General features: G+C 60.4%; 94 protein-coding genes and 1 pseudogene (2 of these 95 cut by a window edge). 51 read left to right on the forward strand and 44 right to left on the reverse strand.

Annotation, left to right across the window (positions count from 1 at the left end):
• The 4 genes from VL130_RS11500 to VL130_RS11515 form a co-directional block, all read right to left on the reverse strand.
• A protein-coding gene (locus tag VL130_RS11500) for a phospholipid carrier-dependent glycosyltransferase (protein WP_325363045.1) crosses the window boundary here: on the reverse strand, positions 1 to 409 show its beginning. The gene continues 1,208 nt to the left of window position 1, outside the view; 409 of the gene's 1,617 nt are visible here — the first part of the coding sequence; its start codon is at positions 407 to 409; the stop codon falls past the left edge of the window.
• A 302-nt stretch (positions 410 to 711) separates the two neighbouring features.
• Positions 712 to 1,473, reverse strand: coding sequence for an ABC transporter permease (locus VL130_RS11505; protein ID WP_325363046.1), 762 nt, complete (start codon positions 1,471 to 1,473; stop codon positions 712 to 714).
• The gene (locus VL130_RS11510; RefSeq protein WP_325363047.1) at positions 1,470 to 1,925 is read right to left on the reverse strand and encodes a hypothetical protein; all 456 of its coding nucleotides are present in this window, start codon (positions 1,923 to 1,925) and stop codon (positions 1,470 to 1,472) included. The genes VL130_RS11505 and VL130_RS11510 overlap by 4 nt, the downstream gene beginning before the upstream one ends.
• Positions 1,922 to 2,848 carry an ABC transporter ATP-binding protein gene (locus tag VL130_RS11515; protein WP_325363048.1) on the reverse strand — a complete coding sequence of 309 codons (927 nt, stop codon included), beginning with the start codon at positions 2,846 to 2,848 and terminating at the stop codon, positions 1,922 to 1,924. Before VL130_RS11515 ends, VL130_RS11510 begins: the two co-directional genes overlap by 4 nt.
• A gap of 130 nt (positions 2,849 to 2,978) precedes the next feature.
• On the opposite strand from VL130_RS11515, the gene VL130_RS11520 reads away from it, so the two are divergent.
• Both VL130_RS11520 and VL130_RS11525 read left to right on the forward strand, forming a co-directional pair.
• Positions 2,979 to 4,730: an amidohydrolase gene (locus VL130_RS11520; protein ID WP_325363049.1), complete on the forward strand. Its 1,752-nt coding sequence runs from the start codon at positions 2,979 to 2,981 to the stop codon at positions 4,728 to 4,730.
• A 26-nt stretch (positions 4,731 to 4,756) separates the two neighbouring features.
• Complete coding sequence (locus VL130_RS11525; protein ID WP_325363050.1) at positions 4,757 to 5,230, forward strand: nucleoside 2-deoxyribosyltransferase domain-containing protein; 474 nt, start codon at positions 4,757 to 4,759, stop codon at positions 5,228 to 5,230.
• Between the two features lie 69 nt (positions 5,231 to 5,299).
• Here the strand turns inward: VL130_RS11525 and VL130_RS11530 are convergent, their stop codons facing one another.
• Positions 5,300 to 8,092, reverse strand: a complete 2,793-nt coding sequence (locus tag VL130_RS11530) for a TonB-dependent receptor domain-containing protein (protein ID WP_325363051.1) — start codon at positions 8,090 to 8,092, stop codon at positions 5,300 to 5,302.
• 215 nt (positions 8,093 to 8,307) lie between these two features.
• Here VL130_RS11530 and VL130_RS11535 point away from each other — a divergent pair, with 215 nt between their 5' ends.
• The 3 genes from VL130_RS11535 to VL130_RS11545 all read left to right on the forward strand — a co-directional run bounded on the left by VL130_RS11535 (position 8,308) and on the right by VL130_RS11545 (position 11,560).
• The gene (locus VL130_RS11535; protein ID WP_325363052.1) at positions 8,308 to 10,263 is read left to right on the forward strand and encodes an isoaspartyl peptidase/L-asparaginase; all 1,956 of its coding nucleotides are present in this window, start codon (positions 8,308 to 8,310) and stop codon (positions 10,261 to 10,263) included.
• Complete coding sequence (locus VL130_RS11540) at positions 10,263 to 10,715, forward strand: Lrp/AsnC family transcriptional regulator (RefSeq protein WP_325363053.1); 453 nt, start codon at positions 10,263 to 10,265, stop codon at positions 10,713 to 10,715. The genes VL130_RS11535 and VL130_RS11540 overlap by 1 nt, the downstream gene beginning before the upstream one ends.
• Positions 10,716 to 10,870: 155 nt before the next feature.
• Complete coding sequence (locus tag VL130_RS11545) at positions 10,871 to 11,560, forward strand: TetR/AcrR family transcriptional regulator (protein WP_325363054.1); 690 nt, start codon at positions 10,871 to 10,873, stop codon at positions 11,558 to 11,560.
• Here the strand turns inward: VL130_RS11545 and VL130_RS11550 are convergent.
• Positions 11,557 to 12,681: an aminotransferase class I/II-fold pyridoxal phosphate-dependent enzyme gene (locus VL130_RS11550; protein ID WP_325363055.1), complete on the reverse strand. Its 1,125-nt coding sequence runs from the start codon at positions 12,679 to 12,681 to the stop codon at positions 11,557 to 11,559. The genes VL130_RS11545 and VL130_RS11550 overlap by 4 nt on opposite strands.
• A 208-nt stretch (positions 12,682 to 12,889) precedes the next feature.
• Here VL130_RS11550 and VL130_RS11555 point away from each other — a divergent pair.
• The 10 genes and pseudogenes from VL130_RS11555 to VL130_RS11600 all read left to right on the forward strand — a co-directional run bounded on the left by VL130_RS11555 (position 12,890) and on the right by VL130_RS11600 (position 25,120).
• A pseudogene (locus VL130_RS11555) lies at positions 12,890 to 14,398 on the forward strand (tryptophan halogenase family protein).
• Positions 14,395 to 15,852 (forward strand): tryptophan 7-halogenase, encoded by a 1,458-nt coding sequence (locus VL130_RS11560; RefSeq protein ID WP_325363057.1) that lies wholly within the window; start codon positions 14,395 to 14,397, stop codon positions 15,850 to 15,852. Before VL130_RS11555 ends, VL130_RS11560 begins: the two are co-directional and overlap by 4 nt.
• A gap of 35 nt (positions 15,853 to 15,887) precedes the next feature.
• Positions 15,888 to 17,414, forward strand: coding sequence for a tryptophan halogenase family protein (locus tag VL130_RS11565; protein WP_325363058.1), 1,527 nt, complete (start codon positions 15,888 to 15,890; stop codon positions 17,412 to 17,414).
• Positions 17,415 to 17,416: 2 nt separating this feature from the next.
• On the forward strand, positions 17,417 to 18,460 hold the full coding sequence (locus tag VL130_RS11570) for a LacI family DNA-binding transcriptional regulator (RefSeq protein WP_325363059.1): 1,044 nt from the start codon (positions 17,417 to 17,419) through the stop codon (positions 18,458 to 18,460).
• 152 nt (positions 18,461 to 18,612) lie between these two features.
• Positions 18,613 to 20,700, forward strand: coding sequence for a glycoside hydrolase family 97 protein (locus tag VL130_RS11575; protein ID WP_325363061.1), 2,088 nt, complete (start codon positions 18,613 to 18,615; stop codon positions 20,698 to 20,700).
• 135 nt (positions 20,701 to 20,835) lie between these two features.
• Entirely contained in the window at positions 20,836 to 21,456 is a 621-nt protein-coding gene (locus VL130_RS11580) for a PepSY-associated TM helix domain-containing protein (RefSeq protein WP_325363062.1), read from the forward strand.
• 8 nt (positions 21,457 to 21,464) lie between these two features.
• On the forward strand, positions 21,465 to 21,986 hold the full coding sequence (locus tag VL130_RS11585; protein WP_325363063.1) for a DUF2271 domain-containing protein: 522 nt from the start codon (positions 21,465 to 21,467) through the stop codon (positions 21,984 to 21,986).
• Positions 21,987 to 22,976, forward strand: a complete 990-nt coding sequence (locus VL130_RS11590; protein ID WP_325363064.1) for an FAD:protein FMN transferase — start codon at positions 21,987 to 21,989, stop codon at positions 22,974 to 22,976. It abuts the gene before it with no gap.
• Positions 22,973 to 24,286 (forward strand): NADPH cytochrome P450 oxidoreductase family protein, encoded by a 1,314-nt coding sequence (locus tag VL130_RS11595; protein WP_325363065.1) that lies wholly within the window; start codon positions 22,973 to 22,975, stop codon positions 24,284 to 24,286. The genes VL130_RS11590 and VL130_RS11595 overlap by 4 nt, the downstream gene beginning before the upstream one ends.
• A gap of 24 nt (positions 24,287 to 24,310) precedes the next feature.
• The gene (locus VL130_RS11600) at positions 24,311 to 25,120 is read left to right on the forward strand and encodes a DUF4198 domain-containing protein (protein WP_325363067.1); all 810 of its coding nucleotides are present in this window, start codon (positions 24,311 to 24,313) and stop codon (positions 25,118 to 25,120) included.
• Here the strand turns inward: VL130_RS11600 and cobA are convergent.
• From cobA to VL130_RS11635, 7 genes are all read right to left on the reverse strand, one after another.
• Positions 25,098 to 26,021 (reverse strand): uroporphyrinogen-III C-methyltransferase, encoded by a 924-nt coding sequence (gene cobA, locus VL130_RS11605; protein WP_325363069.1) that lies wholly within the window; start codon positions 26,019 to 26,021, stop codon positions 25,098 to 25,100. The two genes, VL130_RS11600 and cobA, sit on opposite strands and share 23 nt — an antisense overlap.
• On the reverse strand, positions 26,011 to 28,674 hold the full coding sequence (locus VL130_RS11610; RefSeq protein ID WP_325363070.1) for a molybdopterin-dependent oxidoreductase: 2,664 nt from the start codon (positions 28,672 to 28,674) through the stop codon (positions 26,011 to 26,013). Before VL130_RS11610 ends, cobA begins: the two co-directional genes overlap by 11 nt.
• Before the next feature lie 158 nt (positions 28,675 to 28,832).
• Positions 28,833 to 29,180 (reverse strand): nitrite reductase small subunit NirD, encoded by a 348-nt coding sequence (nirD, locus tag VL130_RS11615; protein ID WP_325363072.1) that lies wholly within the window; start codon positions 29,178 to 29,180, stop codon positions 28,833 to 28,835.
• A complete protein-coding gene (gene nirB, locus VL130_RS11620; protein ID WP_325363073.1) occupies positions 29,177 to 31,654 on the reverse strand; it encodes a nitrite reductase large subunit NirB in 2,478 nt (825 codons plus the stop codon). The genes nirD and nirB overlap by 4 nt, the downstream gene beginning before the upstream one ends.
• A 360-nt stretch (positions 31,655 to 32,014) precedes the next feature.
• Positions 32,015 to 33,229, reverse strand: a complete 1,215-nt coding sequence (locus tag VL130_RS11625; protein WP_325363075.1) for a nitrate/nitrite transporter — start codon at positions 33,227 to 33,229, stop codon at positions 32,015 to 32,017.
• A gap of 348 nt (positions 33,230 to 33,577) precedes the next feature.
• Positions 33,578 to 34,717 carry an ABC transporter substrate-binding protein gene (locus tag VL130_RS11630; RefSeq protein WP_325363077.1) on the reverse strand — a complete coding sequence of 380 codons (1,140 nt, stop codon included), beginning with the start codon at positions 34,715 to 34,717 and terminating at the stop codon, positions 33,578 to 33,580.
• Positions 34,714 to 35,316 carry an ANTAR domain-containing response regulator gene (locus VL130_RS11635; RefSeq protein ID WP_325363079.1) on the reverse strand — a complete coding sequence of 201 codons (603 nt, stop codon included), beginning with the start codon at positions 35,314 to 35,316 and terminating at the stop codon, positions 34,714 to 34,716. Before VL130_RS11635 ends, VL130_RS11630 begins: the two co-directional genes overlap by 4 nt.
• A 165-nt stretch (positions 35,317 to 35,481) precedes the next feature.
• On the opposite strand from VL130_RS11635, the gene VL130_RS11640 reads away from it, so the two are divergent.
• The 9 genes from VL130_RS11640 (at position 35,482) to VL130_RS11680 (ending at position 48,929) form a co-directional block, all read left to right on the forward strand.
• Positions 35,482 to 36,585 (forward strand): sn-glycerol-3-phosphate ABC transporter ATP-binding protein UgpC, encoded by a 1,104-nt coding sequence (locus VL130_RS11640; RefSeq protein WP_325363081.1) that lies wholly within the window; start codon positions 35,482 to 35,484, stop codon positions 36,583 to 36,585.
• Between the two features lie 266 nt (positions 36,586 to 36,851).
• Positions 36,852 to 38,312 (forward strand): glucoamylase family protein, encoded by a 1,461-nt coding sequence (locus VL130_RS11645; RefSeq protein ID WP_325363082.1) that lies wholly within the window; start codon positions 36,852 to 36,854, stop codon positions 38,310 to 38,312.
• Positions 38,312 to 39,595 carry a sugar ABC transporter substrate-binding protein gene (locus VL130_RS11650; RefSeq protein ID WP_325363083.1) on the forward strand — a complete coding sequence of 428 codons (1,284 nt, stop codon included), beginning with the start codon at positions 38,312 to 38,314 and terminating at the stop codon, positions 39,593 to 39,595. Before VL130_RS11645 ends, VL130_RS11650 begins: the two co-directional genes overlap by 1 nt.
• A complete protein-coding gene (locus VL130_RS11655) occupies positions 39,592 to 40,485 on the forward strand; it encodes a sugar ABC transporter permease (protein WP_325363085.1) in 894 nt (297 codons plus the stop codon). Before VL130_RS11650 ends, VL130_RS11655 begins: the two co-directional genes overlap by 4 nt.
• The gene (locus tag VL130_RS11660; RefSeq protein WP_325363087.1) at positions 40,482 to 41,297 is read left to right on the forward strand and encodes a carbohydrate ABC transporter permease; all 816 of its coding nucleotides are present in this window, start codon (positions 40,482 to 40,484) and stop codon (positions 41,295 to 41,297) included. Before VL130_RS11655 ends, VL130_RS11660 begins: the two co-directional genes overlap by 4 nt.
• A complete protein-coding gene (locus tag VL130_RS11665) occupies positions 41,294 to 42,160 on the forward strand; it encodes a prolyl oligopeptidase family serine peptidase (RefSeq protein ID WP_325363088.1) in 867 nt (288 codons plus the stop codon). The genes VL130_RS11660 and VL130_RS11665 overlap by 4 nt, the downstream gene beginning before the upstream one ends.
• 5 nt (positions 42,161 to 42,165) lie before the next feature.
• Complete coding sequence (locus VL130_RS11670; RefSeq protein WP_325363089.1) at positions 42,166 to 44,436, forward strand: glycoside hydrolase family 3 N-terminal domain-containing protein; 2,271 nt, start codon at positions 42,166 to 42,168, stop codon at positions 44,434 to 44,436.
• A gap of 436 nt (positions 44,437 to 44,872) precedes the next feature.
• Complete coding sequence (locus VL130_RS11675; protein WP_325363090.1) at positions 44,873 to 45,892, forward strand: LacI family DNA-binding transcriptional regulator; 1,020 nt, start codon at positions 44,873 to 44,875, stop codon at positions 45,890 to 45,892.
• A gap of 82 nt (positions 45,893 to 45,974) precedes the next feature.
• Positions 45,975 to 48,929 (forward strand): TonB-dependent receptor, encoded by a 2,955-nt coding sequence (locus VL130_RS11680; RefSeq protein WP_325363092.1) that lies wholly within the window; start codon positions 45,975 to 45,977, stop codon positions 48,927 to 48,929.
• 72 nt (positions 48,930 to 49,001) lie between these two features.
• On the opposite strand, the gene VL130_RS11685 is transcribed toward VL130_RS11680, so the two are convergent.
• Positions 49,002 to 50,960, reverse strand: coding sequence for a CocE/NonD family hydrolase (locus VL130_RS11685; protein WP_325363094.1), 1,959 nt, complete (start codon positions 50,958 to 50,960; stop codon positions 49,002 to 49,004).
• A gap of 483 nt (positions 50,961 to 51,443) precedes the next feature.
• On the opposite strand from VL130_RS11685, the gene VL130_RS11690 reads away from it, so the two are divergent.
• The 7 genes from VL130_RS11690 (at position 51,444) to VL130_RS11720 (ending at position 55,892) form a co-directional block, all read left to right on the forward strand.
• On the forward strand, positions 51,444 to 51,851 hold the full coding sequence (locus tag VL130_RS11690; RefSeq protein ID WP_325363096.1) for a DUF3617 family protein: 408 nt from the start codon (positions 51,444 to 51,446) through the stop codon (positions 51,849 to 51,851).
• Positions 51,852 to 52,040: 189 nt separating this feature from the next.
• Positions 52,041 to 52,535, forward strand: coding sequence for a DUF3617 domain-containing protein (locus VL130_RS11695; RefSeq protein WP_325363098.1), 495 nt, complete (start codon positions 52,041 to 52,043; stop codon positions 52,533 to 52,535).
• Positions 52,536 to 52,651: 116 nt separating this feature from the next.
• The gene (gene ung / locus VL130_RS11700) at positions 52,652 to 53,350 is read left to right on the forward strand and encodes a uracil-DNA glycosylase (protein ID WP_325363099.1); all 699 of its coding nucleotides are present in this window, start codon (positions 52,652 to 52,654) and stop codon (positions 53,348 to 53,350) included.
• 74 nt (positions 53,351 to 53,424) lie between these two features.
• Positions 53,425 to 53,628: a hypothetical protein gene (locus VL130_RS11705; RefSeq protein WP_325363100.1), complete on the forward strand. Its 204-nt coding sequence runs from the start codon at positions 53,425 to 53,427 to the stop codon at positions 53,626 to 53,628.
• Entirely contained in the window at positions 53,625 to 54,278 is a 654-nt protein-coding gene (locus VL130_RS11710; RefSeq protein ID WP_325363101.1) for a DUF3617 domain-containing protein, read from the forward strand. Before VL130_RS11705 ends, VL130_RS11710 begins: the two co-directional genes overlap by 4 nt.
• A gap of 62 nt (positions 54,279 to 54,340) precedes the next feature.
• On the forward strand, positions 54,341 to 54,925 hold the full coding sequence (locus VL130_RS11715) for a DUF3617 domain-containing protein (protein WP_325363102.1): 585 nt from the start codon (positions 54,341 to 54,343) through the stop codon (positions 54,923 to 54,925).
• Positions 54,926 to 54,986: 61 nt separating this feature from the next.
• Positions 54,987 to 55,892, forward strand: a complete 906-nt coding sequence (locus tag VL130_RS11720; protein WP_325363103.1) for a DUF1080 domain-containing protein — start codon at positions 54,987 to 54,989, stop codon at positions 55,890 to 55,892.
• Here VL130_RS11720 and ypfJ read toward each other — a convergent pair.
• Positions 55,889 to 56,731: a neutral zinc metallopeptidase gene (ypfJ, locus tag VL130_RS11725; protein ID WP_325363104.1), complete on the reverse strand. Its 843-nt coding sequence runs from the start codon at positions 56,729 to 56,731 to the stop codon at positions 55,889 to 55,891. The two genes, VL130_RS11720 and ypfJ, sit on opposite strands and share 4 nt — an antisense overlap.
• Positions 56,732 to 57,051: 320 nt before the next feature.
• On the opposite strand from ypfJ, the gene VL130_RS11730 reads away from it, so the two are divergent.
• Positions 57,052 to 58,164 (forward strand): efflux RND transporter periplasmic adaptor subunit, encoded by a 1,113-nt coding sequence (locus tag VL130_RS11730; RefSeq protein WP_325363105.1) that lies wholly within the window; start codon positions 57,052 to 57,054, stop codon positions 58,162 to 58,164.
• A 2-nt stretch (positions 58,165 to 58,166) separates the two neighbouring features.
• Positions 58,167 to 61,643 (forward strand): efflux RND transporter permease subunit, encoded by a 3,477-nt coding sequence (locus VL130_RS11735; RefSeq protein ID WP_325363106.1) that lies wholly within the window; start codon positions 58,167 to 58,169, stop codon positions 61,641 to 61,643.
• Between the two features lie 56 nt (positions 61,644 to 61,699).
• Here VL130_RS11735 and VL130_RS11740 read toward each other — a convergent pair whose 3' ends face one another.
• Genes VL130_RS11740 through VL130_RS11750 form a run of 3 tightly spaced genes read right to left on the reverse strand, consistent with a single transcriptional unit; the run spans position 61,700 to position 64,710 of the window.
• Complete coding sequence (locus VL130_RS11740; protein ID WP_325363107.1) at positions 61,700 to 62,968, reverse strand: HlyC/CorC family transporter; 1,269 nt, start codon at positions 62,966 to 62,968, stop codon at positions 61,700 to 61,702.
• Between the two features lie 12 nt (positions 62,969 to 62,980).
• Entirely contained in the window at positions 62,981 to 64,117 is a 1,137-nt protein-coding gene (gene aroB, locus VL130_RS11745; protein ID WP_325363108.1) for a 3-dehydroquinate synthase, read from the reverse strand.
• Positions 64,114 to 64,710: a shikimate kinase gene (locus VL130_RS11750; RefSeq protein WP_325363109.1), complete on the reverse strand. Its 597-nt coding sequence runs from the start codon at positions 64,708 to 64,710 to the stop codon at positions 64,114 to 64,116. The genes aroB and VL130_RS11750 overlap by 4 nt, the downstream gene beginning before the upstream one ends.
• A gap of 47 nt (positions 64,711 to 64,757) precedes the next feature.
• Here VL130_RS11750 and VL130_RS11755 point away from each other — a divergent pair, with 47 nt between their 5' ends.
• Positions 64,758 to 65,693, forward strand: a complete 936-nt coding sequence (locus VL130_RS11755; RefSeq protein ID WP_325363110.1) for a site-specific tyrosine recombinase XerD — start codon at positions 64,758 to 64,760, stop codon at positions 65,691 to 65,693.
• A 121-nt stretch (positions 65,694 to 65,814) separates the two neighbouring features.
• Positions 65,815 to 66,774 carry an acetyl-CoA carboxylase carboxyltransferase subunit alpha gene (locus VL130_RS11760; protein ID WP_325363413.1) on the forward strand — a complete coding sequence of 320 codons (960 nt, stop codon included), beginning with the start codon at positions 65,815 to 65,817 and terminating at the stop codon, positions 66,772 to 66,774.
• A 6-nt stretch (positions 66,775 to 66,780) separates the two neighbouring features.
• On the opposite strand, the gene VL130_RS11765 is transcribed toward VL130_RS11760, so the two are convergent.
• Together VL130_RS11765 and VL130_RS11770 are read right to left on the reverse strand one after the other, a co-directional pair.
• Positions 66,781 to 67,650, reverse strand: a complete 870-nt coding sequence (locus VL130_RS11765; RefSeq protein ID WP_325363111.1) for a mechanosensitive ion channel family protein — start codon at positions 67,648 to 67,650, stop codon at positions 66,781 to 66,783.
• Positions 67,637 to 68,119 carry a nucleoside deaminase gene (locus VL130_RS11770; protein ID WP_325363112.1) on the reverse strand — a complete coding sequence of 161 codons (483 nt, stop codon included), beginning with the start codon at positions 68,117 to 68,119 and terminating at the stop codon, positions 67,637 to 67,639. The genes VL130_RS11765 and VL130_RS11770 overlap by 14 nt, the downstream gene beginning before the upstream one ends.
• A gap of 56 nt (positions 68,120 to 68,175) precedes the next feature.
• Here VL130_RS11770 and VL130_RS11775 point away from each other — a divergent pair, with 56 nt between their 5' ends.
• The 3 genes from VL130_RS11775 to VL130_RS11785 all read left to right on the forward strand — a co-directional run bounded on the left by VL130_RS11775 (position 68,176) and on the right by VL130_RS11785 (position 71,298).
• Positions 68,176 to 70,356, forward strand: coding sequence for a pseudouridine synthase (locus VL130_RS11775; protein WP_325363113.1), 2,181 nt, complete (start codon positions 68,176 to 68,178; stop codon positions 70,354 to 70,356).
• 11 nt (positions 70,357 to 70,367) lie between these two features.
• Positions 70,368 to 70,943: a 16S rRNA (guanine(966)-N(2))-methyltransferase RsmD gene (gene rsmD, locus VL130_RS11780; protein ID WP_325363114.1), complete on the forward strand. Its 576-nt coding sequence runs from the start codon at positions 70,368 to 70,370 to the stop codon at positions 70,941 to 70,943.
• A 205-nt stretch (positions 70,944 to 71,148) separates the two neighbouring features.
• Positions 71,149 to 71,298, forward strand: a complete 150-nt coding sequence (locus VL130_RS11785; protein ID WP_325363115.1) for a hypothetical protein — start codon at positions 71,149 to 71,151, stop codon at positions 71,296 to 71,298.
• 115 nt (positions 71,299 to 71,413) lie between these two features.
• Here VL130_RS11785 and mutL read toward each other — a convergent pair whose 3' ends face one another.
• From mutL to VL130_RS11815, 6 genes are all read right to left on the reverse strand, one after another.
• Positions 71,414 to 73,300 carry a DNA mismatch repair endonuclease MutL gene (gene mutL, locus VL130_RS11790; protein WP_325363116.1) on the reverse strand — a complete coding sequence of 629 codons (1,887 nt, stop codon included), beginning with the start codon at positions 73,298 to 73,300 and terminating at the stop codon, positions 71,414 to 71,416.
• A gap of 240 nt (positions 73,301 to 73,540) precedes the next feature.
• Positions 73,541 to 74,332 (reverse strand): methyltransferase, encoded by a 792-nt coding sequence (locus tag VL130_RS11795; protein ID WP_325363117.1) that lies wholly within the window; start codon positions 74,330 to 74,332, stop codon positions 73,541 to 73,543.
• 111 nt (positions 74,333 to 74,443) lie between these two features.
• Complete coding sequence (locus VL130_RS11800; RefSeq protein WP_325363118.1) at positions 74,444 to 75,016, reverse strand: DUF3035 domain-containing protein; 573 nt, start codon at positions 75,014 to 75,016, stop codon at positions 74,444 to 74,446.
• A gap of 89 nt (positions 75,017 to 75,105) precedes the next feature.
• Positions 75,106 to 75,672 carry a signal peptidase II gene (lspA, locus tag VL130_RS11805; RefSeq protein ID WP_325363119.1) on the reverse strand — a complete coding sequence of 189 codons (567 nt, stop codon included), beginning with the start codon at positions 75,670 to 75,672 and terminating at the stop codon, positions 75,106 to 75,108.
• Positions 75,650 to 78,607: an isoleucine--tRNA ligase gene (gene ileS / locus VL130_RS11810; RefSeq protein ID WP_325363120.1), complete on the reverse strand. Its 2,958-nt coding sequence runs from the start codon at positions 78,605 to 78,607 to the stop codon at positions 75,650 to 75,652. Before ileS ends, lspA begins: the two co-directional genes overlap by 23 nt.
• Positions 78,608 to 78,759: 152 nt before the next feature.
• On the reverse strand, positions 78,760 to 79,608 hold the full coding sequence (locus VL130_RS11815; RefSeq protein ID WP_325363121.1) for a hypothetical protein: 849 nt from the start codon (positions 79,606 to 79,608) through the stop codon (positions 78,760 to 78,762).
• A gap of 131 nt (positions 79,609 to 79,739) precedes the next feature.
• Between VL130_RS11815 and VL130_RS11820 the strand changes: the two genes are divergently transcribed.
• Positions 79,740 to 80,357, forward strand: a complete 618-nt coding sequence (locus VL130_RS11820) for a GyrI-like domain-containing protein (RefSeq protein ID WP_325363122.1) — start codon at positions 79,740 to 79,742, stop codon at positions 80,355 to 80,357.
• A gap of 17 nt (positions 80,358 to 80,374) precedes the next feature.
• Here VL130_RS11820 and VL130_RS11825 read toward each other — a convergent pair whose 3' ends face one another.
• Positions 80,375 to 81,631, reverse strand: a complete 1,257-nt coding sequence (locus tag VL130_RS11825) for an MFS transporter (RefSeq protein ID WP_325363123.1) — start codon at positions 81,629 to 81,631, stop codon at positions 80,375 to 80,377.
• 136 nt (positions 81,632 to 81,767) lie between these two features.
• Between VL130_RS11825 and VL130_RS11830 the strand changes: the two genes are divergently transcribed.
• Complete coding sequence (locus VL130_RS11830) at positions 81,768 to 82,202, forward strand: OsmC family protein (RefSeq protein WP_325363124.1); 435 nt, start codon at positions 81,768 to 81,770, stop codon at positions 82,200 to 82,202.
• On the opposite strand, the gene VL130_RS11835 is transcribed toward VL130_RS11830, so the two are convergent.
• The 4 genes from VL130_RS11835 to VL130_RS11850 all read right to left on the reverse strand — a co-directional run bounded on the left by VL130_RS11835 (position 82,199) and on the right by VL130_RS11850 (position 89,624).
• A complete protein-coding gene (locus VL130_RS11835) occupies positions 82,199 to 83,632 on the reverse strand; it encodes an ArnT family glycosyltransferase (RefSeq protein WP_325363125.1) in 1,434 nt (477 codons plus the stop codon). The two genes, VL130_RS11830 and VL130_RS11835, sit on opposite strands and share 4 nt — an antisense overlap.
• 27 nt (positions 83,633 to 83,659) lie before the next feature.
• Positions 83,660 to 85,672 (reverse strand): phosphocholine-specific phospholipase C, encoded by a 2,013-nt coding sequence (locus tag VL130_RS11840; protein ID WP_325363126.1) that lies wholly within the window; start codon positions 85,670 to 85,672, stop codon positions 83,660 to 83,662.
• A gap of 64 nt (positions 85,673 to 85,736) precedes the next feature.
• Positions 85,737 to 87,260 (reverse strand): carboxylesterase/lipase family protein, encoded by a 1,524-nt coding sequence (locus tag VL130_RS11845; RefSeq protein WP_325363127.1) that lies wholly within the window; start codon positions 87,258 to 87,260, stop codon positions 85,737 to 85,739.
• 18 nt (positions 87,261 to 87,278) lie between these two features.
• Complete coding sequence (locus tag VL130_RS11850; RefSeq protein ID WP_325363128.1) at positions 87,279 to 89,624, reverse strand: glycoside hydrolase family 31 protein; 2,346 nt, start codon at positions 89,622 to 89,624, stop codon at positions 87,279 to 87,281.
• Positions 89,625 to 89,806: 182 nt separating this feature from the next.
• Between VL130_RS11850 and VL130_RS11855 the strand changes: the two genes are divergently transcribed.
• The gene (locus tag VL130_RS11855; RefSeq protein WP_325363129.1) at positions 89,807 to 90,409 is read left to right on the forward strand and encodes a glycoside hydrolase family 19 protein; all 603 of its coding nucleotides are present in this window, start codon (positions 89,807 to 89,809) and stop codon (positions 90,407 to 90,409) included.
• A gap of 55 nt (positions 90,410 to 90,464) precedes the next feature.
• Here VL130_RS11855 and VL130_RS11860 read toward each other — a convergent pair whose 3' ends face one another.
• Positions 90,465 to 92,138, reverse strand: a complete 1,674-nt coding sequence (locus tag VL130_RS11860; RefSeq protein WP_325363130.1) for a methyl-accepting chemotaxis protein — start codon at positions 92,136 to 92,138, stop codon at positions 90,465 to 90,467.
• A gap of 257 nt (positions 92,139 to 92,395) precedes the next feature.
• Between VL130_RS11860 and VL130_RS11865 the strand changes: the two genes are divergently transcribed.
• Positions 92,396 to 93,505 carry an S-(hydroxymethyl)glutathione dehydrogenase/class III alcohol dehydrogenase gene (locus VL130_RS11865; RefSeq protein ID WP_325363131.1) on the forward strand — a complete coding sequence of 370 codons (1,110 nt, stop codon included), beginning with the start codon at positions 92,396 to 92,398 and terminating at the stop codon, positions 93,503 to 93,505.
• A gap of 119 nt (positions 93,506 to 93,624) precedes the next feature.
• Positions 93,625 to 94,476, forward strand: a complete 852-nt coding sequence (gene fghA, locus VL130_RS11870; RefSeq protein ID WP_325363132.1) for an S-formylglutathione hydrolase — start codon at positions 93,625 to 93,627, stop codon at positions 94,474 to 94,476.
• Between the two features lie 162 nt (positions 94,477 to 94,638).
• Here fghA and VL130_RS11875 read toward each other — a convergent pair whose 3' ends face one another.
• Entirely contained in the window at positions 94,639 to 96,249 is a 1,611-nt protein-coding gene (locus VL130_RS11875) for an AAA family ATPase (RefSeq protein ID WP_325363133.1), read from the reverse strand.
• Between the two features lie 147 nt (positions 96,250 to 96,396).
• Here VL130_RS11875 and VL130_RS11880 point away from each other — a divergent pair, with 147 nt between their 5' ends.
• Both VL130_RS11880 and VL130_RS11885 read left to right on the forward strand, forming a co-directional pair.
• On the forward strand, positions 96,397 to 96,972 hold the full coding sequence (locus VL130_RS11880) for a hypothetical protein (RefSeq protein WP_325363134.1): 576 nt from the start codon (positions 96,397 to 96,399) through the stop codon (positions 96,970 to 96,972).
• Between the two features lie 332 nt (positions 96,973 to 97,304).
• Positions 97,305 to 98,588 carry a hemolysin family protein gene (locus VL130_RS11885; protein ID WP_325363135.1) on the forward strand — a complete coding sequence of 428 codons (1,284 nt, stop codon included), beginning with the start codon at positions 97,305 to 97,307 and terminating at the stop codon, positions 98,586 to 98,588.
• A 115-nt stretch (positions 98,589 to 98,703) separates the two neighbouring features.
• Here VL130_RS11885 and VL130_RS11890 read toward each other — a convergent pair whose 3' ends face one another.
• Together VL130_RS11890 and VL130_RS11895 are read right to left on the reverse strand one after the other, a co-directional pair.
• Positions 98,704 to 100,785, reverse strand: coding sequence for a methyl-accepting chemotaxis protein (locus VL130_RS11890; protein ID WP_325363136.1), 2,082 nt, complete (start codon positions 100,783 to 100,785; stop codon positions 98,704 to 98,706).
• Between the two features lie 92 nt (positions 100,786 to 100,877).
• Positions 100,878 to 102,908 carry a ferritin-like domain-containing protein gene (locus VL130_RS11895; RefSeq protein WP_325363137.1) on the reverse strand — a complete coding sequence of 677 codons (2,031 nt, stop codon included), beginning with the start codon at positions 102,906 to 102,908 and terminating at the stop codon, positions 100,878 to 100,880.
• Positions 102,909 to 103,148: 240 nt separating this feature from the next.
• Here VL130_RS11895 and rpsD point away from each other — a divergent pair, with 240 nt between their 5' ends.
• Entirely contained in the window at positions 103,149 to 103,766 is a 618-nt protein-coding gene (rpsD, locus tag VL130_RS11900) for a 30S ribosomal protein S4 (protein WP_018079728.1), read from the forward strand.
• A gap of 60 nt (positions 103,767 to 103,826) precedes the next feature.
• Here rpsD and VL130_RS11905 read toward each other — a convergent pair whose 3' ends face one another.
• The 7 genes from VL130_RS11905 to purC form a co-directional block, all read right to left on the reverse strand.
• Positions 103,827 to 105,422 carry a tetratricopeptide repeat protein gene (locus VL130_RS11905; protein ID WP_325363138.1) on the reverse strand — a complete coding sequence of 532 codons (1,596 nt, stop codon included), beginning with the start codon at positions 105,420 to 105,422 and terminating at the stop codon, positions 103,827 to 103,829.
• A 55-nt stretch (positions 105,423 to 105,477) separates the two neighbouring features.
• Positions 105,478 to 105,813, reverse strand: coding sequence for a Grx4 family monothiol glutaredoxin (gene grxD, locus VL130_RS11910; protein WP_325363139.1), 336 nt, complete (start codon positions 105,811 to 105,813; stop codon positions 105,478 to 105,480).
• A 76-nt stretch (positions 105,814 to 105,889) separates the two neighbouring features.
• Positions 105,890 to 106,801 carry an aldo/keto reductase gene (locus tag VL130_RS11915; RefSeq protein WP_325363140.1) on the reverse strand — a complete coding sequence of 304 codons (912 nt, stop codon included), beginning with the start codon at positions 106,799 to 106,801 and terminating at the stop codon, positions 105,890 to 105,892.
• Positions 106,802 to 107,033: 232 nt separating this feature from the next.
• Positions 107,034 to 109,250: a phosphoribosylformylglycinamidine synthase subunit PurL gene (purL, locus tag VL130_RS11920; protein WP_325363141.1), complete on the reverse strand. Its 2,217-nt coding sequence runs from the start codon at positions 109,248 to 109,250 to the stop codon at positions 107,034 to 107,036.
• A gap of 87 nt (positions 109,251 to 109,337) precedes the next feature.
• Positions 109,338 to 110,015, reverse strand: coding sequence for a phosphoribosylformylglycinamidine synthase subunit PurQ (purQ, locus tag VL130_RS11925; RefSeq protein ID WP_325363142.1), 678 nt, complete (start codon positions 110,013 to 110,015; stop codon positions 109,338 to 109,340).
• A gap of 1 nt (position 110,016) precedes the next feature.
• A complete protein-coding gene (gene purS / locus VL130_RS11930) occupies positions 110,017 to 110,256 on the reverse strand; it encodes a phosphoribosylformylglycinamidine synthase subunit PurS (protein WP_325363143.1) in 240 nt (79 codons plus the stop codon).
• A complete protein-coding gene (gene purC / locus VL130_RS11935; RefSeq protein ID WP_325363144.1) occupies positions 110,257 to 111,018 on the reverse strand; it encodes a phosphoribosylaminoimidazolesuccinocarboxamide synthase in 762 nt (253 codons plus the stop codon).
• A gap of 309 nt (positions 111,019 to 111,327) precedes the next feature.
• On the opposite strand from purC, the gene VL130_RS11940 reads away from it, so the two are divergent.
• The 3 genes from VL130_RS11940 to VL130_RS11950 are packed head-to-tail and all read left to right on the forward strand — an operon-like array spanning position 111,328 to position 112,312.
• Positions 111,328 to 111,648 carry a DUF1476 domain-containing protein gene (locus VL130_RS11940; protein WP_325363145.1) on the forward strand — a complete coding sequence of 107 codons (321 nt, stop codon included), beginning with the start codon at positions 111,328 to 111,330 and terminating at the stop codon, positions 111,646 to 111,648.
• Positions 111,649 to 111,669: 21 nt separating this feature from the next.
• Positions 111,670 to 111,852 carry a hypothetical protein gene (locus tag VL130_RS11945; RefSeq protein ID WP_325363146.1) on the forward strand — a complete coding sequence of 61 codons (183 nt, stop codon included), beginning with the start codon at positions 111,670 to 111,672 and terminating at the stop codon, positions 111,850 to 111,852.
• 10 nt (positions 111,853 to 111,862) lie between these two features.
• Positions 111,863 to 112,312 (forward strand): hypothetical protein, encoded by a 450-nt coding sequence (locus tag VL130_RS11950; RefSeq protein WP_325363147.1) that lies wholly within the window; start codon positions 111,863 to 111,865, stop codon positions 112,310 to 112,312.
• Here VL130_RS11950 and VL130_RS11955 read toward each other — a convergent pair.
• On the reverse strand, positions 112,293 to 112,973 hold the full coding sequence (locus tag VL130_RS11955; RefSeq protein WP_325363148.1) for a 2OG-Fe(II) oxygenase family protein: 681 nt from the start codon (positions 112,971 to 112,973) through the stop codon (positions 112,293 to 112,295). The genes VL130_RS11950 and VL130_RS11955 overlap by 20 nt on opposite strands.
• Before the next feature lie 161 nt (positions 112,974 to 113,134).
• Positions 113,135 to 114,439 (reverse strand): adenylosuccinate lyase, encoded by a 1,305-nt coding sequence (gene purB, locus VL130_RS11960; protein ID WP_325363149.1) that lies wholly within the window; start codon positions 114,437 to 114,439, stop codon positions 113,135 to 113,137.
• On the opposite strand from purB, the gene VL130_RS11965 reads away from it, so the two are divergent.
• Together VL130_RS11965 and VL130_RS11970 are read left to right on the forward strand one after the other, a co-directional pair.
• Entirely contained in the window at positions 114,438 to 114,638 is a 201-nt protein-coding gene (locus VL130_RS11965) for a hypothetical protein (RefSeq protein ID WP_325363150.1), read from the forward strand. The genes purB and VL130_RS11965 overlap by 2 nt on opposite strands.
• Before the next feature lie 10 nt (positions 114,639 to 114,648).
• Positions 114,649 to 115,343, forward strand: the 5' portion of a protein-coding gene (locus VL130_RS11970) for a peptidoglycan-binding domain-containing protein (protein WP_325363151.1). The gene runs 586 nt beyond the window's last position; 695 of the gene's 1,281 nt are visible here — the first part of the coding sequence; it begins with the start codon at positions 114,649 to 114,651; its stop codon lies beyond the right edge, outside the window.

Here is a 115,343-nt window from a genome sequence, read left to right on the forward strand (position 1 = left end):
ACAAGGCCGAGGGCATACGGATCGGCGTGAAATCATAGCCTTTCGGCACGACGCGGGAATCGATCTTCTTCACGTCGCCAAGGAAGTGCGTATCGACCTTTTGATTGATATCCAGCAGCTTGCCGGCCTTGACGCCGGCATCCATGAACATGAAACCGAGCGGCGGGTGCGAAGCATATTGCGCCTTGCCCTCGTCATAACGCTGGGTGGTGGTCAGGTAGTAGGATTCATCCCAGAAGGCATGGGCCGGATTATCGAGATCACGAACGAAATTGAAGCAGGCCAGGACAACGACCAACAGGGCGAGCACCCAGCGCAGGGCCTTGTCGTCGGCATTCCACAGACTGTTGGCGAAAGCCTTCGTTTTTTGAACGAACGAAGGGGCGGGCGCGTTCGGATCGGCAGTCATAAAGGCTCGCACATGTCGTTGTGTAATCGTGATTTCGAGTCTTATGCCCTATTCGATCCCGTCTGCCTATAGGCCTGTCCACGCTTTGATTTACCAAGTCATGGGAACCAAAATGCAATTGGGGCGATAGATTCTTTCGCAAATTAATAAAAATACAACTTTTGCGAGATAATTTGAGCGGGCGCCGCGATTATCCCCTGAGATCGCTCAGCGCTTCTGGTGCGCACTGTTTCTCCCCTCTTCCGGGCGCGCACATAAACTCCGCGCCGGACCTGCTGGTCCCGGGTCCGGCCGGACCTTTTTCAGCTCCGTAAGCGGTAACCGGTCTTGAATATCCAGGCGATAAGGGCGACGCAGACCGTCATGAACACCAGGGTCATGCCAAAACTGACCAGCACATTGACATCGGCCTTGCCGTAGAAGGTCCAGCGGAAGCCGTTGACCAGATAGACAATCGGGTTGAACAGGGTGACGTGTTGCCAGAATTCCGGCAGCATTTTGATGGAATAGAAGGTGCCGCCGAGAAAGGTCAGGGGCGTGATGATCAATAGCGGCACGACCTGCAATTTCTCGAAACCATCGGCCCAGACGCCGAGGATGAAGCCGAACAAAGAGAAGGTGAGGGCGATCATGATCAGGAAAACGCCGGCCCAGATGGGATGGATGATTTCATAGGGCACGAACAGCCGCGCCGTTATCAGAATAATGCTGCCGAGGATCACCGACTTGGTGGCCGCCGCCCCGACATAGCCCAGCAGCACCTCGACGACGGAAACCGGCGCCGACAACAGTTCGTAAATCGTGCCGGTAAAACGCGGCAGATAGATGCCGAACGAAGCATTGGAGGTGCTTTCCGTCAGTATCGACAACAGGATCAGGCCCGGCACGATATAGGCGCCGTAGCTGACGCCATCGACCAGGGTCATCTTGCTGCCGATGGCCGAGCCGAAGACGATGAAATAGAGCGAGGTCGAGATGACCGGCGCGGCGATGCTCTGGAACAGGGTGCGCCAGGTGCGATGCAGTTCGAAGAAATAGATGGCGCGGACCGCGTGGAGATTCATTGGGAAACCTGTTGGCCGGATGTCACGGGAACCGCGTAAGGTAAGTCGTTAGGCAAGTCAGATGATGGCGAAGAATATTCACGCTTTACGATTGAACATGTCGCGCTCCGTTTGAATGATTTCATTATTAGCGATGCTTCATGTGTGCGTTTTGCAACCCGTGATATGATCGGAGCCACAGCTTTTACCGCGCCGTCACAGTCACCTAATATCTGCAATTTATAATCCGGTGTCTGAGTTTCGCCGGCACTGAGTCCTATTGGACCGTTGCGAATTTGCCTGCCGTTAAGATAGTCAAATAGCTGTTCGTGAAAATCAGAATTAATTTCCGGGCCGCCGTCAACATGGAAATTGATTTCGGCGTAATAGCCTTGAGGAGCGGCTGCAGTTGGAGCGGAATTACACCCGGTTGCGAACAATAGAGATGCGGCAATTATGAGAAGGTGTTTCATGCTTTTGTCTCCACCAGATCGACAAAGATATCTTCGAGCGACGAGCGCTTGGTATTGACCGATTTGAAGTCGATCTGCTTGTCCATCAGCGCCTTGAGCACATCGGCGACGCTGGCGTCTTCCGAGTCGCCTTCGCCGGTAAGCGTGAAGGTCAGGGTTTCGCCATCGGCAGAGAGATCAAGGCTTTGCGGGATATCCGGCGGCGCGTCGAGTTTCGATTTCAGGCCGATGATGACGCGGGTCTGGCCGAGCTTGCGCATCAGGGCGTGCTTTTCCTCGACCAGCATGATTTCACCTTTATTGATGACGCCGATACGATCGGCCATCTCCTCGGCTTCCTCGATGTAATGGGTAGTGAGGATAATGGTGACGCCCTGTTCGCGCAGACGGCCGATCATCTTCCACATATCGCGGCGCAGTTCGACATCGACGCCGGCCGTCGGCTCATCGAGGAACAGGATTTTCGGTTCGTGCGACAGCGCCTTGGCGATCAGTACGCGGCGCTTCATACCGCCGGAAAGCGTGGCGATCTTGTTGTCCTTCTTGTCCCACAGCGAGAGGTCTTTCAGCACCTTCTCGATATGAGCGGGATTGGGCGCCAGTCCAAACAGGCCGCGCGAAAAACTGACCGTCGACCACACGGTCTCGAACATGTCGGTCGCCAGTTCCTGCGGCACCAGGCCAATCTTGGCGCGCGCGGCGCGGTAATCCTTTGTGATGTCGTGGCCATCGGCGATGACCGTGCCGCCGGTCAGCTTGACCAGCCCGCAGACGACGCCGATCAGTGTGGTCTTGCCGGCGCCGTTGGGGCCGAGGAGGGCGAAGATTTCGCCGCGACGGATATCGAGATCGATGGATTTCAGCGCCTGGTGGCCGCTTTTATAGGTCTTGTCGAGTTGCTTGATCGAAATGACCGAATCCATCTGATTTCCTTTGCCGGATAGTGTGCCGCCTATATAGTGGTTCACGCGCCAAAAAACGACAGGGTTCTAAGATTAGATTTGCCCCCTCTCCCCGCTTGCGGGGAGAGGGGGCAAATGAAGAGGTTGAAGCATGAGATACCTGATTGTCGCCATTGCGTTGTTCGCCGGTTCTGCTCAAGCCAGACCAATTTCGCCGGCCGATACGGTTTTCCGCAACGGCTATATCTATACCGTCGATGTCAAGGACAGCGTGGCGCAGGCCTTAGCGGTAAAAGATGGCCGGATCATCTATGTCGGTGATGAGGCTGGCGCGAAGGCCTTTACCGGCCGCCAGACGCAGGTGGTCGATCTCAAAGGCCGGATGATCATGCCTGGCCTGATCGACGGCCATATGCACCCGCAATCGGGGGGCTTAAGGATGCTCAACTGCAATCTCAACTATGAGAGCCTGACCATCCCTGAATTTCAGACGCACATCCAAAAATGCGTTGATGACGATAAAACGGCGGGGCCGGACGACTGGTTGCAGGTCATCAACTGGTTCGAGCAGGGGGCGAAGCCAGCAGGTACGGCCCCGACCCGCGCGGCGCTGGATGGCGTCAAAACTACCCGGCCGATCAAGGTCCATTCCTCCTTCGGTCATTCCAACCTGACCAATACGCGCGGTCTCCAACTGGCGGGCATTACCCGCGATACACCCGACCCGAAGGATGGCGTGATCGTGCGCGATGCTTCAGGCGAGCCGACCGGGCTGTTGCAGGATGCCGCGCAGGATCTGATCGACAAACTGGTGCCCCCGCCCTCGGTTGAAAAGAACTACCAGGCGACGCAACTGGCGCTCAAGGCCATGCGGGAGCAGGGGATCACCACCTTCCTCGACGCCTATACCGATATCGAAACCATGACCGCTTACCGCACGGTCTCCAAAGAAGGCGGGCTGACGGCGCGGGCGCATTTCGCCGTGCTGATCGATTCCCCGGCAGATTACGATGCCGACAAGGCCATTGCCGAGGTATTGAAGGAAAAAGCCGAGTTCGCGCAAAAGCCGGACGGCGCCAAACCGGTCATGACCGTCGATACGGCCAAGCTGTTCCTCGATGGCGTCTATTCGGCGCCGGCCTTTTCGGCGGTGATGGTCGAACCCTATTTCGACAACGGCCGGCCGGGGCATAATCACGGCCCCAAGCCCTATTTCTCGCAAAGCCAGCTCAACGATACCCTGATCAGGCTGGCGGCGGCGGGCATCAATCCGCACATGCACGCCGATGGTGACGGCTCGGTACGCATGGGGCTGAACGCGGTCGAAGCCATGCGCAGGGTGCATCCGGGCGACGATATCCGCCCGGCCATCGCCCATGACGAAATTGTAGACCCGTCGGATTATAAGCGCTATGCCGAGGTGGGCGCTTTGCCGGTTCTGTCCTTCCAGTGGGCGCGGCCGTCGATTGATATCATGCAATCGCAGCCGGCATTGGGGCCTGTGCGGTCGGCGCTGATGGAGCCGGCGGGCCTGCTGGAAATCTACGGCGCGCGGATTGTCTATGGCTCGGACTGGCCGGTCGATGCGCTTGATGAATGGCTGGCCTTGCAGATCGCCGTCACGCGCAAGGCGATTGGCGAGGATGCGGTGACCTATCCGGATCGGCTGGGTATTGATCCGGGGTTGACGGTGGCGCAGGCGGTGCGGGCGATCACGCTCAATGCCGCCTACAGCCTGCGCCAGGATAGGGAGACGGGTTCGCTGGAAACTGGCAAGTTCGCCGATCTGATCGTGCTCGACCGGAATTTGTTTCAGATCAAGCCGGAAGAAATCGGCGCCACGCAGGTGCTGATGGCCATGGTCGGCGGCAAGGTGGTGTATAGGGCTGCGGGATTTAAGTAAGTTCCGATCGCAAATTGGAGACGGTTTTGAGACTTTTCTATGTTCATGAGCAAAGTGCCGAATCGCCTAAGCGATCTTTGTTTCTTGCTGGACCAAGTCCCCGCGGACACGGTGAGTATGACTGGAGAAAAGACGCCTGCGCTGTCCTCAGCCACATTGGTTTTGGTGGTACAGTTTATATTCCATTGCCACGCGACGGTATGTTTCGCGGAAATTACGATCATGCTGCCCAGATTGAGTGGGAACTGGAACATCTCGAAAAAGCGGGTGTAATCGCCTTCTGGATACCACGAAATCTCAAAACACTTCCTGGATTTACAACCAATGTCGAATTTGGCCGTTTCAGTCGCAGTGGGCGTGCTGTCTTAGGATATCCGCACTCAGCGACCAAAATGCGCTACCTGCATTACATTGCTAATCTCGACGGTGTGCAGGTCTATCACAATCTTGAGGAAACACTTGTCGCGGCAATAGAAAAGATAGCCGACCAAAACTACTAATTCGACTAAATAAAAAAAGGCCGGCGAATGATCATTCGCCGGCCTTTTTAGATATATGTTACTCAGACTTTACTTGAACTTATAGGTGACTTGCAGGAAGCCCGAACGGCCGAGGCCATCGTACCAGCTTGTATTGTAGTAGGGGTAGCTGTTCCAGGTCGGATCGTGCGGCGGTGTCGTGTCGAAGAGGTTGGTGATGGCCAGCGACACCGAGACGTCCGTGTTGACATCATATTGCACCGACCCGTTCCAGGTCGTGTAATCATCGACCCAGGCGTCTTCATCATAGTTCGGCAGGCGGCTGAGATAGTTGCCGGAGAGGCCGAACTTCCAGGCGCCGGACTTGAGGCTGGCGCTGAGCGAGGCCTTGTCACGCGGGATATAGTAGCTCGAATCATTGGCCAGCTTGTCGATGGCGGGATCGCCCGCATAGCGGATATAGTCATGATCGGCGACGTGGGTATAGGCGCCCGACAGGCTCAGCGCGCCGATCGGGGTGTCGAAGCGCAGGTGCGCGGCGAGATCGACGCCGGACGTCGTTTCCTTGGCCACGTTGATCGGCGAGATATAGACCTGGCTGATATCGCCATCGCTGTCGCGGGTGACGCGGGCGAGCGCGTCCTGACAGGTGGGGGTGTTGATGTCCTGCAGACCGTTGCGGCATTCGCCTTCGGTACGGGTCAGGTTGCTGATGAGCAGGTCTTCGACCTCACCCGACATTTCGATCTTGAAATAGTCGATGCTGATATCGAAGTTGCGCGACGGCGCCCAGACCACGCCGGCATTGAGCGATTCGCTGGTTTCCGGCTCCAGGTTGCGATTGCCGGAGGTTCTGACGGAGACGCGTGAGCCGCGGCCGCAGTCACCGGGGTAATCTTCCGGCGTGTCGATATAGCACTGATAGTAATCCGGCGCGCGGCCCTCTTCGAAGCCTATGCCCTGATAGACATAGTTGAGGTCAGGGGCGCGGAAGCCGGTGCCCCAGGCGGTGCGGAACAGCAGGGACTTGATCGGGCGATATTCGAGACCGAGATTGTAGGTCGCCTCGCCGACGCTGTGGCCGGCATAATCATAGTGGTCATAGCGGGCGGCGACATTCGACGACAGGGTGGACAGCAGCGGAATATTGAATTCGGCGCCGGTGGCCCAATGTGTGCGGTGGCCCTTGGCGGTGAAATCGGTCCAGCTAAAGAAGTGCGGAACCGTCGCTTTCGGATCGGTGCCGACGTCATAATCCTGACGACCGGCTTCGACGATGAAGTTGAAGCCGACCGGTCCGGCGGGCATCTGGAAGAGGTCCTGCGTGCCGAACTGAGCCGAAAGTTCCGTCACCGAGCTTTTCGGATGATAGACGGCGTTTTCGGCGATGGAGGCGTATTCGGCCGGGGTCAGCGGGGTATAGAAGCGCGTCGGATCGGCATTGAAGACCGGCAGGCCGTAGCCGTCGTCTTCGCCGAGGAACTGCGGATCGGTATCCATGCCGAGCTTCGGCCCAAGGAACAGGGCATTGGCCTTGTCGACATTGATCAGCGGGAAAATCACCTCGGCATTATAGGCGCTGGCGGTCAGGGCCACTTCATAGGTCCACTTGTCATCCGTACCAAAGGTGCCGCGCACGCCGGGCACGATGGTGTAGGTGGTGGAATTGACCTTGCGGCGCGCCTTGTCGAGACCGCCCATTTCTTCCGGCGTGAAGATGCGATACCAGTTATCGGTGCCGCCGGTGAAGCTGTTGTAGAAGTCGCCGACATCATTGCCGGTTTCGTCCTGATAACCCCATGAGGTCGGGCGCTTCACCAGTTCGACATTGGACAGGCCGAACTGGATGTCGGTGAACAGGTGCATGCGGTCGGAAACGTCATAGGTGAAGGAGCCTACAAAATTGCCCGAATGACGCTGGGACTGGATGGTCCGCTGCGCAATGGCGTTGTCGCCACCGCAATAGGCGCCCAGGATGGTGTCGCCGTCGCCGTAATCAGGATCGATGGCCAGGTGTGTCTGACCGCCGTTGGTGCCTGAGGCCAGGGCGCAGTCGGCTTCGGTGGCGTCGATGGCGTAGACGTCATAATCGACGCGCTGCCAGTTGGTTTGCGGCAGACGGTAGGCCGCGTCAGGCGAATCCTGCGATGAATCCTGGCGCTTGCGCTGATCGCCATAGATCGGGTCGACCCACTGGATTTCGCCGCCGAAGACGCCGTGAAACTTGCCGGCATCAAAGCCTGACGAATAGTTCAGGCGGTTGGATTGACCACCGCCCTGTTCGGTCCAGCCATAGCGATAGTCAAGCGTCGAGCCGTCGTAGCGCTCCTTGAGCTTGAAATTGACGACGCCGGCCAGGGCGTCCGAGCCATAGATGGCCGAGGCAGAGCCTGACAAGACCTCGATCTGGTCGATCATGCCGAGCGGGATATTGGAAATGTCGGTGAAATTGCCATTGCCATTGAACGGCATCGGATAGTCGGCAATGCGTCGGCCATTGACCATGACGAGCGTATGGTTGGGGCCGAGGCCGCGCAGGTCGACCTGCTGGGCACCCGGCGAATAATCGGCGGCATTGCCTGACTGCTGTGACTGGGTTTCGCCGCTGTTGGCGGTGATCGTCTTGAGCACGTCAGGGACATTGGCATAGCCGCCGGAACGGATCTGGTCGGACGTGATCACGGTGACCGGCGCCGGGCCTTCCTTTTGGGTGCGGGGGATGCGTGAACCGAGGACGACAATGGTTTCAGGTTCATCGGCCGCTGGCGCCGCCGCGGTATCCTGTGCACCGGCCACGCCATGAAGGCCGTAAAGGCTGCATCCGGCAAGCAAGGTCAGCTTGCAAAGGCGACCGAGAGACATGTAAGGCCTGGTTTTCAGCATGGGCAGCTCCTGATTTTTACGTAACAATGTTCGCGGATGCAAATATGACAAAATTGCAGATATAGTTTCAAAGTGCACTATTTTTGCAGAAACTTGACGAAAAGTGACATCATTGTGTCAAACTTGGCAATCAAATTGTTGCCATAAGGTCAATTTGCGATCACAGTTGTGCCCATATGTTGCATTTGCGCACTAAAACTATCGCGGAGCCTGCCATGCGTCGTTTGATTCTTGCCTTAAGTCTCACCACAATCTGCATTTTTGCCACCTTAAATATAGGTAATGTTGCCGAAGCGAAGGGCTGGAAAAGCGGGCCGGGCTACAAAACCTACGTCATCGGTGATGAGTCGAAGCCGACGACCGACCCGGTAACCGGTGGTTTTCTGCTCAGTGGCGGCGGCGAATGGGCGATGGATGCCTTCCGCTGGTTCACCGCCCATTCCGGCCATGGCCATATCGTGGTGCTGCGCGCGTCGGGTACGACCGAAACCCAGGACGAGATGTATAACAGCGTCAAGGGCGTGACCTCGATCCGCACCTTCCTGTTTACCGATCGCAAGGCCTCCTATGATGCGAAGCTGCTCGAGGCGGTGAAAAAGGCCGACGGCATCTTCCTGGCCGGTGGCGATCAGTCAAATTACGTTCGCATGTGGAAGGGCACGCCGCTCAATGAAGCGCTCGACGCCCATGTGGCGGCGGGCAAGCCGATCGGCGGCACCTCGGCCGGTCTGGCGGTGCAGGGATCGTGGCTTTACGGCGCCATGGATGGCAACAGCATCACTTCGCCGGAAGCCATGAAGGACCCGATGGGGCCGGGCAATACCATCGAAGGCGATTTCCTTCATTCCGAACTGATGAACAACATCGTTACCGACAGCCATTTCGGCATTCGTGATCGTCTCGGCCGTCTGATCGCCTTTGTGGTCAAGGCCGAAGCCTTGCGCGCCTCGCCAAACAAGCGCTATGCCCATCCGCTGGTCGGGCTCGGCATCGATGAAGAGGCGGCAATGACCGTCGAGACCGACGGCACGGCGAAGGTCTATTCCAATCTCGACGGTCATGCCTGGCTGGTGCAGGGCGGTGAGGTTAACGATCTGGCGCCAGGCAAGCCGCTCAATATCAGGAATGTCAAGGTCACCGGTATCGGCAAGACCAGCACCTTCAATATCAAGACTCTGGAGGTTGGCCAGCCGTCCTTCACGCGCACCTATGATGTGACCGATGGGGTTCTGACGCAGCAAAAGCGCTGGTCGCTGGCCATTCATGGCGGGGCAGGGGTGATCGATCGCGGCGACCTGACGCCGGAAACCGACGCCGCTTATCGCGCCGGTCTCAATGCGGCATTGGCGGCGGGGCAGGCCGTGCTAGACAAGGGCGGTTCGGCGCTCGATGCCGTCGAAGCCACGCTCAAGCCGCTGGAGGACAATCCTTTGTTCAATGCGGGCAAGGGCGCGGCCATAGCGGCGGACGGCAATGTCTATCTCGACGCCGCCATCATGGACGGCGGCACGATGAAGGCCGGCGCGGTGGCGGCTTTGACGCGCACCAAGAACCCGATCATGGCGGCGCGCGCCGTGATGGACAAGACGCGCCACGTCCTGCTGGCGGGCGAAGGGGCGGACGCCTTCTCGAAAGCGCAGGGGCTGGTGCAGGAAGACCCTGGTTATTTCCATACGCCGGAACGTGAGCAGATGCTGAAGGACTGGAAGAAAGACAACACGGCGATGATTAACCCAACCCATATGTATGGCACGGTCGGGGCGGTGGCGCTCGATAGTGACGGCCATCTGGCGGCGGCGACCTCGACCGGCGGCCTGACAGGCAAACAATGGGGTCGCATCGGCGACTCGCCGCTGATTGGCGCCGGCACCTATGCGCGCGATGGCGACTGCGCCGTTTCGGCCACCGGCACCGGCGAATATTTCATCCGCGATTCCGCCGGCCGTCAGGTCTGCGACCGTGTGCGCTGGAACCATCAGGATATCGAGGCGGCGGCCTATGATACCATCATGTCGATCGGATCGATCGGTGGCGATGGTGGGCTGATCGCCATGGACGCCTCTGGCAAACCGGCCTTTGCCATAAATGACGTGGGCATGTATCGTGGCGCCGTATCCTCCGATTCCCCCGCTATCCGAACGGCGATCTATGGCGATGAAAAGCTGAAATAATGACGACTCGCAAGCCCGCACCTGAACTTGACGCCATCGACCGCAAGCTGATGGCGTCTTTGCGTGAAAACTCCCGTCTGCCGGTGTCGCAACTGGCCACCATGCTCGATATCCCGCGCACCCAGGTCTATGCCCGGCTGGAACGCCTTGAAAACGAAGGCATTATCGACGGCTACACGGTGCGGCTGGGGCAGGCCTATTCGAAATCGCGCCTGCGCGCCCACGTCATGATCAAGACCCTGCCGCGCCTGTGCCAGGAGGTCGAGGGCAGTCTGGCGGAGATTTCAGAGATTTCGGCCATCTACGCGATCAGTGGCGAATACGACATCATTGTGCTGGTCGAGGCGCCGGACAGCATCGAAATGAACGAACTGATCAACCGTATCGGCCTGCTTGATGGCGTGGAGCGCACCACGACCTCGGTTATACTGGCGGCCAAGCTGGAACGATAATTCCGGGTTTGGGCGTGGTAAACCTTAAAAACCGAAACCTCATGCTTGCTCTTTTGCATGACAAGCATCATGTATTCGAATTCATTCCGGCGTAATCTTGACGCCAGGAGTAAAAAACGCGACCCTGCCATAAGACCTCCCAGCGGACACCGCATATGCGTTACGATACCGAACATAAAGAACGGACCCGCCTGCGGTTGTTGACCGAGGCGGCCATCATGCTGCGCGAGGAAGGGCCGTACGGCCTGAGCGTCGCCACCCTCATGAAACGTCAGGGGCTGACCCACGGTGGTTTCTACGCCCATTTCGCCTCCAAAGACGACCTGATCGCCCAGGCCATCGACGTAATGTTCGAGCGGACCTGCGAGCGCTTCCAGACCCGGACGCGTGGACTGGAGCCGCAGGCGGCCTTGCTGGCCTATATCGATTATTACCTGTCTCCCGCCCACTACAACAAGCCGGGACAGGGCTGCGCCATTCCGGCGACTGCTGGCGATGTGGCGCGGCTGGAGCCGGAGGCGCGCAAGCGCTTCGAGGTCGGCGTCACCACCCTGCAAAAGCTGATCGCCGCTCAGTTCCGGTTGATGGACTTTTCGCTCGATGAGGCGATGGACCAGGCCGCCGCCTTGCTGGCCGACATGTCCGGCGCGGTGATCATGGCGCGCGCGGTCAAATCGACGGTCATGCAGAAACATATCACCGGTGCCGCCCATGCCGCCATCCTGGCGCGGTTGCGGATCTATCAGCCGGACTTTGGCCTTGAGGCGGAACCGGATGTGACGCCGGCACAGACAAAAACGCCACGCGCCAAGCCGGCGCGGAAAGTCGTTCTGCGCGCCGATTAAGTGGTGAACCAGGCTGCCAGCCGTTCTATGGCGTCCTCGACTTCGGCCGTCGATACCGCGAAGCTGAAACGGATGAAGCGAAGGCCTTCGACCGGATCGAAATCGAGGCCCGGCGCGGTGGCCACGCCTGTATCGCGCAATAACGTTTGGCAGAATTCCAGGCTGTTGTCGGTCAGGTGGCCTATATCGGCGTAGATATAGAAGGCGCCGTCGGGCGGAGCGATCGAGGTCAGGCCAAGGCGCGGCAGAGCGTCGAGCAGCAATTGGCGATTGCGGGCATAGACGGCGACGTGGCCTTGCAGTTCATCGTCGCAATCGAGCGCCACCAGGCCGGCGTGCTGGCTGAGCGAGGGCGCGGTCAGGAACAGGTTGCCGACATAGGTGCGGGCCTTTTCCAGATGTTCCGGTGATGCCAGCAGCCAGCCGAGCCGCCAGCCGACCATACTGAAATATTTGGAAAAACTGCTGACGACCAGCGCATCGGGGGCGAATTCGAGCATGGACCGGGCCGGTTCGACATAGCTCAGGCCGTGGTAAATTTCATCGGAAATGATGCGGATGCCGCGTGCGCGGCAAACGGCGGCTATGGCCTCAAGCTCGCCGGCCTCGATGATCGTGCCGGTGGGGTTGGCCGGGCTGGCGATGATGACGCCCTCAGGGGCCGGTTCGATGGCCGCCAAAGCCGCCGCCGTTAGCTGGAAGCGCACCGAGGCGTCGCACGGGATCTCGACCGGTATCTGGCGTAAGGCTTTTACGGTGTTGCGATAGGCGACATAGCCGGGTCGCGCCATGGCGATGCGGGCGCCGGGTTCAAAGCTGGAAATCAGGGCCAGCAGCAGAGCCGGTGACGCCCCGCAGGTCAGGATGAATTGTTCCGGTGCGACGGTTACGCCGTAGGTTTCCAGATAGTGACGGGCCAGTCGCGCTTTCAGCGCCGGACTTTCCCAGTAGCCGAGGCCGTCACTGTCGAGCACGTGATGCGCTGTGGCGATGGCGGCCGCGGGGGCGCCGGTGGAGGGCTGGCCGAATTCCATATGAATGATCGACCGGCCCTCGGCCTTGAGCGCGTGCGCCAGACGGCTGATGGCGATGGCATGGAAGGGTTCGATATCGCTGGTCATAGGAAAGCCTCCAAAAGCGGGCCTACTCCTAAGCCAGGTTGCGGCTGCGCCCAACCGGAAAGTGGCCCTGCCTGTGGCATTTGTGCAAATTCCGTGGATTTTTCCCGCCCTGGCTTGTTTATATTATGTTTATCATGCAATAAAAAGCTAATGACAGCGACTTGGCGACATCGCTTGAAGACGATGCGAACACGACGGGGAAACACAGGTGCGCAGGATCGTTATTCTGGGAGGCGGCACGTCCGGATGGATGTGCGCGGCGGCGTTCAGCCCGCTTTTGCGGGCGCCGGGCTATAGTGTGCGCTTGATCGAGTCCGATGAGATCGGCACGAGCGGGGTAGGCGAGGCGACCCTGCCGCACATCAAGGATTTCAACGACCAGCTTGGCGTCAACGAAGCCGCCTTCATGCGCGCCACGCAGGCGACCTTCAAGCTCGGTATCGAATTTCGCGGCTGGGGCGCGTCTGGCTCCTATGTCCATCCGTTCGGCGCGTTCGGGCAGGACTGGGCGGGTGTCGGATTTCATCATTACTGGCGACGCGCCAAAGCGGCCGGTATCACGGTCGGGCCGCTGGAAGACTACAGCATCGCCATCGCGGCGGCGCGGGCGCATAAATTCGATTTCCCGACGGAAGACGCGAACAGCGTGCGGTCACACTATGCCTATGCCTACCATTTCGACGCCGCGTTCTATGCCCGTTTCATGCGCGATTTCGCCATCGCGCGGGGTGTCAGGCGCACGGAAGGCCGGGTAGTCGATGTCCGGCTTGACGCGGAAAGCGGCGATATTGCCAGCCTGAAATTGCAGTCTGGCGAGGTGATCGAAGGCGACCTGTTTATCGACTGTTCCGGCTTCGCCGGGCTGCTGATTGAAAAGGCGCTTAAAGTTGGCTGGGAAGGCTGGACCGACTGGTTGCCTTGTGATCGCGCCTGGGCCGTGGCATCTGTGCGCTCGGCGGATTTCGCGCCCTATACCCGCCTGACCGCCCGTGAAGCCGGCTGGCAATGGCGCATTCCGTTGCAGCACCGGACCGGCAATGGCTACGTCTTTTCCAGCGCCTTTATCAAAGAGGATCGTGCGGCGGAAACCCTGCTGGCCAATCTCGACGGCCCGGCCCTATCCGATCCGTAACTGCTGAGGTTCAAGGCCGGGCGACGGCGGGAGTCGTGGTGCCGGAACTGCGTGGCGATCGGTCTGGCGAGTGGCTTCCTTGAGCCGTTGGAATCGACCAGTATCTATCTGGTGCAGGCGGCGATCACGCAGGTGCTGAAATTGCTTTCGGTTGGTCCGGTCGACGACCGGCTGCGTAGTGAATTCAACCGCACCGTCGATACTGAATATGCGCGTGTGCGTGATTTCCTGATCCTGCATTATCACGCCAATATCCGCGAGGGCGAAGCCTTGTGGGACTACACGCGCGGCATGGAGGTGCCCGACAGCCTGAAACACAGCCTGGAACTGTTCCGGCGGCGCGGCTATGTCCAGCCCTATAAGGACGGGCTGTTTTCGCCGCCAAGCTGGATTTCCGTCTTCAATGGACAGGGCCTTTCGCCGCTGGGTCATGACCGCATGGCCGAGGCCGCGCCGCTCGATCTGGTGGCGGAAAAGCTGGCGGAACTGCGCGAACGCATCGCCAGTGCGGTGGCGACCATGCCGGATCACGCCGCGACAATTGATCTTTATTGCCCGGCGAGTGAGCGGGAGATGGCGCAATGAAGGTTGTCATTTTCGGCCGTGACGCCGCCGCCTGGCTGAGCGCCAACGCCCTGCAATCGGCGCTCGGCCCGACCGGCCTGACCGTCGAGGTCGTCGAACTGCCCAGCCTGTCGCAGGCGCAGGATATCTATCCGGCCCTGCCGGCGCTGGAGGCCTTTCACGGTCAGATGCGCATCGATGAACATGCCCTGCTCAAGGCGACCGGCGGCAGCTATAGCCTTGGCCAGAGTTTCACAGGCTTCGGTCCGGCGCCGTTTTTCCACGCCTATGGCAGTCATGGCGTGGCCATCGACCGGCTGCCCTTCTTCCAATATTTCACGCGGGCGCGGCAAAAGGGGCTGACTGTCGCGCTGGAGGATTTTTCCCTGACGGCGGCAGGTGCCAAAGTCGGGCGCTTTATCGTGCCGGACAGCACGACTGTCAGCTTCGCGCGGACAGACTACGGTTATCATCTGCCGGCTGTCGCCTATGTCGATTACCTGCGAGCCAAGGCGCTTAAAAGCGGGGTGCGGATGATTTCGGTGCGTGATGCCGGTGTGGAACAAGACGCTGAGGGTAATATTACCGCTTTGCTGACAAGAAATGGCAGCCGCATTACCGGCGATCTGTTTATCGACGCCAGCGGGTCTGACGCCCAGCTTATGCGCGCACTGGAGATCGGGTTCGAGTCATGGCGCGGCTGGTTCCGCGGTGATCGCGTTCTGGCGGCGGCGGGCGCGCCTTATGCCAATGTACCGCCCTATGCCCGGATTGAAGCGCTTGATCACGGTTGGCAGGGGCTTTACGCCGCGCAGGACCGGACGCGACTGGTTCAGGTTCACGACAGCCGGCTGATAAGCGATGACGACGCCTTGCAAATGGCGGCGCGAACGTCAGGCTTGAAGCTGGGCGATGCGGTGGTCAGCGAACTGAACTCCGGCCGTTCGGCTCAGGCCTGGGCGAAAAACTGCGTCGCCGTCGGTGAGGCGGCCTGCGTGTTCGATCCCATCGACAGCCCTGGCCTGCACACGATCCAGAATGGACTTGTCCATCTGCTGGCCCTGTTTCCACAGGCTGACGGCGGGGCGGTCGAGCGGACCGAATATAACCACCTGATGCAGCAGGGTTTCGAGCGGACACGTGATTTTCAGATCGTGCATTCGGCGTTGTGCGGACAGTCAGGCGCCTATTGGCGCGCACTGGAAACGGCCTTGCCAGAGACACTCACGCGCAAGCTGGAGACGTTTCGGGCGCGCGGCATCGTGCCGATGTCTGACGGGGAAATCTATCCGCTCGATAGCTGGGAAGCCATCCTGACCGGCCACGGCCTGGTGCTTGAGACCTTTGAGCCGCTGGTGGAGGCCACATCGGATGCTGATCTTATGGCCCATCTCAAGCGTATGCTGGGCTATATTCGCGAACAGGTCCAGTCGATGAATTCGCATGACTCCTATCTGGAACTCTTTTGCAAATAGGATAAGGTTGGCGAAGACGACCGGGGAATTAAAAAATGCAGGGTAAACGGATCAGGAAAATCGTCGTTGTTGGCGGCGGGACTTCGGGATGGATGACGGCGGCGATGTTGTCCAAGGCCCTTGGCACGATCATGTACGACATTACACTTATCGAATCCGAGGAAATCGGCACGGTGGGGGTGGGTGAAGCGACGATTCCGCCGATTCACCAGTTCAATCGCCTGCTCAATATAGATGAGGATGAATTCATCCGCGAGACCAACGCCACCTTCAAGCTGGGTATTCGCTTCGACGGCTGGCGGCAAGGTCAGGATCAGGCAGACAGCTATTTTCACCCGTTTGGACATCTTGGCCAGGACCTGGATGGAATCAGCTTCAATCATTTCTGGATGCGGTTCGCACGCCTGAGCGGCAATTTCGATTATGGCCGCTTCAATGTCGAGACCCTGGCTGCGCGGGAAAACAAGTTTGGCCGTACTCCGGTTGGTGAGGGCCGTGAAAAATACGCCGTCAATTACGCCTTTCAGTTCGATGCCAGCCTCTATGCCGCCTATCTGAGGCGCTATTCGGAAAAACGCGGCGTCAGGCGGGTCGAGGGCATGGTGGTCAAGGTCGATCAGGACGCAGAGTCCGGTTTCGTCACGGCCGTAAATCTCAAGGACGGACAGGTTATTGAGGGCGATTTCTTTATCGATTGTTCGGGCTTTCGCGGCCTGCTGATCGAGCAGACGCTGAAAAGTGGTTACGAAGACTGGAGCCGGTGGCTGCCGTGCGATCGCGCCGCCGCCGTACCGTGCGAAAGGCCGCCTGGGCCGATAGAGCCTTACGTTGTCTGCACGTCGCGCGAAGCGGGCTGGCAGTGGAAAATCCCGCTGCAACACCGCACCGGCAATGGCTATGTCTTCTGCTCCGACTTTATCAGCGAGGACGAGGCCTGCGAAAAGCTGATGGCGCGTCTGCCCGCAAAGGCGCTGAAAGACCCGAAAGTCCTGCGTTTCACCACCGGGCATCGCCGCAAGGTCTGGGAGAAGAATGTCGTCGCCATCGGACTGTCTTCCGGTTTTCTGGAACCGCTGGAGTCAACCTCGATCCATCTCAGTCAGGTCGTGATCATCCAGTTAATCAGCCAGTTCCCTAAAAATGGCATCTATCAAAGTGTGGTCGATCAGTTCAATGCCGACATCCTGGCCGATTATGTCAACGTCAAGGACTTCCTGATCGCCCACTACAAGGTGACGGACCGCGAGGACACGCCTTTCTGGAAACATTGTAAATATATGGATATTCCCGATAGTCTGAAAACCCGGATGGAGATATTCAGGCAAACCGGACATGTGCATGTTCGGTCGCACGAACTGTTCAAGGAGCCGAGCTGGTTCGCCGTACTGGTCGGGCAGGGGCTTTTTCCGGAAAACCATCATCCGCTGGCCGACACGATTTCCGAGGACAATCTCAAATTGCGTCTGGCGAAAATCCGGACAGGGATTACCGACCGGCTCAACACCTTGCCGGATCATGCCGCCTTTCTTGAACGTATCGCCAGTTTGCAGGCTGCGGGGTAGTCATGGCTGTGAAACGACCGACATCCCTCGATATCGCCGCCATGGTCGGCATGTCGCAAACCACGGTGTCGCGGGCGCTGTCGCAATCGCCGCTGGTCAATGACGAGACCCGCCGGCGGGTGATGGATGCCGCCAAGACCATGAACTACAAGGTCGATTCCAACGCCCGCAAGCTGCGCTCGAAGAAGATTCACACCCTGGCCGTGCTGATCTCGGAAGACCTCGACAAGAGCGACAATCCGATCAATCCGTTTTTCCTGCCGCTGATCGGCTCGATCCTCAAATATGCCGGCCAGAAGGGCTATGACGTGCTGATCTCGCTGCAACAGCAGAGCGATGACTGGGGCACGGATTACGGCTTTTCACGCCGTGCCGACGGCATCATCTTCCTCGGCTGCAAGGACTACCAGTCCTATACGCACAAGTTCGAATACCTAAATGAGGTCGGCGATCCGTGGGTGGTGTGGGGCGTTGACCGGCCCGATTGCGCCAAGCTGTGCATTGGTTCCGATAATGAGGGCGGCGCCTATGCGGCGGTCCGGCACCTGATCAATCTCGGCCGGACACGCATTGCCTATCTCGGCAAATCGTCCATCGAGCACCCGGAATTCAAGGAGCGTTACGAAGGCTATTGTCGCGCCCTCAAGGATGCCGGATTGCCGATCGAGGACGCCCTGCACGCCGACGTTTTCCTGGAGCGTGAGGAGGGCGTGGCGGCTATCGACACCATGCTCGACGACGGGATTCCGTTCGACGCCGTTTTTGCCGCCACCGATTTATTGGCGATGGGGGCGATGCAGGAACTGATCAGGCGCAAGGTGCGGGTGCCGGAAGATGTCTCGGTGATGGGCTTCGATGACCTGTGGGTCTGTTCGTCGCTGTCGCCGTCTCTCAGCACGGTGCGACAGGATACCGAAGCGGCGGCTAAGGCGCTGATCGACGGCCTGAGTTGCCTGATCGAAAATGAACCCGTGCATGTGACGCGAATGCCGACCAGGCTGGTCATCCGGGAATCGTGCGGCGGCCTGAATCTGAAGCGGCACTAACCCCTTCGTTTCGCAAAGTAAAAGCCCGTAAATTGAATACGTATGCAATTTACTTTTAAGGGTTTTAGAGATGATAATCCTCATTTAAAGGTGAAGCGGACATAATAAGAGGAGTGGCGTGCCCGCTCTCATAATATCGGGAACTGGAACTCATGGGGATCAAAATCAACGCGTGTCTCGCCTCCGTCTGCCTTCTGGCGATGGCGACGGCTTTCACGCCCGCCTGGGCCGACGGCGTGGGGATCGCAGCGCCGGCCAGTTCGGTCGTTGCCACGGTCCAGTCGCCAGACGGGCAGTTGCAGGTCGATGTGTCGATCGATGCCGAGGGCCGCGCGGCCTATGAGGTCAAACGCAAGGGTGTGGAAGTCATCTCGCCGTCACGGCTGGGGTTCGTGCTGACCAATGGCCCGAAGCTCGATGGCCGGTTCACGCTGGGCGGCACGTCGTCAGCCACCCATGATAACACCTGGGAGCAGCCGTGGGGTGAGCGCCAGTTCGTGCGCGACCATTATAATGAGGTGCGGGTCGATCTCGTTCAGGCCGCCTATGATAACCGCAGGATGACGGTCGTCTTCCGTGTCTTCGATGATGGCGTCGGCTTCCGTTATGAATTCCCCGATCAGTCACAATTGCATGACGTGAAGATCAGCGAGGAACTGACCGAGTTCGCCGTGGTGGATAAGGCGACAGCGCTGTGGGCGCTCGGTGGTGAACTGTCTAATCTCGAATATTTGTATAAGCAGACGCCGCTCGATGAGGTCAGCCAGGCCCAGACGCCGATGACGATCAAGACGGCAGACGGCACCTATATCGCCTTTCATGAAGCGGCTTTGGTTGATTATCCGGCCATGTGGATCAGGCGTATCGACGGCCAGCGGCTGCGCGCACAACTGGCGCCCTCGGCCATTGGCCCGGCGGCGGTGCGCCAGGCGCCTTTCACGACGCCGTGGCGGACCATGATCATCACCGACAATGCGCCGACGCTGCTGACCTCGGATATCGAACTGAACCTGAATGAACCCAACATACTCGGCGACGTGTCATGGGTGAAGCCCTATAAATATGTCGGCATCTGGTGGGAGATGCACCTCGAAAAATCGACCTGGGCGTCCGGACCGAAGCACGGCGCGACGACGGAAAATACCAAGAAATACATCGACTTCGCCGCCAAAAACGGATTCCGGGGCGTGCTGATCGAGGGCTGGAACAAGGGCTGGGATGGCACCTGGTATGGCGACGGCAAGGATTTCAGCTTCACCGAGGCCTATCCCGATTTCGACATCAAGGCGCTGTCCGCCTACGGTCTGAAAAAGGGCGTCCACCTGATCGGGCACCATGAGACCGGCGGCAATATCGCCCATTACGAAGGCCAGATGGACGACGCCTTCAAACTGGATGAGAGCCTCGGCATCGACAGCGTGAAAACCGGCTATGTCCATGAATTCGGCGCGGCGCAGATGCGGGCAACGGATGGCGCCATCTTCTACGGCAATACCGACAGCCAGCAGGCGGTTGAGCACTATCTGAAAAACGTCGTCACGGCGGCGAAATACCATGTCGCCATCGATACTCATGAACCGGTGAAGGATACCGGCCTGCGCCGCACCTATCCCAATTGGGTGTCGCGCGAAGGGGCGAGGGGGCAGGAATATAACGCCTGGGGTAATCCGATCAATCCGCCGGAGCATGACGTCAATCTCGTTTTCACACGGATGCTCAGCGGGCCGATGGACTATACGCCGGGCGTCCTCAGCCTCGAAGGCAACAGGAAGGACCTGCTGTCGACCCAGGCGAAGCAACTGGCGCTTTATGTCGTGCTCTATTCGCCGATCCAGATGGCGGCCGACCTGCCGGAAAACTACGCCAAGTATCCGAAGGCCTTCCAGTTCATCAAGGATGTGGCGGTCGACTGGGCCGACACGCAGGTGTTGAATGGCGAAATCGGCGATTACGTCACCTTTGCGCGCAAGGATCGTCATTCGGAGGCCTGGTTCCTTGGTTCGATCACCGACGAAAACGCCCGCACCCTGTCGGCGCCGCTGGCCTTCCTTTCGCCGGGCACGACCTATACGGCGGAAATCTACCGCGACGGGCCGAACGCCGATCTCAAGGGCGACGCGCGCTTCGATATCGTCATCGAAAAGCAAAATGTGACCTCGGCGGATACCCTGACCCTCAAACTGGCCCCCGGCGGCGGCGAGGCGATCCGTTTCGTGCCGCAGGGCAAGGTCAAAAAGTAAACCTGGGTTCCTCCCCGGTGCTTATGGGGCGGTCCTGATAGGGCCGCCCTCTTTTTAATACCCTAAGTGCTTGTCAGGCTGGATAATTGTTGCTAATGCGAATGATTATCAAGTTTGTGCGGTATCTTCATCCCTATGGCCAGTTCTCCAACGGCAAAACCCGGCTTCTGGCGTAACCAGTTGCGTCAGTGGCACTGGATCAGTTCAGCCATCTCGCTGATGGGACTGCTGCTGTTTGCCGTCACCGGTTTCACGCTCAATCACGCCACCCAGATCGAGGCCGAACCCAAGGTGACCAAGATCGAGCGGCAGGTGCCGCCAACCACACTGGCTGGTCTGGCCTCGGTGACTGCCAATGTGCCGCTGACGCCGGTTCAGGCCAAGGCTATCCGGGGGGCGACGGGCGTTGATGTGCGCGGCGCCGCGGTCGATGCCGATGACGACGGCATCTATCTCACCCTGTCGGCGCCGGGCGTCGATTCGACGCTGGAGATCAGCCGTATCGACGGTAACGCCACTTTTGAGCGCACCGATCGCGGCCTGATCGCCGTGCTCAACGACCTGCATAAGGGCCGCCATTCCGGCCCGGTCTGGGCTTTGTTTATCGACCTGATCGCCATTGCCTGCGTTGTCTTCGCCATCACCGGCTTCGGGCTGCTGTGGCTTTATTCGAGAGGCCGCCGCGTCACCTGGCCTCTGGTCGCACTGGGCATAGTGCTGCCTTTCATCATTTTCCTGCTGTTTGTTCACGCCTGAGGTTATCTATGACTGCCAAATTTTTTGCCTTTGCCGCTGTTGCGGCCACCGGCCTTACTGTCTCCGCCGCAAATGCCGGTCAGGTGGTGCTCGATATCGAAATCCCGACGCAGAAGGTCGCCGAATATCACAAGCCCTATGTCGCCGGCTGGATAGAAGATGCTAGCGGCAACCATGTCGCCAATGCTTTCCTGTGGTATGACGTCAAGAAGCCGGAAAACCGCGGCGCCAAGTGGCTGAAGGACCTGCGCTCATGGTGGCGCAAGAGCGGCCGCGACCTGTCCTCGACCGATGGCTTCAGTGGCGCCACCCGTGCCCCCGGCCGTAATACACTGTCGCTCGATACCAATACCTCCGCTTTCAAGGGGCTGAAGCCTGGCGCTTACAGCTTTGTCGTCGAGGCCTCGCGCGAGCAGGGCGGCCACGATCAGGTAAAGCTGCCCTTGGTGTGGAACCCGGCAAAGGCAGCGACCGCCAGCGCCAAGGGTACTGCCGAACTGGGTACGGTCAAGCTTACATATAAGCCCTAGATGACCCTGCCGTTGCCCGCCCTTGACCGGCGCGTCCTGATCCCCGACCTGGTCGCGGAACCAAAGCCGCCTATCGGAACGGTGCGTCATGATTTCGGCGGTGCGGCCTTCGCCACGACCTGGCGGGTCAGTTTTTATGCCGAAGCCGATGCGGTACTGATGGGATTGCCAGCGCGCTTGCAGGCTGTGCTCGATGACATTGACCGGGAGATGAGTCCGTATCGAATCGATTCCGACCTGACGCGCTTCAATCTGGCGCCGGCCGGGATGTTCGTGGCTTTGCCGGTGAGGATGATGACCGTTATAGGTCATGCGCTGGACATGGCAAACCTGACCGATAGCGCCTTCGATCCGGCCATCCTGCCGGCCGTGGAACTATGGGGGTTTGGTGCGAAGGCGGTGCCGGCAGACCTGCCGGATATCTCGATCCTGCCGGCAAGCCGCTGGCGCGATCTGGTCTGGCAGGCGGAGGGCCTGATCAAGCCAGAGGGTCTGCGCATCGACCTCTGCGCCATCGCCAAGGGCTATGCCGTCGATGCGCTGATGGACCTGCTGAAAGCCGAACCGGGGATTTGCGCCGGCCTAGTCGAGGTCGGCGGCGAACTGAAAGGCTGGAATGTGCAGCCGGATGGATTGCCGTTCTGGGTGGAAATCGAGACGCCCGTGAAAGCGGCGACAGTGGCCGCCCTGTGCGACTGGGCGGTGGCGACTTCCGGCGAACAGGTGCGATCGTTTGTTCATAACGGACAGGTGCATCCGCACATCATCGATAGTCGCACCCAGGCGCCGACACGCTCAGGCATTGTCAGCGTGACGGTATTCGACACCGAATGCTGGCGGGCCGATGCCCTGGCCACGGCCCTGATGGTGATGGGCGAGGTGAGGGCTATGGAGTTTGCCGTGACGCACGATATCCCGTGCCTGTTATGGCTGCGTGAGGGCGATGGTTTCCGTGAGCGGGTAAGCCCGCGTCTGGAGGCCTGGCTGTGACGTTTTTCCTCGATACTCTGACCGATGATCCGGCGCGCTGGGCGTCCGCCGGTATCTGGGTGGCGGGATTTGTGGCGGTCTGCCTGTGGGCGGCGCTCAAAGGCCGGAAGACATCGGACATCACCAGCGACTATCTGGTGCTTTACGCTTCACAAACCGGCCAGGCGGAGGAGATTGCCCATGACAGCGCCGCTTCTTTGAGGGCGGGCGGGCGCGATGTGCAGGCGGTTTCCACCGACAAGGTGACGGTGGCGCAGTTACAGGCGGCGAAACATATTCTTTGTGTGGTTTCGACCACCGGCGAAGGCGACGCGCCGGATGAGGCCTTGCGCTTCGAGAAGACTCTGATGCGCGAGACGCTGGATTTGTCAGGGCGGACTCTGGCTGTTCTGGCGCTGGGGGATCGCAAATATGACCAATTTTGTGCCTTCGGTCATCGCGTTTTCAACTGGCTGGTTTCGTGCGGCGCTGAAGCCGTGATGCCAGCCATTGAGGTTGATGATCTTGATCCGGCAGCCCTGAAGAGATGGCACGACCTGCTGACCAGTTTCGGCGGACAAGAGACGGTTTACTCGGATGTCGGTTTGCCTTGGCGGCTGGCGGCGCGGACGCGGCTCAATCCGCGGGGCGACCATCCGCTCTATCATCTAAGCTTTACCGGCCAGACCGCAGACTGGCAGGCCGGTGATCTGGTCGAAATCACCACGCCGCATGGCCACCGGCGCGACTATTCGATCGCCAGCCTGCCGGAAGAAGGTCGGCTCGATCTCTATGTCCGCGAGGTCCGTAAGGCAAACGGCGAACTTGGCGACGGTTCCGGGCTGATGGTCAGAGATATTCAGGTGGGCGACAGCCTGCCGCTGCGGGTGAAGTCGCATAAGGGCTTCCATATGCCGTCTAGCTTTGGCCCGCTGTTGCTGATCGGCGCCGGTTCGGGCCTGGCCGGTCTGCGGGCGCATATTCTTCAGGCGAAGGCGCAAAAGCGGCCGGTCTGGCTGATCTATGGCGAGCGCCATCCGGCGCGCGATGGCGCCCTGGCTAATACTATGCAGGCGTGGTGCGACGAAGGCTGTCTGGCGCGGCTTGATCTGGCCTTTTCACGTCCGGATGAAGGTTCTGGTCAATATGTCCAGGCCGTCGTCAACGCCCATGCGGATATACCGGCCTGGCTGGGCGATACTGGCGCCATCCTGTGCTGCGGCGGCCGCGATATGGGCCTCGCGGTCGAACATGCCCTGGCGGCGGCGCTCGGTCAGGCCTGGGTCGATGAGGCCAAGGTATCCGGGCGATACCGCCGTGATCTTTATTAAATACACTCGCTTTGGGAGCCTATCATGTTGAAACCCGTCCTGTCCGGCCTTGCCGCAGTTGCTCTGTTCGCCGCGGTTTCGGCCGAGGCGCGCACCAGCTATATTCTGCCGTATAATTTCGCCCCGACCGAAGCCTATGTCACGGCAGAGGCGGCGACCTCGGAAAATGTCTTTACGCCGGAAGCCGCGCTGAAGGTCGACAGCTTCCAGATCATCGACGACAAGGGCGTGGCCACCGCCGCCAAGGGCACGCCGTTCAAGGAGGTCACCCTGTTTGAATCGGCCCTGCCACATGACGGCACCTTCCGCCTGACCACGGGCAATCAGGAAATGCGCGTGATGCAGATGGTCGAGGTCGATGGCAAATGGCGTCCGGTGCGCGGTCCGGCCAAGGGAGCGGCCAGCCAATCGCCGCAACAACCAGCCATTCCCGTTGACGCCAAAACGGTGACGGTGAAAGTCATGGCCCGTGCCGACAGTTATATTTCACTGAAAAAGCCATCCGATGCCCTGCCGCCGCTCGAAGGCAAGGGGCTGGAAATCATGCCGGTCTCGCATCCCAGCCGTCTGTTCAGCGGCGGTGTCTTCGATTTCACCGTGATGTTCGACGGCAAGCCCCTACCGGCGGCCGATTTCAAGATCGAGCGCGGCGGCGACCAGTACCGGGAGGCCAGCTATGCCTATAGCGGCACCACGGCTGCCGACGGCAAGACGCAGGTGACCTTCGATACGCCGGGCGTCTATGTCATCGAACTGAGCCGCAAATGGCAGGACGGTGATCAGTCTGATCCGAAAAACTGGGCCTACAGCCTTACGCTTGAAGTCGCGCCTTAACGGGCACAGAAACTGACAGGGCGAGGCGGGCGTGGCCGAAGGCGACGCCTACACCCATGAGCACCGGCCCTTCAAAGGCCGCCTCTGCAACCAGAGCGGCCATGTCCTTTAGTGTGCCAGAACAGGCGCGCGCCGTCGGGCGACCGGCATTTTCGATAATGACCACAGGGGTTTGCGATGAGCGTCCGGCCTGCAAAAGACTGGCTTCAATATGAGCGGCGTTGTGTGACGACATGTAAAAAACAAGTGAGGCCATCGGATCGTTGATGCTCTCGTCGCGCAGATCGATAGAACCGTCTTTTGTGCGGCCGGTCAGGAAGGTGACCGACCGCGCCTCGCCGCGATGGGTGAGGGGGAAGGAGAACTGTGCCGCGGCCGCCGATGCGGCGGTGACGCCGGGCAGGGTCTTGTGACTGATGCCATAGGCTTCAAGATACTGGCGCTCTTCCTCGACGCGGCCGAAGACTGACGGATCGCCGCCTTTTAGCCTCACGACATGCAGCCCTTTTTTCGCCAGTCGCACCATCAGCGCGTTGGTCTTGTCCTGCGAGACGCTGAGACGATCGCCGCGCTTGCCGACGCAGATCTTGACGCACTTCTGTGGGGCAAGTGCCAGGATATCTTCCGAAACCAACGCGTCATAAAGCAATGCCTGCGCCGATTGCAGGGCCTTCAGCGCGCCGAGCGTCAGGTGATCGGCATCGCCGGGGCCGGCGCCAACGAGCGATACGAAGCCAACTCTCTTCTCCTCCAATGCGAAACGGGGGAGGTGCCTCGACTTGTTCGAGGCGGAGGGGGCATTACTGACGGTGGAGATAGCCCCCTCCGTCTCGACGCGCTGCGCTTGCTCGACACCTCCCCCGCTAACGCAGGGGAGGAGGAAGGTGTCATCATGCGGCATGAGCGGTCTCCTTTGCGTGTTTCAGCAGGCATTGTTTCAGTTCGCCCTTGCACGAGCCGCAGGACGTGCCGGCGGTGGTCGCCTCGCCAATGGCCTCAACGGTCAGGGCGCCATCGGCGATGGCGGCGTTGATGGTCTTTTCACCGACGCTGCGACAGGCGCAGATGATCCGGCCCTTGTCATGAACGCCGGGCAAGCGGCCGATCAGCAGGGCGGCGCGGTCCTTACCGTCGAGCACCAGGTCGCCGAAACGCTCCAGCAGCCAGTCACGCGATGGCAGGCGTTTGGTGATCGGCGCAATGAAGATAACGCGGGTCAGGCGGCCATCCTCGATGCGGACGCGGCGGGTCAGGCCGGTGGTCACATCATCGAGGCTTTGGGTGATGTCGAGCGTGGAGATATCCATCGGCGCGATGCCGGCGATCTCGAAGCAATCGGCGAAGGCATGGCTGGAACGCCGCCACACAGCGTCACCGAAATCAGGCAGTTCCGCATCGAAATCGCGTGGCGCCATGATGAAGCCGTGCCAGGCCTCGTGATAGGCGCGCACATTGGCCGGCGTATGCTTGAATTCCGGCTGGCCCGACAGGGCGTCGACCGCCGGATTGACCATCTGGTTCGAGCGCCCGAAGGGCGCGAACTGACGCGTCCAGTGCATCGGCACGCTGAGATTGCCTTCGCGCACATCGTCGGTGACGCGGGCTTTCAGGATCGCTTCGCCATAGGCCGTGGTGACGATGGCCAGACGGCCATCCCTGATGCCGAGATGTCTGGCGTCCTTTGGGTGGATATCGAGCAGGGGCTCGCTGATGTGACGGTTCAGCTCCGGGGCCAGCGCGGTGCGGGTGAGGGTGTGCCAGTGGTCGCGGACACGGGCGCTATTGAGGCTGAACGGGAAGTCTGGCGACGTCGCATTCGCGGGGCCGGTGGCCCTGGGCGCGATCAGGCGGGCGCGACCATTCGCCGTCGCGAAACGGCCGTCGGCAAATAAACGATGCGTGCTGCCGGCCTGGGTGACAGGCCAGCGGGTTGGCGCAAGGGCGTTGTAATCGTCACGGCTTAAGTCCGCGAGTCCGCTCAGGTTCAGGAAGCGCTGACCGGTATTTTCAAAAGTGGTCAGGCCGGCGTGTTCGGCAAAGACGTCATGCGGGCCTTTCCATGAGAAGGCGGCATCCCACGCACTGTTCATGCGACGGGCCACCTCGGCGATGATCGCCCAGTCCGGGCGCACGCTGCCGGGCAGTATGGTCATGCGGCGCTGACGCGAGATCACCCGCTCGGAATTGGTCACCGTGCCGTCCTTTTCACCCCAGGCGGCGGCGGGAAGCTGGATATGCGCCATGTCCATAGTGTCGGTGCGGGCGATGACATCGGAGACGACGACCAGTTCGCACTTTGACAGCGCCTCATGAATCTTGTTGGTGTCCGGCATGGAAACCATCGGATTGGTGGCCATGATCCAGATGGCCTTGATCTTGCCCTGACGGACCGCCTCGAACATATCGACCGCCTTCAGGCCGGGCTTCGGCGCGATGGTCGGCGACTGCCAATAGCGCTGTACCAACGCCTTTGAGGCGTCATCGAAATCCATGTGCGCGGCCAGCATATTGGCCAATCCGCCGACCTCGCGGCCGCCCATGGCGTTGGGCTGGCCGGTGATCGAGAAGGGCGCGGCACCCGGCTTGCCGATCTTGCCGGAGAGCAGATGGGCATTGATCAGGGCCAAGCCTTTGTGAACGCCCTGACTTGACTGGTTCGAGCCCATCGAAAACAGGCTGACCGTCTTTTCGGTATGCAGGAAGGCGTCATAGAAGGTCTTGAGATCGGCCGGCGAGATGCCGCAGTCATGGGCGATGGCGTCCAGGCTCTGGTCATCTTCGCAAAGCGCGGACATCAGGCGCGAATAGCCTTGCGTATGCTGGTCGATGAAGTCGTGATCGACGGCATTACGGGCGATCAGATGGGCGCACAGGCCATTCCATAGCCGCACATCGGTCTGCGGTTTGATCATCAGGTGCAGGTCGGCAGCCCTGGCGGTATCGGTGCGCTTCGGGTCGATGCAGACGCGCATCTGGTCTTGTCTGCCTTCTATGCGACGGTACAGCACCGGATGGGTCCAGGCGGCATTGTGACCGGAAAAGACCAGCAAATCCGCCAGTTCGAGGTCTTCGTAAGTGCCGGGCACGAGGTCGGCGCCGAAGGCCTGCTTGTGCGCCGCCACCGCGGATGACATGCACAGGCGCGAGTTTGTGTCGATATTGGCGGTGCCGATATAGCCCTTGGCCAGCTTGTTGACGGCGTAATAGTCCTCGGTCAGCAACTGTCCGGAGACATAGAAGGCGACCGCATCGGGGCCGTGCTCGGCGATGATGGCGTTGAATTTATGCGCCACCGTATTGAGCGCTTCATCCCAGGTGACGGCCTCTAACGTGCCGTTTTTACGCATTTTCGGTTCAAGCAGCCGGCCTTCGAGCCCGAAGGTATTGCCGAGCGCCGTGCCTTTCGAGCACAGACGGCCAAGGTTCGCGGGGTGGTTTTCGTCGCCCTTGACCGTCATGCGGCGGGCGCCGGTGAGTTCCGCTTTCACGCCACAGCCCACACCGCAGTAGGGGCAGGTGGTTTTCGTCGTAACGGTGGCGGCGGACTCGAACATTTTAAAAGTATCCAACGGTCTTTCAGTGTTTCGCCCGCCCCATTTATGGGGAGGGGGGACCGCGAAGCGGTGGGAGGGGCTAAGGACAGTGGAATTGCCCCTTCCGTCATTTCGCTACGCTCAATGCCACCTTCCCCATAAATGGGGCAGGCGAAGTGTCAGAAATTCAATCCCAGCAAAATACGACCCTCTTCGATCCTCAGCGGCACCGTCGGGGTGCAGCCCTTGCCGGCATCGGCGCCGAGGGCTTCACCGCTTTCGAGAGAGATCGACCAGTTGTGCAGCGGGCAGGCGATGGCGCGGCCGTGGACGATGCCTTCGGAGAGCGGACCGCCCTTGTGCGGACACTTGTCGAAGACGGCGTAGTATTCGTCGGCCACCGTGCGGAAGACGGCGATAGCGCCCATGACGGTCTCGACGCGGCGGGCACTTTGCGGGGCCACCTCGATCGCCGCGCCGACATCCGTCCAGTTTATGATGGCGTTGAAGTTTACTGGGGCGTTCATTCGGCTGGCTCCGGTTGCGTAAACCCTTCGCGCAGGTCGGCGAGGGGCGAAAAGACCTTGGCGGGTTCGGATTTCGGCGCGAGTTCGGCCCACGGATCGACCTGATAGACGGCTTGTGACTCCAAGAAGCGGGCGACGAGGGCGGCGCGCATCTCCGGTTCGGCCAGGCGATCCTTGACGAATGGCAGGCCGACGCGTTCGATCCACGGCGCCGTGCGCTCCAGATACCAGGCGTCTTCCCGGTATAGCTGGACAAAGGCCATCGACCATTCGATCGACTCTTCTTCGGTAGCCACCTTGGTGAGCAGGTCGGTGCCGCGCAGATGGATGCCGGCATTGCCGCCGACATGCAGTTCGTAGCCGCTATCGACGCAGATGACGCCGAAGTCCTTGATGGTGGCTTCCGCGCAATTGCGTGGGCAGCCGGAAACGGCCATCTTGAACTTGTGCGGCATGTAGCTGCCCCAGGTCGCCTGCTCCAGCTTGACACCGAGGCCGGTCGAATCCTGCGTGCCGAAGCGGCACCATTCCGAACCGACGCAGGTTTTGACCGTACGCAGCGCCTTTGCGTAGGCGTGGCCTGACACCATGCCAGCGGCGTTGAGATCGGCCCAGACGGCGGGCAGGTCCTGCTTTTTGACGCCGAAGAGATCGAGACGCTGGCCGCCGGTGACTTTCACCATCGGCACATTGAACTTATCGACCACATCGGCGATGGCGCGCAGTTCCTTGGCCGAGGTCAGCCCGCCCCACATGCGCGGCACGACGCTATAGGTGCCGTCCTTCTGGATATTGGCGTGGTTGCGCTCATTGACGAAGCGCGAGCGCGGATCGTCCTTGTATTCGCGTGGCCAGGCGCACAGCAGGTAATAGTTCAGCGCCGGGCGGCAGGCCGAACAGCCGTCGGGCGTGGTCCATTTCAGCGCCTGCATCACATCCGGCAGGGTCTTCAGTTCCAGATCAATGATCGCCTTGCGCACATGCGCGTGGCCGTGCTCGGTGCATTTGCAGACGGGTTTCGGCCCGGTCTGGGCCTTGAAAGCATCGCCGAGCGTACACTTCAGCAGGCTCTCGACGATGCCGGTGCACGAGCCGCATGAGGCTGACGCCTTGCAGTGGCCGCGCACCTTGTCGAGCGTGTCGTTACCGGCGCAAATCGACGCCACAACCTGTCCCTTGGATACGCCGTTACAGCCGCACACTTCGGTGTCGTCGGGCCATGCTGCAACGGCGTCAGAAGGGTCCTGGCCGGCCAGGGCATTGGTAACGGCCTGACCGAAGATCAGGGTGTCGCGGATGTCAGCGACGCTTTCCCCCTTTTTGATCATGTCGAAATACCAGCCGCCATCGCTGGCTTCTCCGAAGAGAACGGTGCCGACCAACTGGTCGTCCTTGATGACGATGCGCTTGTAGACGCCGCGCGACGGATCGCGGAAAACGATGTCTTCGCAACCCTCGCCACCGCCGAACTGACCGGCCGAGAACAGATCGACGCCGGAAACCTTGAGGCGGGTGGCCATTTGCGAGCCGGCATAAGAACTATCGACGTTCTTTTCGGTCAGGACATCGGCGAGCGTGCGGCACATTTCCCAGATCGGGGCGACGAGACCATAGCACTGGCCGCGGTGCTGGGCGCATTCGCCGATGGCGAAGATCGACGGATCGGAGGTACGCATCTGGTCGTCGACGACAATGCCGCGCTCGACCACCAGGCCGGAGGATTTCGCCGGCTCGACATGCGGACGGATGCCGACGGCCATGACCAGCAGCGAGGCCGGGATGACGCGGCCGTCTTTCAGCTTCAGGCCCTCGACGTGGGTTTCGCCGACAATGGCCTCTGACTGGGCGTTGAGCACCGAAATGACGCCGCGATCGAGCAGGGCCTTTTCCAGCAGGCGGCCGGCGGCCTCATCGAGCTGGCGCTCCATCAGCACGTCAACGAGATGGATGACGGTCGATTTCATACCGCGTTTGGCGAGGCCGTAAGCGGCTTCGAGACCGAGCAGGCCGCCGCCGATCACCACGGCTTCGCCGCCGCGATTGGCGGCTTGCGTCATGACATCGACATCGAGCAGGTCGCGGAAAGCGACGACGCCGTGCAGGTCTGAGCCGGGCAGGGGCAGGCGGATCGGGTCGGACCCCATCGCCAGGATCAGCTTGTCGTAGGCAATGGTCTGGCCATCGTGCAGAACGACATGCTTGGCGGTGGTCTCGATCGACTGCACCCAGTAGCCGAAGTGCGTCTTGACGCCATTGCCGTCATACCATTCCTGAGAGTGGGTGACGATCTGGTCGAAGGTCTTTTCCCCGGCCAGAACCGGCGAGAGCTGGATGCGGTCATAGGTGGCGCACGGCTCGGCGCCGATGATCGAAATCTCGAACTTCTGGTCGTCACGCTTGAGGATTTCCTCAACGATGCGGCCCCCGGCCATGCCGGCGCCTATGATGACGATACGCTCTTTTTGTGTGGTCATTACGCGAACCCTTTGAGCAAAAAAAAGAGCCCCGAACCACGCCACTCATTGCTGAGTTGCTGGTTCGGGACTCCATTGTCCTGATGGTGCGCCGCAGAAACCACCGTTGGTTTCAGAAGCGCGAATGTGGTTGATCGACAGTGATCAGATCTATGAGGCTACGGCAAAAGCGGAGATTGTCAACATGGAAAATGCCGTTATCCGATTTTGTGCGGTGCATTAAATTCTCATCCCTACGCTTGCGTGGGGAGGTGGCGGGCCTGTCCCGCCGGAGGGGTTTTGTGGAATTCGCCGCTCCGTCGTTTTGCAATAGAGCAAAATGCCACCTCCCCATGGCAAGCCATAGGGAGGAGAATCCAGTCAAATTTTCGCATCCGCCGCGCCGAAGACATGCCAGGTGGTGCGCCAGCGCTTCTTGACATAGGTGAGACCGGCGAGCGCCACCAGGGCCAGCCCGGCAAAGCCCAGCAGCCCGATCTGGTAGGAACCGGTGGCCTGCTTGGCGAGGCCGAGCGTGGCGGCGAGATAGAAGCCCCCCACGCCGCCGAACATGCCAACAAGACCGGTCATGACGCCCATTTCATTGCGGAACCGTTGCGGCACAAGCTGGAAGACAGCGCCATTGCCCATGCCAAGCGCGCCCATGCCGATGATCAGCACGGCCACGGCGGTCCAGATGGTCGGCATCCCGAAACTGAGGATAATCAAGGCGATAGCGGCCACCGTATACATGACCGAAAGCGTCCGGATGCCGCCGACACGGTCAGCCAGGGCGCCGCCGACCGGACGGACCAGAGAGCCGGCGAAGACGCAGGCCGCGGTGAAGAAGCCGGCGTGGATCGGTTCGATGCCGTATTCGGCGTTGAAATAGATGTTGAGCGAGGACGACAGGCCGACAAAGCCGCCGAAGGTGACGCCGTAGAAGAACATGAACCACCAGGCGTCGGGCTGTTTGAAGATGCCAAGGTACTGCGCGCCGGTCTTGGCGGGCGGCTGATCGGGCGAATCCTTGGCCAGAAACTGATAGATGACGAAGGTGATGATCAGCGGAATGGCGACGAGGCCAAAGACTGAAGACCAGCCGAACATCCTGGCCAGGGTCGGGGCGAACAGCGAGGCGAGCACCGTGCCGGAATTGCCGGCGCCGGCGATGCCCAGCGCAATCCCCTGATATTTCGGCGGATACCAGCGCGAGGCCAGCGGCAGGGCCACGGCGAACGACGCGCCGGCCATGCCAAGGACAACGCCGAGCGCCAGCACGCTGCCATACGAATTTATGTTCATCAGCCAGGCGATCAGCAGGCCGCCAATGACAATGAGTTGGGCGATGGCGCCGGTTTTCTTGGGGCCGATGCGATCGACCAGGAAGCCGTTGAGCAGTCGCAAAAGCGCACCGGAGAGGATCGGCACGGCGACCATGAAGCCTTTTTCGGCGGGTGTCAGGCCGAGCGTGGCGGCGATCTGGACGCCGAGCGCCCCCAGAAGCACCCAGACCATGAAGCTCATGTCGAAGTACAGGAACGCGGAGAAGAGGGTGGGGGTATGCCCCGACTTGAGAAAATCCTTACTGATCATTGTGTTGCTTTCGTTGTCATCTGGCGATGTAGGGCAAAAAAAACGTCCCGGAACCGGCCACGACCGCGATGCGGTGAAGCCATTCCTGAGACGTCATTGTCTTTTGAAAGCTGACCGTGTCATCGTTGGCACGGAGAGCTGGTATCGTGCAGTCGCCATTGACCGCTGGATTAAGCGTTATTCAGATGAAGAATTCCGTCAATGCGTTAGCGCTTATGCTGCGATGCAAAATAAATCGTGAGACCGAAATGTCACGAAAAGACGGCTTACGGGTGATTTTGATCGTGGGCAACGTGTTTGCCGTAAGTGCCGCATTTGGTTTCAATTGAAATCACTATTTCGTGATATTTACACGCTCCGAAAGACGCCGCCGTCGAACAGCCTGTTGGCCGGCATAACTATATCGCGCGGTTCGGCAGGGATTTCCCAGTCGGTGGCGTGGCCGCCTTCGGTTTTCTCGTCGGCCAGGGGGCAGTTGAGGCCGATGCCGGCGGCGGCTTCCCGCCACAGGTCCGGGCGGTAGACATGGCGCGCCAACTGGTCGAAATCGTGCTCCGGTGACAGCATTCCCCAGCGCACCATCTGGCCCATGAACCACTTGGCATGGCTGATCCACGGGAAGGTGGCGGTCTGCGGATCGAAGGTCAGCCCGCTGCCGTCCAGAGCCATCTCGATCGCCTTCCACGGCGCATTGACCGAGGCCTTTCGCGCCAGGATGCGGATCAGGTCTTCGCGGTGCGCGGGATCGCTGGCCCACAGGCCGGCGCGCAGCAGGGCGCGGGTGAGGGCAAGAGTGGCTTCCGGATTGGCTTCGGCCCAGGCGGCGCGCACCCCCAGAACCTTTTCCGGCTTTAGCGTCCAGTAATCCGGATCGGAGAACAGTATTTCACCGTGGCCGTTCAGTTGCGCCGCCTGCGGCCACGGCGAGCCGGAGCAGAACCCGTCAATCACCCCATCCTTGACCATATCGGCCATCCGGGACGGCGGCACGACCAGCCATTGCAGTTGCCGTTCGGGATCGAGACCCGCCGACGCCGCCCAGTGGCGCAGAACGAAATGATGCGGCGACCAGGTGAAGGGCACGGCGAAAACCAGGCGGCCAAGGCCTTCGCGCCGGCGTCGTTCAACTTCGCGCGCCAGCAGGCGGGCGCTGCCAATCAGCGTGCTGTCAAGCTGTCCACCATCTTCCAGACGCGCCTTGAGTTTCGCTGAAACCAGCACCGAATTTCCATTGGCGCCTAAAGCCATCGGCGCGATGATGCGACCCATCGAAGGTCCCAGGCCGAGCGCTGCCGCGAACGGCATGGGCGCCAGGATATGGGCGGCGTCGATCATGCCGTAGGCCAGCTTGTCGCGGATATTCGACCAGTTGGCCTCACGGATCAGGGTGACGGTCAGCCCTTCGCTGTCGTAGAAGCCAAGGGCTTCGGCGACCAGTATCAGCGCGGCGTCATTCAGCGGACTGTAGGCGATTTTGAGGTCGGTCATTGGCTGTCACCCGGTTTCAGAAGATCGCTGACAGCCAGGATGTCGGCGGCCACGGCATGGATCGGGCGGCCCGTATCCATGGCATGTTTACGCAGCGCCTTGTAGGCGTCGTCTTCGGACAGATTGCGCGATTGCATCAGCACACCCTTGGCGCGGTCGATGGTCTTGCGGGCGGCGAGGTCGGCCTTGGCCTTGTCGAGATCCTTGCGCAGGCCCTGCGTCAGGGCGAAGCGCTGGGCGGCCACGGTCAGAATCGAGGAAATCCGTTTTGGATTGTAACCGTCAACAATATAACCCGCGACTCCGGCCTCCAGCGCTTTCGCCGTGGCGTTGGCGTCGGAGCGATCGACGAACATGACGACCGGGCGCGGCACCTGCTCATTGGCGACCTGCAAGGCCTCCAGCATGTCGCGGTCCGGGCTTTCGCAGGCGATGATCACCATGTCGGGGTCGAAGTCGCGCAACATCCGCAGTTCGAAACGCGGCGCCTGCCGTATCAGGGTTTCCTGATCGCCATTATCCGCACGAATCCCTTCCGCCACCTGTTCGGCACGGGCTTCGTCGGGATCGATAATGAGGACGTTGACGGTCTTGGCCATTCGGCAAAATGTTAGCGCCTGCAATATAAATTTGGCAAGGGTGTTTGCGGTGGAGGCGGGCACTTCCGGTAACAGTTTGATTTACATCGTTTACACGACGTGATGATCCTTGTGATTGGCGTGTGCTCCGCGTAACCTCCCCAAAAAAAGCGGGAAGAGAACAGAGTGGCGAATGTTGAGCTAAAGGGGCTGGAGAAGGCATTTGGGGCGCAAATTGCCCTGAAAGAGATCGATCTCGCCATAGCCGACGGCGAATTCCTGGTCATTGTCGGGCCGTCCGGTTGCGGCAAGTCCACGCTTTTGCGCATCATCGCCGGCCTCGAACAACCGACAAAGGGGGACGTCCTGATTGAGGGCCAAAGCGCTCTGAGCCAGTCGCCAGCCCAGCGTGGCGTCGCCATGGTCTTCCAGTCCTACGCGCTTTATCCGCATCTCAATGTCCGCGACAACATGGCGTTTGGCCTGCGCATGGCAAAAAAACCAGAGGCCGAGGTTCTGGCGGCGGTGGTGCAGGCGGCGCAACTGCTCGGCATCGAAGACCTGCTCGACCGGCGGCCGAAGGCACTCTCCGGCGGCCAGAGACAGCGCGTGGCGATCGGGCGGGCGATTGTGCGCCAGCCGCGCCTGTTCCTGCTCGATGAACCCCTGTCCAATCTCGATGCCGGTCTGCGTGTCCATATGCGCCATGAATTCGCCCGTCTGCACCGCGAACTGGCGACCACCATGATCTATGTCACCCACGATCAGGTCGAGGCCATGACCCTGGCGTCGCGGCTTGTGGTGCTCAATGCCGGGGGAATCGAGCAGGTGGGCACGCCGACGGAGGTCTATAACGCACCGCGCAATCTGTTCGTGGCGTCGTTCCTTGGTTCGCCGCGCATGAACCTGCTGGCGGGGGAAATCAGGGCCATTGCGAAGGCGGCGGTCAAGGTAAAGCTGACGTCCGGCGATGTGGTCGCGGCGGCGGTCGAGGCGGGGCGGGCGAAGATCGGGGATCGGGTGACGCTCGGCATAAGGCCGGATACGCTGGGGGTCGGCAAAAGCGCGAATGGATTTGCTGTCACGATCGATGTGGTGGAGACGTTAGGCGGGATGCAGGCGGTTTATTGCCTCATGGCGGGTATGGATCAGCCGGTCTGCGCGCTTTTATCCGGCGGTCATCCGGTCCGGCATGATGACGCGCTGCGGCTGTGTTTCGCGGCCAGGGACGCCTATCTGTTCGACGCTGAAGGTCAGGCCTTTACGCGCCTCCGGGCAAAGAAAAGCTGACAAAAAGATCTCGCCTTCTTGGGGGGAGATTTATAGAGGCCGCCGCCGGCGCACCTTCGATCTGGCTGGCGGCGGTGGCGCAGCCTCACAGGAAACCCTCCGGAAAACGCAGCGCCATATCCCCCGCTTCCTCCCTTTGCACGCGTACTTTTTCAGAGTCAGTCGACGCCTATATCGGCGTTGACAAGAAATTTGTAAGCGTTTACAGCCATTCATAAAGTAAGACGCACCCCGCCGCAAATCCGACTGAAATACAGGGAAAACTGATGGTCCGGCCTACTGATCTCAATCGGCGAAATCTGTTACTGGCAACGGGCGCTGTGTCCTTGCTGGCCGGTTGTGGCAAGGCGCAGCCGGTAAGGCGCGGGATCGAATTCGACGCGCAACTGGCCGATCTGCACCGGCGGACCTTCAGCTATTTCTGGGAAACGACCGACGCCAAAACCGGGCTGTCGCCGGATAACTGGCCAGGTCCCGATTTCTGCTCGATCGCGGCGGTCGGTTTCGCCCTGACGGCCTACTGCATCGGCTCGAAAAGCGGATATGTCAGCCGGTTCGACGCCGCCGAGCGGACGCGCACGACCTTGCGCACCTTCTGGAACGGACCGCAGGGACCGGACAAGACTGGCATGATGGGCCATAAGGGCTTTTTCTATCACTTCCTGCACATGGATACCGGATTGCGCTACAACAAGGTCGAACTGTCGAGCATCGATACGGCCCTGTTCCTGTGTGGCGCCCTGACGGCGGCGGCCTTCTTCGACGGCAAGAACGCTATCGAGACTGAAATCCGCGATCTGGCGATGAAGATTTATGAGCGCGTCGACTGGACGTTCATGGCGCATGAAAACGGATTGGTCAGCATGGGCTGGCATCCGGAAAGCGGCCTGATTGAGCGCAATTGGGATCGCTATAACGAGGGGATGATGGTCTATCACCTCGGCATGGCGTCGCCGACGCATCCCTTGCCGGCGAAGGCGTGGAAGTCGTGGGCGGCGACCATCGGCGGCGCCTGGGGCGACAATTTCGGCGCGCCGCATCTCGGTTTCGCCCCGATGTTCGGCCATCAGTACAGCCATTGCTGGTATGATTATCGTGGCATCGCCGACGCCTTCATGCGCGGCAAGGGCATCGACTATTTCATCAATTCACAGCGCGCCACAGCGGCGCAGCGCAATTACGCCATAAAAAATCCTGGCGGTTTCAAGGATTACGGCGCCGATATCTGGGGCCTGACCGCCTGCCGCGGACCGGGCTATGTTCAGGGAGAGGTCAATGGCCGCGAGGTCCAGTTCCAGGAATATGGCGCGCGCGGTCCGCAGGCCGGAGACAAGGAAGGGCTGGATGACGGCACGATCGCGCCGACCGCCGCTGCGGGTTCGGTGATGTTCGCGCCGGAAATATGCGTGCTGGCGATCAAGGCGATGCGCGAGCGTTATGGCGATGATCTCTACGGCCAGTATGGTTTCAGGGACGCCTTCAATCCAAGCTTCCCGCCGGATCTGCCGTCGAAAACGGGACTGCATACCGAAAAGGCCGGCTGGGTTTCCGGTGAACATCTCGGCATCGATCAGGGACCGATCCTGATCGGACTGGAAAATTATCGCTCCGGCTTTGTCTGGGATATGTTCAATCGAAGTCCGGTCACGGGGCCACTGGTGAAAAAGGCGTTCCGGGCGGCGGGCTTCCAGCCCGTGGCCGAAACGGGGAATTGGTTGAAGACCTGATGAGCACCGACCGGCGCAGGTTTGGACTGGCTTTGGCGGGTCTCGCGCTTTCCGGTGCGGCCGTCACGCCGGTGGGCTGCGTCAAGAAGCACGAGCCGCTGCGTGTCTGGGCGATGGGGGTGGAAGGCGAGGCGCTGGGCGGTATAGCGCAAGATTTTGAGGCGCAAAATCCGGCCATTCCTGTGCGGGTGCAGGCCCTGCCGTGGGGTGCGGCGCATGAGAAACTGCTGACCGCCTTCGCCGCCGATAATCTGCCGGATGTCATCGCGCTCGGCAATACCTGGGTGCCGGAATTCGCCGCCCTGGGCGCGCTGGAACCGTTGAACAGCCGCCTGGCGCGTAGCCAGATCGACCTTGGCCGTTATTTCGACGGCGCACGCCGGTCGGTGACGCTTGAGGGCCGGATTTTGGGTGTGCCGTGGTATGTCGATACGCGCCTGCTGTTTTACCGCAAGGATCTGCTGCAAAGGGCCGGATTCGATAAGCCGGCGGAAACCTGGGCCGGCTGGGAGGCGCAACTGGCGGCGCTTTCCGGCGAACGACGCGGGGGCAAATATGGCCTCTTGATGCCGTTCGCCGAATATGAACCGCTGGTGGCCTTTTGTCTGCAAGCCGAAGAACCGATCCTGATCGACAGCGATACGCGCGGGGGTTTCCGGCAGAAAAGCGTGCGTGACTCCTTCGCCTATGCCGCCTCGCTTTATCAGCGGGGCTATGCCGCGCGCCTGACCCATTCTGAGGTCACCGACGTCTATTCGTCGTTCGCGCGGGGCGATTTCGCTTTTATCATCACCGGTCCGTGGAACCTGGCGGAATTCGCCCGACGATTGCCTGCCGATTTACAGGACCAGTGGGCGACCGCGCCGTTGCCGGGACCGAAAGGGGCAGGGCTTTCCTCGGCAGGCGGGGTGTCTATGTGCATACCGAAGGCCTCCAAAGCCAGGGACAAGGCCTTTCGCTTTATCGAGTATCTTTGTGATCCCCACAGGCAAGCCGATTCCTACAAGATGACCTCCGACCTGCCGGCCGATCAGTCCGCCTGGCCGCTGACCGGCCTGATGCAGGACAGCCGGTCACGCACCTTTTTTGATCAACTCAACCGTACGCGTCCGCCGCCGCAGGTGCCGGAGTGGGAGCGCATTGCCAATGAGATGGTGGCGGCGCTGGAACGCGTGGTGCGCGGCATCACCACGTTCGATGCGGCGCTCAAGGGACTGGACGAATTCGCCTGGACCATCCTCGCCAAGCGCCGCGCCATGCTCGAACTGCGAGGTGTGGCATGACGACTGTGCGCGCCCTTATGCGGGTGATTTCGCCGGGTCATGTCTTCGTGGCGCCGGCCATGTGCGTGCTCAGCGTCTTTTTCCTGATGCCGGTTTTGGGCGCGCTGGTGATGAGCTTCACCGATTTCGACATCTACGCCCTGGCCGATCTGAAAAACCTGCGCTTCATCTGGCTTGGCAACTATATCAACCTGTTGCAGACCCCGCTGTTCTGGAAGGCGTTCGGCAATACCTGCTATTTCGCCCTGGTTGGCGCGCCCCTGTCGATCCTGGTGTCGCTGGTCATGGCGATGGCGCTGAATGTGCCGGGTGTCGGCCTGAAGGCGCTTTACCGCACGGCGCTGTTCGCCCCCTATGTGGCGACGCTGGTCGCCGCCGCAGTGATCTGGCGCTATATGCTTGATGCGCAATATGGCTGGCTGAACCAGTTCCTGATCGTGATAGGCCTGCACCCCATCGACTGGCTCGGCAACCCGCGTTTTTCCATGCCGGCCATCATCCTGTTCTCGGTGTGGAAGAATTTCGGCTACAACATGCTGATCCTGCTGGCGGCCCTGCAACGCATCCCGGATGATCTCTATGAAGCCGCCCGCGTCGATGGCGCCGGCGCGTGGGCGCGGTTTATCCATGTCACGCTTCCCGGTCTGACGCCCGTTCTGTGGATGGTGGCGCTGCTGACGATCGCCGGCTATTTCCAGTTGTTCGCCGAACCCTATGTCATGACGCAAGGCGGACCGGCGCAATCGACCGTATCGCTGCTCTATTTCATGTACGAGGATGGCTTCAAGTGGTGGAACCTCGGTCATGCCTCGGCTACGGCCTTTATCCTCTTCGCCGTGCTGATGGGCCTGTCGTTCCTGCGGCCGAAATCGGAAGAGGTGTTCGTATGAAAATGCAACAACTCTGGATCAGCGCGTTTCTGATTGCGGCGTCACTGGTGGCCGCTTTCCCGCTGCTGTGGATGCTGTCGATGTCCTTCATGCCGGAGGCCGAGGCCAATGCCTTCCCGGCGCGGCTGTTCCCGCATGACCCGACCCTGGCCAACTATGCCGAATTGTTCGCGCATCAGCGCATGGGGCGCTTTCTGTTCAACAGCCTGCTGGTGGCGTCGCTGGCCACGATCCTGTCGCTGGCGTTTAATGTCACGGCCGGTTACGCCTTTGCCAAACTCCATTTCAGGGGGCGCGAAAAGCTGTTTCGCTTCCTGCTGGCGGTGGTGGTCATCCCCGGCCAGTTGACCATGCTGCCGCTGTTCTTCCAGCTCAAGACGCTCGGCCTGCTCAATTCCTATGCCGGGGTGGTGGTGCCCTTCATGACGTCGCTGTTCGGCATCTTTCTGGTCCGGCAATACGCGCTGGGCCTGCCGGATGAGATGCTCCAGGCGGCGCGGGTCGATGGCGCTTCGGAATGGCAGATATTCCGCAAGATTGTTTTGCCCAACCTGTCGCCGATCATTGTGACATTGGGCGTCTTCACTTTTCTGGCCGCCTGGAATGATTTCCTGTGGCCGCTGATCGTGCTGTCCGATGATCACAACTACACCCTGCCTCTGGCCATCGCCTCGCTGTCGCAGGAACATATCCAGGATTCCGGTATGGTCATGGCCTGCGCCACCGTGACCATCGCGCCGGTCATATTGCTGTTTCTGGCGCTCCAGAGACATTATGTGCGCGGTCTTCTCGCGGGGAGTGTAAAGGGATGACTTATAAGCGCGCTCTGATGGGCTGCAAGCCGTCATCTGTCTGCGATACGGTGCTCACGTACTATAGGTACGCTCCGCTCCGTTTCTCGCCAGCTAACGCCTTTGGCTTCGCCGAACTTCGTTTCGCACACATCGTAGAGGCTTATAAGGCGACTGTGCTTTTGGCCTTTTTCTCTTCTGCTTTGGCTTTAACCGGCTGCGCCACCATCCGTCCGGATATGCTGGCCAAGGGGGCGACAGCGGAGAAGGTCGTGCTGCCTGACGGTTCGACCGTGCAATACATGCAATACGTCCCGGTCAGTTATCATGGCGGCAAGGCGCCGGTGATTGTTTTCCTGCATGGTTCCGGCGAGGCGGGCAGCGATGTTACCCGCGTCATGGGGCCGGGACCGTGGGAATATGCCCGCGATCACGCCGACTTCCCGTTCATCATCCTGGCGCCGCAGCAATGGCATGACGAGGAATGGAAACCGAGACAGCTCAAGGCATGGCTCGATGTCGCCGAGGCACGTATACCGGCCGACCGCAAGCGCATCTACCTGACCGGCCTGTCGCTCGGCGGCGGCGGTGCCTGGGACTGGGGCATGGTCCAGCCGCATCGCTTCGCCGCCATCGCGCCGGTGTCGGGCTATTCGAACCTGAAAACGCCCTGCAAACTGACCGGCAACCATCTCTGGGCCTTCCACGGTGAGATCGACGACGTGGTGCCGATCCGCGACGAAGACGTGCTCGTCAGCGCCGCGAAAGCCTGCGGCATCGACGTCAAATACACCATCTATCCCGGCGGCAATCACAACGCCTGGGACGCCACCTACGCCAATCCGGACCTCTACGCCTGGTTCCTGGATCATAAGAAGGAGTAACGCTCATGACCGCTTTTATCCCCTCTCGCCGGTTCTTTCTCAAGGGCGCCGTCGCCACGACCGCGCTGGTGCCGGTGGCCGCGCCCGGTTTCGCCAAGGTGATGCCAGCGCCGGACCCTTACATTGAAAAGCTCATCAAAAGCCTGAGCATCGAGGAAAAGGCCGGGCAGTTGTCGATCTACAGCGATACCACCCGCTTCGACGGGCCGCCGATCAACCCGACCTCCGAGCAGGCGCAGAACAAGGCACAGGTGAAGGCCGATATCGCCGCCGGCAAGATCACCGGCCTGTTCAACGGTATCGGCGTGGCCGGCGGCCGCGAACTGCAACAGGTGGCCATCGAGCAATCGCCGCATAAGATCCCGCTGATTTTCGCCGGTGACATCATCCACGGCGTCAAGACGACCTTCCCGATTCCGCTCGGTGAATCCGCGAGTTGGGACGCTGACATGGCCATGCGCACGGCCCGCGCCGCCGCGCTCGAAGCGACCGCCAAGGGGCTGCACTGGACCTTCGCGCCGATGGTCGATGTGGCGCGTGACCAGCGCTGGGGCCGTGTCGCCGAAGGGGCAGGGGAGGACACGTATCTCGGCATCCAGTTGGCGAAGGCGCGCGTCAAGGGCTTTCAGGGCGACAGCCTGAAGGATGACACCTCGGTGGTAGCTTGTCCGAAGCATTTCGCCGCCTATGGCGCCGTACAGGGCGGGATGGAATACAATACCGCCGATATCCCCGAAACCACGCTGCGCGAGGTTCATCTGCCGCCGTTCAAAGCGGCTTTCGATGCCGGGGCGCTGACCACCATGTCGTCGTTCAATGATATCGCCGGGGTGCCTTCGACGGGCAATCATTACCTGCTGACCGATATCCTGCGTGGGGAGTGGGGCTTCAAGGGACTGGTGGTCTCCGACTACACCTCGGAAGAAGAACTGATCCTGCACGGTTTCGCCGCCGATGGGGCGGATGCCACGGCCAAGTCGATCAATGCCGGTTGCGACATGGGGATGCAGTCGGGTCTATACATGAAATATCTGCCGGAGCTGGTGCGGTCGGGCAAGGTCAAGCCGGCAGTGCTTGACGAGGCGGTACGCCGGGTGCTCCATGTGAAAAAGGCGCTGGGCCTGTTCGACAACCCTTACCGTTCGCTCGATCTTGCGCGTGAGCAGAGCGATATCCGCCGTCCGGACACCATTGCTTTGGCGCGGGAAGCCGGGCGCAAATCGTGCGTGCTGCTGAAGAACGAAGGCAATCTGCTGCCATTGCCGAAATCGGGCAAGACAATCGCCCTGATCGGTCCGTTCGGCAATGACAAGGAAAATTGCCCCGGTCCGTGGGCGGTCTTCCCGGATGTGGCGTCATGCGTCACATGGGAGGCGGGTTTCCGTGCCGTGCTTGGCGACGCCCTGACTGTGGTGAAAGGCTCCGATGTCGAAGTCCCGATCGACGGCGGTATCGCGGCGGCGGTCAAGGCGGCCAAGGCGGCGGATATCGTCGTGCTGGCCATCGGTGAAGCCGGCAACATGTCGGGCGAGGCGCAGTCGCGCGTCGATATTTCGATCCCCGAGCCGCAACTCGACCTCGCCGAAGCCATCGCGGCGACGGGCAAGCCGGTGGTGGTCATCCTCAAACATGGCCGCGCCCTGGCGCTTACGGGGGCGGTGAAAGCCGCCCCGGCCATCCTCGCCACCTGGTTCCTCGGTTCGGAAGAAGGCAATGCGATCGCCGATATCGTCTTCGGTGATTATGCCCCGCAGGGCCGTTTGCCGGTCAGCTTCCCGCAGGCGTCAGGACAGGAACCGTTCTACTACAACCACCGCATTACTGGCCGTCCGCAGATCAGCGACGACAAGAATTTCAAGGCGCGCTACCGCGAAGTGACAAATGACGCGCTTTACCCCTTCGGTCATGGGCTGAGCTATTCGACGGTTGCCTATGGCGCCACGGCAGTCAGTTCGGCCACCCTGGCGATGAATGGCCAGATCAAGGTGATGGCGACGATCAGCAATACCGGCGGCCGTCAGCTGCATGAAGTGGCGCAACTTTATATCCACGACAAGGTGGCCAGCATGACCCAGCCGATCCGGGCGCTGAAAGGTTTCCAGCACCTCGATCTCGATCCGGGCCAGAGCGCGACCGTCGAATTCACGCTGACACCAGCCGATCTGGCCTTCGTGCATCCAAACCTGAAAGCCTTCGCCGAAACCGGCCGGTTTGATGTCTGGATCGCACCGTCCTCTATCGGCGGCACGGCGGCGAGTTTCGACCTGACAGCGTAAAAAAGAACCCCGCCGGCGTGCGGCGGGGTCAGGGCGCAGTCGCTGATAGGGCGGCAGCGTCTGCGTGTCTTGTGGAAATAAGCGGCCGTTTTGTAACCTGAGCGCAACACTTGCAGGCCTTCGTTACGCCCGTCTGGTCAGGGGATGGCTAAGGCGTGCCGCAGATGTGTGCCGATAGCTTGGTTGTGTTCTGTAAATTTCATTCAATTACAAATGGTTGCCTATATTTTCTGATAACTGTAAAGGCCGCTTTCCGTCCATCTTTCCAATTGTCTGGAAGGACTGTAAGCGCTTGCATATTGATTGACAAGGCAAATGTAAGCGTTTACGGGATGGCTCTACAGGAGACGGTTGCCGCTGTATTGCCACTTTTCCCGCGCCCGTTTTTTCGGGCGGGCGGCCTGTGCCTGACGTAAAAATCGACTGAGGAGAGATGATGAGGCGCGCTACCTTAACGGATGTAGCCAGGGAAGCGGAGGTATCGATCGCCTCGGCGTCGCGCGCCATCAATGGCCTCGATAATGTCGCCGAAGGTGTGCGTAACCGTGTGCTCGAAGCCGCCGCGAAACTGAAATATATTCCGCATGGCGGCGCGCGGTCGCTGGCCCTGGCGCGCACCAATACCATCGGCCTGTTGCTGCCGGATATCTACGGCGAGTTCTTCTCCGAAATCATTCGCGGCGTCGATGTGGCGGCGCGCGCCAAGGGTCTGCACCTGCTGGTCTCCGGATCGCACGGCGACGTCAAAGAAGCGGTGGCGGCGATCCTGGCCATGTCAGGCCGGGTCGATGGCCTGCTGGTTATGTCGCCCTTCGTCGATTCGCAGGATCTGGGCGCGGTGTTGCCGGTCAGCCTGCCGCTGGTGACGATCGCCAGCCGGATCGGCCAGTCGGGCTATGGCGCCATCACGGTCGATAACTATGCCGGCGGCAAGATGGCGGTCGAGCATCTGGTGGCGCAGGGCTGCACGCGTCTGGCGCATATCAGCGGGCCGGAAAGCAATTTCGAGGCGCAGGAACGCAAGCGGGGCTTCGAGGCAGCCGTGGCCGCTCATGGCGCGAAAGTCAGTTATTCGACGGTCTGCGAAGGCGATTTCACCGAGGAAGCCGGCTTTCAATGCACCAGGGATATCCTGGCTGCGGTCGACGCCGGCGCGCCATGTCCGGACGGTATCTTTGTCGGGAACGACATGATGGCGATAGGCGCCTTGTTCGCGCTCAAAGAGGCCGGCCTGTCGGTACCGGATGATATCGCGCTTGTCGGCTTCGACGATGTGCCGATTGCACGATTTGCCCAGCCATCCCTGAGCACGCTCAGGATCGGGGTTTACGAACTGGGCCGCCGCGGGCTTGAACTGCTGGCCGATGCGCTGGCCGACCCGGACGGCGAACCGGCCGAAAGCATTGTGATTTCACCGGAACTGGTCATTCGGGAAAGCAGTAAACGCATAGCCTGACCACCACTCAAGGGCCGAAGCTTCAAGTCAAAGACGGGGTTCGGCCGGCACTCGGCACACGATATATTTGGGAGGAACAAATATGCAGCATTCAACGAAATTCCGGCTGATCCTGGGCGCATCGCTCTTCGTGCTCACCGCCACGCTCGGCTCTGGCGCTTTTGCGGCGGATACCTCAACGGTGCAGGGGCATGTCGCCTCGGCCCAGGCCGGCGCGCAGGTGACCGCGACCGATACCAATACCGGCGCCAGCGCCTCCGGCACGGTGCGCGCCGACGGCAGCTATGTCATCGTTGGCCTGCGTCCGGGCAATTACAGGATCGTCGTCGGTTCGGCGACCGAAGAAGTGACCCTGGCCGTTGGCGAAACCACCACGCTCGACCTCGATGCCGCCGCGGCGCCTGAGCCGACCGCGACGATTACCGTCGTTGGCCGCCGCCATAAGGAGGTCCGCACCTCGGAAGTGGCGACCAGTATCTCGCAGACCCAGATCAACAGCCTGCCGCAGAACGGCCGCAACTTCCTCAATTTCGCGGCGCTCGCGCCCGGTGTTTCGATCAGCGCAGACGCCGAGAACAAGCAGTTTCGCGCCGGCGCCACCTCGGCCAATCAGGTCAATGTCTTCATCGACGGTCAGAGCCAGAAGAACCAGGTGCTGCAAGGCGGCACAATGGGGCAGGACAGCTCACGCGGCAATCCGTTCCCGCAACTGGCCATTCAGGAGTTCAAGGTCTCGACCCAGAACTTCAAGGCCGAATACGAGCAGGCGGGCACGGCCATCATTTCGGCCGTCACCAAGACCGGCGGCAATGATTTCCACGGCAGCGCCTTCGTGACCTATCAGTCTAAGGACATGATCGGCCAGCCCTATTTCCAGCGTAATCAGCCCAAGGGCGATTACAAGAATACCGAATATGGCGCAGATATCGGCGGCCCGATCGTCAAGGACGTGCTGCACTTCTACCTGGCCTATGAACACCGCAAGGACCAACGCCCCACCGACGCAATAGACATGCCGGACCCGCGCAGCCAGACCAACGGCGGCACCACGGTCGAAATCATTTCGCCGGCGCTTTCCTCGGCGCTCGCCGCAGAGGATGGGGTCTTCGCCAAGGACTTCCAGGAAGACCTGTATTTCGGCAAGCTGACCTGGACCCCCAATGCGGACAATACCATAGACCTGTCCTTCCAGGACCGCGAAGAGGATGACCTGCGTGATTTTGGTCAGACTACCGCCTATTCGCATGGCGATACGCTGAATCAGTATGTCCGCCAGGGACTGGTTTCCTGGAAGTACCGGGAAGAAAACCTGCTCAATGAAATGACGCTGGAATACCAGTCCTATCACTGGCGGCAAACGCCGCTGACCAATGGACCGGGCATCACCCTGGTGAACGGTATGATCCCCAATGCCGACGGCGATCTTTACATGGATTACGGATCGGTCGCCCTGCTGGGCGGCGCGACCTATTCCCAGGAAAAGGCGCAGGAAAACACGACCTTCCGCGACAGCATGACCTTCACAGGGCTGGAATGGCACGGGCAGCATGTGGTCAAGGCGGGCGTCAAACTGGCCCTGTACAATTACATCGCCACCGAAGCCGACCACTTTAATCCGGAATTTTTTTACAGCGCCCAGGATTATACCTACGGCGCCTCTGACAATGTGCCGGTACGGGTGCGCGTCGCGGACGGAGACCCACGGCTGACCAGCAAGAACAACCAATGGGGGCTGTTCATTCAGGACGACTGGACGGTAGATAATCACCTGACGCTGAATCTCGGCGTGCGCTGGGATTATGAAACCAATATGCTCAATGACAAGTTCGTCACCGATCCGGGCGTGGCGGCGGCGCTGCGTGGCTGGGCCAACTTCAAGAATGGCGGTTTCAATCCGGAGGATTATATCAGTACGGGGCACAATCGTAAGGCCTTCACCGGCGCGCTGGCGCCGCGCCTGGGCTTCTCCTACGATCTGCATGGCGACCGCGATATCGTCTTCTTCGGCGGTTACGGGCGCTATTATGACCGCACCATCTATGATGACGCCCAATTGGAAACACGCCGCACGAAGATTCATATCGGCCAGCTGGATATTGTGCCACAGGGCCAGACGCCGGCCGCCGGTCAGATTGTCTGGGACCCCGGTTACCTGACAGACAACGCGGCTTTGCTGGCCGCCGTCAGGGCGCAAAACCTGAAAGGTGAAATCTTCGCGCTGAACAACAACGCCAAGGTCCCCTATTCGGATCAGTTCAATCTCGGCATTCGCAAGCAGTTCGGTTCGGTCGCCACCAGCATCACCCTGGCGGATATCCAGAGCAAGGATATATTCAGCTTTGTGCTCGGCAACCGCGCGCCGGATGGGTCATGGTCCGATGGCGGCGCCTGCAATTATGGCCCGCAATATCAATGCCAGCCCTGGGCGTTCGGCCTGCCGGGCTATGGCAATTTCATCATCTCGACCAATGATCAGGAGGCCCGCTATCAGGCGATCTACCTGACAGTGGACAAGCCCTATAGCCGCGCCTCGCATTATGGCTACAGCGGCACCCTGACCCTGACCAATGCCGAAGCCACCGGTCATAACGACCGCTTCATCTTCGACTACGCCATGCCGCATGATTCCGGCTGGCATGGCGCCGAGGGCGTGGACAAGTGGCGCTTTGTCGGCACCGGCATCGTCGATGGACCGTGGGATACCCAGCTTTCAACCTTCGTCACCCTGGCCTCAGGGGCGCCGTTTGATTACATCGATCAGACCGGACCGGCCAACCGCATCATCCCCGGTGGCGTCTACCCGAAGAACGATATCGCCTACAAGACGGTCGATTTCCGCATTTCCAAGGATTTCGAACTGCCGAGCGGGCAGACAATCACACTGGAAGGCCAGGTCTACAACGCCTTCGACTGGATCAACCGTACCTATGGTTATGCCGGCGGCGTGAATACCGGCAACGGCGCGACCGGTCAGGGCGATGACAATACCATCGGCTCGGCCCGGTCATACCAGATTGGCCTGCGCTACAAGTGGTAAGCGTTCTCCCTGGTAGTTGAGCAAACCGGAGAGGGGGGGGGGCCTGGTTCTCCCCTCTTTTTATTCCGAAATTCACTCTCCCACGATCGGCAGCCAGACCGCCGATGCCTTGTCCGCGCCGCGATAGATGCTTTCCGTCGCCGGCTTGTAGTCGGCCGGCTTGGCGTTGAAGATGTTATCGACATAGGTCTGCGGGTTGCGGTCATAGAGCGGGAACAGCGACGACTGCACCTGGATCATCAGCTTGTGGCCGGGCAGGAAGACGTGATCGATGTTCGGCAGTTCGAATTTGTATTCCTCGACCTGGCCCGGCGTCAGGGCCTGTGGTTTGTCGAAGCCATGCACGTAGCGGCCGCGGAAAATCTCGATTCCCATCGGCAGTTCGAAACCGGCCATCGAAGGCCTGGAACCCTGCGAGGCGTCTTCCGGCGACTCGTTGGGATAGACGTCGATGATCTTGACCACCCAGTCACTGTCCGTGCCGCTGGTGGCGGCGAACAGATCGACCGCCGGCGCACCCATGACATGGACGGCCTTTTCCAGCGGAGCACTGGTATAGGAGAGCACGTCCGGCCGGTCTGAGACGAAGCGCTGGTCATGAACCAGCCACGGCTTCCACTGGCCGGAATCGGCCATATTGATCGGGCGCGGGATGAACGGCACGGGCTTGGAGGGATCGGAGACATAGTCGTCGTGCGCTGCCGCTGATGGCTTGTCGAAACTCGCCGTAGCGTTGTCACCGATATAGAGCGGGGTCAGGGTGCCCATCGGCCATTTGGGCGATTCGTCCCAATGGTTGACGCCGGTGGCATAGGTCAGGACCGGCGGGGTGTGCGGATCGGGCGCATCCTTCAGGTAATGGTCGAAGAAGGGCTTCATGTACTTGACGCGGAATTCCTGCGCCGTGTCGCCGGTAAAGGTGAGGTCGCCCAGATCATAGCCATAGTGGTTGACACCGGAATGGCGCCACGGCCCGATGACCAGCGACACCCTGTCGTTATGGGTGTCCTTCGGCTCGATCGCCTTGTAGACGGCCGGCGCGCCGTAGGAATCTTCCTGGTCCCACTGGCCGACGACCAGCATGGTCGGCACCTTCAGCGGCGCGGCGGCCATCCACTTGTCGACCGCCTGGCCGGACCAGAAGGTCGTATAGGCCGGGTTTTCCATCAGCTTGCGGACGAACGGCACCTGGTCGATGCCCCACTTGCGGGCGTAATCACCGGCCGAACCGGCGTCGAGATAGCGGCTGTAGTCATCGCCCACGCCCCCGGGAATGGCGGCGCCGGCCTCGGCCTTGCCGGTGCTCTGTTCGAGGCCGTAATCAAAGCTGCTGACGCGGAAGGCGCCATTATGGAACCAGTCGTCGCCGCGCCAGCCATCGACCATCGGGCTTTGCGGCACGGCGGCCTTGAGCGCCGGATGCGGATTGATCTCAGCCATCAGCGAGGTGAAGCCTAAGTAGCTGGAGCCGACAATGCCGACCTTGCCGTTCGATTCCGGGATATTCTTCGACAGCCAGTCGATGGTGTCATAGGCGTCGGTGGATTCATCGATTTTTGTGTCGTTGAGCGGCCCGGCGAGCGGGCGGTTCATGATGTAGACGCCTTCAGAATTGTGAATGCCGCGAATGTCCTGCGTCACGATGATATAGCCGTCATCGACGAACTCGTTGTACATCGCCGGCAGCACTTCCTTGATCGTCTGGCTCGCCGTGCGCGCCATGGTGCTCTTGGCGTCATACGGCGTGCGCGACAGCAGAATCGGTCCCTCCCTGGTGCCCTTTTTGAAGACGATCACGGTATAGAGTTTGGTGCCGTCGCTCATCGGCACCATGACCACGCGGCGGACGAAATCGGCGTCCGGACGCACCTTGTCATAGGCCGGGGAGGTATCCGGCGTCATTGGTGTGATTTTTTGGGGGGTAACCGGCGCATTGGCGGTCGGCGCCGCCGGTTTCGGCTTTGCCAGAGCAGGCGCCGCGACAACCAGGGACAGCAGGGCGGCGGCGCAGGTAAGGGTGCGGAATGTCATCGATTACTCCTAATTCCTGGCGTAGAGGGCGCGGGCGTCGTCAGCGCGGGCCGGCAGAGGTTTCGACAGGGTATTGGCGGGAAAGGCGAGGCGGAGGATCACGGCGAGGCCCTCTTTTTTATGAAGTTATCATTGCAAAGTGGTGACAATACACACTTGCCGGGCTGATACAATATACGCCGGTTTCATTTGCATCGAATAAGGCCGCCGCCGAGGTTGGTGGTTCACAATATCGTTATGTCCGGATTGTGTCTTTACTGAATACATGATTTATTATTTTCAATTTCAAATAAATAATTATGTATATATTTTGAAAATGCGTGAATTTAGTTAAACTTGTATGCTCAATAAAGATTATTATGTTTGCAATTTAGATTAATTTAAATTTCCTATATTCTAAATAAAGTCTTTGAGAGTTGCCTTGAATTCGCGTGTTCATCTGTCTTACATTGTATTTGAGGGGAAACGTTACAGGAGGAAAATATGACACTGCGTAAGGCATATCTTTTGAGCGCCGGCGTCGCGCTGTTCGCCGTCATGGGCGCCACCCAGGCTTCTGCCTACGAAAAGGGCCGGTTATGGGAGCTTGATGTGCAAAGCCAGTCGGGCGCCAATGCGGCGGAAACAAACACCACCTGGATGTGCATGTCCGATGAGAGCTGGCTCAATCCGCCAAAAGACCTGACCGGCGCCAAATGCAGCGATCCGCAGTTTACCCGCGAAGGCGATGTGGTGAGTTGGAAATCCCAGTGCGATGCCGCGCAGGGCGCGGGTCAGTGGACGTTTTCACATGGCGGCAAGGCGATAGAAGGTCAAAGCACGGTCCGGACGCCGGAGGGTGATATCGTGACCGGGCTTGAAGGCAAGGTTGTTGACCGTTGCACCACCTGAGCGGTGGCAGAGCCTGCAAATTTATCATAAGCGGTTTGCCGGTTTAGCCTTCCACGCCATAGGGTGCGTGTAAAAAATCAATAAACGTCAATAGTTTGATGTGTTTTTGATTTGGCCTGACCGTTTTCTGCGGTTAATATGGCGGCGGGTGGAGTAACGGGTTTTTTGTAAATTACAGGAGCCTTGTTCATGAGTCCGACGATTGCCCTGACCTTCACCGCCGCCGCCGGGTTTCTGTTCGGCGTCATCTCGCCGGCCGTTATTGATCAGGTGACGCCCGACGCAAAGCCAACCCCGGCCACAGCGGCGGTAGCCAATACCCCGCCCGAGGTGAGTGAGGCGCCGGTTTTGCCGGGGCCGGATTTGCTGTGGGAGATTACCACGATCACCACCATTGCCGGACAGGCCCCCACCACGACGACCGCGAGCCTGTGCGCCAATGTCGAGGATCTGAAGGCCCCGCCCGTCGCGGTGACCGGTCCGCAATGCGACGGACAACGGTTCAGCGAAGTGGGCAGGACGGTTTCGTGGACCACGGATTGCGCCGCGGCAAAGGGAACCGGCGCGCTGACCATTGCTGATGATGGGCAATCCTTCGGCGGCGACGTGACTGCCGCGTCCGCCGGACAGGATGCGTCCCTGCATGTGACCGGCAGGGTGACCGGTTCCTGCACCAAGTCGTGAGCGCTTGACATTCCGGCTCTGCCGGCAAGGGCAAGGCCCGCCCGAGCTTAATGCGAGGTAGCCTGCGCGGCGCCTGAGCGCTTGACTAAGAAAGAGAGTCACGGCGAGATACGGGCATGACCGATATCAAGCTTGACGACGGCTGGAAGGCCCTGCTGGCGCCGGAATTTTCCAAGCCCTATATGGTGGAACTGAAGGCGTTCCTTCTGGCGCAACGCGGTACAGGCAAACGTATCTTCCCCAAGGGCACTGACTATTTCCGTGCGCTCGACCTGACGCCGCCGGAACAGGTGCGGGTGGTCATCCTCGGCCAGGACCCATACCACGGCGAAGGTCAGGCGCATGGCCTGTCGTTTTCGGTCAAACCCGGCGTGCGCATTCCGCCGTCACTGGTCAATATCTACAAGGAACTGCAAACCGATCTTGGTATCGCACCGGCGAAGCACGGTTTCCTCGAACACTGGGCCGGGCAGGGCGTGTTGTTGCTCAACAGCGTGCTGACGGTCGAAATGGGCATGGCGGCGGCGCATCAGGGCAAGGGCTGGGAAAAGTTCACCGATGCGGTGATCCGCGCGGTCAACGACCTGCCGCAGCCCGTGGTATTTATCCTGTGGGGCAGCTACGCGCAGAAAAAAGCGGCCTTCGTCGATACCACGAAGCATCTGGTCATCAAGTCGGTGCATCCGTCGCCGCTTTCGGCTCATAACGGATTCTTCGGCACCAAACCGTTTTCGCGCGCCAACGACTTCCTGGTGTCGAAAGGCTATCCGCCGATCGACTGGAAACTGCCGGATGCGCCGACGGAAAGGCCGTGACGCCATTTCCGAATTTCGTCTTTATAATCTCGTGATTATGGTTCGGATAGGGTAGAGTTTTGCGAAGGTACAGTATGAAGCCGCTAATTTACATAGTCTCGACCGGCCTGGTTATCTGCGCAATAGGCGGTTGCAGCCCGAAGCCCGGCCAGTCCGGTGACAACGCCTTCGCCGGTGAAAGCCCGGCCGCCAGCCTGACGGCTGAAGAAGCTGCGGCCTACGCCAGCTATTCGCCAAACCTGGCCGGTGATGCAAATGAAAGTGTGCAATCGCAATGAAGACAGTTGGGGGTTCGATTATAATTATTGGCTTCACCTGCCTGATGGTGACGGCCTGCGGAAAGCCTGAAAAGCCGCGCACGCCGTTTATCGAGGATGGGGGCGGGCTTTCGGCGTCGGCCTCGGAGGAGGCGGCAGGCAGCGCCGGGACCAGCGCCGCCGTCAGTTCGGAAAGCCCCCCGGTCTACAAGGTTAGCCGGTTAGGGCAAAGGGCGGGCCTGTGGCAACTGACCCAGACCCTGCCGCAACTGGGCGGCCGGTCGGTGGCGAAAATCTGCGTCAATGACGCCCAGGGGGAAAAGCTGGCCCTGATCGGCCATGATCTGCCCGGCAAGCCGGAAATGACCAATCTTGAATGCTCGGCGCGTTCGGTGACCAAGAGCGACGATGGCGCCGATATTGATACGGTCTGCACGGTCAATGACACCACCCTGACCTCGCATATTCATGTCGATATCATCGGCAACGACGCCTTCCATCAGACGGTCGAAACGCGCTATTCCCCGGCCTTCGCCGGTCACGGCAATCAGGTGACGATAACCGACGGCAAGCGGCTGGGCGATTGTCCCGACAGCATGAAGGCGGGGGATTACGTGACTGGCGATGGTGTCAGGCTCAAGGCCGGCGTGGTGCTGGCGAAGTTTCACTAGAAATTCATTTCTAACGCCGTTCTCCAGATGTATGGTGCCTCTCATAACAGAGGAGGCACGTCATGACAGTTGTTCGTTTGAGTACGGGTTTGGCATTGGCGGCAGCGCTGGTCCTGATGGCCGGTTGCAGCAAGCCGAAGACTTCCGAAACAACGACAACCATGGAGACAGCAAAGCCGGCTACCCTGGCGGACGCCAATCCGATGGCGCAGAAGCCGGGCCTGTGGGAAATGACGACCTCGGTGCCGGGTATGCCGACAGGCATCGTCAGCAAGCTGTGTATGGACAAGGGCCTGAGCGAACGGATGGTCGAGGTCGGCATGAAGGGGGCAGGCGACGCGCAATGTACGCAGAGCAACGTCAGCAAGACCGGCTCGACAGTCGATGTCGATTCCGTATGCAACATGTCCGGCCGCAAGATCACCAGCCATATCCACATGGAGATGGTCAGCGACAGCGAATATCACCAGACGATCGCCTCGACCATGGAGCCGCCGATGGGCGGTGACGATAAATCGACCACCACGGTTGTTGGCAAACGGTTGGGCGACTGCCCGGCCGATATGAAGGGCGGCGACATGATCGTGCCTGGTGGCATGAAGATCAATATGTATGACGCGCTGAACAAGTCCGCCGCTTCGCATTGACGCGCAGGTATGTAATCGATTACCATTTCGCGTCAGATTCATAAAAAGTTGGGAAGAGAACATGTTGAAGATCGTTGCCACGGCCGGGCTTGCCCTGCTGTTTGGATTGAGTGTGGCGCAGGCGGAAGCGCCGGCCTTCCAGCCGCAAACCCTTGTGCTCAAGAATATTCCGGTCGCCACCGGGCCGGCCGTGGCGTTGTTTAACGGCCAGGACCTCGATGACTGGACGGCCTGGCTCGGCTACAAAGACCCGGCCCAGACCTATCTGCCGAAGCACGACGCGCCGATCGGTGTGGCCGGGAAGGGCGATATCTTCACGGTGGTGAGCGAGGACGGCGCGCCGGCCCTGCATGTCAGCGGCGAGACCTGGGGCAGCCTGGTCCACAAGGGTGATTTCAGGAACTATCACCTGCGTCTCGAATACAAATGGAGCGGCAAGCGGTATGCGCCGCGGCTCAATGACCCGGAAAATAATGGCCTGCTGTACCATACGCACGGCGAACCCGGCGCGGTCTGGGGCACCTGGTCGCGGGCGGTCGAATTCGAGATCATGACCGGCAGCGTCGGCATGGTGGTGCCAGTGGGGAACGGGCTGGAGGTCGATTCCAGCGTGGCCATCGACCCGTCGATCATCGATCCGAAACAGCGTTTCATGGCCGGTGCGCCGCTTGGCAAGACGGTCGGTAACACCGCCCTGTGGAATATTGAAAACAACAGCAATGCCGACAAACCGGTCGGCGAATGGAACACGCTCGATCTCTACGTCTTCGCCAATCATGCCGTCCATGTGGTCAATGGCGTGCCGGTCATGGAGGTCTGGGGCATCTGCGACAAGGCCAGCGAAAGCGCGCCTTGCGAGCCATTGATCCACGGCGCGATCCAGCTTCAGTCGGAAGGGGCGGAGACCTTCTTCCGTAACATCACCATCGAGCCGATCAACAGCCTGCCGGCGATTGAGGTGCGTTAGCCAAACGTATCGCAGTCAGCCGGATCTCCGGCGCGGAAACCGGCCTTGAACCACTGGCTGCGCTGCGCCGAAGACCCATGCGTAAAGCTGTCCGGCACCACGCGGCCCTGCGCCTTCTCTTGCAAGGTGTCGTCGCCGACGGCGGTGGCGGCGCCCAGGGCTTCGTCGATGTCGCCGGCCTCGATCCAGTGCTCCTTGTCGTTGGCGCGCTTGGCCCAGACGCCGGCGTAACAGTCGGCCTGGAGTTCGAGCTTGACGGAGAGGGCGTTGGCGCCGGTCTTGCTCAGGCGCTGTTCCTGGCGGCTGACGGCATCGCTGGTGCCTTCCAGCTTCTGGATGTGGTGGCCGACCTCGTGGGCGATGACATAGGCCTTGGCGAAATCGCCGGGCGCGCCGAGCTGGCCGTCAAGCGTGCGGAAGAAGTCTAGGTCGATATAGACCTTCTCGTCAGCCGGGCAATAGAAAGGCCCCATCGCCGCTTCGCCCATGCCGCAGCCGGTCGTGGTGCCCTGAGTGTAAAGGACGATGGTGGAGGGGCGGTAGGTCTTGCCTTCCGACTGGAAAAGCGCCTGCCAGGTGTCGTTGGCGGAGGTGTGGACGACATCGGCGAACTGGCCTTCTTCATCGCCCGGTGTGCCGGTGCTGGCCTGGACATCAGAGGCCGGCGCGGATTGATTACCGGCGCTCATAATGGTTTGCGGGTCTATGCCGAAAAAGAAATAACCGATCAGCGCCACGACCACGAGCACCAGTCCGCCGCCACCGGCCACCGGTCCCATGCCGCCACCGCCGCCCCGGCGATCCTCAACGCCGCCCCTGCGTCCGCCTTGCCACCTCATGATGTCCTCCCTCGATGTGTCACAGCAGCCTGACGGCGGCATAATAAATAAGCAATAACCCGAGTATCGTTATCGCTCCGGTTAACCCTCTTTTCAAGCGCTGCCCGCGTTTTACCTACTGACAGTTTCCTGTCTTGTTGTGCTATAGCGAAAAGAACGGCGTCATGCGGGGGCAGTGAGCGCCCGTTGGCGTATGGGGTGGTGAACGATTTGTAATGTCGCCTTTCGTTGACAGGCAACGGGGCGCACAGCAGAGTGCGGTATAAGAAACAACGGCGTCCGCCGAAGTGCGGCGCAAAATAAAAATAGGATCAATGGGCATGACGTTTGGTTTGAGGACTGCTGTTCTGGGGACTGGGGGCATTTTCAAAGCCGGTTCGCGGTCGGTGACGGCGATGATCGCGGTGGCGCTGGTGATCGGCGCGGGCGTCAGCGGTTGTGAGAAAAAGAAGGATGACGGCAAGGCCGAGGCTCATGCGGCGGTGGTCAATTTCGCCGTGGTGCGCCAGGATACGGCCCCGGTCCAGGTGACCGGCACCGGCACGATCAGCGCCTGGCAGGAAGTCGCCGTCGGCGCCGAAACCGGCGGCCTGACGGCTGTCGCCCTGCTGGCCGATGAGGGGCAAACCGTCAAGCAGGGCCAGCCCCTGCTGAAAATGAACGACGTCCTGCTCCAGGCCCAGCTCAAGCAGGCCCAGGCCAATTACAACCAGTCCAACAAGGCCTATCAGCGCGCCCAGACCCTGTTCCAGCAGGGCTATCTGTCGGCCGCCGCGCTCGATAACGCCGAAGCCTCCAAGCTGACGACCGAAGCGGCCATGCAGACGGCGCAGACCCAGGTCAATATGGCGACGGTCCGTGCCCCGGTCTCCGGCATCATCACGCACCGCACGGCTGTCCTGGGGCAGAATGTTTCGGTCGGCACAGAACTTTTCAAGATCGTCCGTGACGGCCGTATCGAACTGAACATGCAGGTGGTCGAAAGCGACCTGCACAATATTTCCGCCGGGATGCCGGTGACGGTCACCAGTGAATCGACCGGTCCGGTCAATGGTTCCGTCCGTATCGTCACGCCTATGGTCGATGCGGCGACACGCCTGGGCTATGCGCGGGTCAGCGTACCGTGGGACTCCGGCCTGCGTCCCGGCATGTTCGCGTCCGGCACCATCGAGGCCGGTTCGCAGAACGTGCTGCTGATCCCGCAGAGCGCCGTCGTCTATAACGAAAACCTGCCGCAGGTGTTTGTCATCGGAACGGACAGCAAGGCGCACCTGCGCAGGATCATCACCGGCACGGCCGTTGGCGGCAAGGATATCATCATCAAGGAAGGCCTCGCCGCCGGTGACCGTGTTGTCACTATGGGGGCCGGTTTCCTCAATGACGGCGATCTGGTCAAGCCGACCGCGACGGCGCAAACCGGCGGAGAGCACTGATCATGGCAACCGCTCAAAGCCCTGGCGGCGGCTTCCAGATTTCGTCCTGGTCGATCCGCAACCCGATCCCGACCCTTGTCTTTTTCGTTGTCATGACGATTGCCGGTATCCTCGGCTTCAGCCAGACACGCATCAATAACTGGCCGGACATCGACTTCCCGATCGTCGTCGTCACGGTCGTCCGTTCGGGCGCCGCACCGAGCGAATTGCAGAACCAGGTCACACGTATCGTCGAAGATTCCGTGTCGGGTCTTGGCGGTGTCCGCCATATCCAGTCTGTCGTCAATGAAGGGGCATCGACCACCATCATTACCTTCCAGCTCGAAACCGATCTGGAAAAGGCGACCAATGATGTCCGCAATGCTGTGGCCGGGGTGCGGGCCAATCTGCCGTCCGATGTGCTCGATCCGATCGTGTCGCGCGTCGAAAATGCGTCCGGCCAACCCTTGCTGACCTATACCATCCGCGCCGCCAACATGACGCCGGAAGACCTGAGCTGGTATGTTGATAACGATGTCGCCAAGAAGGTGCTCGGCGTCAAGGGCGTGTCGCAACTGACGCGCGATGGCGGTGTCGACCGCGAAATCCGCATCGAACTCGATCCGGCCAAGCTGGCGGCGCAGGGCGTGACAGCCGGCGATATCAGCCAGCAATTGCGTAGTTTCAACGTCAACATGCCTGGCGGCCGCTTTAACGCGGGCACGTCGGAACAGACCATCCGCACCGTCGGCGGCGCCGCCAGTGTCCAGCAGTTGTCCGACACCCGCATCACCTTGTCCAACGGCGGCAGCGTCCGCCTGGGCGATATCGCCACGGTCAGCGACACATGGTCGGAGCCGCGCACCCGCGCCCGGTATAACGGCAACGAGGTCGTCGGCTTCAATATCCAGCGCACCCGCGCCACCTCGGAAGTCCACGTCGCCGAAGGCGTGCGTGCGGCGCTCGCGGCGCTGAAAGCCTCCAATCCAAACGTCCAGATCGAGGAAGTATCCTCGTCGGTGAATGAGGTGCAGCGCAGCTTCGACACCTCGATGGAAGCCCTGCTGATCGGCGCGGCCCTGGCCGTGTTCGTGGTCTGGCTGTTCCTGCGCGACTGGCGGGCGACCCTGGTTTCCGCTGTCGCCATGCCGATGTCGCTGCTGCCGACCTTCTACGTCATGCACCTGCTGAACCAGTCGTTCAACGTTGTGACCCTGCTGGCCCTGTCGCTGACGGTCGGGATTCTCGTCGATGACGCCATCGTCGAGATCGAGAACATCGTCCGGCATATGCGCGAAGGCAAGAAACCCTATCAGGCGGCTATCGAGGCCGCCGACGAAATCGGCCTGGCCGTCGTGGCGACCACAGCCACCCTGATCGCCGTGTTTGCGCCGACCGGTTTCATGCCGGGCATTGTCGGCCAGTTCTTCAAGAGCTTTGCCATCGCCTCCTGCGTCAGCGTCTTCTTCTCGCTGGTGGTGGCGCGAACCCTGACGCCATTGATGGGCGCCTATCTGCTGCGCGCCAATCCGAAGCACGACAACGACAAGCCGTTCTGGATGGACGGTTACCAGGCGATGCTGAAATGGTGTCTCGAAGGTCACCTGAAATGGCGCTGGTATATCCTGATGCACGGTCTGTTGATCACCGTCCTGTTGCTGATCCAATACCTGACCAAAAGCGCGGTGCCGATGGGCATCGCCGCCGGCGGCGTATTGATCCTGACCCTGGTCCTGTTCTTCGTCCTGTATAAGCCGTACATGAAGGCCCGCTGGGCGGCATTGGAATTCGGCCTGCTGTTCTCACTCGGCATTATGGCGATGGGGTCTGGCTCTATCTTTCCGCACCCCGGTCCCGATGGCGTGATCATCAAGCCAGGCACGGTCTCGATGATCATCGGCGGCATCATCGCCCTGATCGGCGTGGCGGGGGGTATTGGCACGATCATACTGACGATCCGGCTAAAGACTTCGCTTCTGCGTGCGCGCTGGGCGCCGTTCCTCGGCGGCATCATGTTCTTCGTCGGCTCGATCGTCCTGCTGCAAACCATCCCCAGTGACAATATTCCGGCCGATGATCAGTCGATGTCGGTCATGAGCCTGAAACTGACGCCGGGTACGCCGCTCCAGGAAACCGATAATGTGGTCAAGCACATTGTCGCCGATCTGGAGACGCACAAGGAAGTCCGCAGCACCTACGCCGTCATGAACATGGAAAGCGCCACGGTGACGGTCAATCTGGTGCCGAAGAAGGCGCGCAAGCTCTCGCAAACCCAGTTCGAACAGGTCTTCTCCAAGACCCTGGCCAAATATCCGGGCATCCACAGCAGCTTCGGCCAGGATGGCGGCGGCGGCACCGGCGTGGCTTATATTCTGGCGTCGGACAATGAGCCGTTGCTCACGGCCACCTCGCAGCAATTGCTGCGGGAAATGGCGGCGCTCAAGGAACTGACCAATGTCCATTCCCAGGACAACCTGACCCAGCCGGAAGTCGTCATCACGCCCAAGCCTGACCAGGCGGCGCTGATGGGGGTGTCGACCGAGACCATTTCCTCGGCGGCGCGCGTCGCCACCATGGGCGATATCGACCAGATCCTCGCCAAGTATAATGACGGCGACCGCCAGATACCGATTCGCGTCCTGTTGAAGGCCGATGCCCGTTACGACATCAACAACCTCAACACGCTGATGGTGCCGACGCGCTCCGGCGCCTCGGTGCCGCTGACGGCGGTGGCCAATATCAGCTTCGGCGCGGGGCCGATCCAGATCAACCGGATCGACCGGACCCGTTCGGCCACGGTCAACGGCGACCTGAACGGCGTGCCGAATGGCACGGCGGATGCCGCCGTCATGGCGACGCCGACCATGGTCAAGCTCAAGAAGGGCGAAATTCCCGGCGTTCGTATTGTTGTCAATCCGAATACTGAGGACTTCCTCGAAATGGTGCCGAATTTCATTGCCGCCATCCTGACCGGGATTGCCTTGATGTATGTGGTGCTGGTGCTGCTGTTCGGGTCGTTCAGCCATCCGTTCACCATTCTGCTGGCGCTGCCGTTGTGTTTTGGCGGGGCCTTTATTGGCCTGATCCTGACGCAGATGAGCATGTCGATGCCGACCTATATCGGCCTGATCATGCTGGTCGGCATTGCCGCCAAGAATTCGATCCTGCTGGTCGAATACGCCATGGTGGCGATCAAGGGGGGCATGGAACGCACCGAAGCCCTGTTTGAGGCAGCCAAGAAGCGGGCGCGTCCGATCGTCATGACCACAGTGGCTATGGGCGCCGGCATGATCCCGGTGGCCGTTGGCAACGACGCCTTTCGCCAGCCGATGGCGGTGACGGTTATTGGTGGTCTGATCACCTCGACCCTGTTGTCGCTGGTGTTCGTGCCGGCGACCTACACTATCATCGATGAGATATCGCACTTCTTCGGCAAGATGATCTCGCCCTTCTTCCATGCCCAGGGCAAGGATGAACCGGAAGAAACGACCGCTGAATAGTTTTGATATTCGTGAAAATGAAATGCCGCCGGAGCGATCCGGCGGTATTTTGTTGTCTAAACCGGTGAAATCTTGATCGCCGTGATCTGGTTGCGCTGCTTGCGCATGATCTGGAACTTGCGGCCGTAGAAGATGAAGGTCTGGCCAGGCTCCGGTATGGTGCGGGCCTCGTGGATCACCAAACCGGCGATGGTGACCGCATCTTCGTCCGGCAGTTCCCAGTCCATCGTGCGGTTGAGGTCACGGATGGCCAGGTCGCCATCGACATGGATCGAGCCGTCGGATTGCCTGCGCAAAGCCGTCAGCACGGCGTCATGCTCGTCGTCGATTTCGCCGACGATCTCTTCCAGAATGTCCTCAAGCGTCACCAGCCCCTGCAAGGCGCCATACTCATCGACCACCAGGGCGAAGTGGGCCTTCTTCTTGAGGAAGGCCGCCAGTTGATACTTCAGATTGCTGGTGTCGGGGATGAACCACGGTTCGCGGACAATGGCCATGACGTCGACGCTTTTGACATCACCCTTGGCGCGGATCACCGCCGCCATCAGGTCGCGGGCATGGAGCACGCCGATGATGTTCTCGGTATTGTCCTTGTAGAGCGGAATACGGGTGTGGCTGAAGCTCAGCGCCGCCTCGATGATCTCGGCCATCGGCAGGCCGGCGTCGATCATGTCGATCTGCTTGCGGTGAACCATGATCTGGCTGACATCGAGGTCGGCGAGATCGAGCACGCCACGGAACATGTTGCGGTCGTCGCTTTTGACCGCGCCTTCATCGTGATGGTATTCGACAGCACCGCGGATTTCCTCATGCGCCGCCAGCACGTCGACCTCCATCGACAGCTTGACGCCGAACAGGCCCAGCACGGCGCGGACGAACCATTGCACGGCATTGATAACCGGCCCAAAGGCGATGACGATCCACATGACGGGCCGAGACATGAAGCGCGCCGTGTCATCAGGCCGCATGATGGCCAGCGTTTTCGGCAGGACTTCGGCGAAGACCAGCACGAGTATGGTCATGACGCCGGTCGAGATGGCGGCGCCCCACGGACCGGGAATGGCGCGATCAATCGAGATGGTGGCCAGGGCCGCCGCGCCGATATTGAGCACGTTTTGCAACAGCAGGATCGCGCCGATCATCTTTTCCTGATTGGTCAGCAGCTTGTTGACGCGTTTGGCGGCCTTGTTGCCGTCGCGTTCAAGCTGGTGCATCCGCCCGCGCGAGGCGGCCGTCAGGGAGGTTTCGCCGGCGCTGAACAGGGCCGATACCCCCAGGATAACGAACAGGATCGGGATCAGGGCGAGCAGGGAGGCGATCAGCATGGGTATGGCCTTTTAAACGGCAACCTGTGAGGAAACAGCGCCGTCCATGATCAGGAATTCGGCAATGGATTCAGCAGGCACCTTCTTGGCGACGAAGGCCCGGCCGATACCGCCGACCAGAACGAAGGTGAGCGTGCCACCCTCGGCCTTCTTGTCATGGCCCATATGGGTGATCAGGCGTTCGGCGTCGAATGGCGTCTGGCGGATGTCGCCCATGCGCGTCGGCAGGCCTGAGTGGGCAATGGCCGCCACGGCGCGCTCAGAGTCCTCTTCGGTACATTCGCCGTTTAGCGCGCTGTAGCGGAAGGCCTGCGCCATGCCAATGGCGACGGCCTCACCGTGGAGAAGCGCATCACCGAAACCGACCTCGGCTTCGAGCGCATGGCCGAAGGTGTGGCCAAGGTTGAGCAGGGCGCGTTGGCCACCCTCGCGTTCGTCGGCGGCGACAATCTCGGCCTTCATTTCAACCGAACGGGCGACGGCGTGAAGGGTGGCTTCGGGTTCGAGCGCCAGCACCTTGTCGTCATTGGCTTCCAGCCACTCGAAAAACGCCTTGTCGCCAAGCAGGCCGTACTTGATGATCTCGGCGTAACCGCAGCGGATTTCACGCGCCGGCAGGGTCTTGAGGACGTCGAGATCGCACAGCACCAGGCGCGGCTGCCAGAAGGCGCCGATCAGGTTCTTGCCCTTTTCGTGGTCGATGGCCGTCTTGCCGCCGACCGAGGAATCGACCTGCGCCAGAACGGTGGTGGGGATCTGGATAAAGTCGATGCCGCGCATATAGATGGCGCAGGCGAAGCCGGTCAGGTCGCCTATGACGCCGCCGCCGAGCGCTATGACCACGTCCTTACGGTCGAGGCCGCAATCGAGCAGCGCGTCGACGACGAATTTCAGGCCGTCATAGGATTTGCTTTCCTCGCCGGCCGGCACGACGATCTTGTGCGTCTTGTGACCGGCGGTCTCGAACTGCTTAAGGATGCGATCGGCATGGAGCGGACCGACATTCGAGTCGGTGACCATCACTACGCGCTTGTTGGTCAGGAACGGGCCGACCCACTTTTCGGCCTCGGTCAAAAGGCCTTGCCCGACAATGACGTCATAGGCTTTGAAGCCGTGTCCGGAAACCGGGATGCGCTTTATAGTGCTCATTTGCCACCTGTAATATGGGCGTGCAGGGCGACCAGCACCTGGTCGAGCGCCTTGACGTGCGACTGGTCGCCGGTATCGACGGTGATGTCGGCGATTTCATACAGGGGATAACGGGTTTTGACGTGTTCTTTGAGCACTTCGATCGGGTTCCGGTCTTTGAGCAAGGGGCGGTGAGGGCGGTTGGCGACGCGTTTGGCCAGCACCCTGATATCGGATTTCAGCCACAGGGTAATGGCTTTCGCCTTGAGGTTTTCGCGGGTGAGGGGGTGCATGAGCGCGCCGCCGCCGGTGGCCAGGATGCGCGGTTCGCCTTCGAGCAGGCGGGCGATGACGCGCTGTTCGCCGTCACGAAAGCCTTTTTCGCCGTAGTTGGCGAAGATGTCGGCTATGGTCATGCCGGCGGCTTTTTCGATCTCCTCATCGGCATCGACAAAGGGCAGGCCGAAATGGTCGGCCAGGCGGCGGCCTATGGTGGTCTTGCCCACGCCCATCAGGCCGACAAGCGCGACGGTTTTCGGCAGGGTAAAGACGGGGCGCACTGGGGACCCTGGTACTGGGGTTTCAGATGCGGAAGGCTCAGGCTCGGCGGTCATGCGCCTGCTTTACACGATATTAGGGGGACTTTGCCAGAGTTAACCTTATGAGTAATAGATTCGATCCTGTAAAACAGTTCCTGCAAATGATGGCTGTCGAGCGTAATGCCGCGAAGCCGACGCTGGAAGCCTATGGCCGCGACCTGGATGATCTGGCGGATACCCTCCAGGTGACCGCTTCCGGCCTTCTCGATTTGGCGGAATCCGATCTGGCGAGCTATTTCACACGCCTGAATGAGCGTGGCCTGTCGCCGGCCACCACGCAACGCAAACGCTCGGCCGTCCGGCAATTTTACCGTTTTTGCGTGGCGGAAAACCTGGCCGGCGCCGACCCCAGCCGCAAGATCGCCGCCGCCAAAAAAGGCCTGACCCTGCCAAAAATCCTGTCCCGCGACGAGGTCGATTCGCTGATTGCCGCCTGCGCGGAAAAGAACCCGCATCAGGCCGTCCGGCTGGAATGTCTGATCGAGATGGCCTACGCCTCAGGGATGCGCATTTCCGAACTGGTCGGCCTGCGGCTGGATGCCGTCCAGCGCGATCCGGCCTTCCTGATCATCAAGGGCAAGGGCGGCGTCGAACGGCTTGTGCCGCTCAATCACCCGGCGCGCGCGGCGATCAGGGAATATCTCGAAATTCGCCCGGCTTTCCTGCCGGCGGGCGACAAGAACAATCCGTTCCTCTTCGCGTCACGCGGCGCCGAGGGGCATTTGACGCGTCGGCGTGTCGGGCAACTGCTCGATGAGGCGGCGCTCAATGCCGGCATCGATCCGGCGCGGGTGTCGCCGCACGTCCTGCGCCACGCCTTTGCGACTCACCTGCTGGAAGGCGGCGCCGACCTGCGCACCGTCCAGACCTTGCTTGGCCATGCCGATATCTCTACCACCCAAATATATACCCATATTGCCGGTGAACGCCTGCGGGAAGTGGTGGAAAGCCATCACCCGCTGGCGTCAGGGCGGGGCCGTCCTAAAAATCCCCTTTGACGGATCCCGACTTGCTGTTAAACGGCCATTCTTCTAAAGGTATGGCCTTTAAGGGTAGTCTCCCTTATTCGATATTGGTTTTTAACGCCTCGCGCGTTCACTTGGGGCATTCAAGAGCGACCTGATGCGACATTATCTCGAATTCGAACGTCCGATCGCGGACCTGGAAGCCAAGATCGAGGAGCTTTCCACCTTGTCGCAAAGCGGGGGCGCGAATCTCGATGTCGAGGTGCAGGCCCTGCGCCAGCGCACCGAAGTTCTGCGCCGCGAAACCTACTCCCGCCTTGATCCGTGGCAGAAGACCATGGTCGCCCGTCATCCGCAGCGTCCACATCTGGTCGATTATATCAGCGGCCTGATCGAGGACTTCGTTGAACTGCGCGGTGACCGCAAGTTCGGTGATGATCAGGCGATCGTCGGCGGCCTTGGCCGGTTCCGTGGGCAATCGGTCGTGGTCATGGGCCATGAAAAAGGTTTCGACACCACCACGCGTCTCAAGCATAATTTTGGCATGGCCCGTCCCGAAGGCTACCGCAAGGCGGTGCGCCTGATGGAGATGGCCGAGCAGTTCGGCCTGCCGGTCCTGACCTTTGTCGATACCGCCGGCGCCTATCCCGGCATCGGTGCGGAAGAACGCGGCCAGGCCGAGGCCATCGCCCGTTCGACCGAAAAGGGCCTGACCCTGAAAGTGCCTATGATCGCCACGGTTTCCGGTGAAGGTGGCTCCGGCGGCGCCATCGCTCTGGCGGCCGCCAATCGCGTGCTGATTCTCGAACACTCCATCTATTCGGTTATTTCGCCAGAAGGCGCGGCCTCGATTCTGTGGCACGATGGGTCTCGCGCCAAGGACGCCGCCGAGCAGATGAAGATCACCGCGCCCGACCTGCTCAAGATGGGCATTGTCGACCGCATCATCGAGGAACCGGCCGGCGGCGCCCATTCCAATCCGGAAGCTATGATCGAAACACTTGGCGACGTGCTGGAGCAGGAATTGCAGGCGCTGAGCTTCCTGTCCGCCGATCAACTGGTCGAGCAGCGCGCGCAGCGTTTTTACGATATCGGCCGCAAGGGACTGGCCTGACCCCCCTTACTTATTGACGCTCACCTGATGCGGATAGGGGATTTCGATCCCTGCTTCATCGAAGGCTTTCTTGATGTCAATCATCAGGCCGGTGCGGGCGCTGTTGCCGTGCGATGGCATCACCCATAGGGATATTCGCGCCGTGATGGCGCTGGGGCCAAATTCGGTCAGGCCGATAACAGGCTCATGCGTGCTCAGCCGCTCAGGCTGTTTCACGGCGACATCGCGCAGGATATCGAGCGCCTTGTTCAGATCGGTATCATAGGCGACGCCAACCAATACCTCGATCTTCACGGCCGAATTGGTGGTGATATTGTAGATTTCGTTGCTGAAGGCCTTGGTGTTGGGGATGAATACCCGATTATTGTCGGAGTCGTTCACCTCGGTGGCGAACAGGCCCAGGCGATGCACCGTGCCCTTCACTTCGCCGATATGGACGGTATCGCCGATGCGGTAGGGCTTGTTGAACAGGATCATCAGGCCTGCCGCCACATTGCCGAGCGTCCCCTGCAAGGCCAGGCCGATGGCGAGAGACGCCGCGCCGAGCACAGTGAGCAGGGAAGCGGTCTGAACGCCCAGCCGATTGAGCACCGCCACCAGCCCGACCGCCAGGATCAGCCAGCGGATCACCTGCGAGAGAAATTCCAGCAAGGTGCGATCGTTATCCCTGTGCACCAGCCGGCGCGAGGTGCGTTTGACCGCATCGGACGCCATGCCCGAAAGGATCAGGGTAATGGCGAAGATCGCCGCCGCCCAACCGATATTGGCCATCATGTCGGGGTGCTCGCCGAGCTTCGCCCAGAGCGTGCCGCCTTTGCGCACCGCCTCGTCGATGAAGGGCTGGGCCGCGCCAAAATTGAAGTTATTGCCCGTCATCCGTGACTCCCTTGCGCCGGCGCGCCTTGAAAAATGATTTCAACATAGCCGAACTCTCTTCCGCCAGTACACCGGCGATAACCTCCGGCTTCCAGTGACAGGTCAGCTGGGCGAAGAATTTCGGTCCGTGTGCGATCGCGCCGCCCTTCGGATCGGGCGCGCCATAGATGACCCGGCCAATGCGCGCGTGGCTGATGGCGCCGGCGCACATGGCGCAAGGCTCTAACGTCACGTATAACCAAAGATCCGTCAGCCGGTAATTCCCGAGTTGCTCACCGGCGGCCCGTAAAGCGCGTATTTCGGCGTGCGCCGTGGCGTCATGTAACGAAATCGGCGCATTTCCCGCACTTGTTACAACAGTTTTACTTGACGGATCGTAGATTAAAGCGCCAATCGGCACCTCACCGGACAAGGCCGCCTCGCGCGCTTTTTCCAGCGCCTTGTGCATCAAGTCAATATCGTCTTCCATAAGGACTTAAAGACGGGCCTCTGTGCGGGCGTCAAGCAAATTTAGAAAGATATACCGTGACCCAAGACAGTAACGCTGGAGAGCGTAACGAAGACCAGAACGAACCTGAAGCCCCGCGCGAACTGACTCCGCAGGAAATTCAGGCCGCCAGGGAATTGCAGGAGATCGCCGACGGTCACCGCTACATGCCGCAGGAAATGCGCGACGCCAAGGACGCCCTGGGCAAGAAGCCGGAGCGGCCGAAGAAGGCCCCTAAGAAAGACGACAAGCTCGGCACCGGCGAGCGCATCGCCAAGGTGCTGGCGCGCGCCGGCCTGGCTTCGCGCCGCGAAATCGAGCGCCTGATCGGCCTCGGCAAGATCGCCGTCAATGGTCGCATCCTCGAAACCCCTGCGGTGCTGGTCAAGGCGACGGACATTATCACCGTCGATGGCCAGGTGGTCGGCAAGGCCGAGCCCACCCGCCTGTGGCGCTATCACAAGCCCGTCGGCCTCGTGACCACCGAACGCGATCCCTCCGGCCGCCCCACCGTTTTCGACAAGCTGCCGGCGGACCTGCCGCGCGTGCTTAAGGTCGGCCGCCTTGATCTCAATTCCGAAGGCCTGCTGCTGCTGACCAATGACGGCGAACTGGCCCGCGCCCTCGAACTGCCCTCCGCCGGCTGGGTGCGCCGTTATCGCGCCCGTGCCCTGGGGCACACCACGCAGGCGCGTCTCGACGCCCTGAAGGACGGCACCACGGTTGAAGGCGTCATTTACGGGCCAATGGAAGCCACGCTCGACAAGCTGGCCGAAAAGGCTGATGGCCGCGCCAATGTCTGGATCACCGTCTCGATCACCGAAGGCAAGAACCGTGAAGTCCGCAAGGTGCTGGAATCGATCGGCCTGAAGGTCAATCGCCTGATCCGCCTGGCCTACGGGCCGTTCCAGCTTGGCAATCTGGAGCCGGGCGAGGTCGAGGAAATCGGTCCGCGCGTCATCCGCGAACTGCTGGGCGAAGTCATCCAGTTGCGCAACCTGCCGCCGGAAGGCGCTTCGCAGACCCGTAACGCCCCCATGCCCCGCTACAGCAGCGAAGGCGGCACGCCCGCCGGTCGTCGCGGTGGTGGCGATCGTTTCGAGAAGAAGGCTTTCGGTGATAAGCCGGCCTTTGGCGCCAAAAAGTTCGGTGACAAGAAGTTTGGTGATAAGGCTGGGGAATGGAAGCCGCGCACCGAGTTTGAAAAGCGCGATTTCAAGGAACGTGATTTCGATGAACGTCCGCGCTTTGAAGGCGACGGCGAGGCCCGCGATCGCCGTCCGGCCCCCGCACCAAGCCGTGAATACGGCGACAGGAAGCCATTCGGCGATAAACCCAGAGAATGGAAGCCACGTGCCGAGGGCGCCGAGCACAAGTCTTATGGGGATCGCCCGAAACGCGACTTTGGCGATCGTCCGCAAGGGGACCGCCCCGCTTTCAAGAAGCCCTATGCTGCCCGCGATAACGCCGGTGGTGAACGGTCTTATGATCGTCCGAAGCGCGATTACGGCGCCAATTCTCGTCAAGATGGGCCTCAAGGTGGTCGTCCGGCTTTCAAGAAGCCTTATGCGGCGCGCGATAGTGCCCCGGCGGGTGAAGCCGGTGCTTATGAACGCGCCAAGCGGGAGTTCGGTGGTGCAGGCGGCGAAAAGAAAGCCATGACGCCGCGTCCGGAAGGCGCCGAGCGCAAGCCTTATGGCGATCGTCCGGAGCGTCCGGCTTTCAAGAAGCCCTACGCTTCGCGCGATAATGCCGGTGGCGGTGAACGGTCCTATAGTGATCGTCCGAAGCGCGACTATGGCGATCGTCCCACGGGCGACCGTCCCGCGTTCAAGAAACCCTATGCCGCCCGTGAAGGCGCGGAAGGTGGCGAACGCCGCTCCTACATGAAGCCCAACCGTGAGGGCAGCGAACAGCGGCCGGCCGGAGATCGTCCGGCGTTCAAGAAGCCTTACGCGTCTCGTGATGGGGCGGGCGGTGGCGAACGCAAGTCCTACGGCGACAAACCGCGTCCGGCCGGTGGTGGCTTCAAGTCCGACCGTCCGCGCCCGGATCGCCCGGCAGGCGGCGGCTTCAAAGGTGCGCCTCGCGGTGACCGCCCCACTGGTGCCAGACCTTCCGGTGATCGTCCGTCCGGCGGCCGTCCCTCTGGCGCGCCGCGTCCGGGTGGCAAGCCGAATGCGGCCCGACCGCCGTTCAAGCCCCGTCGTGACAGCTAAAGGCTGAGGCGGTGCGGATCGTTGGTGGTAAATTCAAGGGCCGCGCCCTCGTAACACCGGACGGGCAAAACACCCGTCCGACCTCCGACCGCGCCCGCGAAGCCATTTTCAATATCCTGGCCCATGCCGACTGGGCGCCCACCCTCGAAGGTGCGCGCGTCATGGATGTCTTCGCCGGTTCGGGCGCGCTCGGTTTCGAGGCGATGTCGCGCGGGGCGGGCTTCTGCCTGTTCGTCGAAACCGACGAGGCGGCGCGTGGCGCGATCCGGGACAATGTGGAAACATTCGGTCTTTTTGGCACAACCCGTGTCCACAGACGGGACGCGGCCCAGCTTGGGCTGAGACCCGGCTCGCAAGCCGAGGTTTTCGACCTGGTTTTTCTCGACCCGCCTTATCGCAAAGGCTTGGGAGAGAAGGCTTTGGATGGGCTTATCAGCGGTAACTGGTTGTCCGAAAACGCCATAATCGTCTTTGAGCGCGCCGCTGATGAGGATGATTTTGTCACAGGTGTGTGGCAAAAAATCAACGTCAAAACTTACGGCGCGGCGCAGGTTTTGTTTCTGCAACAAAAAATTTTTAATCCGTAAGGTGCAGATTTAATTAAATAAAAAATCCATAAAGAACACGGAAGTGGTATATTTAACGCAGCGTTAAAAATTATCTATTGACGGGTCTTAACTCTTATCCCCAATATGTCATTAACAAGGCGTGAACAGCAAACCGGCCCGTACAACGAGGCACAAGAATTGCTGAAAGCCTGGGCAGACTATTACTAAAATTAGGGGTCAAGTGATGGAAATTCAAACTGCACAAGCTGTAAGTCCGCGCGTCTCGAAGCGCCGTTCTGATGGCCTGAAACTGCTTCTGGTGGCTGGCCTGAGCGTTCAGGTCTGGGGCGTGGTCATGGGCCTCGGCCTGATCATCCTGAACCTGACGCACTAAGCTTTTCCGAGATCTGCAATCCAACGGTTGCAGGTTTTTTATTGCTCATTTTTCGTCCAAAGGGCGGGGCATTGCCGGGGCGCGCGACAGGATCGCGGCGCCCCGGTGGTCGTTTTTAACGTCGCCCAAACAGCTTTTCGATATCCTTGAGCTTCAGTTCGACATAGGTCGGGCGGCCATGATTGCATTGGCCGGAATGCGGTGTGGCCTCCATCTGGCGCAGCAGCGCGTTCATTTCGTCACCGGTCAGGCGGCGACCGGAACGGACACTGTGCCGGCAGGCGTGATCCCCACAGATTTCCGCCATGCGCTCTTTCAGGGCCAGCAGTTCGCCGTGCTCGGTCAGGTCATCGACCAGATCGCGCACCAGGCCGGCGATATCGCAATCGCCGAGCAGGGTAGGGATATCGCGCACCAGCACACTGGTCGGGCCGAAGGCTTCAACGCCCAGTCCCATCAGCAACAGGTCCTCACGGCGGGTCATCAGCCGGCTGACCTCCTCGCGCTCCAGGTCGACGATTTCCGGAATCAGCAGGCTCTGGCTCTGCACATGGCCGGTGGCCATCGCCACCTTCATCTGCTCATAGACCAGGCGCTCATGGGCGGCGTGCTGATCAACGATCACCAGTCCATCCGCCGTCTGGGCGATGACATAGGTCTCGTGGATCTGCGCCCGCGCCGCGCCAAGCGGGAAGGCTTCGGCCTGGGTGGGGGCTTGAACCTCGACCGGCATATCCATCGCATCGGGTGCGTAGGCTTCGGCCACACCTTGATAATCACCGTAAAAAGGTTCCGGCTCATGTTCGACTCGCGCGGTCGGGGAAAATGGCGCCGGTTCCGGCATATAGGGCGACATGTAAGGCCGCACCGCGGCAATCTGCGACGCCGACACCGGATTATACGGGCGGTTCAGGCCGAGAAGGGGCTGAATATCGGTGCGGAAGGCGCCGATCGTCTGGTGCGCCACGGTCGTCGCGGCGCGGTGTCCGGCCGAGGCCAGGGCGTGTTTCAGGGCGCCGATAATCAGGCCGCGCACCAGGTTCGGATCGCGGAACCGCACCTCGGTCTTGGCGGGGTGGACATTGACATCGAGTTCCTGCGGGTCGATCTCGACAAACAGGGCGGCCAGCGGATGGCGGTCGCGCGCCAGGAAATCGGCATAGGCGGCGCGTAACGCCCCGGCCAGCAGCTTGTCGCGCACCGGGCGGTTGTTGACGAACAGGTACTGGTGCGCCGCATTGCCGCGCGAGAAGGTCGGCAGGCCGGCATAGCCCGTCAGATGGACGCCTTCGCGGCCCTGGTCGATCAGCAGGGAATTTTCGGAAAAATCGGCCCCCAGCAGGGCGGAGAGGCGGTGCAGACGACCCTCGAAGCCGGCCTGTTCGGCGTAGAGTTTCAGTTGTTTCTTGCCGTCGAGTTCGAGCGTGAAGCCGACATTTTCATGCGCCATGGCCTGACGCTTGACCTCTTCGGCGATCGCCATGTTCTCAGAGCGCTCGGATTTCATGAATTTCAGCCGGGCGGGCGTGGCGTAGAACAGGTCGGTCAGTTCGATGCGGGTGCCGTGCTCGCCGCCAAAGGCCGCCGGGCGGACGGGCGCAATGGCGCCACCATCGACGCGGATATTGAGCGCGCTCTCGTCGCGTGGCTTGGAAGTGATGTTGAGCCGCGCCACCGATCCCATCGAGGGCAGGGCCTCGCCGCGGAACCCCAGCGTCTTGATATGCAGCAGGTCCCAGGAGCCGTCGGCCTGCGGCTTGAGCTTGGAGGTGGCGTGGCGCTCGATAGCCAGCTGCAGGTCATCGGCGCCCATGCCGGAACCATTGTCCTCGATCAGGATGCGCGACAGCCCGCCGAGGTCGGCGCGGATATCGATCTGGGTCGCGCCGGCGTCGATGGCATTTTCCACCAGTTCCTTGACGGCCGAAGCCGGCCGCTCGACGACTTCACCGGCGGCAATGCGATTGATGGTATCCTGGGGGAGGCGCTGAATATTTGACATCGGGCTTTTATAGCCGGAGTCGGTGTTTGTGTCTTGCTTCGTTAAAAGCAGATCACGGACAGGCGCGGAAAAAGACGGAACCACACGGAATTCTTTGCGTGATGTCTCCCGCGCGAAGCGCCTTCATTTCTCATGTGTTTCAGCACTTGCAAATGAAAGCCCTTCGGGCGGGATTGATACAACAAACACCTTCCGTGCCTTTGGCTACGCCGAACTGCGTTTCCGTGATCCTCTTAACGCTTAGAGCGGCCGGCGGAACACCAAAGCCATGCGGTCGGTGTGGCCACGGATCGCCGGATCGAACACGTTTTTCGAGTGATCGTCCGCCGGATTGGCCAGCACATCACTGTCCTCGACCAGTTCAAAACCGGCGGCCTTGAAATCGCTCAGCACCTGCGCCTTGTCGATGCGGTGCAGCGTATTGGTCGCCGACGCACCCGCGCCATCCACCGTTCTGTGGTCGGTCAGGATGACCAGCCCGCCGGGTTTCAAAGCCGCCAGCAGGGCCTTGTCCATCGCCACGGCGTCATGGCCGTCCTCATTATAGGTGTCGTGGTAAACTGTGCCGATAAAGATGGCGTCATAGGGCGCGGCGGGGGGCGGCAGTTTGGCGAAGTCCGACGTCACCAGATGGACGTTCGGCCGGGCGGCGGTGAGGGCCTGGCGGGCCGGTTCCATCTTGAAGGCCTCAACCCACTTCGGCGGATTCTGCGAATCGACGCTGCCGGTGCAAACCGCCGCCGACAACAGATAAGAGGCATAGCCACCGCCGGCACCCATATCGAGCACATGATCACCGGGTTTTATATGATCGAGCACAAAACGCGTTTCGCTCAGGCGCAGGGCATCATTGGCGCGCTGTGTCTCGGGGCGGTCAGTCTTTGCCAGTACAGCCTCGATGCGGGTATCGAGAGGGGCGCTGGCGGCGCATTCGGGGGCTTCGGCGGCCCAGGCGGTTGAGGCCAATAAGACTTGGGAAGGCCCGCTCAGCGAGAGCGCCATAGCCAGACAGAGGATACGCTGCGATACCATGATGTGTCTCCTGATTTTAGCCCCAGAAAATGGTCAAAGAAAAAGGCGCTCCGAAGGAACGCCTTTTCAACTGATCTCACAAGTAAATTATCGGTAACCTACAGGCTGTGTTTACAGGCCGGGCAGCTTGAACTTGCGGTCCGGCTTTTGCGTAATGATGATCGGCTGGTCGCCGACGAGGGCCTTGAGGCGGGCCTGCTCAGAGGCGGCGTCTACCGGCACGGGTGTATTGCCGGCGACGGCATTGGCGTTGGCAGCCGTGGCGGCAGCCGAAGCCTCCGCCGGCTTCTTCCAGAACATCACCTTGTCGGCGAAGGACGGTTCCTTGTAGGACAGGTCGCCGAATTCATCGTCAACCACATAACGGGCCAGCGGATCGGCCTTTGCGGCGCCCATTTTGGCGACCAGCGCCGCTTCACCCGCCGACCGGTTGGTGGCGTCGCGCTGACCGAGCAGGGCCTGGCGCGCGGCGCTTTCCGGTTGCAGTTCCTGCGGACGCGGTTCGCCGGGCGCGGGTGGGCGCAGGGCGTAATCGGGCGGCACGACGAGCGGCGCCTTGGTGACCACGCGGAATTCATCAGGCACGACCTTGTTCAGGCCCAGCGCGTTCTTGGTGGACTGGCAACCCGAAAGGGCGACACCCGCCACGATCAATAGACCCGCCGCAATCTTAACCGACTTCATCATCTGCTCCAATGTCCCCATTCGGTGTTTTAACCACGCCGAACCGTGGAAGTGATACTTGTTTTATACGGAACTGCCAAGCGTTAAGCTTAAGCAACATCCTTGCGTTTGGCCGTCAGGTCGGCGCGGATGAAATACCAGACCAGCAGGGCGACCCCGATACAGATGGCGCTGTCGGCGACATTAAAGACCCACGGGAACACATGCGTCCCCGAAAAGTCGAGAAAATCGACGACATAGCCCAGCCGAAACCGGTCGATGCCGTTGCCAATGGCGCCGCCGATGATCAAACCGAGGCTGAAGGTCAGCCAGGCGTTCGTCTGCGTCCGCACATAGTCCACCAGGGCCAGGGCCATGCCGAACTGAAACAACACCAACAGCCATCGGCCGAGGCCTCCCGAAGTGAGAAGACCGAAGCTGATGCCTTGATTATGGACCATGGTGAGCGAAAAGAAGGGCAAAATATTGACCTGATCGCCGATGGCCTGAAGATTTAATCCGTACAACACGCCCAGCTTGGTGAGTTGGTCGAACACCAGGATAATGACCGCCAGCCCCAGCCCCTTGAGGCCAAGCGAAGTGTGAAGAGGTGTGAAATGCGCGCGCAGCTTGTCGCCAAAGGAATTCATCTGCTTATCCGGCCAAGGCGGTGTCATGGGTTTCATCATAGGCGGCGACCGCTTCGGCGTCGCGCAGGGATAGGTCGGGATAACGCGGATCGCTGCCCACTTCGGGCAGGATGCGCCACGAGCGAGCACATTTACGACCATCGGCCTGTGCGAAGACCACGGCGATCATGGCTAATCCTTCCAGCTTGAAAGAATCGCCCGGCGCCGGATCGAGGCTTAAAGTGGCCTGCGAGGTGCGGAAGACCTCGGCGGCGTCGATTCCCTGCATGGCTTCCCAGATAGCGCCGTCGGCGATATGGACGGTCGGGGCGGCCTCAAGCGCCGAGCCAATCACCTTGTCGCGGCGTTTTTCTTCGAGGGCGGCGGTAACGACCGACAGCACGCTCTCAATCTTCTGCCAGCGGTCGTGTTCGGCGAGATTATGCCATTCGGCCGGCACATCATCCAGCACACGGAACAGGTTTGCCGTTTCATTGCCGCGCGAGGTCCAGGCTTCTTCGGTGGTGAAGGTCAGGATCGGCGCCAGCCACAGGCTGATGCGCTCGAACAGGATATTCATCACCGTGCGGCAGGCGCGGCGCTTGAGCGACGACGGCGAGTCGCAATAGAGGCTGTCCTTGCGGATATCGAAATAAAGCGCGGAAAGCGTCTGGATGCAGAAATCGGCGACCGGGCGAACAACACCGGCGAAATCATAGACCTCATAGGCGGCGCGCACTTTTGCGTCGAGCGTATAGACCTCGTTGAGGATATAACGCTCCAGCGACGGCATGTCGGCGTAATCGACCGCTTCAGCGTCTGTGTAGCCGTTGAGCGCGCCCAGCAGATAGCGCACGGTGTTGCGCAGCTTGCGATAGGCGTCGACCGTGGTCTGGATGATCTGCTTGCCGATGCGCAGGTCTTCGGAATAGTCGGCGAAGGCCACCCACAGGCGCAGGATCTCGACTCCTGACTCTTTGGCGATATCCTGAGGGGCCACGACATTGCCCTTGGATTTCGACATCTTCTCACCCTGTTCGTCGAGCACGAAGCCGTGGGTCAGGACGGCATTATAAGGTGCACGGCCGCGCGTGCCGCAGCTTTCCAGCAGGGACGACTGGAACCAGCCGCGATGCTGGTCGGACCCTTCGAGATAGAGATCGGCCGGCCAGTGCGTGTCGGCGCGGTCTTCCAGTGTAAAGGCGTGGGTGCAGCCGGAATCGAACCAGACGTCGAGAATGTCGGTGACCTTCTCGTAGTCATCCGGATTATAGCCATTGCCGAGGAAGTCAGCGTCGGGGCGGGTGAACCAGGCATCGGCGCCGCCATCAGCGATCATCTTGACGATGCGTTCATTGACGGCTTCGTCGCGCAGCGGCTCGCCTGACTTTTTATCGACGAACATGGCCAGGGGCGTGCCCCAGTTGCGCTGGCGGCTGATCAGCCAGTCAGGCCGCGTCTCGACCATGCCGCCGATGCGGTTGCGGCCCTGGTCGGGATAGAAGTCCGTATCGGCGATGGCCGCCATCGCTTTATCTCGCAAGGACTCGTCGCCATCCATGCGGATGAACCACTGTGGCGTATTGCGGAAGATGACCGGCGCCTTGGAGCGCCACGAATGTGGATAGGCGTGCTCGACCCGGCCGCGCGCCAGCAAATTGCCGGCCTCGATCAGCTTGTTCATGACCGCCGGATTGGCGTCGCCGAACTTGCCGGCCTTCTTGCCTTCGGTTTCCAGCACCTTGAGGCCGGCGAACAGCGGCACCGTCGGGTAATAGGCGCCATCGGGATCGACCGTATCGGGGATCGAATCGAGCGAGCGGCCCGATTTCAGCCAGACGAGGTAATCGTCGGCGCCGTGGCCGGGCGCGGTATGGACAAAGCCGGTGCCGGCGTCGTCGGTAACGTGGTCGCCGGCCAGCATCGGCACGTCGAAACCATAGCCGGCATCGAGGGCGGCTAAGGGGTGCGACAGCTTGAGGCCGGTCAGCACTTCGGCGGGCACATCAATGACTTGTTTCCACGCCTTCGCGTTGGCCGCCTGCAAAACGCCTTCGGCCAGCTTTTCGGCGAGGAGAAGCTTGTCGCCGACCTTAACCCAAGGAGCAAACCCCAAGTCTTCTTCGGACCTTACATCGGTCACTTCATAAACGAAGTAATCGATTTTCGGATTGAAACTGACCGCACGATTGGCGGGGATGGTCCACGGCGTCGTCGTCCAGATAACGACCGAGGCGCCTTGCAGGTGCTCAAAGGCCTCGCTGGCGTCGCCCCAGTCGCCGGGCTGGATCGGGAACCTGACCCAGATGGTCGGGCTGGTGTGCGGGTGGTATTCGATCTCGGCATCGGCCAGGGCGGTACGCTCAACCGGAGACCACATCACAGGCTTGGAGCCGCGATAGAGCTGACCGGACATCAGGAACTTGTGGAATTCGCTGGTCACCTTGGCTTCGGTCGAGAAATCCATTGTGGCATAGCGATTTTGCCATTCGCCGAGTACGCCCAGGCGCTTGAATTCCTCGCGCTGGCTCTCGATCCATTTGGCGGCGTATTCACGACAGGCCTTGCGGAACTCTGCGGCGGGCACCTCGTCCTTCTTGCGGCCCTTGGCGCGAAACTCTTCTTCGATCTTCCATTCGATCGGCAGGCCGTGGCAATCCCAGCCCGGCACATAATCGACATCATGGCCGGTCAGGAATTTCGAGCGGACGACGAAATCCTTCAGGATCTTGTTGAGGGCATGACCGATATGGATATTGCCGTTGGCATAGGGCGGGCCGTCATGCAGCACGAACAGCGGGGCGCCCGCGGCCTGACGCGCCTTGCGCACGGCGTGGTAGAGGTCGGCCTCTTCCCACTTTTTCAGCAGTTCAGGCTCGGCCTTGGGCAGGCCGGCGCGCATGGGGAAATCGGTTTCGGGCAGGAAGACGGTCTCGCGGTAGTCGCGCGCGACGGGGGCAGGCTGGGTATAGGGATCGGACATGACTCTCAGGTCTTATAAAAAGGTGTCTGTAATAGGGCGCAAGGAAAACCTCCCGGCACGGGCGCAGGGCCGCGTACCGGGCGTCAAATTCGTATGGTGTAAGGCCCTGACATCAACATGGCTCTGGCTTTAACAGAGCGTCCCAATGTTGCCTAGCGGTATGTTGCTTTTGTCCGCTTGAATGTGCCGTTGAAGCGCACGCTTTCGCCGCCGCACCGGCCCTGGTCGGTAACGGCGAGGCTGTCCCCGAAGTTCAGCATGACCACCAGGCAATCGGTCTCACGGTCTTCATGGCGATCTTCGGCGGCTTCGTCATAGACCAGTACCGGGCCGCTGAAAGCCGTGGTGGCGGTGAACATGCCGAGATGCGTATCGGTGCCGCCTAGGGTATCGAAACTATAGGCAGAGTAGCCGGTCAGGCCGACGCTTTGCGGCGTCACGACCTCGCGTTTGGCGGGATCATAGCTCAGGAGCGCGTAGATCGATTCCGGCTCCGGATGGGCCTGCTGCGCCTGATACCTGCCGGCGAAGGCCGCCACGCTCATGATGGTGATATCGGCCTTGGTGCGGTTTTCATCCGCGTGCCAGACCCCTTGCCAGTTGGCGAAAGCGGAGGGCTTGGCCTTTTTGGTATTGATGCGAACCTTGTCGATCCAGCCGGAGCGCAAGGCGTCGCCCTGCTGAAAAACAACGCAGGCGGAAGTACCGCGCGTGAAGGCGACGGCAATCGACTGGTTTTTGGCGATCATATCAGTGGCGGGACCGGCGCACATCGTTGGTTCAAGCCCGACGCACGGCGCCCCGGCTTCAAACAGCGCCGCCGGTTTGAAGGGCGCGGCCTTCGATATCTTGCCGATGGTGAAGTTCAGGCCAGGCGTTTCAAAGCGGTGGAGGTCGGAGAAATCGCAGTCATTATAGCCGCTCATGGCGCTGGCGGCTGAAGACAGGGCCGTGAAGCCCAGGACAGAGCAGCCGTATATAACACGCTTGATGATCCGCATCCGATATCCCCCACCAGACATTGGTTAATGAAGGTTAACGCAAAAGCTGTCAGAGTCAAAATATGCGGTTAAAGCCTGCTGGCAGTTTCTGGCGTCGCCGCGGCATAGAGTATGGGAAACAGGAGGTTGAATTGAGCAAGATCGATCTGAAAGTGGCCTATAAGCCGCTTTATAGCGCGTCAGTTAAGGAATTTACCCTGGTCGAGGTGCCGCCGCTGCAATACCTGATGTTCGACGGCAAGGGCGACCCGAATACTGCGCCGGAATACCAGCAGGCCATCGAGGCGCTCTATTCGCTGTCATATACCCTGAAATTCATGAGCAAGCGGGCGTTTGACCGTGATTATGTCGTAGGCCCACTCGAAGGCCTGTGGTGGGCGAACGACATGAAGACCTTCGCCACGCGCGAAAAGTCGAAATGGTCATGGACCATGATGATCCTGCAACCGGACTGGATCGAGAAGGGGCATCTGTGCGCTGCCCTCAGCGAAGTGGTGATGAAGAAGGGCTTTCCGGGACTGGAAAAGGTGCGGCTGGAACGGCTGGAGGAAGGCTTGAGCGCGCAGATCCTGCATGTCGGGCCGTTCGATGACGAGGGGCCGACCTTGAAACGCCTGCATGAGGTGTGGTTGCCGGCCAATGGTTTGGTTGAGACCGGCAAGCATCATGAAATCTATCTCAGTGATGCGCGCAAAACCGACCCTTTGAAACTGCGAACCATCCTGCGCCAGCCGGTCAGGCGAATTTAGGGGTCCGCAGATAAACCTTAATCTACCCAGTCTTTCCGGATTGTTTTCGAGGCCAGGAAGAGCAGAGCCGCGGCCACCAGATAGAAGCCGAGACCGATGACGAAGGCCCATTTGATCGACTCCGCGCCATATTCCGGCTTGAGCAGGTCCGACACCTTGCCGAAAAAGTAAGGCCCGGCGCTCAGGCCGATCAGGTTGGTGATCAGCAGGAACAGCGCCGCCATCAGGGCGCGCGACGACGCCGGCGCCAGGTGCTGAACCGCCGTCACCAAAGGGCCGAACCACATCAGGCCGAGCGCCTGTGGTATCAGGATGAGGAAAAACGCTGCATGAGGCGTCTTGGCCATGACGCACAGGGCGTAGAGCGGCGCGGAGAGCACAAAGGCGATGGCGGGGATCAGCGGATAGGCGCCCTTGCGGTCAGGGCCGAGTTTATCAGCCAGGAAGCCGCCGCCGAGGATGCCGATAATCCCGCTGATCAGGAAAGCGCCGGCAAACAGCTGCGAGCGGCTGACGATATCCATATGCAGCGAGCGCGCCAGGAAGGTCGGGAACCAGTAGAGAAAGCCGTAGCCGACCAGAGAGGCGAATGACGCGCCAAAGGATATCAGCCAGAAGCTCGGCTTGCCGGCCGCCAGTTTCACCACGCCTGCCAGGCTGAGGTGATCGGCGCGCGGGGCGTCGAACTGGCCGCGCACCGGGTCTTTCACCAACAGACGCAGGGCCGGCGCCAGCAAAACCCCGATGCCGCCGATGACAATAAACGCCCAGCGCCAGTTGACCGCCGCCGCCATCAGACCGCCGAAAAGGATGCCGGCGGCGCTGCCTATGGGGATGGCCAGAGAATAGACCGACAGGGCGCGGGCGCGCTGCTTGGGCGGGTACATGTCGGAGATCAGGCTGTAGGCCGGCGGGGCGCCGCCGGCTTCGCCGACCCCAACGCCCATACGCGCCAGGAATAGCTGTGGAAACGAAACCGCCAACCCGCACACCGCAGTGAATCCCGACCAGATGGCCAGAGAAGCCGTCATGATCCAGACGCGCGAATAACGGTCCGCCAACCAGGCGACGGGTATGGCCAGCACGCTGTAGAGCAGGCCGAAAGCCAGTCCGCCCATCCAGCCGAGTTGCGCGTCATTGAGGTGCAGTTCGGCGGCGATCGGTTCTTTGAGGATGCTCAATATCTGCCGGTCGAGGAAGTTCAGCGCGTAGACCACGATCAGCAAAAACAGCGTGAACGAGCGGCCTTTTGCAGGCGTAGTATCCGGTGACATATGCCGTCTCCCCATATTCGCTGCCTTCATAGGCGCTTCATCTGAGTCCAACAAATGAAAAGCCGGGCGTTCATTGAGTTGTCGCGTAAAGAGAGTTAAAACCGGAGCTTCACTTCATCAAAAAGGAGAGTTTCGCATGATCCGTACCGCACAGGCCCATTGGGCCGGCAATGGCCAGCAGGGCGAAGGCACGCTGACGACGCAGAGCCATGTGCTGAACAGCCAGCCCTACAGCTTCAAACTCCGATTTGAAAACGCCGATGGCCAGGCCGGCACCAATCCGGAAGAACTGATCGCCGCGGCCCATTCCGGCTGTTTTTCCATGGCCCTGGCTTTTGCCCTGGCAGCAGGTGGTTTCACAGCCGACAGCATCGACACCGAGGCCTCGGTGAAGCTCGATCCGGCCGAAGGCGGCTTCGCCATCACGGCAATTACGCTCAAGCTGACGGCGAAAATTCCGGGTATTTCGCAAGAGCAGTTCGACGCCATCGCCGCCGGCGCCAAGGCCAATTGCCCGGTCTCCAAGGCGCTGTCCTCGGTGCCGATCACACTGGATGCGACCCTGGTTTAACTGCCGATTATCGGTACTTCGCAGGTCGCCGATTTGAGACGCCCGGTAAAGAGACGGAAATCCGTCTTCTTGCCGGACTTTTTCAATCTGGATACCGTGCCGACCTCGCTCAGATCAGTGAAGCACGTATCAAGCGTCGGGACATATTTGGCGGATAGCACGATCAGGGCGCGGTCATTCGGCGCGGGCTGCGGCCAGGCGTAGCGCTCCCGTTCTGCCATGCCGATGACGGTTGCTGTCGGTATATGCAGGCTGAGTTCGCCCTGGGTATTGTAGTCGGTGGTGGCGATCCAGCTTGCACCGGTCTCGGTCTGCTTCGCCTGGATATCATGGGCGAGCTTCTCCCAGCCCTGACCGAGGCCGGCCGTACCACTTTTCTGGGGCAGGGCGCTGCCCAGCGTCATGACTAAGAGCACCAGGGCGCTCAGGCCAATTCCCAAAGGCGCCGCCCATTTGCGCGCCCAGCCAAACTTGCCGCCTTCCGCACCGACTGCCGCCAGCAGGATCAGGCCGGGATAGACCGGCGCGGGCCAGTTGCCCTGGATGCGGTCATGGAACACATGCGCCAGCATATAGGCCATCAGCGGCAGAGGCAGGGCGATGAGCAAGGCAAGGCTTGAGTTATTGCGCGTCCGCCGCCAGGCGAAGACACCCAGCACCACGAAGATAAAGATCAGAGGATTGAGCAGCAGGGGCTGCGAAATCAGGAATTCCAACAGGTATTTCGCGGTGAAATGCGCCCCTTCTATGCGGCCGAACTGCTTGGCGAAGGTGATCCAGCCGTGCTGCGCGTTCCAGATCAGGTTTGGCGCCATTGCCGCCAGAGCCACCGCGCCGCCAAGCCACGGCCACGGTGTCAGCAGCCATTTGCGCGCCGGTTTATCGAGCACGAACCACGCCAGCACGCCCAGGCCAAGGAACAGGTTGGTGTATTTGGCTTCGAAACCAAGGCCAGCGAACAGGCCGAACACCAGCCACCATTGGCCTTTTCCGGTGGCCTGTACTTTCGCCAAGGCCCACAGCCCGCAAGCCCACATCAGTACCGATGGCGGGTCCGGTGTGGCGATCACGGAACCGACGCTCAAAAGCAGGCAGGCGTTTAGCCATAAGAGCGCGCGGCGGGCGACGGTCTCGCTGAAAAGCGTCTTGCCAGTATCGTAGATCAGCCAGCTTAAACCTGCGAAACTCAGCACAAACGGCAGCCGCAGAAACAGAGCGGATATGTCCGGCAGACCTGGAATGGCCGCGATCCACCAGGCCACCATCGGCGGATGATCATAATAGCCGAACGCCGGATGCTGTGCCCACAGCCAGTAATAGGTCTCGTCCGGCACCAGCCCGGCGCACCCCGCCGCGATCAGCCGCAGGATCATCAGTCCGGCAAGCAGCGGCAGGTAGGGGATTGTGCGAAGGCGGGCGATCAGTGTCATCCGCCCTTATTGGCCGGTTTTGCGGTTTCAGACAAGTTTCATGACGGCCGGCCCGCCAAGCGCCGGATCGGTCATGGATGGTTGGCCGGTTTCTATGTGGCCGGCGAAACGATGGCTGAAACCCTCGCCGGAGACGCTGATATCGTACCATTGCCCGCTGGCGGCGAGATCAAACGACAGGCTGTGCGGCTGGCCGGCAGTCAGGGTGAGGGCCTGTTCTGACTGGCCATAGGCTTCGTCGCGAATGCTCAGAACCAGCGGGGTATCGCTCGTCAGTGTCAGGCGGTTGCCGCGCCATTGTGCAGGCATCGGCAGACTGACCTTACCACTGAACCGGCGATGGAAGCCATTCGGGGCGTAAAGCCAGAGGTCATAGGCATCACCGGCCGGAATAAGCGTTGTCAGTTGCCCGCCGGCCTTGACCGTATAACGGCGAGGGGGCGACGCAAGCGCCAGCCGGTCATAGATATGGAAGACAACCGCCGTTTGCGGACTGTCATTGGCCAGGTCAAGAACGACATAGCCGGGTTTGGTCGTGGCGTTGGCTTCCAAAGCATAGGGCAGGGGCCTTGACGGGCGCTGACCCTTTTCCTGAACCGGTGCCATCAGAACCTCCGGCGTCGGCGGCGTGGCGTGGCCCAGCTTGTCGGCGCGATCGGAGGCCGTCTTTGTTTCCGGCAGAGTCTGGAAGAAGGTCTCGCTATTCGGGTTGGCGAAATCGAAGCAACTGGTCAGGTCACCGCAGACGGCGCGGCGCCACGGACTGATATTGGGTTCATGAACGCCGAAACGCGTCTCCAGGAAACGGATGACCGAGGTGTGATCGAACACCTGTGAATTGACGAAGCCGCCCTTGCTCCACGGCGATATGACATAAAGCGGGACGCGTGGGCCAAGGCCATAGGGGCGGTTTTTCCACTTCTTGTCGTTGTGGTATTCGCCGGTGGTGTCGACCTGGCTTTCGCCCAGGCCGTCCGCCGGCGGCGCGGGCGGCGGCACATGGTCGAAATAGCCGTCGTTTTCGTCGAAATTGATCAGGAAGACGGTCTTGGCCCACACCGCCGGATTGGCGGTCAGGGCGTCGAGCACGCGTGAGGTATAGTCCGCGCCCTGCGCCGGCGACGACGGGCCGGGATGTTCCGAACCGCTCTCGGTCGCCACCACCCACGACACTTGCGGCAGTTTATCGGCCAGCACATCCTCTTTCAGCTTGTCGAGGTCGCGGGTGCGCAAAGACCGCGCCGCCAGTTCGGCCAGCGGACCGGATTTTGACTTGTCGGCCATGCGGTAAAGCTTGAAGCCGGCCAGCGGGTTATCCGAGAAATTATCCTTCATATTCTGATAGATCTGCCAGCTAACCCCGGCGGCTGTCAGCCGTTCCGGATAGGTCACCCAGGTATAGCCGCCATGGCCATCGGGATCGGCGTCCAGCGTATCGTACTTGTTGGTAATGACGGGGCCGTGGTGTTCGCCGGAAGGATCATTGGTGCCGGTCCAGATAAACAGGCGGTTCGGATCGGTGCCGGCGTGCAGGGCGCAGTGATAGGCGTCGCAGAGGGTGAAGGCTTCGGCCAGGGCGAACTGGAAGGGAATGTCCTCGCGGGTAAAGTAACCCAGGCTGTGATTGTGCTTGGCGTCCGGCCAGTTGGACATGCGGCCAAGGTCCCAGGCGGCCTGCGCATCGGGGAAGGTATGCGGCGTGCCGTCGGTGCGCATGTATTTGAAATCCTGCGCCGAATTGAGCGGGAAGGGCGCGATCAGGTGTTTGGGATCTTGCTCGTCGGGCTGTGACCAGACCGTACCGTTGACGGTCGGGATCGGGAAGCGGTCGGAAAAGCCGCGTACGCCCGAAAGCGTGCCGAAATAGTGGTCGAAGGCGCGGTTTTCCTGCGTCAGGATGACGACGTGCTGGACATCCATCAGGGTGCCGGTCGGGCTGGTGGCCGGAATATCGAGCGCACGGGCAATCGAAGCGGGCAGGCCGCCAAGGGCGGCAGCCAAAGCGCCGGAGAGCAGAAGACGGCGGCGGTCGATGGTCATGATTGTTCCCCTGTGATCCAGCGTGAGTATCAGCCGCTCATGACGGTTTTATCAAGGCCCGTGATTAAGGCGTGCTAAACAGCGTGAAATCGGGCAGGACGCCGCGCCGTTTGATTTCCTCATCCGTGCCGATACGCAAGACCGAGGTATCCGAGCCGTCGAAGGCCGGCCACTGCGGCCGGCTGGCGCCGTTTGGATCGCCTGTCCTGGCGAAGTTGGTCCAGTAGGTGGCCAGCCGGTCGGCCAGTTGCCGGTCATCAGCGCCCCACACGCGCGGGTCCTGATCCAACTGATCGAAGACAAACGGTATTTCCGCGCCATGACCGGCCAGGCAACCGTAACCGCAGGGCGTGGCCGGTTCGGCCGGCGAATGAACGAAGTAGTAGAGGTAAGGCTTTTGCCTACCGTCTTTGGTCTGAAGCGAAGTCCAGTACCACATCCGCCAGCCCCACCAGTCGCTCGTCAGCTTATTAATCGAGGCATGGGCCTGCGCGTCCGTCGCGCCCGGATAGGCCGCCAGCACGGCATCGGAAGGCGCGTGGCCCAGCAGTTTTGTGATCAGCGCCTTATGATTGGCCGCCGTGAAATCGCCTGTGCCAAGGATTTCCGGCGCCAGGTCCTTGCCTTCATCGGTATTCCAGCCCACCAGAATCGGCACATTGTTTTGCCGGTGATGACGATAGGTGGTGGTCATATCCTCGCGCAGCACATGGCCGTCTACGATCACACGCGGCGCCCATTTTTGCCGGATCAGGGTATCCGCGTCCATGCGGCGCAGGTCGGTTAGATCGGCGGCACCTTGCGCTTTTAGAAAATCCGCGCCCTCGGCTTCGGCCGTCTGACGATCGAAATGCGTGTTCTCGCTGGCGTCGAGCGGCACGCTGTAATTGCCGCTTTCGGCGATGGCGCGCTGGAAAAGCCCCTTGGCCGCCGGTGAGGCGACCAGCACGGCCACCGAATTGGCGCCGGCGGATTCGCCCATAATGGTGACGCGATCCGGATCGCCACCAAAGGCGGCGATATTGGCCTTCACCCATTGCAGCGCGGCGATCTGGTCTTCGATGCCCTGATTTCCGGAAGCGTGAGCTGGCGATTCCGCGCTGAGTTCCGGCGTGGCGAGAAAGCCGAAAATGCCGAGACGGTAATTGATCGTAACGACGATGACGCCGCGTTTGCTTAAATTTGTGCCATCATAAAGCGGCTGCGCGCCGGTGCCGCCGAAATAACCGCCGCCATGTATCCACACGATGACCGGCAGCTTTTCGGTCGTTTCGGGCGCCCAGATATTGAGATAGAGGCAGTCCTCGCTCTGCGGATTGGTGATCCACGCGGCTGTCTGGCGGCACACCGGCGAGAAGGCGCGGGTCTCTTTCACCCCGGTCCACGGCACGACCGGTTGCGGCGGCCGCCAGCGCAAATCCCCCACCGGTGGGGCGGCAAAGGGCACACCAAGGAAGGTGCGCACCTCGCCATTATCCGCGCCTGATATCTGCCCGCCGGTCACCGAAACCGGCGGCGTGGGCTGGGCATATGCAGGGGCCGCCAGCAGCGCGAGACCAAGACCGATCAGGCTACTCAGGACTCGCATGGCTTTTCCCCCGTCTTGTTATTTGCCGACGATCTGCACCAGTTGCGGCGCGGCCTTGGCGAAGGCCTTGTCGCTGCCGGTCGCCGTCAGGCTCTGTGTGGCGTCGTTCCAGTGCAGGGTGGTGGTTACCGTGCCCTTGCCCTTTTCATAGTCGTAGCTCACGCCGTCGTCATCATAAAGGGTAAAGTCGCCGTCCTTGCCCGGATAGACCTTGAGCGCGGTGATCGTCTGCTTCGTCGCCGTGGACTGGATATCAGACCCCACCGGCACGATCGAGCCGGCCTTGACGAACACCGGAATCTGGTTGATCGGCGCGGCCACCTTGACCCACTGTCCGCCGGTCAGTTTTTCATTGGTCCAGTAATTGTACCAGTCGGCGCCGGCCGGCAGGTAGACGTCCTTTTCCGTCTGGCCCTGCTTTGTCACAGGCGCCACCAGGAAGGCCGGTCCGAACATATATTGCGTGCCGATGTCGGCGACGTTCGGATCATTGGGGAAGTCCATCCACAGGGCGCGCATGAAGGGCGCGCCGGTGTCCCAGGTCGTCTTGGCCGAACTATAGAGATAAGGGATCAGGCGATAACGCAGACGGTCGTAATCGGCCAGGATCGCCTCAGCCTCTTTCCCGAACGCCCAGATCTCGGTGTGCTTCTTGTCGCCATGCAGGCGCAGGGTCGGCAGGAAGGTGCCGTACTGGAACCAGCGGGTGAACAGTTCGGGATAGTCGTTATTTTGGCCCACGGTTTCGCGCGCGTCCGACGGATCGAGCAGGGGCGTGCCGGTGAAACTGGTGGTCTGCGGCAGCCATTGCCAGCCGCCGATATCGTTACCCCAGTAGGCGATGCCCGATGCCGTCATGTTCAGGCCGGTCGGAATCTGGCGTTGCAGCGCTTCCCAGGTGGGGTTGATGTCCGACGACCAGAACAGGGCGCCGGTGCGCTGTGAACCGAGGTAAGCGGCGCGCGACAGGATCAGCACGCGTTTGTTCGGCTTCCACTCGCGCATCCCTTCGGCCACACCTTCGACATGCAACAGCGGGAAGACGTTATGATAACGGTCGCCGGAGCCGATCGAGAAGAAGTTGCCATCCGGCACCAGGTCCGGTTCGGTCTCGTCGAGCCACGGATAATCGAAGCCGTGCGACAGGATGTTGTCGCGGGCGTGTTCCCAGAACCACTTGCGCGCTTCCGGGTTGGTGGCGTCGATCAGGCCGCCGGTGCGATCGGAACGGAAGGGCAGGCCATCGACCGTTTTGCCGTCCTTATCCTTGAGCAGGAAGCCCTTGTGGTCCAGTTCGTTGAAATAACGGCTGGCGGTTTCGTAGCGCGGCCAGATCGAGACGATCGACTGCATTCCCATGTCATGCAGTTGCTTGTTCATGGCGTCCGGATCGGGGAATTCAGCCGGATTAATGTCCATCTGGCCCATGCGGGTCCAGTAGAACCAGTCGAGCACCATGACATCGAGCGGATACTTCTTGTCGCGGTAGGTGGTGGCGACGCGCAGGATTTCCGCCTGGCTGTCATAGCGCGCCTTGGACTGGATCAGGCCAAAAGCCGACTTGGGCGGGATCGGTGTCTTGCCGGTCAGGCGGGCATAGCCCGCGTAAATCTCTTCCGGTGTGGAACCGGTAATGACAAAGAACGACACCCGTTCGCCGACCTTGGACTGGAAGCCGAGCTTGCCATTGACGCCGCCGACAAAACGCGTGGCCGACGGGTTATCCCACACAATGCCATAGCCTTTGGAAGACACCATGAAGGGGACGCACACCTGCTCGCCGGCCGGGGCGTCATACCAATGGGCGCAATCGATGACGCGGCCGCGCAGATCGAGGCCAGACAACGATTCCTGATTCTGGCCCATGCCGTAATAGTGCTCGCCGTCTGGTGCGGCAAAGGCGGCGCCTACCTGATAGGTGTCTTCGCCATTGACGGTGTGCGGCGACATTTCCCAGCTATTCATCGTCAGGACGGTTTCGCCCCTGGCGTTCTGGATTTGCAGCCCGACCGGCGCCAGAGACGGTGCAAAATACTTCTCACCCTGGGTGGGGACACGCGGCGCCGGCGCGGCATTGACATGCAGGGTCAGGGCGTTTGACGCAAACGTATTGCCGTTGCTGTCGCTGGTCTGTTTGAAGGCAGCGTTATCGGCATGGTCGGCCAGAATGCCGTAGCCGGGTGCTTTCAGCACTTCTGCCTTGTCGGCGGCGATGGTGACATGGACGATGTTCGGACCATAGGCCTCAACTGATACCCAGGCGCCATTGCGGTCGAGTGTGGAAATAGGTGCGGCCGTCACGGCCGTCGCCAGGGCCAGAATGGACGCAACCCCGGTTAGGGCGGCTTTTAAAACATGACGCATGGTCTTCTCCCAGATGCCTGAACGTCTTTGACAACGTTATCATTGAAGCCACGGCTAAGCCGTGCCCCCTGCCGCGTCAAGTCTAATAATCATACAAAACGCCGACTTTGAAAAATGGAGCGGCCAAGTTTTCACCGGCTAAACGGACGCCCTTAGACTCATGGCTTTAGTGTGAGGGGAAAATGTTCAATCGCCAGATATTTTTCGACCGTGTGCAGTCATCGCTGTTTGCCGGAAAGCTGCTGACCGGGCGCGTGGCGGGGCTCACTCATCTGCTCGATGCCTGGGAGGCGCGCCATGTCGGCCAGGATGTCCGCTGGCTGGCCTACGCCCTGGCCACGGCCTACCACGAAACCGGCTTCACCATGCAACCGGTGACGGAGCAGGGCGGGGTGGTCTATCTGACCTATATGTATGACCCGCAGAGTGCCAATCCAAAGCGTGCGGCGCTGGCCAGGGCGAATGGCAATATCCATCCTGGCGATGGGGTGAAATACTGTGGGCGCGGCTACGTGCAACTGACCTGGGCCAATAACTACCGGCGGATCGGTGACCTGATCGGCGTCGATCTGCTCAACGACCCGGAACGCGCGCTGGAACCGGAGATCGCCGCGCGTATCCTCTATGAAGGCATGATCGGTGGCTGGTTCAGCGGCGTCGGGCTGGCGCGCTATATCAACGCCAAAACAACCGACTGGAAAAACGCCTGCCGTATCATCAACAGCCTCGATTGCGCGGACAGGATCGCCGGCTATGCGAGGGCGTTTTACGAGGCTCTGACATAATAAAGCCCGGTCAGCGCAAACTGACCGGGCTTTATTTCTTTAAGGCGGAAAGCTTTTACGCGGTGCGCAGGCGGCCGACAAAGGCCATGACCTCGTGCTGGAGATCTTCCGAGCGATTTTCCAAATCCGACGACAGGCCAAGCAGCGACTGCGCCGCTTCGCCGGTCTGAGTGGCCGCATCGCCGACGCCCGCCATATGGCCGGTGACTTCGCGGGTGCCATCAGCCGCGCGGTTGGTGTTGCTGGCGATTTCCTGCGTGGCGTAGCCCTGCTGCTCGACCGAGGCGGCGATGGCCGTGGTCAGGCCGCCGATCTGCTCGATGGTGCGCACAATGGTGTCGATGCTGGAGACCGTGATTGACGTCGCCGACTGGATTTCGCCGATCTTGCTGCGGATTTCGTCGGTGGCCTTGGCGGTCTGCTGGGCCAGTTGCTTGACCTCGGAGGCGACGACCGCGAAGCCCTTGCCGGCCTCACCGGCGCGCGCCGATTCGATGGTGGCGTTAAGCGCCAGCAGATTGGTCTGGGCGGCGATGGCCTGGATCAGGTTGATGACCTCACCGATCTGCTCGGCGGCGGTGCTCAGCGTGGCGATGGCCGCTTCGGTCTTGGCCGCTTCATCAACGGCCAGTTGCGTCACCTGCGAGGTGCGGGTGACCTGTTCGTTGATCTCGTTGACGCTGGCCGAAAGCTCCTCAGTGGCGGCGGCCACGTTCTGCACATTGTTGGCGGCGTCGACGGCGGCAATATTGACCGATTGCACGCGGGCCGAGGCGTCGTCGGCGGCATGGGTCAGTGATTTGGCCGAATCGGCGACGGTGCGCGACGAGGCGGCGAAGCGTCGGGCCAGTTCGCCCATGCTGGTTTCAAATTCCGAGGCGATGCGGTTGCGTTCGTCGCGCATGTTCTCGGCGATGCGCATTTCTTCTTCCTGCTGGTGCGCCTTGAGGGTTTCGCCCTCGGCGGCACGGTCACGCAGGGTGCGAATCGAGCGCCACAGCGAGGAAATCTCATCCTTGCCCTTGGCTTCCGGCACGGCGGTATCATAGGCGCCTTCGGAAATGCGCATGACGCTTTCAGTGACGTGGTGCAGCGGGCGTGAGATCGACTTGATGGCGACCCACAAGGAGGCGCCGATCAGCAACAGGGTGCCCGTGGCGGCCATCAGCAGGAACTGCCAGACGCGCGTATGCTGATACTTGGCCATGTCGGACTTCGAGGTTTCGAGATTACCCTTGATCGTCTTGACCATGGCGTCGATCGAGGCCTGAAAGGCCTTGCGGTTTTCGCGGTTGGTGTCGTTGTTACCGAGCGCGCTTGCATCGGCCGGCGTAGCCTCGCGGCCGAGGCGGGCCAGTTCACGGCGCAGGGTGATGAACTCGCCGGCCTTGGTTTCGACAGCGGCGAATTCCGGCAGTTCACCCGGTTTCAGGCCGGCTTTCCATTCCGTCATCAGACCGGCGATCGAATCCAGTTGCTTGTCGACGCCGTCAGCGTATTTCGAGGCTTCGGTCGTATCCTTCGACATATAGACGCCGCGCGATTCCATAACCGCGGCGGTGACCAGCCTGTTGAGATGCTCGCCGCGATAAGCGTTGTCCTGCGCCTTGTCGGCGGTCTGGAGCATGCGGTTGTAATCATTGATGGTGACCAGGCCAAGCCCGGTAATGGCCGCCGCCATGATCGCAAAACCGGCGACAAGGGCAAGGATGCGAAGTTTAATGGTCATATTTATTCCCCGGAATACGCAACTGAAACATTTCACCTTTTTACGACATTTCTGGTTAACGGAGTCTGACCGGTGCTCGCGTACCGCGTGAACTTTCTGTGAAGACGATTACTTCCCGGCGATATTTTCGCGCAATTCGGCTATGCGGACGCTTTAACAAGGCGTCATGACGTTTTTTCATGAAAAACAGTCCGTAACGCTTGAAATGATCGGCAAAGCTTCGCACAAAGGCCGCACGAAATTTAAGGAGCCTCACCATGAAAACCCGCGCCGCCGTCGCCTTTGCCGCCAATCAGCCGCTGGAGATTGTCGAGGTCGACCTGGAAGGGCCGCGTTACGGCGAAGTGCTGGTCGAGATCAAGGCCACCGGCATCTGCCACACCGACGCCTATACGCTGGAGGGCCTCGATTCCGAAGGCATCTTCCCGGTGATCCTGGGCCATGAAGGCGCCGGTGTCGTGGTCGAGGTCGGGGAGGGTGTCACCACGCTCAAGGTCGGCGATCACGTCATCCCGCTCTACACGCCGGAATGCCGCCAGTGCAAATCCTGCCTGTCGCGCAAGACCAACCTGTGCACCGCCATCCGCGCCACCCAAGGCAAGGGCCTGATGCCGGACGGCACGACGCGCTTCTCCTACAAGGGCCAGCCGATCTATCACTATATGGGCTGCTCCACCTTCGCCAACCACACCGTCCTGCCGGAGATCGCGTGTGCGAAAATCCGCGACGACGCGCCGTTCGACAAGGCCTGCTATATCGGCTGCGGCGTGACCACCGGCGTCGGCGCGGTGACCAATACCGCCCAAGTCGAACCCGGCGCCAACACCGTCGTCTTCGGTCTCGGCGGCATCGGCCTCAATGTCATCCAGGGCCTGAAAATGGTCGGCGCCGACAAGATCATCGGCGTCGATGTCAATAACAGCAAGAAAGAGTGGGGCGAGCGCTTCGGCATGACCCATTTCGTCAATCCCAAGGAAATCGACGGCGATATCGTCGCCCATCTGGTGGCCCTGACCGATGGCGGCGCGGATTACACCTTTGACTGCACCGGCAACACCACGGTCATGCGCCAGGCGCTCGAAGCCTGCCATCGCGGCTGGGGCGAGAGCATCATCATCGGCGTGGCGGAAGCCGGCAAGGAAATCTCCACCCGTCCGTTCCAGTTGGTCACTGGCCGCGTCTGGAAAGGCTCGGCCTTCGGCGGCGCCCGCGGTCGCACCGACGTGCCAAAGATCGTTGACTGGTACATGGACGGCAAGATCGAGATCGACCCGATGATCACCCACACCCTGCCGCTCGAACGCATCAACGAAGCCTTCGACCTGATGCACAAGGGCGAAAGCATCCGAAGCGTGGTGGTGTTCTAGTTTCGATCTTTATCGAAATTTACCTTTCCGTTTGCGTAAACCAAACTGAAAAAGCCGTTCGGCCGACCTTAGATGACACCCTTGCATCCATGTCGTTTCAACATCACAGGGGCTAAGGAATGTATTCGGTGGAGTTTGTTTCCCAGCATCGCGTTTATGACGGCATCCTCTATTTCATCCGGCACGATAGCGCCGCCACGCAATCGAGCATGAGCGCCAGCGTCTTCGTGCCGGACGTGGCCGAGGTGCGCACCGACGCGCCGTTCCCGACGCTCTACTGGCTGTCGGGCCTGACCTGCACCGCCAATAACTTCACCGAAAAGGCCGGCGCCTACCGCAAGGCCGCCGAACTGGGATTAATCATCGTCGCCCCCGATACCAGCCCGCGCGGCACCGCCGCCGATGATGAAGCGCACGATCTGGGGCAGGGCGCCGGCTTCTATATCGACGCCACTCAGGTGCCGTGGAAGCCGCATTTCCAGATGGAAACCTATATCACGCAGGACCTGATCGAGGTGATCGAGGCCAATTTCCCGTCCGATCCGAAGCGGCGCGGCATTTTCGGTCATTCCATGGGCGGACACGGCGCGCTGACCCTGGCGATGAACCATCCGCACCTCTACAAATCCGTCTCGGCCTTTTCACCGATTTCCTCCCCGAGCCACGCGCCGTGGGGACAAAAGGCCTTCGCCGCCTATCTCGGTAATGATCATGAGGCCTGGGAACGGCATGACGCCGCCGTCCTGATGGCGAAGGGCATGGCCGCGCCGTTCGATGATATTCTCGTCGATCAGGGCCTGAGCGATCCCTTTCTGGAAAATCAACTGATGCCGGACCTGCTCGAACAGGCCGCCGCCACCGCCGGTCAGAAGCTGACCCTGCGCTACCACGAAGGCTACGACCACAGCTATTACTTCATCCAGAGCTTTATCGACGACCACATCGCCTTCCACGCCGAACGGCTGCGGTAGCCTTCCTTCCCCTCTCCCTATGACAATGGGGAGAGGACGAGAGCCGAGCATAGTGAAGGCGATCGGGTGAGGGGCGTGTTCTTCTTTCTGCGCCAATTGCTACCGCAGGATCAAATTGATATCATGTCACCGTGATTCCTTGGTTTGCCGCGAGTTCCAGAATCATCTAGCTTCGACCGCAGGCAAAACATTTCTCAACGCCTCGGTTACAGCCGGCTCCTTGCCGTTGCGTGTAGTCCGCAGTAACCAGCTTTCGAAATGCCTAGGCAGCCATTGCTTTAAGTGGCGCGCAGCCAAAGCCATCAATCCCTTATTGTCGTATATCGCTAAAAGCGACATGAGATCATTATTCGCAATGGCATCATTGATCTTTTGCGTCGCTGCCTGCGCAATCGCAGAGACGTTAAGCTCTGCAGCTTTAGCTGTATACTCCGTTGTTAGTTCAACGACAGTGACCGCAACAGACAGGTCTATCTTCTTTAGTTGCCGATCAATGCGTCTTTTGCAATATCTCACGACAACACTCTCGATAGCCGTCTCCGAGTTTAGAGTTACAAAGATATCGCGCCTGAGTGTTTCCAACGCGGCCGTCACCTCCGCAGGATCAAGTCCACCCGTTTCGGCAATTGCCTGACTGACAGAGGGCAACAGCACAAGGTTTTCAATCTCCGAAACCGGCAAAACTGAAATTCCAAGAGTGGCCAGGTAGGTTATTTCCTCTCTATTGTAATCGTCTGCATCGACAATCCCTGAACAGGTAACCCGTGTAAGATCTGCGTTGCGCCTCATCGTGACAACTGAGTGAATTACGTCTTCGCACGAACCACGTGGAATTACCGTCCATTCCGGATAGCAACATCGATAAATTGCCAAATCGAGACTTGTGCCAGCACCCTCCACGAACAAAACAGGCTTCCGGCTGCCAAGGATTAGCGTCGTCAATTCCTCATCAAAACCTGTGGTTTCTGGAACAGTATCAATCGTCCAGCGTGGCGCAGGGTCATAATCACGAACGACAAATTTTTGAGCCGTACGTGCAGCGGCAAATTCAAGATCATGCGTAATGAAAATAAAGGCACAATCCGTGCGGGTTGCCTCCAGTTCATCCCAGAGCTTCGACATGATTGATCGATGAACGTGGAGTTCCGGCTCGTCGACGATGAACGCGGAATTTGCATCGGCGGATAACGCCTGCCCGATCAGATAGAAAATAGCACGTTCGCCGTCACTCATTTGAGACGCGCTGTATGGTTGCGCGTCAACACTCGCGCGAACCTGAATATCATCACCTGTGATTTCTAGTTGTCTGTGTGGAAGCAATTGCTTCCATATTGCGTCAAGCTGCTCAAACTTGGTCGGCTCAGCTGGTGAAAAATCCCCGGCTCTATTTTTATTATGCGTTTCTAGTGATTTGTTGGACTGTTCGGCGAACAATGCCTGCACTAGAAAATCGTAATCATTCAGAAGTTTTATTTCCTTCTTTCCTTGCCACCGATGGCCATCTCGATAGTTGATATTTGCGGCCTCATTTGCATAGCCCGTGCGTAGCCCCAAGATTGCCATGCGCTCCGAAATTTTCGCTACAGCGGGATTTAGTTCCAATGCTCGGTGAGCAGAAATGCGGTGAGCTTGAGCGCCAAGCGCAGACTCTGCATACACAGCTAAACGCGTTTTCCCTCCACCGTTGGCACCAACAAAAATCATCGCAGCGCCAACTTCTACCGAAAAAGCTTGCTGACCAATAGGTGTAGGTACTGAAAATTCAAATGCCATTTGCCGCCCCGGTTGATTTATAATTCCAGACTAACATTGCAAAGACCAGATTTGAACAGACAACCTTCGTATTATGAGTTTGAAGGTTTTGCTTGGCCAATCGCCGTAATCTATCACCCTGCCAATTTCCCGGTGCATCCTGTCCGGATGTCTCTCGATGACCGCACAGTACATGAACAATTGACCCCGGACGAGCGGCGCGAACTCTTGCGCGCCTTTGCCGACCGGATGCTGCTCAAGGTCACCGCCATGGATGATCCCGAAGACCTGCCGGGCATCGAGAAGGCCGTGCGCGTGGCCGCCGTTATCGAACGCCTTTACAGCCGCTGCGACCGTGCCGAACGCCAGACGCCGGCGCCGCGTAAGATATACGCGGAACGCGCCACCCATGAAGAAGAAGCGGTCAAGGCGCAGGTTTCCCTGGCCAGTACGCTGAAATGGGGTGATGAGCGCCGCCGCGATCTGGGGCCATGGTGGGAGGCCGCCCAAAAGGTCACCCAAAACGTCACAAAGACCGTGCCTCAGGCACCGGCCGGCCCGCAAAAACCAGCCATGCCGGAGAAAGCAACGGAAGCGCCCCTGAATAGCCCGCCGTCCTGGCAGAAAGTCACCTATACTGACCTGACCGAGGATTTCGAAGCGGCGCGGGCTGAATTAGCCCTGCAAAGACGCGCAGCGAAATCAGCGCAAGTTCCGCGCCCACCGTTTCATGATCCGCCTTGACGATCTGGCTATAGCGGGCTGATTTCAGCCAGAAACCTCTCTCTTTACTTCCCCTCTCCCCTCCCTGAGGGGAGAGGACGGGAGCCGAGCGTAGCGATGGCGACCGGGTGAGGGGCATTTTGCCGGTGGGCACAAGCCCCTCACCCGACGATCTGCGGCTTCGCCTTTCGCGTCGTCCTCTCCCCATGGTCATGGGGAGAGGGGAAGTATTAGTGTTCCGTACTGCGCCGGGCCATCACGCAGATGTCAGAAGTCTTTTGATTGCACCGCAGGCGCAATCCCGTTAACGTTTATCCGTGGCCGCATAAGGTCTCGTCCGGATTTCCTCCCCCATGCTGCTCTTTGCCGGTGCCGTTGTCCTGCTCCTCGTGGTGCTGAACGGCATCTTTTCCATGTCCGAACTGGCCGTGGTCTCTTCCAAACGCACCAAATTACAAAGCCGTGCCGAGCGCGGTGACAAGGGCGCCGCCGAAGCGCTGAAGCTCTCCAACGATCCCAACCGATTCCTGTCGGCCGTGCAGGTCGGCATCACCCTGATCGGCATTCTGGCCGGCGCCTATGGTCAGGCGACGGTGGCGGGCGAACTCGACAAGCTGATCAATACCATCCCCTGGCTGACGCGCTATTCCGAAGCGATCTCGACCGGCATCGTCGTCGTGGTCCTGACCTATCTGTCGCTGATCATCGGCGAACTGGTGCCGAAGCGCCTCGCCATGCTGTTCCCGGAACGCATCGCCGGCGTGGTGGCGCGGCCGCTGCATCTGCTGTCGGTCGGGCTTGGGCCTTTCGTTAGCCTGCTGACCGGCTCGACCTCGCTGGTGCTGAAACTGATGGGTATCCGCGATCAAAGCGGTGAGGCCATCACCCAGGAAGAGGTCGAATCAACCCTGGCCGAAGGCATGGGCGCCGGCCTGATCGAACCCGGTGAAAAGCAGATGATGACCGAGATCATGCGCCTGGGCGACCGCACCGTGCGCGTGGCCATGACGCCGCGCACCGAGGTCTACCGCGTGTCGATCGATGATGACGCCGCCGATCTCAACACCCAGATCCGCGATTGCCCTTATTCCCGCTTCGTCGTGGTGCGTGGTCAGGACAGCGAGGAGCCGGTGGGTGTGGCGCATAAACGCGATATCGCCGACGCCCTGATGGCCGGCAAGCCGCTCGATCTGCAATCTATCCTGCAGGAGCCGATCTATATGCCGGTGACAACCTCGCTGTTGCTGGCTTTGGAACGCTTCAAGGAATCCAAGCTGCACATGGCCTTTGTCATCAATGAGTATGGCGGTTTCGAGGGCGTGCTGACCCCGACCGACCTGCTGGAAATGATCGCCGGCGACCTTAACGAAGGCCACGACGACGATCGCCTGATGATCGTACGCCGCGAGGACGGGTCTTTCCTCGTCGATGGCCGCGCCGATCTGATCGAGCTGGGTGACGCCATCGGCGAGGATTTCGAGACCGGCAGCGGCTATCATACCGTCGCCGGCCTGATCCTCTACAAGCTGGGGCGTTTCCCGAAAGAGGGCGAAATCGTCACTTTGGGGCGCTTCAAGGTCGAGGTTATCGATATGGACGAACGCCGCATCGACAAGCTGCTATTCCATAAGAGCTAAACGACGTTTGCTTTTCTTACCCCCTCTCCCTTTCTATAAGGGGAGAGGGGGGCACCATTTCTTCAATGGGGCGGGGTGAGGGGATGGGGCCGCAAACACCTGCGGAGAGGTTTAACTATCCCGCCCGAACCTGGGCCACAAACTGCCTGATCTGTTCGCGCATCTCGGCCGATTGCTCGACCAGGCGCGACGCCGTATCGAGCGCCAGATTGGAGGCGTGACCGGTCTCCTGCGTCGCTTCGGCCATGGCATGCACATGGCTGGCGACCTCATCCGTGCCTTGCGCCGCCTCATGGACGTTGCGGGCGATATCGGCGGTGGCCGCGCCCTGCTGTTCCATATTGTCGGTGATGGCCTGGGCGATCTGGTTCATCTCATCGATGGTGGCACGGATCGACTGGATGGCCTCTACCGTGCCGCTGGTCGCCGACTGGATGACATTGATATGGGCGCTGATGTCCTCGGTCGCCTTGGCGGTCTGCGAGGCCAGGGTCTTGACCTCGGTGGCGACGACGGCGAAGCCCTTGCCGGCGTCACCGGCGCGGGCGGCTTCGATGGTGGCGTTGAGCGCGAGGAGATTGGTCTGCTGGGCAATGGCCTGGATCAGGTTGACCACTTCACCGACCTTGCCGGCGGCGGCTTCGAGATCGCGGATGCGGGCATCCGAGAGATTGGCCTGCTCAACGGCCTGCAGGGCGATGGTCGAGGACATCTGCGCCTTGGAGGTGATCTCGTGGATCGAACTCGACAGTTCTTCCGAGGCGGCGGCCACGGTGCGGACATTGGTGGCCGCCTGTTCCGTGGCCGAGGCGATGGAGGTGGTCTGGCCGGAGGTGCGCGAGGCGATGGCATTGAGCGCCTCGGCCGAGGCCTTCATTTCGCCGGAGGCTTCACCGACGGCATTGACGATCGAGCCGACCGAACGCTCGAAGTCAGCGGCGAGGTCGCTCATGACCTGGCGGCGTTCGCGTTCGGACTGGCTTTGGCGGGCGATTTCGGCTTCGGATTCGGCGTTGGCCTTGGTGCGCAGGCCCTCGCGGAAGGCCATGACCGCCTTGCCGATCAGGCCGATTTCATCGATGCGTTTCGCTTCCGGCACGTCGGCATTGTGGTCGCCGCCGGCCATCCTGTCGAAGCTGCCCTTGAGGCTGTTCAGCGGCTTGCCGACCAGCGAATAGAGGACGAAGAAGATCAGCGCGGCCGAAACGAGGATGCACAGCACGGAGATGCCGAGCATGAAGCGGTTGTTGTGATCGACCTGAGCATTGAGGGTGGCGACAGGCACCTGCACGACGACGGCCCAGGTATCTGCGGTGCCGGCTGCGGCGATGGGCGAAGCGAGGTAGCGCCACGGCTTGCCATCCGGCCCCTTGGCGTCGAACTTGACGACCTTGTTGGCGGCTATGGCCTTAGCGGCGGCTTCGGCGGTGCCGGCATCGAAATCCTTGATCGCCTTGCCTTGAGCTTTCGCGTTGGGATAGCTGACGGCTAGTCCGGTTTTCGAGATCAGCGCGACCAGACCGGTGTTGAAGGGCTTGATGGCGCCCAGTTGCGCATTCAGCGAGCCGAGATCGACATCGACCCCGGCGATGCCGACAAACTGGCCGTCTATGGTCAGGGGGCGCGTAAAGGAGGTCATCAGCACGTCCTTTCCGGCGATCGGATAGACGTAAGGCTCCATGGCGACAGCCCGGCCTTCATTTTTCGGGCGCAAATAATAATCGCCGGCGCCGGGCTTATCATAATCGAGCAGGATTTCACGGATCACGCTGCCGGTGCCGCGATTCCAGTAGGGGACGTAACGGCCGGAAGCATCATGGCCGTCCTTTCCGGCGAATTCAGCATCCTTACCGTCCAGCGCATTAGGCTCCCAGGCGGTATAGGTGCCGAGAATATCGGGATGCTTTTCCAGCAGGGCTTTCAAAAGGGCATCCTGCGCCGATCTTTCGGTCAGGCCGGTCGATTTGATGGCCAAAGCGCTTGCGGCGATGTCATCGGCGATGGTGGCCGCCTGATCGAGCCGGGTGCGAACCACATTGGCTTCCTTCTCGGCCACATCGGCCTGAAGGGCATCGGTCTGGCTGGTCAGGCTGCGGCTGGTGCCCTGCGACAGGATAAAGCTGCTGGTTCCAAAGACAAGGGCGAGCGCGGCGGCGCTGATCAGGGCGATTTTTACGGGCAGAGAACGTGAGAGCATGGTCAGGCGCCTCGAAGAGATGCGGTTACATTAGACCGAGCATTCCTGTGATTTGCTTGCTTAAGTGTTAACTCTGTCCAGTTTACGCAGGTCTAATCGCTGATAAAACCGACACGGGCGTGGCTGCCGTCACAATAGGGCTTATTGCCCGAATGACCGCAGCGGCACAGTTGCAGGGCCTGCGCCTTGCGGATGGTGCGGCCAGTGCCGCTCAGGACTTCGAGATTGCCGGAAATCCGCAAGGGGCCGTTCTTTTGCGGATTGATGCTGACCTCGCCATTGCGCACCTCCAGAGCGGTGACATCACCGGTTTCCGGTTCACCGGTCGCGTGGAAGGGATCATCGCCTGCCTTGTGGGAGCCATCGCAGAAGGGCTTGTTTTTCGAGCGGCCACAGCGGCAGAGCGTGGCGCGGTAACCGATCGGCTCGCCATCGAGTATCAGGTGGCCGCGAAAGGCATTGGGGCCGTTTTCGCGCACCTGGATCAGATTGACCAGCGGCGGCAATTCATCCGGCCGACCATCCTTGCGGGTGTAGCGGATGGCGCCCGACGGGCAGTTCTGCGCCGTGGCCACCAGATTGTCGGCGCAATCGGCGTCATCCGGCATGATCCATTCGCCGACGACATTGGCCTTGAAAACGCCCGGTTGCTGCAGCACGCAAAAGCGGGCATGGATGCAGCGTTTGGCCTCGAATTCGATGATGACGTCCGCCCCTTCGGCGCGTTCGATCGCCGGTGTCTGGCCGTGGTTCTCTGCGGCGCCGGAAGGCGGATTGGGCGTTGTAGCGGCCGGCTTCGAAACTGGCGTGGCCTGCGGATCGTTCTGGCTGACCGTCTCGGTTTTTACACTTTCAGCCATAACCGTCTCCTTAGATGTCGGCGCATGAATATCCCGCAGCTTCTTCGCCAAAGTAGACAATCGGCTGGCCGTGCCCTCCGCTAGTTCATCCTTCAAGGCCTTGCGGGCGCCGGCGGACAGTTCTTCCAGCCGCTCGGCGATAAAGACCAGCGACGGCTTGCCATCGGGCAGGGGGGTGACATCGCGCAGGGTGGCAAACGATATCCCCGCCGTAACATCCGGCACAGTGGTCGAGGCCTGCAGGCGTGTCAGGTGTTCAGCCACCGGCGACAGAGCATACATGCCGTCGATCGACACATCGATAAAGGCGCGCTTGCGTACCGGATCATGGTCGGCAAAGCCCTGGGAAAGCGCACGCAGCATGATGTTATAGATGGCGTTGGCGAGGTCCATGACGGCGGCGGCTTCCGGCGCATCGACCCACAGATTGCCGCGGTCCGGTCCGCGCCGCATCACCGGATTGTCGGCGACCGGACGCGATGGGCTAAAGTCCGAATCAGCCGCTTCCATCTGGTGATAGCTCTCACACATGGACAGGAAGCGGTTATAGTGCGAGCGCGCATTATCGCCCGACGCGCCTTCGCCCTGATCGACAATGGTATCGCAGGCCTTGAGCGCTGTTTTCAGGCACTTGACGATGGTCAGGCCGGGCAGGGGCGTCAGGTCGGGGCCGACCTGCAACGACATGTCGCCGATAAACAGCTTATCCTCACCCAGGCGCGCGCTGAGGTCGGCCAGCGCCTGACGGATGCCGCGATATAGGTGCCCGACCGTGGCGTAGTCCTGACCATTGGGCATCAGGCGGTCGCCGTCCATATTGCGGGCGTAGGTCTCGGTTTTTTTGGCGAAGGTGGCGCCATCGGGGCGAGTATCGCCTTCGGGGCGTTCGAGATAGATGAAGTGATCGAGCGTCGATTTGTTGAACGGATGCAGTTCGACCACAACGCCAGAGGGATGATATCCGGCGGAAATCGGGAAATTCGGCCGGCCGAAATGCGGCGATCCACCGACGGCGATGGTGATATTGGCGACCAGAGCCAGATGGCCCATTTCCTCGATGGCGATGGAGATAATATCGCGGCGCCAGCCGGCGACCACCTTGGCCTGTTCGGGTGTCAGGCCATCGGCTTCCGTCTTCAGCGAAAAGGCCCCAAATAGATAGCAGCACATCAGATTATGCTCGATCTCCGCGGCCTCTGCCAGCAGGAAGATCAGTTGCTCGCGGGTGCTGACGCGGATAGGCTGTTCTGAGGTGTCGGGCATGGGAAGCTTTCGAGCACAAAGGATCGTATGACGTAAGGCGGGTGTGGTGGCGGATGCAAGCTCTGTTTTGCGTAAAAATGCCATACGCCGCTTGACTCCGCGCATCTGATCCGACATAAGCCGCCACTTCACGCCACGGCTCACGCTTTGGTGTTACTACGGGTTGATCCTGGGACCGCCGTTGCAATCGCTTTTCACACACGGGTGGGAAGCCGGTCAGGGTTAGATTATAGGTCTAAAATGTCGAAGCGCCACAGCGCCAAGTACAAACTCGACCGCGTCATGGGTGAAAACCTGTGGGGCCGTCCGAAATCCCCCGTCAACAAGCGCTCCTATGGCCCTGGCCAGCATGGTCAACGCCGCAAGAACAAGATATCTGACTTCGGCACGCAACTGCGCGCCAAGCAGAAGCTGAAGGGTTACTACGGTAACATCACCGAGAAGCAGTTCCTGCGCACCTACGAAGAAGCCGATCGCCGCAAGGGTAACACCTCGGAAAATCTGATCGCGCTGCTCGAAACCCGTCTGGACGCCTTCGTGTACCGCACCAAGTTCGTGCCGACCGTCTGGGCCGCCCGTCAGTTCGTCAACCACGGTCACGTTCTGGTCAACGGCAAGCGCGTCAACATCGCGTCTTACCGCGTGAAGCCGGACGATGTGGTCGAAGTCCGCGAGCGTTCGCGTAACATGGCCCTGGTTCTGGAAGCCCTGCAATCGCCTGAGCGCGACGTGCCGGACTATATCGAACTCGACGCCAAGGCGATGCGCGCCCGTCTGGTCCGCCTGCCGGAATCGGCCGAAGTGCCGTACCCCGTCAAGATGGAACCGAACCTGGTTATCGAATACTACTCCTCTTAATCTCCGGATTATCGGAATTGCAAAACCCCGGAAGAGCGATCTTCCGGGGTTTTCTGCTGTTCATCCATCGGTGGTATCATACTTGGCAAAAAGCGGCAGGATATCCGCCTTGGGCTTTCGCGCCGCCAGGCTGTCATGCAGGTCATTGAGAATTTTTACGCAGTCCTTATTCGTTTCCTTGGTCACGAAGCTCAGGCCTTTATCGACAATCGTCTGCGCGGCCTCATAGTCTCCCTTGCGAAGGTCCAGTTCGGCTTCGTACATGTCGTAACTGCCGCCGGAATAGTCCTGCGCCAGCCGTACGGCATTCATCGTATTCTCATTCGGATAGTCCGGCCGGTCGGCGAAGGTCCGCGCATAAAAATAGAGGGTGGGCGCCGACGACGGATTCAACTGATAAGCCCTGCCGAGTTCGCGCCGGGCGCTGGCGTAGCTCTGGGTGCGTTTGTCTTCAGGCCCATGCTCGGCGAGCGCGATATACATTCGGCCCAGAAGAAATTGCGCGTCTATATCTTTCGGATTGGCCACCAGTCTCTGTGTCAGATATGGCAGGGCTGCCTCCGGATCGCCAAAACGGACTTCGGCACGCGCCAGGGCCATCTGCGACAGGCTGTCATTGGGGAATTGCGGCGCCATCTTGTGCATGGTGCTGAGAAGCCTGAGACCGTCGGCTTTCTTCGGGCAGGTTTGCAGCGCCGCATCGATGAGCGGCACATTGTAACTATAATTGGGCAGATCGGTTATGGTGACGGCCGCGTCGGTCAGGCTGCTGATGTTGTATTTCTGGTAGGTCACGCCCGACTTGACATAGGTCTTCAGAATGTCGCGGTAGCTTTCCGGTTCGATCGCAATGGTTTTATTGTAGGCTTCAAGCGAGTCCATCCCCGTTTCGACCAGTCGCAGATACGCCACCAGCTTTTCACGACGCTTCAGGTCGCTCATCAGGTATGAGACCATCACCCAGTTCTGAAGCGCCACCATATCCGCCTTGTCCGGCGGCACAGCCTTGCCGGCGATGCGGTCGGCGTAGGGTATAAAGTTTTTCTTGTACGTCAGGTCGTCCGTGCCGAAGGCCGTGAATGACATGGCGATATTGGGGGGCGGTTTGCCAATGAATATTTCACCATCCTTGAAGACGGCGGTCATGAAGTACCAGTTCAGTCCATTCTTTACCCAGTAGGGCAGCTTGGCGAAACGCTCATGCAGAACGTGGTCATTATAGGCAAAGAACATGTAGGCGAGGTTGAGATCTATATCCGGGTCGAGCAGGCCTTGGCCATACAGGTTGTTGTTGCTCTGGGCGTCGGCGGTCGAAAAATACTGGGTGCCCTCGTCGCAATAAAGGGAGGGGGTAAAGGCGTGACCGTCGAGATCAGGCCGCACGACCCGAAATTCCGATATGTCATTGAAGTAATTCAATCGCGTCTTCTGATAGGACGGCAGAACTGAGTCGCTCATCTGATCATAGAAGGCGCCGGTAACCAGATAAAAGTTTTCGAGCTTGCTGGCGTAGGCGCGCGTATCCTTGACGCTGGCGTCGCTGTAGATAACGAAGTGTTCGGATTCAGCCAGTTTCCATCCGGCCGCCTGAGCGCCTGACGCCAAGAAAGCCGCTGCAATGGCAAGCGTCCAGCCAAATGATTTTATGAGTTTCATGATTCCCCCGATCTTATCCGACCATAGAATAAAAACCGGGGGTTGAAAAGGCAGACTATGCCTCGATGACGCCCTGTTCGGTCAGGGCGGTCTTCAGCTCACCCGACTGGAACATTTCACGGACGATATCGGCGCCGCCGATAAACTCGCCCTTGACGTAGAGTTGCGGGATGGTCGGCCAGTCGCTGTAGGTCTTGATGCCTTCGCGCAGATCCGCGTCCTGCAGCACATCAACGCCGACATATTCCGCGCCGAGATGATCGAGCACCTGCACAACGAGCGAGGAGAAGCCGCAGCGCGGCTGTTCGGGCGTACCCTTCATGAACAGGACGACATCGTGCCCCTTGACGGTGGTGTCGATGAAGGTCTGGGTGTCGGTCTCTGCGCTCACGGTACGCTCTCCTCTAAAATCCTATTCCGCATATAGGCGAAGCAGCGGCGCAAATAAAGGGCTGGCAGGTCTATTTTTAGCCGCCCGCGAGCTTGGCGGCCCGTTCGTTGAAGCGCGCCATCTCGATCTGGGCCGGTACGGAGGAGGGCAGGTGGCGTTCCGGCACCTCGGCCAGGGCTTCAAGGTGCTCCGTGCTCTCCGCGTCAATCAGGATGCACGACATGCTGGACTGGGAAAGCGCATAGCCGAGGCAAAGCGCCTCCGGCGTCCAGTCGGGCGTCTGGTGCAGGAAGGCATGGGTGCCGGCGCCGGCTAGCGGGCTTTTGGCCTTGCCGCCGAAGAAGCCGCGCCGGGCTTCCTTTGGCACGACATCCGAGGCCTTGCGGTAGATAGCCGGAAAGAAGTCGGTGGCGATGACGTTCATGTCGCGGACAACAGCGTCGTCGATCTTGCGGCGCTTGTCCCAGCTTGAATCGATATCGAAACGGGTCTGGATGACGCTGAACTGGTCCGAGGCGATCAATCCGGTGATATCATCAGTCTCGCCCATGCCGCCGAGATAGCGCAGCATCTTCGACTTTTGCAGGCTGTGAAGAAAGTCCAGACTGTCTTTCGGCAGGTCCGCGGCGCCCGGCGGGGCGAAATAAAGCAGGTCGAGCCATTGCAGGCCGGAATCCTTGATGGCGCCGCGCAGGCGTTCTTTCAGCGGCGCCAGGGCGTAGGCGTCGGGATCGTTCGTCTGAAACGGTTCATGCGCCGTAACGGAAAGGAACAGCAGCTTGCGATCGACCACGGAAAAGGCTTCGGCGGCGGCCCGCAGGAAAGGGACATCGAGGCTGTCGAAATGGTAGGTGTTTACACCGTTTTCCAGCGCCGAAACGATCAGCTTCTGCATCAGGGTGTGATTGCGGCCAAAGGTCTCTGATTTCAGGCGCAGACCGACGGTTGAGAGCGCCAGTCCGGAACGACCAAAGGGACGATAACGCACGGCTACAGTCTCCTGTCCGCTGATCGGCCTGCGGGCGTCGTCATGGTCATGTCGGGCTGCCCCTTAGCTGCCGGTTGCCGGATTCGTCTGCACCCAGACTAGCCAGCAAACCGGTTAAGAGAGATTTAAGTCTGTTGCTGAAATTTTTGTTTTGAGCGATGATTTTTTCAAACGTAAAATGCCGCCCAGCCTGACGTTGGACGGCATCATTTTCATCTTATGCAGCAGGCGATTAAGCCTTGCCAGCCATGTAGTTCGGCAGCCATTCCTCGTGCGCCTTGCGCAACGCCTCGATGCTTAAGCTAAGGCCGGTATAGCTGAGATCAGTGCCGCTGGCGACGCCGATAACCGCCGCAGGCACATCGGCCTCCGCCGCCTGGGCGATGACCAGATGGGCCGAGGCCTCATCAACCGCGATCATATAACGCGCCTGGTCCTCGGCGAAACCGAAGATATGGTTGGCGAGATCGGTCGGGTTCTTGAGCGACAGGCCGACCTTGGACGACAGCACCACATCGACCGCCGCCGACAGCAGCCCGCCATCGGAAAGATCGTGGACGCCCTTGGCGACGCCCGCCTTGATCAGGCGGCGCACCAGGGTGCCGTTGGCCTTTTCTGCTTCCAGATCGACCTTGGGCGGCGCGCCTATTTCCAGGCCGAAGACCTCGCGCAGATAGAGCGAAGACCCCATCTCGCCTTTGGTTTCGCCGATCAGGATGATCACCTGGCCGGCCTGAACCTTATTGAAGCCGACGCGCTGATCGTAGTCCTTGAGCAGGCCGACAGCGCCGACGGTCGGCGTGGGGGGGATCGAGACGCCGTTGGTCTCGTTATACAGCGACACATTGCCCGAAACGACGGGGAAATCGAGGGCGCGGCAGGCCTCGGCCATGCCGTCGATGGCGCGGACGATCTGGCCCATTGTCTCCGGCTTTTCAGGGCTGCCGAAATTGAGATTGTCGGTGATGGCGATCGGCTCTGCGCCAACGGCGGTCAGGTTGCGCCAGGCTTCGGCCACGGCCTGCTTGCCGCCTTCGTAGGGGTTGGCCTGCACGTAGCGCGGGGTGCAGTCGGAGGTGACGGCGAGCGCCTTCTTGGTGCCGTGGACGCGGACCATGCCGGCGTCGTGGCCGGTCGAGCTGTCGGACAGCGTATCAGCCATGACGTGACGATCATACTGTTCCCACAGCCAGCGCTTGGAGGCTTCGTCCGGCGAAGAAATGATCTTGAGCAGGGCGTCGTTCAGGTCGTGCGTCACCGGCACATCGGCCTCGGTCAGTTCGGGTTCCTGCGCCGGTTCAACCCACGGACGGTCATAGAGCGGGGCGTCATCGGACAGCGGCGCCAGCGGCAGGTCGCAGACGACCTCGCCCTTGTGCAGCAGCACGATATTGCCGGAGGTGTTGGTTTCGCCGATGACGGCGGCATCGAGGCCCCATTTCCTGAAGATGCGGTAGCCGTCTTCCTCACGGCCGGGCTTCAGGATAGCCAGCATGCGCTCCTGCGACTCCGAGAGCATCATCTCATAGGCCGACATACTGGTTTCGCGCTGCGGCACCTTGTCGAGGTCGAGCGTGATGCCGAGGCCGCCCTTGCCGGCCATTTCCACGGAACTGGAAGTGAGGCCGGCGGCGCCCATATCCTGAATGGCGGCGACCGCGCCCGAAGCCATCAGCTCCAGCGTGGCCTCGATCAGCAGCTTTTCGGCGAAGGGATCGCCGACCTGGACGGTGGGGCGCTTCTCTTCCGAATCTTCGGAAAATTCCACGCTCGCCATTGTCGCGCCGTGGATGCCGTCGCGGCCGGTCTTCGAGCCGAAATAGACGACTGGCAGGCCGGGTTCAGGCGCGGCGGAATAGAAGATCTTGTCGGAATCGGCGATGCCGACGCACATGGCGTTGACGAGGATGTTGCCGTTATAGCCCGCGTGGAAATTGGTCTCGCCGGCCACGGTCGGCACGCCGACGCAGTTGCCATAGCCGCCGATGCCCGACACGACGCCCTCAACGAGGCGGCGGGTCTTGGGGTGGCCGGGTTCGCCGAAGCGCAGGGCGTTGAGCAGGGCCACCGGACGGGCGCCCATGGTGAAGACGTCGCGCATGATGCCGCCGACGCCGGTTGCCGCGCCCTGATAGGGTTCGATGAAGGACGGGTGGTTGTGCGATTCCATCTTGAAGATGCAGGCCTGGCCATCGTCGATATCGATGACGCCCGCATTTTCACCGGGGCCGCAGATGACGCGCGGGCCGGTCACCGGGAATTTGCGCAGATGGAGACGTGAGGATTTATACGAGCAGTGCTCCGACCACATGACCGAATAGACGCCCAGTTCGACGTCGTTCGGTTCACGGCCGAGACGGTCGAGGATGACCTGATATTCGTCAGCCTTGAGGCCGTATTCGAGGGCCTTCTGGGCCATGCTCTTGGGGGATGCGGTCGCGGTGGTCATGCTGGATGCCCTTTACAGGAATCCCCCCAGGGCTTCCGGGGGGATATATAGTCTCAAGCCCCTTAAATCAGGAGCCTGTATTTAAATTCAAGCTGTCTGGAGCGCGTTGACCAGGCTCTGGAACAGCGGCGCGCCGTCGGCCGAGCCGAGCGCCTTTTCAAAGGCGCGGTCGGGGTGCGGCATCATGCCGAGGACATTGCCTTGCTTGTTGATGATGCCGGCGATGTCATTAACCGAGCCATTGGGATTTTCGGCATAGCGGAAAACGACCTGATTATTGTCCTCGATCTCTTGCAGCACGTCCGGTTCGGCGAAGAAGTTGCCGTCGCCATTGCCCTGCGTCATCCACACCGTCTGGGCATTGCCATAGGCATTGGTGAAGCGGGTGTTGCGGTTCTCGATCTTCAGTTCGATCGGCTTGCAGACATATTTCAGGTCGGCGTTGCGCAGCAGGGCGCCCGGCAGCATGCCGGCTTCGCACAGGATCTGGAAACCGTTGCAGATACCCAGCACCGACACGCCGCGCTCGGCTTCGGCCTTGACCGCCTGCATCACCGGTGACAGCGAGGCCATGGCGCCGCAGCGCAGGTAGTCGCCGTAGGAGAAACCGCCGGGAATGATAATCAGGTCGAGACCTGAGGGCAGGGAGGTGTCCTCGTGCCAGACCATATCGACCTTGCCGTTGACTGTCGTTTCAACGGCGGTCTTGCAGTCGCGGTCGCAATTGGAGCCGGGGAATACGAGAACCGCTGCCTTGAAAGCCATGTTACGCGACCTCAACCTTGTAGGATTCAATGACTGTATTGGCCAAAAGCTTTTCGCACATGGCCTTCAGTTCGTCTTTTGCCTTGGCCTCATCGCTGCCATCGAGATCGAACTCAAGCAGCTTGCCGACCCGGACGTTGGAAACGCCGTTCCAGCCGAGGCCGTGCAGGGCGCCTTCGACGGCCTTGCCCTGGACATCGAGCACGCCGGGCTTCAGATAAACGTGAACTTTCGCCTTCATTTACTGCGCTCCCCCTTCGATGACGCGGGGCATGTCGCCCATGATGCCGAGGCGCTTGGCGACCTCGGTATAGGACTCAATCACATTGCCCATATCGCGGCGGAAACGGTCCTTGTCGAGCTTTTCACCGCTGGTCGAATCCCACAGACGGCAGCTATCGGGGCTGATCTCGTCGGCCAGGATAACGCGGGCGAAATCGCCTTCGAACAGGCGGCCATATTCGATCTTGAAATCGACGAGGGTGATGCCGACCGCGGCGAACATGCCCGACAGGAAATCGTTGACGCGCAGGGTGGTGGCCAGAATATCGTCGATTTCCTGTGTCTGCGCCCAGTTGAACGCCGTAATGTGCTCCTCGGTGACCAGCGGGTCATTGAGCGCATCGTTCTTGTAATAGAATTCGATGATCGACCGCGGCAATTGCTGGCCTTCGGGCAGGCCGAAGCGCGTCGCCATCGAGCCGGCGACAACGTTACGGCAGACGACTTCGAGCGGGATGATCTCGACTTCACGGATCAGTTGCTCGCGCAGGTTCAGGCGCTTGATGAAGTGGTTCTGAACGCCGATATTGTTCAGCTTGGTCATGATGAATTCGCTGATGCGATTATTGATCACGCCCTTGCCTTCGAGCTGGGCCTTCTTCTCGCCGTTGAAGGCGGTGGCGTCGTCCTTGAAATACTGGACAAGCGTGCCCGGCTCAGGGCCTTCATACAGAATCTTGGCCTTGCCTTCGTAGATTTTCTTGCGGGTTTTGGTGGTCATTATGTGTTCCAGTCGGAATGTCCAAAACGGCGGTCGCGCCGGGAAGACGAAGCCTTTCGAGGTGTGTCAGGAAACGGCTCGAAGGCGGAAATATCAGGGTGCATCCTAGAGGACGCGCTTTCGCGCCGCAAATAAACAAAAATGTCCGTTCTGTATAGGGTGGACACGGACATTTCGTGTCTTTTTTAACGTTTGAACGGCGCGAACATGGGGGCGCTCACAAGAATCTGGTGGTTATCTGTCAGTTGTGGTTGCTTTGGCACGAAAGGGGAACTAAAACCGGCTATAGCCTGAAAGGTTTTTAACTATATGCCGATGTCCGATACCCAGCCTGCTGAGTCCAATGAACCTCCGCTTCAGGGAAGCGATGCTTTTGAATTTCAGGCCGCCGCCGCCCGCAATCGCATGATGGCCCTGTGGGGCGCCGAAAAGATGGGGCTGACCGGCAAGACGGCGGAAAATTACGCCACAGCCGTTGTCCGCGCCAGTGGCGACCAGCCCTCGGAAGAAGACGTGATTCGCAAGGTTTTGGGCGACCTGACGGCCTCCAACATCACCGTGCGTGAATCCGAGGTCCGCACCAAGGCGGCGGAATTCCTGGCTCAGGCCAGGGAAGCGCTCAAAAGCTGAAATTTGCAGGAGATGATGATTATGAAGAGGTTTGTCACAGCGTTCATGATCATCGGTTTTGCCGCGGCCGTGGCCGGTTGCTCTACGGTTGAACCGTCACCGGGACTGGATACCCAGCCGATCGGCGCGCCGCCGCCGCCACCGCCTCTGGACACCCAGCCAGTTGATGCGCCCCCGCCCCCGCCGCCCAATACGGGCAGCTAGGTACAGCGCCATGCTGGGGGAATTGCTGAAAAATCAGGATGCACAGGCTTTGCGGGCTAAGAACCGCATTGTCATGATTGTCTATGGCGCCGGTTTATCATTATCGCCAATAGGACTTTTAATGGTTCTTGATGCCCACGGCTGGGCAGTCGCTTTGGCCACTATGGCAGGGATTGTGCTGTCGCTGCCTTTTGCCGTGTTGAGTTTGCGTAAGACTAGTGCGCCTTCGGACCGCTTGATTGCCTTGCTGCTAGTCAGTCTTGGCCTGCCGATAGTCTGCCTGATATTCTGGCGCTATCTCAATGATTTGGCTGACGGGCAGATTGATCTGAATTCTTACCGAACCTGGCGCTATGTTGTCGGTGGTCCGTGCGTTATCCTGGGCTCAATGTGGCTGTATTGGCGTGAACTTAAACGCCTGCGTCGCTCATCGCTGAGCGTTAGCCAAACCGTCCGGTAATCGAGAACCGCGGTCCGCCGGCATAGGGCGCCACGCTGGCGATGCTGCGCGGCTGGTCACCGGCGAACAACGATAGATCGTTGAAACGCGGCATGATGCCACCCTCGATATCGCCTGAGGGCGAATGGAACAGCATCTGGCCGCCCCAGTCCGAGCGCCACCCTTGCGTGAAATTCCATTCGAAGCACAGTCGCGCTGACTGGTCAGTATGCTGGGTGAAAAAGTCGCCATTGCGATAACAGACGGCATCGAGCGAGGCCAGTTCGAGGCCGCTGAGGCCGGTCAGTTGGCCGCAGAAGGCCGCGAAGGCTTCCGATTTCAATAGGTTAGACAAAGGTGCGAGGGCGATGGTGTCCTCGTCTATCAGGTCGAGGCCGAGGCGAAGATAGGAGAGGCCGGTCTGGGCGCGCTCGGCGGCATCCTGCAAACGGGTCTGGATAATATCCGGCGACAGGGTGTCGAGTTCGGCGCGCGACAAGATGGCGGGCTTGCCTTCCTTGGTGACGATCTGGAGATCCCACGGCGTCTGCTGTTCGAGCGCAAGATGCACGGCCAGCGCGTCGTCGGCGGGCAGGGCGCCTTCGAGGCGGATGCGGCCCTTGCCGGTGAAGCGGCTTTCGTAGCCGGCAAGGTCGAACTGATCGGTGAGCAGGGTGGGCATGGGAAGACCTCGCAGAAGCGGCCCCCTCCGTCGCGGACTTCGCCGCGACACCTCCCCCGCTGCGCAGGGGAGGAGGGTGTTTCATTATTATACCTCCCCAGTTTTACTGGGGAGGGGGACCGCGCCGTTTACGGCGTGGTGGTGGGCTGTCTTGCTTTAACTTAAGCGCCAAATACGCGGGCAAAAATCGTATCGACGTGCTTGGTGTGGTAATCGAGATTGAAGAACGGCTCCAGTTGTTCGCGTGTGAAGAACTTTGACACATCTTCATCGGCAGCCAGGAAATCGAGGAAATTGCCTTCGCCGCGCCACACCTTCATGGCGTTGCGCTGGACGGCCGAATACGAATCCTCGCGCGACATGCCCTTCTGCGTCATGGCCAGCATGACGCGCTGGCTGTGCACCAGACCGCCGAGACGGTCGATGTTCTTCTGCATGTTGTCCGGATAGATCAGCAGGTTATCGACGACATTGGCCAGGCGGCGCAGGGCGAAATCGAGGTGGATGGTGGCGTCCGGCGCGATGCCGCGCTCGACCGAGGAATGCGAGATATCGCGCTCGTGCCACAGGGCGACGTTTTCCATGGCGGGCACGACGGCCGAACGGACCAGACGGGCGAGGCCGGTCAGGTTTTCGGTCAGCACCGGATTGCGCTTGTGCGGCATGGCCGAGGAACCCTTCTGGCCGGGCGAGAAGAATTCCTCGACTTCCAGAACCTCGGTGCGTTGCAGGTGACGGATTTCGGTGGCCAGACGCTCGATCGACGAGGCGACGACACCGAGCGCCGCGAAGAAGGCGGCATGACGGTCGCGCGGGATGACCTGGGTCGAGACCGGCTCGACCTCAAGGCCCATTTTCTCGGCGACATAGGCTTCGACTTCGGGCGACACATTGGCGAAGGTGCCGACGGCGCCGGAAATAGCGCAGGTGCTGATCTCTTCACGGGCCACCACCAGGCGCTTACGGGCGCGGGTGAACTCGGCATAGTAGCCGGCCAGTTTGAGGCCAAAGGTCACCGGCTCGGCGTGGATGCCGTGCGAGCGGCCGACCGTCGGGGTCAGCTTGTGTTCCAGCGCGCGCTTCTTGAGGGCGGCCAGCACCAGATCGACATCCTCGATCAGCATATCGGCCGATTTTTGCAGTTGCACGGCGAAGCAGGTATCGAGCACGTCCGAGGACGTCATGCCCTGGTGCAGGAAGCGCGCTTCGGGGCCAACGATTTCCGAAACGTGGGTCAGGAAGGCGATGACATCGTGCTTCACCGTGCGCTCGATCTCATCGATGCGGTCGGCGTCGAACGGCGCGTCCTTGCCCTTTTCCCACAGCACTTCGGCGGCTTCTTTCGGGATGACGCCCAGTTCGGCCATCTTGGTGGCGGCGTGGGCCTCGATCTCGAACCAGATCTTGTACTTCATCGCCGCGTCCCAGATGGCGGCGGCTTCCTTGCGGGCATAACGGGAGATCATGGGCGATACCTTACAGCTAGAAACGATGGTCGCGGTGGGAATGGGAAGATGGGGCGGCAATGTCAAGCGTAAAAGCATTGGCACGCGTTTCAAATATGGCCAGAAAATGAAGTTAATTTACGCTTTGCAGGTGTGCGGGCTTGGCGCAAGGGTTTATAAAGGGTTAATTTTTAGGCAATTGCGAATCTGCGAAACTTGAGGGTGCTGTTGTGCGTAAGCTTTTCCTGAAATCCGGTGTTGCTGTGCTGGCCGTGGTCAGCGTGGGGCTGGCCATGCCTGCTTTGGCGCATACGCACAAGCCGACCGTGCATCCTGTATCTAAGCGGTTCGACCGGGAGTCGCGCGTCGCCGCCGAACGGACGGTGACGGTGATCCAGACCGGCACCAGCGCCGCCGAACCGGTACAGGGGGATGTCGGCCAGATCATAACCATGACCGAAGCGGCGCCGGTGGCCTGCCCGAGCGGGCCGGTCGGCTCGCCGGAATGGCAGCAGGTGCCGGAAGAACTGCGCAAGCACGCCATTCCCGGCCAGTGCTTCTCGCGTCTGTTGATGCCGCCGAAGAGCGAACGATATGTCGAGCATGTCCTGGTGTCGCCGGAACGCGTCGAAACCCGCCGTATCCCGCAGGTGGTCGATATGGTCGATGAGGACGTCATGGTCCGGCCGGAACGGGTCGAGCGCCGTGTCATCCCCGCCGTCAGCCATATTGAGACGACGACCGAGATCGTCCGCCCGGCCAGCTTCCGCGAGGAACGTATTCCGGCGCAATACGAACTGCGTACCGAACATGTCATGGTTAGGGATTCGCGCCGCGAGTGGGTGCGCACCGATGGTATCCCGACCGAAGCCGCGATGGTGACCGCCGGCGATTATGACCCCGTGCGCTATCGGGATGACGGCAG

Source organism: Asticcacaulis sp. (assembly GCF_035497195.1).
Taxonomy (GTDB): domain Bacteria; phylum Pseudomonadota; class Alphaproteobacteria; order Caulobacterales; family Caulobacteraceae; genus Asticcacaulis.

Excerpts from the sequence above, each read along its gene's own strand:
- VL130_RS11505 (WP_325363046.1), bottom strand. The coding sequence starts at position 1,473 with ATGAATCTCCACGCGGTCCGCGCCATCTATTTCTTCGAACTGCATCGC.
- VL130_RS11510 (WP_325363047.1), bottom strand. The coding sequence starts at position 1,925 with ATGAAACACCTTCTCATAATTGCCGCATCTCTATTGTTCGCAACCGGG.
- VL130_RS11515 (WP_325363048.1), bottom strand. The coding sequence starts at position 2,848 with ATGGATTCGGTCATTTCGATCAAGCAACTCGACAAGACCTATAAAAGC.
- VL130_RS11520 (WP_325363049.1), top strand. The coding sequence starts at position 2,979 with ATGAGATACCTGATTGTCGCCATTGCGTTGTTCGCCGGTTCTGCTCAA.
- VL130_RS11530 (WP_325363051.1), bottom strand. The coding sequence starts at position 8,092 with ATGCTGAAAACCAGGCCTTACATGTCTCTCGGTCGCCTTTGCAAGCTG.
- VL130_RS11535 (WP_325363052.1), top strand. The coding sequence starts at position 8,308 with ATGCGTCGTTTGATTCTTGCCTTAAGTCTCACCACAATCTGCATTTTT.
- VL130_RS11540 (WP_325363053.1), top strand. The coding sequence starts at position 10,263 with ATGACGACTCGCAAGCCCGCACCTGAACTTGACGCCATCGACCGCAAG.
- VL130_RS11545 (WP_325363054.1), top strand. The coding sequence starts at position 10,871 with ATGCGTTACGATACCGAACATAAAGAACGGACCCGCCTGCGGTTGTTG.
- VL130_RS11550 (WP_325363055.1), bottom strand. The coding sequence starts at position 12,681 with ATGACCAGCGATATCGAACCCTTCCATGCCATCGCCATCAGCCGTCTG.
- VL130_RS11560 (WP_325363057.1), top strand. The coding sequence starts at position 14,395 with ATGAAGGTTGTCATTTTCGGCCGTGACGCCGCCGCCTGGCTGAGCGCC.
- VL130_RS11565 (WP_325363058.1), top strand. The coding sequence starts at position 15,888 with ATGCAGGGTAAACGGATCAGGAAAATCGTCGTTGTTGGCGGCGGGACT.
- VL130_RS11570 (WP_325363059.1), top strand. The coding sequence starts at position 17,417 with ATGGCTGTGAAACGACCGACATCCCTCGATATCGCCGCCATGGTCGGC.
- VL130_RS11575 (WP_325363061.1), top strand. The coding sequence starts at position 18,613 with ATGGGGATCAAAATCAACGCGTGTCTCGCCTCCGTCTGCCTTCTGGCG.
- VL130_RS11580 (WP_325363062.1), top strand. The coding sequence starts at position 20,836 with ATGGCCAGTTCTCCAACGGCAAAACCCGGCTTCTGGCGTAACCAGTTG.
- VL130_RS11585 (WP_325363063.1), top strand. The coding sequence starts at position 21,465 with ATGACTGCCAAATTTTTTGCCTTTGCCGCTGTTGCGGCCACCGGCCTT.
- VL130_RS11590 (WP_325363064.1), top strand. The coding sequence starts at position 21,987 with ATGACCCTGCCGTTGCCCGCCCTTGACCGGCGCGTCCTGATCCCCGAC.
- VL130_RS11600 (WP_325363067.1), top strand. The coding sequence starts at position 24,311 with ATGTTGAAACCCGTCCTGTCCGGCCTTGCCGCAGTTGCTCTGTTCGCC.
- cobA (WP_325363069.1), bottom strand. The coding sequence starts at position 26,021 with ATGCCGCATGATGACACCTTCCTCCTCCCCTGCGTTAGCGGGGGAGGT.
- VL130_RS11610 (WP_325363070.1), bottom strand. The coding sequence starts at position 28,674 with ATGTTCGAGTCCGCCGCCACCGTTACGACGAAAACCACCTGCCCCTAC.
- nirD (WP_325363072.1), bottom strand. The coding sequence starts at position 29,180 with ATGAACGCCCCAGTAAACTTCAACGCCATCATAAACTGGACGGATGTC.
- nirB (WP_325363073.1), bottom strand. The coding sequence starts at position 31,654 with ATGACCACACAAAAAGAGCGTATCGTCATCATAGGCGCCGGCATGGCC.
- VL130_RS11625 (WP_325363075.1), bottom strand. The coding sequence starts at position 33,229 with ATGATCAGTAAGGATTTTCTCAAGTCGGGGCATACCCCCACCCTCTTC.
- VL130_RS11630 (WP_325363077.1), bottom strand. The coding sequence starts at position 34,717 with ATGACCGACCTCAAAATCGCCTACAGTCCGCTGAATGACGCCGCGCTG.
- VL130_RS11635 (WP_325363079.1), bottom strand. The coding sequence starts at position 35,316 with ATGGCCAAGACCGTCAACGTCCTCATTATCGATCCCGACGAAGCCCGT.
- VL130_RS11645 (WP_325363082.1), top strand. The coding sequence starts at position 36,852 with ATGGTCCGGCCTACTGATCTCAATCGGCGAAATCTGTTACTGGCAACG.
- VL130_RS11650 (WP_325363083.1), top strand. The coding sequence starts at position 38,312 with ATGAGCACCGACCGGCGCAGGTTTGGACTGGCTTTGGCGGGTCTCGCG.
- VL130_RS11655 (WP_325363085.1), top strand. The coding sequence starts at position 39,592 with ATGACGACTGTGCGCGCCCTTATGCGGGTGATTTCGCCGGGTCATGTC.
- VL130_RS11660 (WP_325363087.1), top strand. The coding sequence starts at position 40,482 with ATGAAAATGCAACAACTCTGGATCAGCGCGTTTCTGATTGCGGCGTCA.
- VL130_RS11665 (WP_325363088.1), top strand. The coding sequence starts at position 41,294 with ATGACTTATAAGCGCGCTCTGATGGGCTGCAAGCCGTCATCTGTCTGC.
- VL130_RS11670 (WP_325363089.1), top strand. The coding sequence starts at position 42,166 with ATGACCGCTTTTATCCCCTCTCGCCGGTTCTTTCTCAAGGGCGCCGTC.
- VL130_RS11675 (WP_325363090.1), top strand. The coding sequence starts at position 44,873 with ATGAGGCGCGCTACCTTAACGGATGTAGCCAGGGAAGCGGAGGTATCG.
- VL130_RS11680 (WP_325363092.1), top strand. The coding sequence starts at position 45,975 with ATGCAGCATTCAACGAAATTCCGGCTGATCCTGGGCGCATCGCTCTTC.
- VL130_RS11685 (WP_325363094.1), bottom strand. The coding sequence starts at position 50,960 with ATGACATTCCGCACCCTTACCTGCGCCGCCGCCCTGCTGTCCCTGGTT.
- VL130_RS11690 (WP_325363096.1), top strand. The coding sequence starts at position 51,444 with ATGACACTGCGTAAGGCATATCTTTTGAGCGCCGGCGTCGCGCTGTTC.
- VL130_RS11695 (WP_325363098.1), top strand. The coding sequence starts at position 52,041 with ATGAGTCCGACGATTGCCCTGACCTTCACCGCCGCCGCCGGGTTTCTG.
- ung (WP_325363099.1), top strand. The coding sequence starts at position 52,652 with ATGACCGATATCAAGCTTGACGACGGCTGGAAGGCCCTGCTGGCGCCG.
- VL130_RS11705 (WP_325363100.1), top strand. The coding sequence starts at position 53,425 with ATGAAGCCGCTAATTTACATAGTCTCGACCGGCCTGGTTATCTGCGCA.
- VL130_RS11710 (WP_325363101.1), top strand. The coding sequence starts at position 53,625 with ATGAAGACAGTTGGGGGTTCGATTATAATTATTGGCTTCACCTGCCTG.
- VL130_RS11715 (WP_325363102.1), top strand. The coding sequence starts at position 54,341 with ATGACAGTTGTTCGTTTGAGTACGGGTTTGGCATTGGCGGCAGCGCTG.
- VL130_RS11720 (WP_325363103.1), top strand. The coding sequence starts at position 54,987 with ATGTTGAAGATCGTTGCCACGGCCGGGCTTGCCCTGCTGTTTGGATTG.
- ypfJ (WP_325363104.1), bottom strand. The coding sequence starts at position 56,731 with ATGAGGTGGCAAGGCGGACGCAGGGGCGGCGTTGAGGATCGCCGGGGC.
- VL130_RS11730 (WP_325363105.1), top strand. The coding sequence starts at position 57,052 with ATGACGTTTGGTTTGAGGACTGCTGTTCTGGGGACTGGGGGCATTTTC.
- VL130_RS11735 (WP_325363106.1), top strand. The coding sequence starts at position 58,167 with ATGGCAACCGCTCAAAGCCCTGGCGGCGGCTTCCAGATTTCGTCCTGG.
- VL130_RS11740 (WP_325363107.1), bottom strand. The coding sequence starts at position 62,968 with ATGCTGATCGCCTCCCTGCTCGCCCTGATCCCGATCCTGTTCGTTATC.
- aroB (WP_325363108.1), bottom strand. The coding sequence starts at position 64,117 with ATGAGCACTATAAAGCGCATCCCGGTTTCCGGACACGGCTTCAAAGCC.
- VL130_RS11750 (WP_325363109.1), bottom strand. The coding sequence starts at position 64,710 with ATGACCGCCGAGCCTGAGCCTTCCGCATCTGAAACCCCAGTACCAGGG.
- VL130_RS11755 (WP_325363110.1), top strand. The coding sequence starts at position 64,758 with ATGAGTAATAGATTCGATCCTGTAAAACAGTTCCTGCAAATGATGGCT.
- VL130_RS11765 (WP_325363111.1), bottom strand. The coding sequence starts at position 67,650 with ATGACGGGCAATAACTTCAATTTTGGCGCGGCCCAGCCCTTCATCGAC.
- VL130_RS11770 (WP_325363112.1), bottom strand. The coding sequence starts at position 68,119 with ATGGAAGACGATATTGACTTGATGCACAAGGCGCTGGAAAAAGCGCGC.
- VL130_RS11785 (WP_325363115.1), top strand. The coding sequence starts at position 71,149 with ATGGAAATTCAAACTGCACAAGCTGTAAGTCCGCGCGTCTCGAAGCGC.
- mutL (WP_325363116.1), bottom strand. The coding sequence starts at position 73,300 with ATGTCAAATATTCAGCGCCTCCCCCAGGATACCATCAATCGCATTGCC.
- VL130_RS11795 (WP_325363117.1), bottom strand. The coding sequence starts at position 74,332 with ATGGTATCGCAGCGTATCCTCTGTCTGGCTATGGCGCTCTCGCTGAGC.
- VL130_RS11800 (WP_325363118.1), bottom strand. The coding sequence starts at position 75,016 with ATGAAGTCGGTTAAGATTGCGGCGGGTCTATTGATCGTGGCGGGTGTC.
- lspA (WP_325363119.1), bottom strand. The coding sequence starts at position 75,672 with ATGACACCGCCTTGGCCGGATAAGCAGATGAATTCCTTTGGCGACAAG.
- ileS (WP_325363120.1), bottom strand. The coding sequence starts at position 78,607 with ATGTCCGATCCCTATACCCAGCCTGCCCCCGTCGCGCGCGACTACCGC.
- VL130_RS11815 (WP_325363121.1), bottom strand. The coding sequence starts at position 79,608 with ATGCGGATCATCAAGCGTGTTATATACGGCTGCTCTGTCCTGGGCTTC.
- VL130_RS11825 (WP_325363123.1), bottom strand. The coding sequence starts at position 81,631 with ATGTCACCGGATACTACGCCTGCAAAAGGCCGCTCGTTCACGCTGTTT.
- VL130_RS11830 (WP_325363124.1), top strand. The coding sequence starts at position 81,768 with ATGATCCGTACCGCACAGGCCCATTGGGCCGGCAATGGCCAGCAGGGC.
- VL130_RS11835 (WP_325363125.1), bottom strand. The coding sequence starts at position 83,632 with ATGACACTGATCGCCCGCCTTCGCACAATCCCCTACCTGCCGCTGCTT.
- VL130_RS11840 (WP_325363126.1), bottom strand. The coding sequence starts at position 85,672 with ATGACCATCGACCGCCGCCGTCTTCTGCTCTCCGGCGCTTTGGCTGCC.
- VL130_RS11845 (WP_325363127.1), bottom strand. The coding sequence starts at position 87,260 with ATGCGAGTCCTGAGTAGCCTGATCGGTCTTGGTCTCGCGCTGCTGGCG.
- VL130_RS11850 (WP_325363128.1), bottom strand. The coding sequence starts at position 89,624 with ATGCGTCATGTTTTAAAAGCCGCCCTAACCGGGGTTGCGTCCATTCTG.
- VL130_RS11855 (WP_325363129.1), top strand. The coding sequence starts at position 89,807 with ATGTTCAATCGCCAGATATTTTTCGACCGTGTGCAGTCATCGCTGTTT.
- VL130_RS11860 (WP_325363130.1), bottom strand. The coding sequence starts at position 92,138 with ATGACCATTAAACTTCGCATCCTTGCCCTTGTCGCCGGTTTTGCGATC.
- VL130_RS11865 (WP_325363131.1), top strand. The coding sequence starts at position 92,396 with ATGAAAACCCGCGCCGCCGTCGCCTTTGCCGCCAATCAGCCGCTGGAG.
- fghA (WP_325363132.1), top strand. The coding sequence starts at position 93,625 with ATGTATTCGGTGGAGTTTGTTTCCCAGCATCGCGTTTATGACGGCATC.
- VL130_RS11875 (WP_325363133.1), bottom strand. The coding sequence starts at position 96,249 with ATGGCATTTGAATTTTCAGTACCTACACCTATTGGTCAGCAAGCTTTT.
- VL130_RS11880 (WP_325363134.1), top strand. The coding sequence starts at position 96,397 with ATGTCTCTCGATGACCGCACAGTACATGAACAATTGACCCCGGACGAG.
- VL130_RS11885 (WP_325363135.1), top strand. The coding sequence starts at position 97,305 with ATGCTGCTCTTTGCCGGTGCCGTTGTCCTGCTCCTCGTGGTGCTGAAC.
- VL130_RS11890 (WP_325363136.1), bottom strand. The coding sequence starts at position 100,785 with ATGCTCTCACGTTCTCTGCCCGTAAAAATCGCCCTGATCAGCGCCGCC.
- VL130_RS11895 (WP_325363137.1), bottom strand. The coding sequence starts at position 102,908 with ATGCCCGACACCTCAGAACAGCCTATCCGCGTCAGCACCCGCGAGCAA.
- rpsD (WP_018079728.1), top strand. The coding sequence starts at position 103,149 with ATGTCGAAGCGCCACAGCGCCAAGTACAAACTCGACCGCGTCATGGGT.
- VL130_RS11905 (WP_325363138.1), bottom strand. The coding sequence starts at position 105,422 with ATGAAACTCATAAAATCATTTGGCTGGACGCTTGCCATTGCAGCGGCT.
- purL (WP_325363141.1), bottom strand. The coding sequence starts at position 109,250 with ATGACCACCGCGACCGCATCCCCCAAGAGCATGGCCCAGAAGGCCCTC.
- purQ (WP_325363142.1), bottom strand. The coding sequence starts at position 110,015 with ATGGCTTTCAAGGCAGCGGTTCTCGTATTCCCCGGCTCCAATTGCGAC.
- purS (WP_325363143.1), bottom strand. The coding sequence starts at position 110,256 with ATGAAGGCGAAAGTTCACGTTTATCTGAAGCCCGGCGTGCTCGATGTC.
- purC (WP_325363144.1), bottom strand. The coding sequence starts at position 111,018 with ATGACCACCAAAACCCGCAAGAAAATCTACGAAGGCAAGGCCAAGATT.
- VL130_RS11940 (WP_325363145.1), top strand. The coding sequence starts at position 111,328 with ATGCCGATGTCCGATACCCAGCCTGCTGAGTCCAATGAACCTCCGCTT.
- VL130_RS11945 (WP_325363146.1), top strand. The coding sequence starts at position 111,670 with ATGAAGAGGTTTGTCACAGCGTTCATGATCATCGGTTTTGCCGCGGCC.
- VL130_RS11950 (WP_325363147.1), top strand. The coding sequence starts at position 111,863 with ATGCTGGGGGAATTGCTGAAAAATCAGGATGCACAGGCTTTGCGGGCT.
- VL130_RS11955 (WP_325363148.1), bottom strand. The coding sequence starts at position 112,973 with ATGCCCACCCTGCTCACCGATCAGTTCGACCTTGCCGGCTACGAAAGC.
- VL130_RS11965 (WP_325363150.1), top strand. The coding sequence starts at position 114,438 with ATGGGCGATACCTTACAGCTAGAAACGATGGTCGCGGTGGGAATGGGA.
- purB (WP_325363149.1), bottom strand. The coding sequence starts at position 114,439 with ATGATCTCCCGTTATGCCCGCAAGGAAGCCGCCGCCATCTGGGACGCG.